115 protein-coding genes and 5 pseudogenes (2 of these 120 cut by a window edge) are annotated in these 113,943 nt (G+C 69.9%); 22 read left to right on the top strand and 98 right to left on the bottom strand.

Annotation, left to right across the window (positions count from 1 at the left end; genetic code table 11):
• A protein-coding gene (locus JQS43_RS12735) for a hypothetical protein (protein ID WP_239674616.1) crosses the window boundary here: on the bottom strand, positions 1 to 817 show its beginning. Its footprint begins 836 nt before the window's first position; only the first 817 of its 1,653 coding nucleotides appear in the window; the start codon lies at positions 815 to 817; its stop codon lies off the left edge, out of view.
• A 286-nt stretch (positions 818 to 1,103) separates the two neighbouring features.
• On the opposite strand from JQS43_RS12735, the gene JQS43_RS12730 reads away from it, so the two are divergent.
• Positions 1,104 to 1,331, top strand: coding sequence for a hypothetical protein (locus tag JQS43_RS12730; protein WP_239674615.1), 228 nt, complete (start codon positions 1,104 to 1,106; stop codon positions 1,329 to 1,331).
• Entirely contained in the window at positions 1,328 to 1,711 is a 384-nt protein-coding gene (locus JQS43_RS12725) for a hypothetical protein (RefSeq protein ID WP_239674614.1), read from the top strand. Before JQS43_RS12730 ends, JQS43_RS12725 begins: the two co-directional genes overlap by 4 nt.
• A gap of 4 nt (positions 1,712 to 1,715) precedes the next feature.
• Here JQS43_RS12725 and JQS43_RS12720 read toward each other — a convergent pair whose 3' ends face one another.
• From JQS43_RS12720 to JQS43_RS12675, 10 genes are all read right to left on the bottom strand, one after another.
• Positions 1,716 to 2,357, bottom strand: a complete 642-nt coding sequence (locus JQS43_RS12720) for a DNA-3-methyladenine glycosylase (protein ID WP_239674613.1) — start codon at positions 2,355 to 2,357, stop codon at positions 1,716 to 1,718.
• Positions 2,327 to 3,751, bottom strand: coding sequence for an argininosuccinate lyase (gene argH, locus JQS43_RS12715; protein ID WP_239674612.1), 1,425 nt, complete (start codon positions 3,749 to 3,751; stop codon positions 2,327 to 2,329). Before argH ends, JQS43_RS12720 begins: the two co-directional genes overlap by 31 nt.
• A 5-nt stretch (positions 3,752 to 3,756) precedes the next feature.
• Positions 3,757 to 4,971 carry an argininosuccinate synthase gene (locus JQS43_RS12710; RefSeq protein ID WP_239674611.1) on the bottom strand — a complete coding sequence of 405 codons (1,215 nt, stop codon included), beginning with the start codon at positions 4,969 to 4,971 and terminating at the stop codon, positions 3,757 to 3,759.
• Entirely contained in the window at positions 4,968 to 5,531 is a 564-nt protein-coding gene (locus tag JQS43_RS12705; protein WP_239674610.1) for an arginine repressor, read from the bottom strand. The genes JQS43_RS12710 and JQS43_RS12705 overlap by 4 nt, the downstream gene beginning before the upstream one ends.
• The gene (gene argF, locus JQS43_RS12700; RefSeq protein ID WP_239674609.1) at positions 5,528 to 6,466 is read right to left on the bottom strand and encodes an ornithine carbamoyltransferase; all 939 of its coding nucleotides are present in this window, start codon (positions 6,464 to 6,466) and stop codon (positions 5,528 to 5,530) included. Before argF ends, JQS43_RS12705 begins: the two co-directional genes overlap by 4 nt.
• On the bottom strand, positions 6,463 to 7,662 hold the full coding sequence (locus JQS43_RS12695; protein ID WP_239674608.1) for an acetylornithine transaminase: 1,200 nt from the start codon (positions 7,660 to 7,662) through the stop codon (positions 6,463 to 6,465). The genes argF and JQS43_RS12695 overlap by 4 nt, the downstream gene beginning before the upstream one ends.
• The gene (argB, locus tag JQS43_RS12690) at positions 7,659 to 8,540 is read right to left on the bottom strand and encodes an acetylglutamate kinase (RefSeq protein ID WP_239674607.1); all 882 of its coding nucleotides are present in this window, start codon (positions 8,538 to 8,540) and stop codon (positions 7,659 to 7,661) included. The genes JQS43_RS12695 and argB overlap by 4 nt, the downstream gene beginning before the upstream one ends.
• Positions 8,537 to 9,760 carry a bifunctional glutamate N-acetyltransferase/amino-acid acetyltransferase ArgJ gene (gene argJ / locus JQS43_RS12685; RefSeq protein WP_239674606.1) on the bottom strand — a complete coding sequence of 408 codons (1,224 nt, stop codon included), beginning with the start codon at positions 9,758 to 9,760 and terminating at the stop codon, positions 8,537 to 8,539. The genes argB and argJ overlap by 4 nt, the downstream gene beginning before the upstream one ends.
• Positions 9,757 to 10,776 (bottom strand): N-acetyl-gamma-glutamyl-phosphate reductase, encoded by a 1,020-nt coding sequence (gene argC, locus JQS43_RS12680; protein ID WP_239674605.1) that lies wholly within the window; start codon positions 10,774 to 10,776, stop codon positions 9,757 to 9,759. Before argC ends, argJ begins: the two co-directional genes overlap by 4 nt.
• Positions 10,777 to 10,877: 101 nt before the next feature.
• Positions 10,878 to 12,104: a metal-dependent hydrolase family protein gene (locus JQS43_RS12675; RefSeq protein ID WP_239674604.1), complete on the bottom strand. Its 1,227-nt coding sequence runs from the start codon at positions 12,102 to 12,104 to the stop codon at positions 10,878 to 10,880.
• A gap of 132 nt (positions 12,105 to 12,236) precedes the next feature.
• On the opposite strand from JQS43_RS12675, the gene gndA reads away from it, so the two are divergent.
• A complete protein-coding gene (gene gndA / locus JQS43_RS12670; protein WP_239674603.1) occupies positions 12,237 to 13,676 on the top strand; it encodes an NADP-dependent phosphogluconate dehydrogenase in 1,440 nt (479 codons plus the stop codon).
• Positions 13,677 to 13,719: 43 nt separating this feature from the next.
• On the top strand, positions 13,720 to 14,382 hold the full coding sequence (locus JQS43_RS12665; protein ID WP_239674602.1) for an NUDIX hydrolase: 663 nt from the start codon (positions 13,720 to 13,722) through the stop codon (positions 14,380 to 14,382).
• A 37-nt stretch (positions 14,383 to 14,419) separates the two neighbouring features.
• On the opposite strand, the gene JQS43_RS12660 is transcribed toward JQS43_RS12665, so the two are convergent.
• The gene (locus tag JQS43_RS12660) at positions 14,420 to 15,628 is read right to left on the bottom strand and encodes an FAD-dependent monooxygenase (protein WP_239674601.1); all 1,209 of its coding nucleotides are present in this window, start codon (positions 15,626 to 15,628) and stop codon (positions 14,420 to 14,422) included.
• Positions 15,629 to 15,810: 182 nt separating this feature from the next.
• Positions 15,811 to 16,488 (bottom strand): PadR family transcriptional regulator, encoded by a 678-nt coding sequence (locus tag JQS43_RS12655; RefSeq protein ID WP_239674600.1) that lies wholly within the window; start codon positions 16,486 to 16,488, stop codon positions 15,811 to 15,813.
• A 214-nt stretch (positions 16,489 to 16,702) separates the two neighbouring features.
• Between JQS43_RS12655 and JQS43_RS12650 the strand changes: the two genes are divergently transcribed.
• The 7 genes from JQS43_RS12650 (at position 16,703) to JQS43_RS12620 (ending at position 20,689) form a co-directional block, all read left to right on the top strand.
• Positions 16,703 to 17,773: a hypothetical protein gene (locus tag JQS43_RS12650; protein WP_239674599.1), complete on the top strand. Its 1,071-nt coding sequence runs from the start codon at positions 16,703 to 16,705 to the stop codon at positions 17,771 to 17,773.
• A gap of 123 nt (positions 17,774 to 17,896) precedes the next feature.
• Entirely contained in the window at positions 17,897 to 18,184 is a 288-nt protein-coding gene (locus tag JQS43_RS12645; RefSeq protein ID WP_239674598.1) for a VOC family protein, read from the top strand.
• 188 nt (positions 18,185 to 18,372) lie between these two features.
• Complete coding sequence (locus JQS43_RS12640; protein ID WP_239674597.1) at positions 18,373 to 18,696, top strand: hypothetical protein; 324 nt, start codon at positions 18,373 to 18,375, stop codon at positions 18,694 to 18,696.
• Between the two features lie 6 nt (positions 18,697 to 18,702).
• The gene (locus JQS43_RS12635) at positions 18,703 to 19,353 is read left to right on the top strand and encodes a nucleotidyl transferase AbiEii/AbiGii toxin family protein (RefSeq protein ID WP_239674596.1); all 651 of its coding nucleotides are present in this window, start codon (positions 18,703 to 18,705) and stop codon (positions 19,351 to 19,353) included.
• Between the two features lie 239 nt (positions 19,354 to 19,592).
• The gene (locus JQS43_RS12630; RefSeq protein ID WP_239679589.1) at positions 19,593 to 19,835 is read left to right on the top strand and encodes a hypothetical protein; all 243 of its coding nucleotides are present in this window, start codon (positions 19,593 to 19,595) and stop codon (positions 19,833 to 19,835) included.
• A complete protein-coding gene (locus JQS43_RS12625) occupies positions 19,738 to 20,172 on the top strand; it encodes a PIN domain-containing protein (RefSeq protein ID WP_338037114.1) in 435 nt (144 codons plus the stop codon). The genes JQS43_RS12630 and JQS43_RS12625 overlap by 98 nt, the downstream gene beginning before the upstream one ends.
• Before the next feature lie 208 nt (positions 20,173 to 20,380).
• The gene (locus JQS43_RS12620; protein WP_338037180.1) at positions 20,381 to 20,689 is read left to right on the top strand and encodes an RICIN domain-containing protein; all 309 of its coding nucleotides are present in this window, start codon (positions 20,381 to 20,383) and stop codon (positions 20,687 to 20,689) included.
• Positions 20,690 to 20,763: 74 nt separating this feature from the next.
• Here the strand turns inward: JQS43_RS12620 and JQS43_RS12615 are convergent, their stop codons facing one another.
• From JQS43_RS12615 to JQS43_RS12525, 20 genes and pseudogenes are all read right to left on the bottom strand, one after another.
• A complete protein-coding gene (locus JQS43_RS12615) occupies positions 20,764 to 22,065 on the bottom strand; it encodes a M16 family metallopeptidase (protein WP_239674594.1) in 1,302 nt (433 codons plus the stop codon).
• 18 nt (positions 22,066 to 22,083) lie between these two features.
• Positions 22,084 to 22,851, bottom strand: coding sequence for a M16 family metallopeptidase (locus tag JQS43_RS12610; RefSeq protein WP_239674593.1), 768 nt, complete (start codon positions 22,849 to 22,851; stop codon positions 22,084 to 22,086).
• Between the two features lie 53 nt (positions 22,852 to 22,904).
• Positions 22,905 to 24,303 (bottom strand): annotated as a pseudogene (locus JQS43_RS12605) (IS3 family transposase).
• A 48-nt stretch (positions 24,304 to 24,351) separates the two neighbouring features.
• Positions 24,352 to 24,855, bottom strand: a complete 504-nt coding sequence (locus JQS43_RS12600; RefSeq protein WP_239674592.1) for a M16 family metallopeptidase — start codon at positions 24,853 to 24,855, stop codon at positions 24,352 to 24,354.
• Positions 24,852 to 25,436: a DUF5825 family protein gene (locus JQS43_RS26305; protein ID WP_420847581.1), complete on the bottom strand. Its 585-nt coding sequence runs from the start codon at positions 25,434 to 25,436 to the stop codon at positions 24,852 to 24,854. Before JQS43_RS26305 ends, JQS43_RS12600 begins: the two co-directional genes overlap by 4 nt.
• A complete protein-coding gene (locus JQS43_RS12595; protein WP_239674591.1) occupies positions 25,429 to 26,664 on the bottom strand; it encodes a RiPP maturation radical SAM C-methyltransferase in 1,236 nt (411 codons plus the stop codon). The genes JQS43_RS26305 and JQS43_RS12595 overlap by 8 nt, the downstream gene beginning before the upstream one ends.
• Positions 26,631 to 27,347, bottom strand: a complete 717-nt coding sequence (locus JQS43_RS12590) for a cobalamin-dependent protein (RefSeq protein WP_239679260.1) — start codon at positions 27,345 to 27,347, stop codon at positions 26,631 to 26,633. The genes JQS43_RS12595 and JQS43_RS12590 overlap by 34 nt, the downstream gene beginning before the upstream one ends.
• Positions 27,348 to 27,391: 44 nt before the next feature.
• A complete protein-coding gene (locus JQS43_RS12585; RefSeq protein WP_239679259.1) occupies positions 27,392 to 28,078 on the bottom strand; it encodes a pentapeptide repeat-containing protein in 687 nt (228 codons plus the stop codon).
• Positions 28,075 to 28,734, bottom strand: coding sequence for a DUF6445 family protein (locus tag JQS43_RS12580; RefSeq protein WP_239679258.1), 660 nt, complete (start codon positions 28,732 to 28,734; stop codon positions 28,075 to 28,077). The genes JQS43_RS12585 and JQS43_RS12580 overlap by 4 nt, the downstream gene beginning before the upstream one ends.
• Positions 28,731 to 29,399, bottom strand: a complete 669-nt coding sequence (locus JQS43_RS12575) for a DUF6445 family protein (RefSeq protein ID WP_239679257.1) — start codon at positions 29,397 to 29,399, stop codon at positions 28,731 to 28,733. Before JQS43_RS12575 ends, JQS43_RS12580 begins: the two co-directional genes overlap by 4 nt.
• A complete protein-coding gene (locus tag JQS43_RS12570) occupies positions 29,400 to 30,026 on the bottom strand; it encodes a DUF6445 family protein (RefSeq protein WP_239679256.1) in 627 nt (208 codons plus the stop codon).
• Positions 30,010 to 31,167: a spermidine synthase gene (locus JQS43_RS12565; RefSeq protein ID WP_239679255.1), complete on the bottom strand. Its 1,158-nt coding sequence runs from the start codon at positions 31,165 to 31,167 to the stop codon at positions 30,010 to 30,012. The genes JQS43_RS12570 and JQS43_RS12565 overlap by 17 nt, the downstream gene beginning before the upstream one ends.
• A gap of 260 nt (positions 31,168 to 31,427) precedes the next feature.
• A complete protein-coding gene (locus tag JQS43_RS12560) occupies positions 31,428 to 31,589 on the bottom strand; it encodes a hypothetical protein (protein WP_239679254.1) in 162 nt (53 codons plus the stop codon).
• Positions 31,590 to 31,942: 353 nt separating this feature from the next.
• Positions 31,943 to 33,142: an MFS transporter gene (locus tag JQS43_RS12555; RefSeq protein ID WP_239679253.1), complete on the bottom strand. Its 1,200-nt coding sequence runs from the start codon at positions 33,140 to 33,142 to the stop codon at positions 31,943 to 31,945.
• A gap of 4 nt (positions 33,143 to 33,146) precedes the next feature.
• Complete coding sequence (locus JQS43_RS12550; RefSeq protein WP_239679252.1) at positions 33,147 to 33,962, bottom strand: CmcI family methyltransferase; 816 nt, start codon at positions 33,960 to 33,962, stop codon at positions 33,147 to 33,149.
• Positions 33,963 to 34,097: 135 nt separating this feature from the next.
• The gene (locus tag JQS43_RS12545) at positions 34,098 to 34,493 is read right to left on the bottom strand and encodes a transposase family protein (protein ID WP_239679251.1); all 396 of its coding nucleotides are present in this window, start codon (positions 34,491 to 34,493) and stop codon (positions 34,098 to 34,100) included.
• A gap of 212 nt (positions 34,494 to 34,705) precedes the next feature.
• A complete protein-coding gene (locus JQS43_RS12540) occupies positions 34,706 to 35,458 on the bottom strand; it encodes an ABC transporter permease (RefSeq protein ID WP_239679250.1) in 753 nt (250 codons plus the stop codon).
• Positions 35,448 to 36,392 carry an ABC transporter ATP-binding protein gene (locus tag JQS43_RS12535; protein WP_239679249.1) on the bottom strand — a complete coding sequence of 315 codons (945 nt, stop codon included), beginning with the start codon at positions 36,390 to 36,392 and terminating at the stop codon, positions 35,448 to 35,450. Before JQS43_RS12535 ends, JQS43_RS12540 begins: the two co-directional genes overlap by 11 nt.
• Positions 36,385 to 37,284 (bottom strand): cytochrome P450, encoded by a 900-nt coding sequence (locus tag JQS43_RS12530; protein ID WP_239679248.1) that lies wholly within the window; start codon positions 37,282 to 37,284, stop codon positions 36,385 to 36,387. The genes JQS43_RS12535 and JQS43_RS12530 overlap by 8 nt, the downstream gene beginning before the upstream one ends.
• A gap of 58 nt (positions 37,285 to 37,342) precedes the next feature.
• A pseudogene (locus JQS43_RS12525) lies at positions 37,343 to 37,521 on the bottom strand (IS5/IS1182 family transposase); the annotation flags it as partial.
• A 149-nt stretch (positions 37,522 to 37,670) separates the two neighbouring features.
• Here JQS43_RS12525 and JQS43_RS12520 point away from each other — a divergent pair.
• A complete protein-coding gene (locus JQS43_RS12520) occupies positions 37,671 to 38,561 on the top strand; it encodes a DUF2726 domain-containing protein (RefSeq protein WP_239679247.1) in 891 nt (296 codons plus the stop codon).
• A 64-nt stretch (positions 38,562 to 38,625) separates the two neighbouring features.
• Here JQS43_RS12520 and JQS43_RS12515 read toward each other — a convergent pair whose 3' ends face one another.
• Complete coding sequence (locus JQS43_RS12515) at positions 38,626 to 40,158, bottom strand: recombinase family protein (protein WP_239679246.1); 1,533 nt, start codon at positions 40,156 to 40,158, stop codon at positions 38,626 to 38,628.
• A gap of 17 nt (positions 40,159 to 40,175) precedes the next feature.
• Between JQS43_RS12515 and JQS43_RS12510 the strand changes: the two genes are divergently transcribed.
• The gene (locus tag JQS43_RS12510) at positions 40,176 to 40,415 is read left to right on the top strand and encodes a VOC family protein (protein WP_239679245.1); all 240 of its coding nucleotides are present in this window, start codon (positions 40,176 to 40,178) and stop codon (positions 40,413 to 40,415) included.
• 86 nt (positions 40,416 to 40,501) lie between these two features.
• On the opposite strand, the gene JQS43_RS12505 is transcribed toward JQS43_RS12510, so the two are convergent.
• The 3 genes and pseudogenes from JQS43_RS12505 to JQS43_RS12495 form a co-directional block, all read right to left on the bottom strand.
• Positions 40,502 to 41,353: a YybH family protein gene (locus JQS43_RS12505; RefSeq protein ID WP_239679244.1), complete on the bottom strand. Its 852-nt coding sequence runs from the start codon at positions 41,351 to 41,353 to the stop codon at positions 40,502 to 40,504.
• A 74-nt stretch (positions 41,354 to 41,427) separates the two neighbouring features.
• Positions 41,428 to 42,372: pseudogene (locus tag JQS43_RS12500) on the bottom strand (sigma-70 family RNA polymerase sigma factor); the annotation flags it as partial.
• Positions 42,373 to 42,462: 90 nt separating this feature from the next.
• Positions 42,463 to 42,915, bottom strand: a pseudogene (locus tag JQS43_RS12495) (histidine phosphatase family protein); the annotation flags it as partial.
• Positions 42,916 to 43,018: 103 nt separating this feature from the next.
• On the opposite strand from JQS43_RS12495, the gene JQS43_RS12490 reads away from it, so the two are divergent.
• Positions 43,019 to 43,879: a spermidine synthase gene (locus JQS43_RS12490; RefSeq protein WP_239679243.1), complete on the top strand. Its 861-nt coding sequence runs from the start codon at positions 43,019 to 43,021 to the stop codon at positions 43,877 to 43,879.
• 90 nt (positions 43,880 to 43,969) lie between these two features.
• A complete protein-coding gene (locus JQS43_RS12485) occupies positions 43,970 to 44,329 on the top strand; it encodes a cupin domain-containing protein (protein ID WP_239679242.1) in 360 nt (119 codons plus the stop codon).
• Between the two features lie 51 nt (positions 44,330 to 44,380).
• On the opposite strand, the gene pheT is transcribed toward JQS43_RS12485, so the two are convergent.
• The 15 genes and pseudogenes from pheT to rpe all read right to left on the bottom strand — a co-directional run bounded on the left by pheT (position 44,381) and on the right by rpe (position 57,882).
• Complete coding sequence (pheT, locus tag JQS43_RS12480; protein ID WP_239679241.1) at positions 44,381 to 46,861, bottom strand: phenylalanine--tRNA ligase subunit beta; 2,481 nt, start codon at positions 46,859 to 46,861, stop codon at positions 44,381 to 44,383.
• Between the two features lie 2 nt (positions 46,862 to 46,863).
• On the bottom strand, positions 46,864 to 47,946 hold the full coding sequence (gene pheS, locus JQS43_RS12475; RefSeq protein ID WP_239679240.1) for a phenylalanine--tRNA ligase subunit alpha: 1,083 nt from the start codon (positions 47,944 to 47,946) through the stop codon (positions 46,864 to 46,866).
• Between the two features lie 171 nt (positions 47,947 to 48,117).
• Positions 48,118 to 48,900 carry a TrmH family RNA methyltransferase gene (locus tag JQS43_RS12470; RefSeq protein ID WP_239679410.1) on the bottom strand — a complete coding sequence of 261 codons (783 nt, stop codon included), beginning with the start codon at positions 48,898 to 48,900 and terminating at the stop codon, positions 48,118 to 48,120.
• A gap of 92 nt (positions 48,901 to 48,992) precedes the next feature.
• Positions 48,993 to 49,391, bottom strand: coding sequence for a 50S ribosomal protein L20 (gene rplT / locus JQS43_RS12465; RefSeq protein WP_239679239.1), 399 nt, complete (start codon positions 49,389 to 49,391; stop codon positions 48,993 to 48,995).
• A gap of 28 nt (positions 49,392 to 49,419) precedes the next feature.
• The gene (gene rpmI / locus JQS43_RS12460) at positions 49,420 to 49,614 is read right to left on the bottom strand and encodes a 50S ribosomal protein L35 (protein ID WP_239679238.1); all 195 of its coding nucleotides are present in this window, start codon (positions 49,612 to 49,614) and stop codon (positions 49,420 to 49,422) included.
• Between the two features lie 41 nt (positions 49,615 to 49,655).
• Positions 49,656 to 50,291, bottom strand: a pseudogene (infC, locus tag JQS43_RS12455) (translation initiation factor IF-3).
• A gap of 303 nt (positions 50,292 to 50,594) precedes the next feature.
• Entirely contained in the window at positions 50,595 to 51,086 is a 492-nt protein-coding gene (locus tag JQS43_RS12450; RefSeq protein ID WP_239679237.1) for a PH domain-containing protein, read from the bottom strand.
• A 25-nt stretch (positions 51,087 to 51,111) separates the two neighbouring features.
• Complete coding sequence (gene hisG, locus JQS43_RS12445) at positions 51,112 to 51,957, bottom strand: ATP phosphoribosyltransferase (RefSeq protein WP_239679236.1); 846 nt, start codon at positions 51,955 to 51,957, stop codon at positions 51,112 to 51,114.
• A 54-nt stretch (positions 51,958 to 52,011) separates the two neighbouring features.
• Positions 52,012 to 52,275: a phosphoribosyl-ATP diphosphatase gene (locus JQS43_RS12440; RefSeq protein ID WP_239679235.1), complete on the bottom strand. Its 264-nt coding sequence runs from the start codon at positions 52,273 to 52,275 to the stop codon at positions 52,012 to 52,014.
• Positions 52,276 to 52,402: 127 nt separating this feature from the next.
• Entirely contained in the window at positions 52,403 to 52,876 is a 474-nt protein-coding gene (gene ribH / locus JQS43_RS12435) for a 6,7-dimethyl-8-ribityllumazine synthase (RefSeq protein ID WP_239679234.1), read from the bottom strand.
• Positions 52,873 to 54,144: a bifunctional 3,4-dihydroxy-2-butanone-4-phosphate synthase/GTP cyclohydrolase II gene (locus tag JQS43_RS12430; RefSeq protein WP_239679409.1), complete on the bottom strand. Its 1,272-nt coding sequence runs from the start codon at positions 54,142 to 54,144 to the stop codon at positions 52,873 to 52,875. Before JQS43_RS12430 ends, ribH begins: the two co-directional genes overlap by 4 nt.
• Before the next feature lie 20 nt (positions 54,145 to 54,164).
• Complete coding sequence (locus JQS43_RS12425) at positions 54,165 to 54,773, bottom strand: riboflavin synthase (RefSeq protein WP_239679233.1); 609 nt, start codon at positions 54,771 to 54,773, stop codon at positions 54,165 to 54,167.
• A gap of 4 nt (positions 54,774 to 54,777) precedes the next feature.
• The gene (gene ribD, locus JQS43_RS12420) at positions 54,778 to 55,839 is read right to left on the bottom strand and encodes a bifunctional diaminohydroxyphosphoribosylaminopyrimidine deaminase/5-amino-6-(5-phosphoribosylamino)uracil reductase RibD (RefSeq protein ID WP_239679232.1); all 1,062 of its coding nucleotides are present in this window, start codon (positions 55,837 to 55,839) and stop codon (positions 54,778 to 54,780) included.
• A 372-nt stretch (positions 55,840 to 56,211) separates the two neighbouring features.
• On the bottom strand, positions 56,212 to 57,186 hold the full coding sequence (locus JQS43_RS12415) for a GGDEF domain-containing response regulator (RefSeq protein ID WP_239679231.1): 975 nt from the start codon (positions 57,184 to 57,186) through the stop codon (positions 56,212 to 56,214).
• A gap of 24 nt (positions 57,187 to 57,210) precedes the next feature.
• Positions 57,211 to 57,882, bottom strand: a complete 672-nt coding sequence (gene rpe / locus JQS43_RS12410) for a ribulose-phosphate 3-epimerase (RefSeq protein WP_239679230.1) — start codon at positions 57,880 to 57,882, stop codon at positions 57,211 to 57,213.
• A 108-nt stretch (positions 57,883 to 57,990) separates the two neighbouring features.
• Between rpe and JQS43_RS12405 the strand changes: the two genes are divergently transcribed.
• Positions 57,991 to 60,600: an FHA domain-containing protein gene (locus tag JQS43_RS12405; RefSeq protein WP_239679229.1), complete on the top strand. Its 2,610-nt coding sequence runs from the start codon at positions 57,991 to 57,993 to the stop codon at positions 60,598 to 60,600.
• Between the two features lie 83 nt (positions 60,601 to 60,683).
• On the opposite strand, the gene JQS43_RS12400 is transcribed toward JQS43_RS12405, so the two are convergent.
• Positions 60,684 to 61,802 (bottom strand): FUSC family protein, encoded by a 1,119-nt coding sequence (locus JQS43_RS12400; RefSeq protein ID WP_239679228.1) that lies wholly within the window; start codon positions 61,800 to 61,802, stop codon positions 60,684 to 60,686.
• A 154-nt stretch (positions 61,803 to 61,956) separates the two neighbouring features.
• On the opposite strand from JQS43_RS12400, the gene JQS43_RS12395 reads away from it, so the two are divergent.
• Positions 61,957 to 62,997 carry an SDR family NAD(P)-dependent oxidoreductase gene (locus JQS43_RS12395; RefSeq protein WP_239679227.1) on the top strand — a complete coding sequence of 347 codons (1,041 nt, stop codon included), beginning with the start codon at positions 61,957 to 61,959 and terminating at the stop codon, positions 62,995 to 62,997.
• On the opposite strand, the gene JQS43_RS12390 is transcribed toward JQS43_RS12395, so the two are convergent.
• From JQS43_RS12390 to JQS43_RS12330, 13 genes are all read right to left on the bottom strand, one after another.
• Positions 62,994 to 64,493 (bottom strand): RsmB/NOP family class I SAM-dependent RNA methyltransferase, encoded by a 1,500-nt coding sequence (locus JQS43_RS12390; protein WP_420847698.1) that lies wholly within the window; start codon positions 64,491 to 64,493, stop codon positions 62,994 to 62,996. The two genes, JQS43_RS12395 and JQS43_RS12390, sit on opposite strands and share 4 nt — an antisense overlap.
• Complete coding sequence (fmt, locus tag JQS43_RS12385) at positions 64,400 to 65,329, bottom strand: methionyl-tRNA formyltransferase (RefSeq protein WP_239679225.1); 930 nt, start codon at positions 65,327 to 65,329, stop codon at positions 64,400 to 64,402. The genes JQS43_RS12390 and fmt overlap by 94 nt, the downstream gene beginning before the upstream one ends.
• 4 nt (positions 65,330 to 65,333) lie before the next feature.
• Complete coding sequence (gene def / locus JQS43_RS12380) at positions 65,334 to 65,900, bottom strand: peptide deformylase (protein ID WP_239679224.1); 567 nt, start codon at positions 65,898 to 65,900, stop codon at positions 65,334 to 65,336.
• 85 nt (positions 65,901 to 65,985) lie between these two features.
• Positions 65,986 to 67,998, bottom strand: a complete 2,013-nt coding sequence (locus tag JQS43_RS12375) for a primosomal protein N' (protein ID WP_239679408.1) — start codon at positions 67,996 to 67,998, stop codon at positions 65,986 to 65,988.
• A 172-nt stretch (positions 67,999 to 68,170) separates the two neighbouring features.
• Positions 68,171 to 69,364: a methionine adenosyltransferase gene (gene metK, locus JQS43_RS12370; protein ID WP_239679223.1), complete on the bottom strand. Its 1,194-nt coding sequence runs from the start codon at positions 69,362 to 69,364 to the stop codon at positions 68,171 to 68,173.
• Positions 69,365 to 69,465: 101 nt separating this feature from the next.
• Entirely contained in the window at positions 69,466 to 70,695 is a 1,230-nt protein-coding gene (gene coaBC / locus JQS43_RS12365; protein WP_239679222.1) for a bifunctional phosphopantothenoylcysteine decarboxylase/phosphopantothenate--cysteine ligase CoaBC, read from the bottom strand.
• A 9-nt stretch (positions 70,696 to 70,704) separates the two neighbouring features.
• Positions 70,705 to 70,968 carry a DNA-directed RNA polymerase subunit omega gene (gene rpoZ, locus JQS43_RS12360; protein WP_239679221.1) on the bottom strand — a complete coding sequence of 88 codons (264 nt, stop codon included), beginning with the start codon at positions 70,966 to 70,968 and terminating at the stop codon, positions 70,705 to 70,707.
• 58 nt (positions 70,969 to 71,026) lie between these two features.
• Positions 71,027 to 71,536: a nucleoside/nucleotide kinase family protein gene (locus tag JQS43_RS12355; protein ID WP_239679220.1), complete on the bottom strand. Its 510-nt coding sequence runs from the start codon at positions 71,534 to 71,536 to the stop codon at positions 71,027 to 71,029.
• Between the two features lie 30 nt (positions 71,537 to 71,566).
• Positions 71,567 to 71,881 carry an integration host factor, actinobacterial type gene (mihF, locus tag JQS43_RS12350; RefSeq protein ID WP_239679219.1) on the bottom strand — a complete coding sequence of 105 codons (315 nt, stop codon included), beginning with the start codon at positions 71,879 to 71,881 and terminating at the stop codon, positions 71,567 to 71,569.
• A 179-nt stretch (positions 71,882 to 72,060) separates the two neighbouring features.
• Positions 72,061 to 72,906: an orotidine-5'-phosphate decarboxylase gene (pyrF, locus tag JQS43_RS12345; protein ID WP_239679218.1), complete on the bottom strand. Its 846-nt coding sequence runs from the start codon at positions 72,904 to 72,906 to the stop codon at positions 72,061 to 72,063.
• Positions 72,907 to 73,028: 122 nt separating this feature from the next.
• Entirely contained in the window at positions 73,029 to 73,985 is a 957-nt protein-coding gene (locus JQS43_RS12340) for an AAA family ATPase (protein WP_239679217.1), read from the bottom strand.
• 113 nt (positions 73,986 to 74,098) lie between these two features.
• Complete coding sequence (locus JQS43_RS12335) at positions 74,099 to 75,454, bottom strand: adenosylmethionine--8-amino-7-oxononanoate transaminase (protein ID WP_239679216.1); 1,356 nt, start codon at positions 75,452 to 75,454, stop codon at positions 74,099 to 74,101.
• Entirely contained in the window at positions 75,451 to 76,464 is a 1,014-nt protein-coding gene (locus tag JQS43_RS12330; protein WP_239679215.1) for a quinone-dependent dihydroorotate dehydrogenase, read from the bottom strand. The genes JQS43_RS12335 and JQS43_RS12330 overlap by 4 nt, the downstream gene beginning before the upstream one ends.
• A gap of 52 nt (positions 76,465 to 76,516) precedes the next feature.
• Here JQS43_RS12330 and JQS43_RS12325 point away from each other — a divergent pair, with 52 nt between their 5' ends.
• On the top strand, positions 76,517 to 77,041 hold the full coding sequence (locus JQS43_RS12325) for a hypothetical protein (protein ID WP_239679214.1): 525 nt from the start codon (positions 76,517 to 76,519) through the stop codon (positions 77,039 to 77,041).
• A gap of 13 nt (positions 77,042 to 77,054) precedes the next feature.
• Here the strand turns inward: JQS43_RS12325 and add are convergent, their stop codons facing one another.
• From add to pyrR, 6 genes are read right to left on the bottom strand one after another with little or no spacing between them, the layout of a single operon-like run.
• On the bottom strand, positions 77,055 to 78,020 hold the full coding sequence (gene add / locus JQS43_RS12320) for an adenosine deaminase (protein ID WP_239679213.1): 966 nt from the start codon (positions 78,018 to 78,020) through the stop codon (positions 77,055 to 77,057).
• Entirely contained in the window at positions 78,017 to 81,376 is a 3,360-nt protein-coding gene (carB, locus tag JQS43_RS12315) for a carbamoyl-phosphate synthase large subunit (RefSeq protein WP_239679212.1), read from the bottom strand. Before carB ends, add begins: the two co-directional genes overlap by 4 nt.
• On the bottom strand, positions 81,369 to 82,562 hold the full coding sequence (gene carA, locus JQS43_RS12310; protein ID WP_239679211.1) for a glutamine-hydrolyzing carbamoyl-phosphate synthase small subunit: 1,194 nt from the start codon (positions 82,560 to 82,562) through the stop codon (positions 81,369 to 81,371). Before carA ends, carB begins: the two co-directional genes overlap by 8 nt.
• A gap of 1 nt (position 82,563) precedes the next feature.
• Positions 82,564 to 83,841 (bottom strand): dihydroorotase, encoded by a 1,278-nt coding sequence (locus JQS43_RS12305; RefSeq protein WP_239679210.1) that lies wholly within the window; start codon positions 83,839 to 83,841, stop codon positions 82,564 to 82,566.
• Between the two features lie 38 nt (positions 83,842 to 83,879).
• Positions 83,880 to 84,791 (bottom strand): aspartate carbamoyltransferase catalytic subunit, encoded by a 912-nt coding sequence (locus JQS43_RS12300; protein ID WP_239679209.1) that lies wholly within the window; start codon positions 84,789 to 84,791, stop codon positions 83,880 to 83,882.
• A 3-nt stretch (positions 84,792 to 84,794) separates the two neighbouring features.
• Positions 84,795 to 85,397: a bifunctional pyr operon transcriptional regulator/uracil phosphoribosyltransferase PyrR gene (pyrR, locus tag JQS43_RS12295; protein WP_275581072.1), complete on the bottom strand. Its 603-nt coding sequence runs from the start codon at positions 85,395 to 85,397 to the stop codon at positions 84,795 to 84,797.
• 204 nt (positions 85,398 to 85,601) lie between these two features.
• Between pyrR and bldD the strand changes: the two genes are divergently transcribed.
• On the top strand, positions 85,602 to 86,090 hold the full coding sequence (bldD, locus tag JQS43_RS12290) for a transcriptional regulator BldD (RefSeq protein WP_239679208.1): 489 nt from the start codon (positions 85,602 to 85,604) through the stop codon (positions 86,088 to 86,090).
• Between the two features lie 263 nt (positions 86,091 to 86,353).
• The gene (locus tag JQS43_RS12285; protein WP_239679207.1) at positions 86,354 to 86,965 is read left to right on the top strand and encodes a 23S rRNA (adenine(2058)-N(6))-methyltransferase Erm(C); all 612 of its coding nucleotides are present in this window, start codon (positions 86,354 to 86,356) and stop codon (positions 86,963 to 86,965) included.
• Between the two features lie 69 nt (positions 86,966 to 87,034).
• On the opposite strand, the gene nusB is transcribed toward JQS43_RS12285, so the two are convergent.
• A complete protein-coding gene (nusB, locus tag JQS43_RS12280) occupies positions 87,035 to 87,442 on the bottom strand; it encodes a transcription antitermination factor NusB (RefSeq protein ID WP_239679406.1) in 408 nt (135 codons plus the stop codon).
• 29 nt (positions 87,443 to 87,471) lie between these two features.
• The gene (efp, locus tag JQS43_RS12275) at positions 87,472 to 88,029 is read right to left on the bottom strand and encodes an elongation factor P (protein WP_239679206.1); all 558 of its coding nucleotides are present in this window, start codon (positions 88,027 to 88,029) and stop codon (positions 87,472 to 87,474) included.
• A gap of 147 nt (positions 88,030 to 88,176) precedes the next feature.
• Here efp and JQS43_RS12270 point away from each other — a divergent pair, with 147 nt between their 5' ends.
• Positions 88,177 to 88,737 carry a 5' nucleotidase, NT5C type gene (locus tag JQS43_RS12270; RefSeq protein ID WP_239679205.1) on the top strand — a complete coding sequence of 187 codons (561 nt, stop codon included), beginning with the start codon at positions 88,177 to 88,179 and terminating at the stop codon, positions 88,735 to 88,737.
• On the opposite strand, the gene aroQ is transcribed toward JQS43_RS12270, so the two are convergent.
• The 6 genes from aroQ to JQS43_RS12240 all read right to left on the bottom strand — a co-directional run bounded on the left by aroQ (position 88,687) and on the right by JQS43_RS12240 (position 93,896).
• Complete coding sequence (aroQ, locus tag JQS43_RS12265) at positions 88,687 to 89,133, bottom strand: type II 3-dehydroquinate dehydratase (RefSeq protein WP_239679405.1); 447 nt, start codon at positions 89,131 to 89,133, stop codon at positions 88,687 to 88,689. The genes JQS43_RS12270 and aroQ overlap by 51 nt on opposite strands.
• Positions 89,133 to 90,203 carry a 3-dehydroquinate synthase gene (gene aroB, locus JQS43_RS12260; protein ID WP_239679404.1) on the bottom strand — a complete coding sequence of 357 codons (1,071 nt, stop codon included), beginning with the start codon at positions 90,201 to 90,203 and terminating at the stop codon, positions 89,133 to 89,135. Before aroB ends, aroQ begins: the two co-directional genes overlap by 1 nt.
• A 63-nt stretch (positions 90,204 to 90,266) precedes the next feature.
• Positions 90,267 to 91,184 carry a phosphonate ABC transporter, permease protein PhnE gene (phnE, locus tag JQS43_RS12255; RefSeq protein ID WP_239679403.1) on the bottom strand — a complete coding sequence of 306 codons (918 nt, stop codon included), beginning with the start codon at positions 91,182 to 91,184 and terminating at the stop codon, positions 90,267 to 90,269.
• 5 nt (positions 91,185 to 91,189) lie between these two features.
• Positions 91,190 to 92,008 (bottom strand): phosphonate ABC transporter, permease protein PhnE, encoded by an 819-nt coding sequence (gene phnE / locus JQS43_RS12250; RefSeq protein WP_239679204.1) that lies wholly within the window; start codon positions 92,006 to 92,008, stop codon positions 91,190 to 91,192.
• Entirely contained in the window at positions 92,005 to 92,814 is an 810-nt protein-coding gene (phnC, locus tag JQS43_RS12245; protein WP_275581071.1) for a phosphonate ABC transporter ATP-binding protein, read from the bottom strand. The genes phnE (JQS43_RS12250) and phnC overlap by 4 nt, the downstream gene beginning before the upstream one ends.
• Positions 92,815 to 92,894: 80 nt before the next feature.
• Complete coding sequence (locus JQS43_RS12240) at positions 92,895 to 93,896, bottom strand: phosphate/phosphite/phosphonate ABC transporter substrate-binding protein (RefSeq protein WP_239679202.1); 1,002 nt, start codon at positions 93,894 to 93,896, stop codon at positions 92,895 to 92,897.
• Between the two features lie 256 nt (positions 93,897 to 94,152).
• On the opposite strand from JQS43_RS12240, the gene JQS43_RS12235 reads away from it, so the two are divergent.
• The gene (locus JQS43_RS12235) at positions 94,153 to 95,457 is read left to right on the top strand and encodes an amidohydrolase family protein (RefSeq protein WP_239679201.1); all 1,305 of its coding nucleotides are present in this window, start codon (positions 94,153 to 94,155) and stop codon (positions 95,455 to 95,457) included.
• Here JQS43_RS12235 and JQS43_RS12230 read toward each other — a convergent pair.
• The 18 genes from JQS43_RS12230 to JQS43_RS12150 all read right to left on the bottom strand — a co-directional run.
• Positions 95,449 to 95,958 carry a shikimate kinase gene (locus JQS43_RS12230; RefSeq protein ID WP_239679200.1) on the bottom strand — a complete coding sequence of 170 codons (510 nt, stop codon included), beginning with the start codon at positions 95,956 to 95,958 and terminating at the stop codon, positions 95,449 to 95,451. The two genes, JQS43_RS12235 and JQS43_RS12230, sit on opposite strands and share 9 nt — an antisense overlap.
• Positions 95,955 to 97,133 carry a chorismate synthase gene (gene aroC / locus JQS43_RS12225; protein WP_239679199.1) on the bottom strand — a complete coding sequence of 393 codons (1,179 nt, stop codon included), beginning with the start codon at positions 97,131 to 97,133 and terminating at the stop codon, positions 95,955 to 95,957. The genes JQS43_RS12230 and aroC overlap by 4 nt, the downstream gene beginning before the upstream one ends.
• Positions 97,134 to 97,266: 133 nt before the next feature.
• A complete protein-coding gene (locus JQS43_RS12220; RefSeq protein WP_239679198.1) occupies positions 97,267 to 97,830 on the bottom strand; it encodes a transposase in 564 nt (187 codons plus the stop codon).
• Complete coding sequence (locus tag JQS43_RS12215) at positions 97,820 to 98,044, bottom strand: hypothetical protein (RefSeq protein ID WP_239679197.1); 225 nt, start codon at positions 98,042 to 98,044, stop codon at positions 97,820 to 97,822. Before JQS43_RS12215 ends, JQS43_RS12220 begins: the two co-directional genes overlap by 11 nt.
• A 350-nt stretch (positions 98,045 to 98,394) precedes the next feature.
• Positions 98,395 to 99,216: a shikimate dehydrogenase gene (locus tag JQS43_RS12210; protein ID WP_420847675.1), complete on the bottom strand. Its 822-nt coding sequence runs from the start codon at positions 99,214 to 99,216 to the stop codon at positions 98,395 to 98,397.
• A 111-nt stretch (positions 99,217 to 99,327) separates the two neighbouring features.
• Complete coding sequence (locus JQS43_RS26300) at positions 99,328 to 99,582, bottom strand: peptidoglycan-binding domain-containing protein (protein WP_420847697.1); 255 nt, start codon at positions 99,580 to 99,582, stop codon at positions 99,328 to 99,330.
• A gap of 779 nt (positions 99,583 to 100,361) precedes the next feature.
• On the bottom strand, positions 100,362 to 101,588 hold the full coding sequence (gene mltG / locus JQS43_RS12205; RefSeq protein WP_275581070.1) for an endolytic transglycosylase MltG: 1,227 nt from the start codon (positions 101,586 to 101,588) through the stop codon (positions 100,362 to 100,364).
• Positions 101,585 to 102,049 carry a Holliday junction resolvase RuvX gene (gene ruvX / locus JQS43_RS12200; RefSeq protein WP_239679195.1) on the bottom strand — a complete coding sequence of 155 codons (465 nt, stop codon included), beginning with the start codon at positions 102,047 to 102,049 and terminating at the stop codon, positions 101,585 to 101,587. The genes mltG and ruvX overlap by 4 nt, the downstream gene beginning before the upstream one ends.
• A 30-nt stretch (positions 102,050 to 102,079) precedes the next feature.
• Positions 102,080 to 104,734 (bottom strand): alanine--tRNA ligase, encoded by a 2,655-nt coding sequence (gene alaS, locus JQS43_RS12195; protein ID WP_239679194.1) that lies wholly within the window; start codon positions 104,732 to 104,734, stop codon positions 102,080 to 102,082.
• Entirely contained in the window at positions 104,731 to 105,099 is a 369-nt protein-coding gene (locus JQS43_RS12190; RefSeq protein WP_239679193.1) for a hypothetical protein, read from the bottom strand. Before JQS43_RS12190 ends, alaS begins: the two co-directional genes overlap by 4 nt.
• Before the next feature lie 27 nt (positions 105,100 to 105,126).
• On the bottom strand, positions 105,127 to 105,588 hold the full coding sequence (locus tag JQS43_RS12185) for a DUF948 domain-containing protein (protein ID WP_239679192.1): 462 nt from the start codon (positions 105,586 to 105,588) through the stop codon (positions 105,127 to 105,129).
• Between the two features lie 110 nt (positions 105,589 to 105,698).
• Positions 105,699 to 106,460, bottom strand: coding sequence for a hypothetical protein (locus JQS43_RS12180; RefSeq protein ID WP_239679604.1), 762 nt, complete (start codon positions 106,458 to 106,460; stop codon positions 105,699 to 105,701).
• Complete coding sequence (locus JQS43_RS12175; protein ID WP_239679603.1) at positions 106,457 to 106,627, bottom strand: hypothetical protein; 171 nt, start codon at positions 106,625 to 106,627, stop codon at positions 106,457 to 106,459. The genes JQS43_RS12180 and JQS43_RS12175 overlap by 4 nt, the downstream gene beginning before the upstream one ends.
• A gap of 1,650 nt (positions 106,628 to 108,277) precedes the next feature.
• Entirely contained in the window at positions 108,278 to 109,684 is a 1,407-nt protein-coding gene (locus JQS43_RS12170; protein ID WP_239679191.1) for a replication-associated recombination protein A, read from the bottom strand.
• A 261-nt stretch (positions 109,685 to 109,945) separates the two neighbouring features.
• A complete protein-coding gene (locus tag JQS43_RS12165) occupies positions 109,946 to 110,419 on the bottom strand; it encodes a hypothetical protein (RefSeq protein ID WP_239679190.1) in 474 nt (157 codons plus the stop codon).
• A gap of 90 nt (positions 110,420 to 110,509) precedes the next feature.
• Complete coding sequence (locus tag JQS43_RS12160; protein WP_239679189.1) at positions 110,510 to 110,677, bottom strand: hypothetical protein; 168 nt, start codon at positions 110,675 to 110,677, stop codon at positions 110,510 to 110,512.
• Positions 110,678 to 110,738: 61 nt separating this feature from the next.
• Complete coding sequence (gene aspS, locus JQS43_RS12155; protein ID WP_239679188.1) at positions 110,739 to 112,499, bottom strand: aspartate--tRNA ligase; 1,761 nt, start codon at positions 112,497 to 112,499, stop codon at positions 110,739 to 110,741.
• 76 nt (positions 112,500 to 112,575) lie between these two features.
• A protein-coding gene (locus JQS43_RS12150; protein ID WP_239679187.1) for a serine/threonine-protein kinase crosses the window boundary here: on the bottom strand, positions 112,576 to 113,943 show its 3' portion. 90 nt of this gene lie beyond the right edge of the window; the window shows 1,368 of its 1,458 coding nt (coding positions 91–1,458); its start codon lies off the right edge, out of view; it ends in the stop codon at positions 112,576 to 112,578.

The following is a 113,943-nucleotide window of genomic DNA, read 5'->3' as shown; positions in this document are numbered from 1 at the left end:
GCCCCAGCGCACCGAAGCCCAGGTCCTCGGCCGGAGCCGAGAACCCGACCTCACCCGTATCTCCGGACAAGCTCACGATCTGCTGCCGCTCCTGCTGGTCACTGGAGCGCAGCAGCACCGTCACCCACTCGCCGCTCGGGCTCCCGCCGAGCGCCACCGCCCGCGCGCCGACCCGGCGGTGATGCCATCGCGGCTCCCCGGACTGGCCGTCGAGCGCCACCACACCGTCTTCGAGCCGCACCGCCATCCCAGGACCGGCCGCCACGACATCCTCCGGCCGGCCTATCCGGCCGCCGGGCACATCGGTCTCCCACCGCACCGCCTCGGGCGCCGCAGGCGGCTCGGGCCACCCGACCGGCGCTGCGATGGCGCTGTCCACGGGCGCCTCTTCTACCATCGTGGCGACCCCGTGCGCCGCGCTGAAGAGCGCACCAGCCAATATGGCGGCAGCCACCGGCCGAATCGACGGCCCCGGCCGCGCGCCCGGCCGCACCGGCAGGCCCTCCGAGCTCGGTACCAGCGCGACCAGGACGCCGCCGAGCGCCACCAGGGCCAGCCCGAATGCCAGAAGAGGCAGCCCACGCCCAGGCAGGCCGGCAGCGACCTCACTCGACACCTGCCAGCCGACGTAGCCACTGACCGGTGCGGCGATCGCCGCCACCGCGATCGCCCACCGCCGCCGGCTTCGGCCTGCGCCGCGGTCGCTGTCCTGGTCCTGGTCCTGGTCCTGGTCCTGGCCCTTCGAGGAATCCAGAACCGCCGAGCCGAGCATCAAGGCCAGCAGGGTCAACACCCCGAGGCCGACCCCCAGGGGCACCGAGAGGTTGCCGGCTGCCGCAGCGGAACCACCGCACCCCAGCCCCGTGACGATGCACGCGCCGCCGCTCCAACCCAGCCAGGGACCAGAAGCGGACCTTCCGCCCGTTGCCACATCCGCCTCCCAGCAGGGTATGAGTCACCCGGAAGGGTAGCGGCCCTGGGCAACCCTCTCACCCGCGAGCACCCTCGCCCAGGCGGAGCGCCCGGGCCAGTTGCGAGAGCTCCGGGAGGATGCCCGGTTCGGGGCAGGTGTGGCGGACCGCGGCACCGGGTACGACCGGGCCATGGCTGACCGAGATTTCACCATGTCGCTGCCGGCCGACCTGGTCACCCGGATGCAGGCCGGCGAGGTAGAACAGGTCACCGACTACCTGGTGGACGTGGTCCGGCACCAGGTCCGGCGAGAGGCGATCCTGGACTACCTCGCGACCTGCCAAGCCGCCGGCCATCCCGAGGTGACCGACGCAGATCTGCGGGAGTTCCGCAAGCTCGTGGGTGAGGAGGCGGCGTGAGATACTACTGGATCTTCGATACGCCAGCGCTGGTAGGACACGCCAACGGCACCTCGAACCGGGTACGCGCCGGGCTGCTGGTCCTGCTCGACGAACCCGACTTCCAGCTCACGGTGCCGGCGCTCTGCCTGGCCGAGGCCTACCAGCAGACCCCCGCCGAGACCCATCATCTGCTCGACTGGCTCGCCACCAGCCCCGGGGTGGTGCTTGAGCCGGTGGGCGACGACCCGCGGGAGATGGCAGCGCTGGGCGAGTTGATCGCCGAGACCGGACGACCCGGCGCCGCCCACGCCGCCCACCTCGCGCTGGCCGGAGACGGGCCCTGCATCGTCTTCACCGACGAGCAGCTGCCGGCCGGCGTGCTCGCCCGCCCCGCGTAAGCGGTCACCGCCGCCGGGGGGCGTGGCGCCGGTACCCACTGACCGTCGGTTCGTCGGCCAACCAGAACCGCCATGCTCGCTCATGCCCATTGGCCACACCGACTCGCGGGCCACGACAGACGGTCACCGCCTCGGTCGGGTGCTCGGGTAGCCGCAGCCGCACCGGACCGGGACCCCACAGCGGGGTCCCGTTGTGGGCACCGTCAATGGCCAGGGCGACCGTAAGCCTGGCCGGTCCGCGGGCCAGCTCCCGGTCGGTGCGGGCCGTCGGCCGGCGAGCGCGGGCGAGCAGGTGGCCCTCCCGGACCTCGCCGGCGCGCAGCAACACCGCAGCCGCCTCCCCGACCGGGCCGACCACCACGTTGGCGCACCAGTGCATTCCGTAGGTGAAGTAGACGTACAACCCGCCGGCGGCGCCGAACATTACCTCGTTGCGGCGGGTCGGCCCACCGTGGGCGTGGGACGCCGGGTCTTCGCCGACCCCGCCGTAGGCCTCGACCTCAGTGATTCGCAGTCGAACCCCGTGGGCGGTGAGATCGGCGCCGAGCAGCCCTGGCGCCGCCTGGGCTACCGGGCCGGCCAGCAGTTCAGCCAGCCGGTCCGGTGGCCCGCCGGTCAGCTCGGCGTCGCCGGCTGCGCCGTCCACTCCTGCCACCTCGCCAGCTCCGCCTGCACCGCAGCGAGCTGGTCGGCCACCGGCTTGGGGCCGGTGGAGCCCGGTGTGGTGCGGGCCGCGAGCGCGGAGTCGACCGAGAGGACCTCGCGGACCTCCGCGGTAAGTCGTTCATCGATCGCGGCCAGCTCGGCGTCGGTGACCTCGTGGAGCTCTCGCTCCTGGCCGGCGCACCAGGCCACTAGCCGGCCGGTGGTCTCGTGCGCCTCCCGGAACGGCACGCCGCGGCGGACCAACCAGTCGGCCACTTCGGTGGCGAGGCTGTAGCCGATCGGCGCGGCGGCGGCCAGCCGGTCGGCCCGGACCGTCATGGTCGCGACCATGCCGGTCAACGCAGGCAGCACCAGGGCGAGGGTGTCCACCGCGTCAAAGGCTGGCTCTTTGTCTTCCTGCAGGTCGCGGTCGTAGGCGAGCGGCAGCCCTTTGAGCATGGTCAGCACCGCCACCAGGCCGCCGACCAACCGGCCGGCTTTGCCGCGGGCCAGCTCGGCGACGTCGGCGTTCTTTTTCTGCGGCATGATCGATGATCCGGTGGCGTACCGGTCGTCGAGCTCGACCCAGCCGAACTCCTGGGAGGTCCAGAGCACCACCTCTTCGCCGAGCCGGGACAGGTGCACCCCGACCAGCGCGGTGACGAAGAGGAGCTCCGCGACGAAGTCCCGGTCAGCGACCGCGTCGATCGAGTTCGCACAAGCCTGCGTGAAGCCGAGTTCGGCGGCGACCGTCTCCGGGTCGAGCGGAAGCGACGAACCGGCCAGCGCGCCCGCGCCGAGCGGGCTGATCGCCGCTCGGGCGTCCCAGTCACGCAACCGGTCCAGGTCCCGCAGCAGCGGCTGGACGTGGGCCAGCAGCTGATGGGCGAAGCTGATCGGTTGGGCGTGCTGCAGATGGGTCATCCCCGGCGCCGGGGTGTGGAGATGCTGGTGCGCCTGCTCGGTCAGCGCGGCGGCCAGGTCGGCCAGCTGGCCGCCGAGCCCGCGGGCCGCCTCCCGCAGATAGAGCCGCAGGTCGGTGGCGATCTGGTCGTTGCGGGACCGGCCCGCGCGCAGCTTGCCGCCGAGCGGGCCGAGCCGCTCCAGCAGCCCGCGTTCGAGGGCGGTGTGGACATCCTCATCGGCCACGGTGGGGCGGAACCGCCCGGCGGCGCACTCCTCGCCCAAAGCAGCCAGCGCGTCCAGCACCTGCGCCAGCTCTGCCTCACTGAGCAGGCCGGCTCTCGCCAGCACCCGGGCGTGCGCCCGGGAGCCGGCGAGGTCGTGGCGGGCCAGCCGCCAGTCGAAGCCCACGCTGACCGACAGCTGCGCCACCGCCTCCGCCGGGCCGCCGGCGAACCGGCCACCCCACAGGCGTACGTCGTCGGTGCTCACCTCGTTCATTCTGCCGGCCCCGGGAGGGTCCGGGCGTCGCGGGCGGCGGCGAGCTTGCTCGGCAGCCCCCAGAGGGTGACGAAGCCCTTGGCCAACGACTGGTCGAAGGCGTCGCCGGTGTCGTAGGTGGCCAGGCTGAAGTCGTAGAGCGAGGCGTCGGAGCGCCGGCCGGTCACCACCGCCCGGCCGCCATGCAGGGTCAGCCGGATCTCACCGCTGACCGGCTGCTGACTCTCGTCGACGAAGGCGTCGAGCGAGCGCTTGAGCGGCGAGAACCACAGCCCGTCGTAGACCAGCTCCCCCCAGCGCTGGTCGACCGACTTCTTGAACCGGGCCAGGTCCCGTTCGACGGTGACGTTCTCCAGCTCCTGGTGGGCGGTGATCAGGGCGATCGCGCCCGGCGCCTCGTACACCTCGCGGCTCTTGATCCCGACCAGCCGGTCTTCGACCATGTCCAGCCGACCGACTCCGGCCGCTCCGGCGCGGCGGTTCAGGATCGTGATCGCCTCGTACGGGGTGACCGTCTCGCCGTCGATCGCGACCGGGTTTCCCCGGTCGAAGGTGATGACGACCTCGTCCGGGTCGTGGGCGGCCGCCGGGTCGCTGGTGTAGCTGTAGAGATCCTCGATCGGCGGGTTCCAGATGTCCTCCAGGAAGCCGGTCTCGACCGCCCGTCCCCAGAGGTTCTGATCGATCGAGTACGGCGATTTCGGCGTCACGTCGATCGGGAGATCCCGCTGCTGGCAGTAGGCGATCGCCTCGTCGCGGGTCCACGCGTAGTCCCGTGCCGGCGCGATGACCTGCAGGTCGGGGGCGAGGGCGCCGATGCCGACCTCGAACCGGACCTGGTCGTTGCCCTTGCCGGTGCAGCCGTGCGCGACGATGGTGCCGTTGTGCCGGCGGGCCGCCGCCACCAGGTGCGCCACGATCAACGGCCGGCTCAACGCCGACACGAGCGGGTACCGATCCTGGTAGAGGGCGTTGGCGCGCAGCGCCGGCAGGCAGTAGTCGGCGGCGTACTCTGCCCGCGCGTCGATCACCTCGGACTCCACCGCGCCGCAGCCCAGTGCCCGCTTGCGGATCACTTCGAGGTCCTCGCCGCCCTGGCCGACATCGATCGCGACGGCCACCACCTCGGCGCCGGTCTGTTCGGCGAGGTACGGGATCGCGACGGAGGTGTCGAGCCCTCCTGAGTACGCGAGGATCACCCGGTCAGTCATGGCGTTTCGGTCCTTTCTAGGTTGTCTAGGTCTGATGGTGATACTGGTTCGGCACCGGCCCAGCTGGAGAGCGTCTCGGCCAGACCGGCTCCGGTGACCGGTTCCCGCGCGACCACCAGTACGGTGTCGTCGCCAGCGATGGTGCCGACCACCTCGGAAAGCCCCGAGCGGTCGAGCGCACTCGCGAGAAACTGGGCGGCGCCCGGCGGCGTACGTAGCACCGCCAGGTTCCCGCTGGCGTCGACGCCGGTTAGCAGCTCCCGCAGCAACCGCACCAGCCGGGGCGGGCCGCTGGCGGACCCCGGCTCGGTGGCCGGGGGAACGCTCGGCCGCAGCAGTGGTTCGCCGTCCTCGGGGACTACGTAGACCGCGCCACCGTCGGTGCCGCGAACCTTCACCGCCCCCAGCTCGTCGAGGTCCCGGGAGAGCGTGGCCTGGGTGACCGGCATCCCGTCGGCGGCCAGTAGCGCGGCGAGCTCGCCCTGCGAGTGCACTGCTTTGTCCCGGATCAGCGCGACCACCCGGGCCTGTCGGGCGATCTTGGTGCTGGGCGCGGTCATCGGTACGCTCCGCCCCGCTGCGCCAGCAGCCAACTCAACAGCGCCTTCTGGGCGTGCAGCCGGTTCTCCGCCTGATCCAGCACCGCGCTGTGCGGGCCGTCGATCACCTCATCGGTGATCTCCTCGCCCCGGTGGGCCGGCAGGCAGTGCAGCACACACACCTCCGGCCCCGCCGCGGCGACCAGCTTGGTATCGAGCTGGTACGGCAGGAACGCGCGGTGCCGCTCCCGGCCGTCGCTCTCCTGGCCCATCGAGGTCCAGGTGTCAGTGGCGAGGACCTGGGCACCGGCGACCGCCTCGCCGGCATCCGGGGTGAGCGTGACTGAGCCGCCGGTGCGAGCGGCGATCTGTCCGGCGCGGGTCACCACCGCCGGGTCGGGGGCGAAGCCGGCCGGGCCGGCGAGCCGTACGTGCATTCCGGCGGTGGCGCCGGCGAGCAGATACGAGTGGGCCATGTTGTTGCCGGTGTCCCCCAGGTAGGCCAGGGTGACCCCGGCCGTGGCGCCGTGGCGCTGCCGGACGGTGAGCAGGTCGGCGAGGAGCTGGCACGGGTGGAAGCCGTCGGTGAGGGCGTTGACCACCGGCACGCTGGCGCCCGCCGCCACCTCGGCGAGCCGGTCGTCGCCGAAGGTCCGCATCACGATCGCGGTGACGTACCGCGAGAGCACGGCGGCGGCGTCGCCGAGGGTCTCGCCGCGCCCGAAGTGGGTCCCTTGCGAGTCGATGATTACCGGGTTGCCGCCGAGCTCGGCGATGCCGACCTCGAACGAGACCCGGGTACGCAGCGAGGGCTTGTCGAACAGCACCGCCACCGAGGCCGGCCCGGCCAGCGGGCGGTGGCCGTGCCGGTCGGCCCGGAGCCGCTCGGCGAGGTCGAGCAGCTCCGTCTGCTCGGCCGGGCTAAGGTCGTCGTCGCGTAACAGGTGCCGGCTCACCGCGTGCCTCCTACTTGGTCCAGGGCCGCCGGCAGCGCCGACAGGAAGGTTGCGACCTGCTCACCGCTGAGGATCAGCGGCGGAGCCAGCCGCAGCAGCTCCGGCTGGGCCGGGTTGACCAGGAAACCGGCGGACTGCAGCGCGGCGGCGAGCGCACCGGCGACCGGCTGGGTCAGCGCCACGCCGAGCAGCAGCCCGGCGCCGCGTACCTCAGCCACCAGTGGATGCCCGAGCCCGTCGATCCCGCTGCGTAGCTGCTCGCCCACCCGCTTGACGTGGTCGAGCAGCCCTTCCGCGGCGATGGTGCGTAGCACCGCCAACGCCGCGGCGCACGCTACCGGGTTCCCCCCGAAAGTGCTGCCGTGGCTGCCGGCGGGTAGCAGCTCCGCCAGCTCTGGGCGTTCATCGGTGAAGATCACACAGGCACCGAGCGGCAGCCCACCGCCGAGCCCTTTCGCCAGGGTAAACACGTCTGGCGCGACCCCCTCAGCCTGGTGGGCGAACCAGTGACCGGTCCTTGCCACCCCGGTCTGGACCTCGTCGAGCACCAGCAGCGCCCCGTGCGCCCGGGTGATCTCGCGGGCCGCGGTGAGGTACCCGGCGGGCGGCACCAGCACCCCGGCCTCTCCCTGGATCGGCTCCAGGATCACCATCGCGGTCTCGTCGCTGACCGCCTGGGCGAGCGCGTCGACGTCGCCGTACGGCACGTGGGTCACCTCGCCCGGAAGCGGCCGGAATGGGTCGGCCTTGCTGGGTTGCCCAGTCAGCGCCAGCGCCCCCATGGTCCGGCCGTGGAAGCCGCCGGCGGCGGCGACGACCTGGCTGCGGCCGGTGCGGCGGGAGAGCTTGAACGCCGCCTCGTTCGCCTCCGCGCCCGAGTTGGCGAAGTAGACCCGACCGGGCCGGCCGGTCAGCGTCAGCAGCAGCTCCGCCAGCGTCACCGGCGGTTCGGCCGCGAACAGGTTGGAGACGTGACCGAGGGTGCCGATCTGCGTGGTGACCGCCTCGACCACCGCCGGATGGGCGTGCCCCAACGCGTTCACCGCGATCCCCCCGAACAGGTCGAGGTACTCCCGTTCGGACTGGTCGACCACGACCGCACCGGCGCCGCGTACCAGCGCCAACGAGGGGGTGCCGTAGTTGCCCAGCATCACCCGCTGCCAGCGGTCGGGCAGGTTCGACGGGTCGGTGCTCATGCCGGGATCACCATGGTTCCGAGTCCTTCCGAGGTGAATACCTCCAGCAGCAGCGAGTGCGGCACCCGGCCGTCGACGACGTGGGCCGCGGGGACGCCGCCGCGCACCGCCCGGAGACAGGCCTCCATCTTGGGCACCATCCCGGCGGAGAGCCGGGGCAGCAGCTCGGCCAGCTCCGCGGCGGTCAGTTGCGAGATCAACGTGTCCGGGTCCGGCCAGTCCGCGTAGAGGCCGGCCACGTCGGTGAGCACCACCAGCTTCCGGGCGGACAACGCGGCGGCCAGCGCGGCGGCGGCGGTGTCGGCGTTCAGGTTGTGCAGCACCCCGTCGGCGTCGGGCGCCACGGTGGAGATCACCGGAATCCGGCCGGCCTCGATCAGGTCGGTGACGGCGCTGGTGTCCACCTGCGCCACATCACCAACCTGCCCCACATCGACCGACTCACCGTCGACGGTGGCGGTCCGCCGGACCGCGGTGAACAGCCGTGCGTCCTCGCCGGAGAGCCCCACCGCGAATGGGCCGTGCTGGTTGACCAGGCCGACCAGCTCCCGGCCGACCTGGCCGACGAGCACCATCGCCACCACGTCCATCGCCTCCGGGGTGGTGACCCGCAGGCCGCCCCGGAACTCGCTGTCCACCCCGAGCCGGTCGAGCATGGAGCTGATCTGCGGCCCGCCCCCGTGCACCACCACCGGCTTGATCCCGACGTAGCGCAGGAAGACCAGGTCTTCGGCGAAGGCCCGCTGCAGCTTCGCGTCGATCATGGCGTTGCCGCCGTACTTGACGACGACGGTGCTGCCGTGGAAACGGGCCAGCCACGGCAACGCCTCGATCAGAGTGGCGGCCTTGTGCTGGGCGAGGTCCAGATCGGGGCTCATGACGAGTACGCCGAATTCTCGTGGACGTAGCCGTGAGTGAGGTCGTTGGTCCACACCGTGGCGGCGGCCGCGCCGGCATGCAGCGCGATCTCGATACTCACCTCGGGGCCGCCGAGGTCGACGGTGGAGCGTTCGGCCGCGGCCGCGCCGGCCCGGCAGACCCACACCCCGTTGACCGCCACGTCCAGGGCATCCGGGTCGAAGGCCGCGTCGGTGGTGCCGACCGCGGCGAGAATCCGGCCCCAGTTCGGGTCGTTGCCGAACACCGCGGTCTTGACTAGGTTGCTGCGGGCCACCGCGCGAGCCACCGTCACGGCTTCGGCTTCACTGGCGGCCTGCGAGACCGTGATCCCGATCTGCTTGGTGGCCCCTTCGGCGTCGGCGAGCAACTGCCGCACCAGGTCCTGGCAGGCGGTGGTCACCGCCGAGGTCAGCTGCGCCGGCGCCGGGCGGACCCCGGATGCGCCGCTGGCGAGCAGCAGCACCGTGTCGTTGGTGGAGAGACAACCGTCGGAGTCGAGCCGCTCGAAGCTCACCTCGACCGCGGCGCGGAGCGCGGCGGTGAGTTCGGCCGGGTCGGCGAGCGCGTCGGTGGTCAGCACGCAGAGCATGGTGGCGAGGTCCGGGGCGAGCATGCCGGCGCCCTTGGCCATCCCCCCGACAGTGAAGTCGGCTGGGCCGGCGCTGATCGCCGGCTCGACCAGCCGGCTCTGGTCGCCGCTGACCGCCACGGCGACCTGCTTGGGGCAGGTGTCGGTGGTCATGATCGCCTCCGCCGCGGCGGCTGCGCCGGTGGTGGCGAGCTGCGCCGCCGCCTCGGTCACCCCGGCGACCAACCGCCCCAGCGGCAGCCGCTGCCCGATCAGGCCGGTGGAGCAGACCGCGACCTCACCGGCGCCGACCTCGCCGGCGCCGAAGACCGCCAGCTGGGTCGCGGTGTGCTCGGCGGTGGCGTGGGTGTCCTGGAAACCGGCCGGGCCGGTACAGGCGTTCGCGCCGCCCGAGTTGAGCACCACCGCGCGCACCGAGCCGCCGCGCAGCACCTGCTCACTCCAGCGCACCGGCGCCGCCTTGACCCGGTTGCGGGTGAAGACGCCAGCGGCGGCGGACTCGGGGCCGTCGTTGACCACTAGCGCCACGTCCCGCCCGCCGCCGGACTTCAGCCCGGCGGCGACCCCGGCAGCCCGGAACCCCCGCGGCGCAGTCACCCCGCTGGTCATGGCGCGACCCCGATAGTGGCCAGGCCGGCGGTCTCGGGCAGCCCGAGCATCAGGTTGGCGCACTGCACGGCCTGCCCAGCCGCGCCTTTGCCCAGGTTGTCCAGTGCGCTGGTCACCAGCACCCTCCCGGAGTCGCGATCTACGCCCGCCTGTAGCAGGCAGGTGTTGGCGCCCAGGGTGGCGCCGGTATGCGGCCACTGGCCGGCGGGCAGCAGCCGCACGAACGGCTCGCCCTGGTACGCGGTGTCGAGCACTTCGCGGGCCTCGTCGACGGTCACCGACCGCGCCGGGCGAGCCGTGACCGTGGCCAGGATGCCACGAGGCATCGGCGCGAGCAGCGGCGTGAACGAGATGCTGGCGGCGCCGGTGGCCTGCTTGATCTCAGGCACGTGCTGGTGGGCACCGACCTTGTACGGCGAGAGGCCACCCATCACCTCGCTGGCCAGCAGGTGCGGCTTGGCGGCCCGCCCGGCGCCGGAGGTCCCGGACGCGGCGACCACCACGACGTCTGCCGGCTCGACCAGGCCGGCGGCGAGCAACGGCGCCAGCGCGAGGGTAACCGTGGCTGCGTAACAGCCGGTCGCGGCGACCCGGTCAGCCCCGGCGATCGCCGATCGGTGGCCGGGCAGCTCCGGCAGACCGTAGGTCCAGGCGCCGGCGTGCGGGCCGCCGTACCACTCGGTCCACGCCGCCGGATCGACGAGTCGATGGTCGGCACCGAGATCGACCACCTTCGCCGAGGCGGGCAGCCGGGCGGCGAGCGCCGCCGACTCGCCGTGGGGCAGGGCCAGGAAGATCAGATCGGCCTCGCCGAGCGCGGCTGGGTCGGTGGCTACCAACGGCCACTCCCCCAGGGCGGTTGCGGCCAACTGCGGATGCACCTGCCCGGCGGCGGCGCCCGCCTGCTGGTGGGCGGTGGCGGCGGTGAGCTGCAGCTCGGGGTGGCCCGCGATCAGTCGCAGCAGCTCACCGCCGGCGTAGCCGCTGGCGCCCGCGACCGCTACTCGGGTACCCACGTCAACCGGCTCCCTCCGCGCGCTGCATGACTATGCACGCCAGGTTATAGACATACGGATCCGTCGCCAACCAGGTGTGAGCGCGATCACCGGATCGGTGCTCAGCCCTTCACTCGGGCCCCTGCCCGCCAGACCCCGGTGATCTGCTCCGGATCGGCCAACACCGCCAGGTCGGCCAGCGGATCCGCGGCCAAGGTCAGCAGGTCCGCGTCGTAGCCGGGCCGCAGTTGCCCGGAGCACGGCGCCTGGCCACCCAGCGTAGCCGGCCCGTTCGCGGTCGCCGCCTCGATAGCCGCCAGCGGGGTGAATCCGCACTCGGCCAACAGGGGCAGCTCCCGCCCGTTACGACCCCAGCTCACCGGCCCATCGCCGGACAACGACAGATCGGTACCCATGGCGACGGTCACCCCCGTTTCCCGAGCCAGCGCCACCGCGGCGGCGTGCTGGTCGGCCAAGGCACGCAGCTTGGCCATCGCGAACGGCGGCGCCGCGTCGCTGTCCAACAGCTCCCGGATGATCGTCCGGGTCGGTACCAGCACCGCGCCGAGCTCCCGCATCGCGGACGCCGACTCCTCGTCCAGGTAGGTCCCATGCTCGATGGTGCGCACTCCGGCCGCGAGCGCCGCCATGATCCCCGGCTTGCCGTGACAGTGGGCGGCGACCACCCGGTCGGCCAGCCCGGCGACCTCCACGATCGCCCGCAGTTCGGCGTCGGTGAACTGCTGGTGGATCGGGTGATCCACCTCCGAGAGCACACCGCCGGAGGCGCACACCTTGATCACCTTGGCGTTGCGACGCAGCTGCTCCCGCACCGCCCGAGCGCACTCCGCCGGCCCGTCGGCGACCCGCAGCTCGCCGCCGCGCTCAGTGAAGTCATGCACCCACGACAGCGGATAGCTGTGGAGGTCCCCGTGCCCACCGGTGGTGGACAGAATCGCCCCGGCCGAGTAGATGGTCGGCCCGGCGAGTGAACCCTCCTCGACCACCCGCGCCAGATAGATACCCAACCCACCTACCTCGCGCACGCTGGTGACGCCAGCGCTCAACGCCGCGGTGAGATCCCCGGTGGCGCGCGCAGCCCGTACGGCGATCGGCTCCAGCGGCAGCCTGGCCAGGTCCATGGAACGGATCCCGAGGAAGTGGCCGTGGCAGTCCCACATCCCGGGCATGACCACCGGCGCCGCAATCGTCTCTGCAGCCGGGGTCGCCGGGGCGGTAGCGGCCGGGCCGGCATAGCTAATCGTCGCATCCTCGACGACCACCACCGCCGTGGTAACCGGGTCGCCCCGACCCGGAATCAGCAGATCAGCTTCGAAGCGCAGCAGCATGCCCACACCCAACCGCGCGCAGCCAGCCACCGCAACCCTGGCAGACTACGTACGTACCAGAACAGCACAGGCCCGACAGGCGCGATCGATGACGATCGCGACAGTGGTCGGTAGCGAACGGAGTCAGAGACGTTGTCGCAGCAAGCCCGCATCGGTGTCATCGGTCTCGCGGTCATGGGGAGCAATTTGGCCCGTAACCTGGCCCGCCACGGACACCCGGTAGCCCTCTACAACCGGTCGGTCGCCAAGACCAAGTCGCTCGTCGCCGACCACGGCGATGAGGGCACCTTCGTGCCGGCCGAGACGCCCGAAGAGTTCGTCGCTTCGCTGGAACGGCCCCGCCGCATGGTGATCATGGTCAAGGCCGGCGGGCCCACCGACGCGGTGATCGAGCAGTTCGCGGCGCTGCTGGAACCCGGTGACGTCATCATCGACGGCGGCAACGCCCACTTCGCCGACACCCGCCGGCGGGAGGCGGCCCTGCGCGAGCGCGGCCTGCACTTCGTCGGCGTGGGCATCTCCGGCGGCGAAGAGGGCGCCCTCAACGGTCCCAGCATCATGCCCGGCGGCTCGGCCGAGGCGTACGCGTCGTTGGCGCCGATGCTGACCGACATCGCCGCCCAGGTCGACGGCGACGCCTGCGTCGCCCACATCGGGCCCGACGGCGCCGGCCACTTCGTGAAGATGGTGCACAACGGCATCGAGTACGCCGACATGCAGCTCATCGCCGAGGCGTACGACCTGCTACGGCACGCGGCCGGGCTGACCCCCGCGCAGATCGCCGAAGTGTTCCGGGGTTGGAATCAGGGCCGGCTGAGCTCCTACCTGGTCGAGATCACCACCGAGGTGTTGTCACACGTGGACGCCGACACCGGCAAGCCGTTCGTGGACGTGGTCCAGGACCAGGCCGAGCAGAAGGGCACCGGCCGCTGGACCGTGCAGGTGGCGCTCGACCTCGGGGTGCCGGTCAGCGGCATCGCCGAAGCGACCTTCGCCCGGTCGCTCTCCGGCGACGCCACCGTCCGCGCCGCCGCCCGCGGCCTCGCCGGACCGCAGCACACCGAGTCCGCCGGCAAGGGCGCCGAGGGCATCGTCGAAGACATCGAGCAGGCCCTCTACGCGTCGAAGATCGTCGCGTACGCGCAGGGCTTCCAGCAGATCCGCGCCGGCGGCGAAGAGTACGGCTGGCCGATCGACCTCGGCGCGGTCGCGGCGATCTGGCGCGGCGGCTGCATCATCCGGGCCGAGTTCCTGGACCGGATCCGCGCCGCCTTCGACACCGAGCCGACGCTGCCCACCCTGCTGAGCTCCCCCCACTTCGCCGAGGCGCTGGCGGGGGCGCAGGACGGCTGGCGGCGGGTCATCGCCAGCGCCACCGCGCGCGGCATCCCGGTGCCGGGCTTCGGCGCGGCGCTCTCCTACTACGACAGCATCCGCGCCAACCAGCTGCCGGCGAACCTGATCCAGGGCCAGCGGGACTACTTCGGCGCCCACACCTACCGGCGCACCGACCGCGACGGCGTCTACCACACCCGGTGGGGCCAGGACCGCGGCGAGTACCGCGACAGCTGACGCCCGAGGGCGTCGGTCACCGGCGAGGTGACACACTCGTACGGTGACCGACGCCCACCCGGTGCCCGACTCCGGACGCCGGCTCCACGAACTCGCGGTGGAGCTCGCTGCGATGGCCCAGAACGGCCTCAACTACGCCACCGACCGCTACGACCGGGCACGGTACGAGCAGCTGCGCAGCACCGCCGCCGAGATCCTGGCCATGCTCAGCCAGGGCGACCCGGCGCAGCTGCGGTCGGCGCTCGCGGCCGAGGCCGGCCACGCCACCCCGAAGGTGGATGTGCGCGGGGCGCTCTTCGACACCGCCGGCCGGGTCCTGCTGGTGCAGGAGAAACGGGACGGGCTATGGACGCTCCCCGGCGGTTGGGCTGACGCCATGGACCCACCGGCGACCGCGGTGGTACGGGAATTCGCCGAGGAAGCCGGCCTGACGGTACGGCCCCTACGGCTAGCCGCGGTGCACGACGGCTCCGCCCGCAACGGTCACGGCGCCAGCCCGTGGCACATCTACAAGCTCTTCTTCCTGGTAGAGCAGCTCGACCCGGGGCAGACACCGACCGCCGGCCTCGACGAAGAGACCACCGACGTAGGCTTCTTCGACCTCGACGCGCTGCCCGAACTCTCCACCCGCCGCACCACCGTCGAGCAACTGCAGCTGATGCGGGCACACCACGCCGATCCCACGCTGCCCACCGCCTTCGACTGACCAGCGGCCGGCCGCTGGTCAGTCCCGACTCACCACCTCAGGCGAGCACCGGATCACGCGTGACCGGGGCGTCCCAGTCGATCCGGTACCGCTGCTCGGGCCCGAGCGTCTTCTCGAAGTTCGTCGCGCTCTTGACGAACAGTGGCATCAGCACCGCCATCATCGCCTGGGCTATCGGGCCCGGGGCCTTTACCCGGTTCGTTCGGGCCGCCCGCTTCGCGACCCGCTCCACCCGCCCGCGCCGCAGCCGCTCATACGCGGCGAACGCTGCCGCCGGGTCGTCGAGGTCGCGCAGGCAACGTGCCAGCTGCACCGCGCTCTCGATCGCGAGTGAGGCGCCCTGCCCGGAACTGTTGGACGGGGCGTGAACCGCGTCCCCGACCAGCACCAGCCGTCCCCGATGCCAGCGGGGAACCGGCGGCATGAGATAGAGCGCGCCGGCCACCTGCAGCGAGTCCGGCCCGGTCTGCTCGGCGAGCTCGCCGCCTGGCTCGTCTCCACTGTAGACTTCCCGGAGGGTCCGCAGCCACTGGTCGGTCGCCACCGCCCGCGCATCGAGCAGCGACATCGGCTGAGGGTGTGGCAGATTCGCGCCCCAGGCGGTGCCGCCGTCGACGCCCGGCCAGTAGAGGTAGTAGGCGCGTTTGCCGAACGCGAAGGTCATGGTCCCGGCCTCGACCGGCGCCTCGTAACCGGCGACCCCCTCGAATCCGAGCATGCCGGTGTAACGCGGGCCGGGGGCTGCCGGGTCGATCAACCGGCGGACCGTCGAGTGGACGCCGTCGGCGCCGATCAACACATCGGCCACCGCCTCGCTACCGTCGGCGAAGATCGCGACCACCGAGGACCGCTGCTCGCGCACCTCGACCAGCCGCTTGCCCCACTCGACCTGGACCTGTTGCTCGGCGACCTGGTCGTAGATGGCCTGATAGAGATCGCCGCGCGAGACCAACCGCAACGGCGGCACGTCCGGCAAGCTCGGCAGCGGGACCCGCTTGCGAGCGCCGATCGCCATCACCATCCGCGGACTGGGCAGCGCCCGATCCACCACTGCGGCGGCGGCACCGACGTGTTCCAACGCCGCAACCCCGTTGGGCGCCAGGGCGATCGTCCCGCCGATGCCCTCCGCGCTGGTGCTGTACGCCTCGTAGATGGTCGCCTGGATGCCGGCGCGATGCAGCGCCAACGCCGCCACCGGGCCCGCGATGCCGCCGCCGATGACGGCCGCAGTCTTGACACGTGCCATTGTCGTCTCCTCATCAGTCTTTTTCGGTGGGACCGTGACACGGGAGACGACCCGGTTATCCTCTGGTTGCCGCCTTCGGGGCCGGGTGAATCCGCTGGAGCCCACTGGGCTCGGCGTGTCATCGGTTTCGGGGTGCTCGGTCCCGGTGCGCGGCGTTGCCGCGCCGCCACCGGGACCCCTGGTCACTGCCTGCCGCGCTCGATCCCCCTCTCGGCGAGTTCTCTCATGTCGGCCGGAACCTCACCGTGGACGTGAAAGTCACGCCACTGCGCGAGGCCCGGGAAAGTGCCGTCGATGAGCTCCCGGTGCAGGGCGGTCACCCACTCGTGCTCGGCCGCCAGCGCCGCAAGGTCATACTCGTCCTCCACCAGGAACAGCCGGGGCACCTCGACGGCGGCGGCCGCGAGCGCCTCCCGTCGCCGGGTGAGTTCACCTGCCAGCCCGATGATGCGCTGCTGAAGCAGCTCGACCACCTGATCGGGCGGCAACACCACCATCACCGACAAGCCCGCCCGGAACTCCGAACCGACCTCGCAGAGCAGCTCCCGCGCCCAGTCGACCAGCTCGGCGCGGCCGGCGTCGGTGATCCGGTAGACGGTCCGCGGCGGACGGCGCCCCTCCTGGCTGGTGCCCGCTTCGGCCAGCAGCCCGTGCTTAGCCAGGTTCTGCACCACCGCGTAGAGCGAGCCCCATTTGATCTTCATGTCCTCGCCTTTGCCCCAGCCACGCAGCGCGGCGGCCATCTCATAGGGGTGCATCGATCGATGGGCGACCACGGAGAGGATCGCCAACGCCATCAGGTTGCCCACCTTGCGCCGCTTCGCCACCGGCCGATCACGCCCCTCCGAGCATATACTCATGATCGAATGCTCAACTTCGAGTATACGGCCCCGAACGGCGGCCCTGCAACGAGGCGTGGGGATCTCGGCGGCGCCGACCCCGGCCAGCCCAGTTCACACGAGCCTTCCGACCACAGTGGCCTAAGCGGTGGTTTTCCTGATCCGAATGGCCGGCGTGCGTCACGTCACGCGCACTTAGGGTTGGCGCAAGCTCACGCTATTGGGGAGGCAACCGGTGCACGACCACGATCCGCCGGCACCACCGCGCCCGAGCGCCGGTTTCACCTGGCCGGGCCTGCTGAGCATTGTGCTCGGTTTCGTCGCCGCGGTCGTGGTGGTCTGCGGTGGTGCGATGATCAACGCGATCATCGTGGAGACCGGCGGCGGGGACCGCGAGCCGGGGGTGTTCTCGGAGGCCGACAACCGACTGGCCACCATCCTGTCGGTGCTGGCCGCCCTCGCGATCCTCGGTGGCTGCCTCGGCGCGGTCGCGGCGGCGCGGCGGCACAATCTTCGACGCGGCGAGATCTCCGGCCGCCCCCGACCCACGTTCCGGGTCTTCCTCTCGCCGCGCGCGCTGAGCCGGTTGCTCTTCACGCCGCGCGATGTCTACCGGATCGACGATCAGACGGTCGCCCGGATCGGGCGAGCCCGGAGCTGGCTGGGGGTCGCGGTCTTCGCCTCCGTGATCATCCACTACCAGCCGGCCGCGCTCGTCGACTACGCCGAGCAGGTCTTCATCCAGACCAGCAACGCTATCGTCATCGCCGCCGTGGTCCTAGTCATGTCACTGGTGGTGGCGCTGCTCGCGGTCCATCGGGGGCAACGCGGCGCCGCCGCCCGCGCGATGACGAGGCCGATCCTGGCGGTGATCTTCGCAGGCTCGATCGTGGCGATCTTCGCCGCTCTCTCGATGGTCGGTCAACCGGCCGAGCGGGTGACGGTGGACCGTCGTGAAGACGTCCTCGCGCTGTTCTTCAACCCGCTGGCCCTGTGGCCGATCGTCTTCCTGGCCGCCGCCACTTACTACATCGCCCAGAACATGTTCAACAGCGCCGACGCGCATCCGCTACTCGCACCGCTGATCACGATTGCGGTCACCTGGACGCTGGCCGGGTTGAGCCTCCTGGCGCTCATAGGTATGCCGATCCGGCTCCCGGTCCGGGACCTGCCACTGCCGATCCCCACTGGAGTCGCGACAGTGCTGACCCTGGTGGGCGCGATGACCGTCACGGCGGTCGGCGGCTGGGAGATTTCGCGGCTGCGCCAGCGCGGCCTCCGGCTACGCCGCGGCCCGTGGCGCTGAAGGGCTCCGCGGACAACGGCACCACTACAGAAGATCCGGGCGCCCGGCGTCTGCGGACCGGTTTCGTCCGCGTTCCCACCTAGCGTATGCGCGAAGGTTCGTACAGAAGGTTCAGGAGGGGCGATGCGGCTCGGTAACATCACGTTCGACTGCCATGATCCGGGGAGGCTGGCACGGTTCTGGGCGGCGGTCTTCGGCTATCCCACCGGCGGGAGCGCGCTGGACGCGCCCGAGGAGATCACCCGGCCGTTGCGGGAGGCCGGCCTCACCGACGACGACCTGGCCAGCCGAGGGCTGGCCGAGGACCCGACCGGCGCCGGACCCCGGCTCTACTTCCACCGGGTCCCCGAGGGGAAACGCGATGAACCAAGAGCCACTGGCAACGGCGTGACCTGCCGAAATGCGAGTTGATCTTCTAGTTCGTTAGATGCGCGGCAGCGGGCATCGAGCGTGCCGCATCTCGGACGACCGCACCGCGTTGAACTGCGGAAACGGGGAGCCGGCCTGTTGCCAGCCAGGTCGGGTGTTACGTACGTCACCCTCAGGAGAGCAGCGGTTACTCAAGGAGGCAGCCACCGGACGTGAGCGATAATGGTGGCATGGCGCAAGCGCGGGTGCTGTACGAGGATGGCCGGCCGTATACCGTGCCGGACTCGCTGGAGGAGCTGACCGGCCCCACCGCTGGTGTGGTCGAGCTGCCGCTGCGCCTGGATTGGTCGGAGCAGGGCCGTTACGACCTGTCCGATGAACGCCAGCGCAATCTCATGTACGAACGGGTGATCCGGGAGTCGATGCGCGTCGAGGACCTACGTGCCTTCGTGCATGGTCCGACCCTGGCCAACGTGTGGCGCCAGCTGTGGCTGCCGCGCAAGGTCCGGACGCTGTGGGAGTCCCGCTTCCCGAGTCTGCCCAGGGCGGCCTGAACCGGGATGGATCCGTTTCACCAGCGACTGGCTCGGGTCGCGTTGGAGGCTGCGGCGGGGTACGGCTTCTGCCTGGCGGGTGGCTACGCAGTGCAGGCGCACGGCTTCGTCGACCGAGTCTCCAAGGACGTGGACCTGTTCACCACCATGGCAGCAACGTCGGATTTCCCAGCGGCCCAGAACGCAGTGGTCGCCGCTCTGCGCGCCGACGGGCTGGAGGTCGCCATCGAACGGGAGGGAACCTCGTTCGCACGGCTCGCCGTGACCGACCCGGGCCCCGGCACCGTCAGCACCGTGGAACTCGGCATGGACTGGCGGGCGTACCCACCGGTCCAGCTCGCGATCGGCCCGGTCCTGCATCCCGCCGACGCCGTCGCGAACAAGCTATGCGCTCTGTTCGGCCGGGCCGAGGTCCGTGACTACATCGACGTACACGGTGTCCTTGAAGATGGCCGCTTCACCACCAGCGAGCTGCTGCGGATGGCGGCCGAACACGATCCCGGGTTCAACCTGCCGATCTTCGCTGAGGCGTTGCGCGCGGTACGACGGTTCCCGACCTCCGCGTTTGAACCGTACAAGCTCACCGCGGACCAGGTTGACGCGCTCCACGCACGGCTGCTCGCCTGGGCCGATGAGGTCGAAGCCGCCGGTCAGTAGCGGCGAACAGAACTCGGCGGCGGTTCTTGGCTGTTCTCGTCCACCGCCGAGGGCAAGATGGATGAACCAAGAACCGCCTACAGCACCGTGACCTGCGAAATCGGCGGTCGATCTTCGATCCTGCCCTAGCGGCATGATCCACACATGACGTCGGCGCTCATGACCCGTCCGCCGAAGGCAGGGGAAGTCGCTAGCGCGGCCGCACCGTGGTTGACCGTGTCGCCGCCTACACTTGGCACATGACTGTACGCGAGGAGGCGCACCAACTGATAGACGCGGTGCCCGACGACCGCCTGGCCGACGCGGTAGAACTACTGCGTCGGTGGGCCGAGACAGTCCAGGGCGAGCGGCGTCGCAGGTTCCGCACGACAGCGACCTTCGACGGTGAACCGGACCTCGGTGCCCGCGCCAAGGAGGTCGTCAGGGAAGCCTGGAGCCAGGGCCGCCAACCGCAAGGACTCAAGTCACCAGCAATGCGTTGAGCTCCTGGAAACCTTTCCCGGCCCGCTGCTGCTCCCCCAGCCGCTGCTTGCTGAGATCGGCTACATGCTGGCCAGCCGCGCTGGTGTCCAGGCCGAGGTCGGGTTCCTCCGCGATGTCGCCGACGGTGTATACGACTTGATAGCAGTAAGCCAGGACGACGTCAACCGAGCAGCGCACCTCGTGGGACGCTACTCCGACCTACCCCTGGGCACCGCAGACGCAGTCGTCGTCGCGGTCGCCGAGCGGTACGGCGCCGCCACCATCGCTACCTTGGACCGCCGTCACTTCGGCGTCGTCCGCCCCTCCCACGTGTCTGCCCTTACCCTGCTGCCCTGAGGTGGGCGAAGGGCGGTTCTTACTTCGTCGCGCTTGCCCTCGGCATGTGTGCCAGCATTGTCTGATTCATACCAGATGTCGCCGAGGGGAAACGAGATGAACTAAGAACCACTGACTAGGCCATTCACCTGGGAAATAGCATTCATCTATTGAATATAGTGCCAGGTATGGCGTAGATCACAGTTAGCCTGACGGTGGCTAATGAGGGCTGCGGACACTCCAGCCAGCAGGCTGTGGCATCAGCTTTCAGGCTCCAAGACCTTCTTGCCCATGTAAGGGACGAGGACGGCGGGTAGTTCGACCGTGCCGTAACGGCACCGCCAACGGCACGGCCGTGATCATCTGGACCTGCCACGGCGGAGCCAACCAGCAATGGAACCTCAACTCCAACGGCAGCGTCGCCAACGTCCTTAGCGGGCTGTGCGTGGACGTGTCCGACTTCGGGACCGCCAACGGCTCCCGGGTCCAGCTCTGGATCTGCAGCGGCGGCTCCAACCAGCAATGGACCCTCGGATAAGCCCATCCACCAACAAATAGCAAGCTGACGGGGTGGTCCGGGTCCGGGCCGCCCCGTCAGCGTCGCGGCGAGCATCACGGTGAGGATGGGTGAAAGGTGGCGATTCGCGCCAGCGGGAGTTCGGCGAGACCGTCCCTGACCCGGGAGGCGTCTCCGACTACCACGACCACCAGCCGGCCCAATGACAGCGTCTGGCGGGCAAGCGAATTCAGCCGCGCCCGAGACAACCGTAGGATCTCGTCGCGCAGCGCGAAGATGTCGTCAGCCGGCCGGCCCGACTCCACCAGACTGGCCATCATGTGGCACACGTCTCGAGGGGTCTGCAAGTTCGCCGTCATCCTACCGGCCTTGTATGCGCGCGCCACGCGAAGTTCGTTCGCGGTGAAGCCGTGCCGTGACAACCGCTCGATCGCGGCGACGGCCGCCCGCACGGCCGACGCTGTTGCGGCGCGGGATACCCGAAACGAGATAGCGACACACCCGCTGTGGCGCGACAGGTCGAGTTTGCTGCCAATCGAGTACGTGTAGCTTTCCCGCTCCCGCAACGCCCGCGTGAGCCGCGAGCCGTGGGCACCGGTCAGTGCGGAAAGGTACAGGATCAGCGCGGCATGCCCGTCACGGCTGTACGACGGCAGTCGCCATCCAAGGGACACCAGGCTCGAACCCGATCCCGGCCGATCAACCACGACGAGCCGAGGGGCGGTTTGGCCGAACGGTGGTTCCTCCACCCGCCGGGCGTGCTGCTGACGGGTCTCGTGGGGTGCGCCAAGGTCACCGGCGGCACCAAGCACCTCGTCCCACTCCGCTGACGTCAGGTCCCCGGCCATCAGCAGCGACCGTTGCACGGCCGACAGGGCACCGTGAGCACGTTCGACATCCACCGTCTCCAAAGCCCTGGCCGTGGCCGGCGTGCCCTCCAGGGGCATCCGGCACCGCCCACGCAGGGCCGCCTCTCGGAACGCGGCCTCCCCCACGACCGCGGGGCGCGCCCATCGCCGCTCGACCCAGCTGGCGTGCTGCTGTAGCTGGGTGCCCGACAGCGATGCTCCGGGCGCGGTACGCAGATGGCGGGCCATCAGAGCCACTGCGGCTGCAAGGGACGACCGGGGCGCCTCCACGGTGAGGCGTAGAGCGTCCCAGCCGGCATGGGTAGCAAATCGGGCTCCCAAGCGTTCCAGACCGACGGCCAGTTCGGCATCCATGTCCGGCGTACCGGCTTGAAGCAGTCGTGCCAGCAGGGTCGCCAGGCCGGCGCGGCCGGGCGGGTCGGCGGCAGCGCCCGACTCCACTACGAGGGTGGCGGCGGCGGTGGCTCGACGGGGAAGGTTCACCATCAGGGTCTGGTCTCGCCACAAGCAGCGCGGCCACGCGATCAAATGTGCCCTCCACTCTGGTCAGTCCCGCCTCGCCACGCACTTGACAACGAACGCATCGTCACTGACGAGTAACCGTCTAGCGGTATCGCGAAGATCGTCAAGCGAGACGGCGCGGATCCGGTGGACGAACCCCGTAGCGGCGAGCGGGTCGCCGAAGACCGTCGTCATCTCACTGAGGAAGTCGGCGCGCCCACTGACTGTCTCCATGTGACGCAGGACCTGCGCAACCACCAGTGCGCTCGCCCGTTGCAGGTCGTCCTCGACCATCTGGGACCAGGCAGCCTCCATGACATCGCGGGCGGCTGCTTCCACTTCCTCCGCCTTGACCCCAGGTGCCGCCCTCAGTCCAGCCACCAGTAGTGAACTGTCGCCGCTGCACCTCCAGACCGTCATCAGCTCGCCGGCCGGCAGGACCAAGCCGCCTTCGACGAGGCTTCTCGCCAGCAAGCTGCCCCGGCCCAGGCCGAGCACCGCCCCCAAGACGGTGACCACGTCATGTTCGGGATCCCCGACGGGCGGGATTCGAAACCCCAGATGAACGCGGTCGTCCGGCAGATTGGAAGATTCGAGCACAACGGCCTGCTGTGAGCGGTTGCCGGCTGGCGACATCGACGGCAGTTCCGGCGGGATACGAGGAGCCAGGTCGCCGAAGCATGCCTCGGCCAGCCGTACCGCCGACGCGGGATCAATATCCCCTACGAGAGTCAGCGTGGCGTTCCCCGGGCCGTAATACCTGTGGTGAAACCCAGCGACATCGCCCGGCGTCAGCTGCTCAAGCTGCTTCATAGCACCCATCGTGGTGTGGCGGAAGCTGTCAAGCTCGTTGAGACACGTGTTACTCACGATGTCTGTGTGGTCGCTGGTGGTTCGTTGATCCATGCCGCTCCGGGGATGGTCGGTGGCGTGGGTCGGCTACGGAACCGGTCCGGGTTGGCGGCGTAGGCGGCGTCGAGGACCTTGGCCCGTTCCTCGCGGATCTTCTCGACAGTGCCGAAGTGGACCGACGCGGGGGTGTGCAGCCCGATCCCGCGGTGTCGATGATCATGGTTGTAGTAGGTGAAGAACTCGGCGCAGAACGCGCGGGCGTCAGCGATGGATCCAAACCGGCCGGGGAACGCCGGACAATGCTTGAGAGTCTTGAACTGCGCCTCCGAAAACGGATTGTCGTTCGACACCTTCGGTCGGGAGTGGCTACGGTCAATGTTCAGGTCGGCAGCGCGGCGACCGGTTTGCTGGTCATGGCAGTGCCACGGTCAGCGTGCACCGCCCTGGGCGCGACACCGATGCGGCCGATCGCCTCGGCGATGAACTCTTCAGCCAGCTCACCGGACTCGCGGGCGGCGACCTGCCACCCGACCACATACCTGGAGTAGATGTCGATCATGACGTACAGGTCGTAGTACACACCCCGATGCGGACCATGCAACTTCGTGATATCCCAGGACCAAATTTCGTTGGGCCCGTGGGCGACCAACTCCGGGCGCACCCGCGGCGGGTGCTGGGCCTGGCGGCGCCGCTCCCGCACCTCGCCGCGTTCGCGCAGGATGCGGTACATGGTCGACTCGGAACACAGGTAGACACCTTCGTCGAGCAGGGTGGCCCACACCTGCGCCGGGGACTTGTCGGCGAACCGCTCCGAGTGCAGCACCGCAGCCACCTGATCCCGCTCAGCGCGGCTCAACGCATTGGGCGGAGCCGGCCGCGGCGGCCGGGCCTGACCCGCTGGCGCTGGCCGTAACCTGCGGTAGTGGCTGGAACGCGGCTTACCCAACAGCCGACATGCCTGCTTGATCCCGGTGACCGGCGCCAACTCGACAAACGCTTCCTCGATCACCTGCTCGACCTGTTTTCGCGCGTCGGCTCCGCGCTCTCGGAGAGCATCCCCAAGAGCGCGTGTGCTTTTCCCACCACGTCAAGCGCGGCTTTGGTACGCGCCAGCTCCGCGGCCATTCGTTCGTTGTCACGGCGTAGCCGCTCCAGTTCGACCTGCTCCCGGCTGCGCTGGGGCTTGCGTCCCGGCCTCGGCGTCGGCCCGGACAACGCACCGGCATCGCGCGCTTTGCGCCACTCGATCAGATGGGAGTGGTACAGGCCCTCGCGGCGTAGCAGTGCCCCGCGGGCACCCGACTCGGTCAGCGCGTCGTACTCAGCCACGATCGCCAGCTTGTACTCGTTGGTGAACACCCTGCGCTTGGGACGCTCAGCCCGCGGCTCCAGATCGGCATTACTCATGGTCATCGCTCTCGATGGTCCTGTCTCGCCCTGCTCGATGGTCAGTTCAGGAGATTACCCTGTCCCATGTCCCACCCGAGCCTGACAGATAGGGTGGTGGTAGGGGTGCCCGACCGGGAAGGCGGCGCTCAGGAGCGCCTCGGCGAGGCGTAGGTCATGGCTCTGCCGCGCCTCGTTGCGGACAACGCGACGCTGTGAGTCGAGCCGTTCCTGGTCGATCGAGTCGCCGAGACTGGCCATCCGGTCAGCCTCATAGCGCAGAACCTCCGGAAGGAAGTCGGGCGGAGCGGTCTGGAAGTATGTCGTCCGGTCCTGGTTTGTCGTGGCGTTGAAATGGCCACCCCCCACTGCCTGCAGGCGACGAGGGTAGTCACTATGACGTGCTGCGCCCAGGCACATCAGATGTTCCAGTAGATGGGCGAGGCCGTGTTCGCCACGGCGCTCGTGTCGGGAGCCGACCGCGTACCACAGGTTCACAGCGACCAGCGGCACGATCGGATGACGATCCGCCACCACCCGTAATCCGTTGCTGAGAACGGAGAATCGTACCTCGCTCATGCCCGCGCGTAACCGAATCGCACGGCGACTGTCACCCAGGTGTCCCGGAGCTGGAGGACCAGTCCGCCTGCTGCCAAGCCCTGCAGTGTCGCGAGCGCTCGCTCGTCCGGTGCGGGCCCGGGGGTCTCGAGGGTTCTGAGCACGGACACGGCGGCCGGCTCTGAGATCACGTACCGCGCCGTCGGAGTAACCCGTAGGTCCTCGACCTGGACGAAGCCCGGGCCTCGACGCATCGTCAACAGCGGCCGCCTCGGAACCGGCCAGGCCGGTACGCCGGATCTGCTGCGCGGCGGGTCCAGATGGCGAAGTTGCGCTGTCAGGGGACGGGCTACGGTCCCACACCAGAAGGCACGCAAGCCGACCCCGGCGGCATCAACGAGAAGCCGGATGAACTTCGCGGTGGGGAGCGGATCGCTGTCGTCCAGCTCAACAGTGTCGGCGATCTGTAGACCCCGCATGCCCGCCATGGCGTATGCCGCCAACTGCTGGCGGGTGTGAAGGCGGGTCGAGGGCCAGTCGACCACGAGCGCGGATCTCACCGTGGCGTGGGTCAATGCTCGGTGTCGGATACCATCAGTCATAGCTGAGCCCGGTCGGCAAGGCGACGAAGTAGTCGCCGTCGCGGAACATCCAGCCTTGCTCATGCCAGCTGTGTATCAGATCGGCCACCTGCTCACCGCTGACCGACAAGCCCGCCGCTTCGAGCTGCCGGTGTACCGCCGCGGCCGAACGTCCCCGCAGTGTCGCGTGGAAAGCGGTGGTTTCCACCGGGTCCTTGAGCACATGCTCCGATGGGGAGGGGGAGCGCTCGTCGACGATCCGTAATGCTGACCCATCTGGTATGGCTACCAACCGTCTACCGGCGTGATTGGTGTGCCAGTCCCTGGTAGCGGCCTCCAGCGCCTGGACATCCTCGCCGCGGATACCGGCCTTCTCACTTTCGAACAGGTAACCGAGCTGTGCCAGCTCTTGCTTGGGAAGCCGGTACACCTTCGACAGCAGCGCCGACGGACCCCGGTTGATCAGTCCGAGGCTGGGATCTTGAAAGTACGGACTGAAACGGGTCAGAACCACGCGGTAACACCCCTCCGGCGGGGTGAGATGACGCAGGAACGACATCTGACGCACCACCTCGGCGTAGTCGTCTGCTGTCTCTCCGGGGAAGCCGTAGAGGATGTTCCAGCCCGGGTAGATCGCCAGCGTCCGGCAGTCCCGCAGCATACGCACGTTCTGCCACGCGGCCACTCCCTTGCGCATGAGTCTCAGGACGTTGCTGCTCAACGACTCCACACCGGGCTGGAGCTGGGTCACCTTGCCATCGGCGAGAGCCCTCAACTGGGCGAACGACAGGTTCGACTTTGCTTCGAAGAACAACCGCAGGTCCCAGTCCAGCTCGCTGAGTTTGGGGACCAGGTCACGGATGTAGCCCATGTCCATGATGTTGTCCGCGAATACGACGTCCAGCGTGCGGTGGCGCCGCACAGCGTCAGTGATCTCCGCCAACAGTCGATCGGCGCTCTTGGCCCGGAAGCCCATGAGAGATCCATTCAGCCCGCAGAAGGTGCAATGGTGTTTCTCTCCCCACCAACAGCCCCGGGCACCTTCGAGTTGGATCTTCGGATCGATGTCGGACACGGAGGTGGCACGTGCGAACTGCTCGAAGAAGTGGGTTAGGTCGGCCGGCGGGATGGCCGCGACCGGAACGGCCGGTGCCTGCTGTGGGTTCGTCACCGGCTCGCCGTCAGTGGCCCGCCAGCACAGTCCGTCAATGCCGGCTAGCGCGGCCTGGTAGGTCTCCGCCTCGACCACATTGCGGACGCTGACGGCCCGGAGTAGCCGAGGAACGTCAGCTCCCCCTCACCTCGTACGACAAAGTCGACGGCGGGAAAACTGCGGTGCAGCGCTGCTCCCTGCTCGTCATCGCAGTTAGCCCCACCCATCACGGTAATCACCCTTGGACTACGCTCTTTCACGGCCCGTGCCAGTGCCAGGGATGGCATATTCTGATCGAATGTGGAGGTCAGGCCCACCACGTCGTACCCGGCGTCCACCAGCTCCGTTGCCAGAGCCATCACGAACCCCGGCGCAAGGCGGTACATCTCACAGGCGTCGTCGAGGTCGGCGCCGTTGGCACGGGCGGTGAGGTAGAACGGCGTATCCATGGGGTCATCCGCGCCGTAGAGCGCAGGGGAGAAGATCCACTCGCCCAGCGCGTGGTAATACCCTTCTACGACCTGCTGGTACTGCGCCGCCCCGATACGCCCACCGGTCCTCTCGGTGAGGTAGTCGCACCACCGCAGATTGGCGTAGACGACATCCACCTGCGCCGTCTTGGCGGTCTCGGTCGCGACTGGTACCAGGGTGCTGACGGCGAGCGACGGCATGTCCAGCAATGCCCACGGCATGCAGACCAGGACTACTCGCAACTCGCTGCCCGCTCCGGAGTCAGCCACCGCCTCCGGAGGCGTGGCGTGCTGGACGGCTCGTATCATTCATACCTCCATTCCAGGAGAAGTCGTCAGGTCGGGGAACGGCATTATGACCGCGCGCCGGCCGGCTTCGAGTCGGCACCCCGGTAGTCGGCACGCCCGATCTCGCATCCCTCCAGAAACGCGGAGGAGAAGTCGACTTCCCAGACGTAAGCCGCCCAGGTGTCCGCGCCACGCAGCGCCACCCCGGCACACGTTGCCTCTCTGAGATCGCTATGGCGCAGGTCGCAGCGGCGCAGGTCGGCCTCGGTCAAGTCGGCGCCGAACATGCTGGCACAGCGCAAGCTGGCGCCCTGCAGGTCCGTGCACCGCAGACGGGCACCCCGGAGATTTGCGCTGTCCAGCCACGCCCCCTGAAGGTCGGCATAGGAAAGATCGCTTCCGATGAGATCCGCGCCGGTGAGATCCGCGCCGCGCAGGTCGGCAGAGGCCAGATCGGCCTGACGGCCGTGCGACCGGATGAGGCGCCAACCGTCAAGCAGGGCCACCGTCCGCGCCGCCTCACCCTCGATTGCCACCACCCCGAGCCGCTGCAGCGACAGCCGATGGCGCGACAGCTCCGTGGCGGAGCGTCCCAGTACCGAACGCAGGTCGGCCACCGCGACCTCCGTTCCGCTGACGAGTTCCAGCCCGCTGGCGGTGTGCCCCAACGCGTCCAGGGTCACCAATCGGTATGACTCCGGCGACCCCGGCAGGTCGACCGCCGCTCGTGCCATGTCCAGCAGCGACCTCATGCGGAGCTCCCCTCGACGGCGTCCATGAAGAAGAAGTTCTGGGTCAGCCGCCCGTCGGCCGACCCGCCGCCGAACGTCCGGGTGATGCCGTGGAACAACCGGGAGCCGCGGAAGAGAACGCACCGGTTGTACCGGATGTCGACCTGATGGAGCAGTTCCCAGCGGTCGTCGTGCAGGCTGTCACGCATGATATACCTGCTGTCGAACTCCTCCAGCGACGAACAGCGGTAAGCGGCGAGGTCGCTACCGCGCGGTACCCGCTCCAACCCGGTCTCACGGTGTCGATAGATACCGAGCCCGCCGGAACAGTCGGTGTCGAGGCTGAGATATATCACCGCGGTCCAGTCGACGAAGTCGACATGTACTTTCGTACGCCCCGTTTCGTTGGCGAGCGCGAGTCGGAACTTGCCGAACACCCACTGCGATGGGTCGATGTCGATGGCCTTCCCGACCAGCTCGGCGAAGCGGTCGCGGTGTTGAGGTGACCAGTACGCCTTGACGCTCTCCCCTCCCGGAAAGTTCGCCCGTCCGTCGAAGCCGACGAACTCGGCGTCGAGGGCCAGTCGGCGTACGGCGTCAGGCTTCTCGTAGAAGTCGTCGATGATGTGGACCTCGCCGCGCAGAGAGTGCGGCACCTCTGTCACCGCTTGCCTCATCTGACACCTCCGGACACGACCTCCTTGCCGAGCACTCGGCCGACCGTCCCCACCTCGATGCGCTCGTTGAAGAAGAAGTTGTGGGTGAGCCGGGCGTTTGCTGGCCGATCACCGAGTCCACCCAGCGGGGCATGGTAGAACTCGCACCCCCGGAACAACACCAGTCGGTTGTAAGTCGGCCCGACCCAGCTTACGATCTCCCACTTCGACAGATCAGCCATGTCACGGCGAACCACACGTTCCTCGAACTCGTCGGCGTCGGCGAAGCCGAGCCGGCGGGCTTCACGGTCGGTCGGTGGACGCTCACGCCCGGTCTCCCGGTGTCGGAAGAACCCGGTGCCGGCCGAGGATGGCGCGTCGGGCGTGAGATAGACCATGCCAGCCCAGTCGACGGCGGAGTCCGCATGCACCTTGGTTCTTTCGCCAGTCTCATCGGTAATGAGACGGAAGCCGCCCCACGTGAGCCTGTCCGGGTCGACATCGATCCCACGGCCGAGAATCCCCTCGATGCGGGCCTGGAGCGCGTCCGTGCGAAGCGCCTTGTTACTCTGCCAGCCTGGATAGTTGTACCGGTCAGCGCTATTGAATGCCGAGTTCAGTGCGAGCTGCCGGACTGCGTCAGGGTCCGCGTAGAAACCGTCGACCACAACCAATCGCTTGCGCATCTAGTCCCTCCGGTTGGCGTCGTTGAAGAAGAATCGCTGGGTCAGGCGACCGCTGTCCGGCGTCGTCCCGAAACCCTTGCTGGCACGGTGGAAAAGGACCGAGCCCCGGAGCAGGATCAGCCGGTTGTACCGCATGGCGACGTGGGTGGTCTCCTCCCATCGCTCCGGATGCATCTTGTCCGGATAGTAGTGCTCGCGCAGCCACGCGTCACGGCTGTCGTACCCGATCTGCCGGGCCTGCTCCTCAGTTGGCGGTCCGAACAGACCAGAGGGTTTGTGCCGATAGAACGAAAGCCCACCTTCGCAGCGGTCATCGGGCACAAGGTAGACGATGGCGGACCAGTCCGTCTCATCATAGTGGGTGGTGAAATCGACATGCGAGTCGGCGCCGAAGACCCCGAACACGCCGAACGCCATCCGCTTGGGGTCAACATGGATTTCCGCACCCACCAGGTCGCGCATGACCCGGACTAGCTGATCGTTGAAGAACGAATTGTATGTCTCAAAGTCGTAGGTGATGCCCGCCTCCTGCTTCGGATTCGCCCAGTCGCCCATGGAGATCGCTAGCTCTCGTACCCGGTCCACGTCGACGTAGAAGTCGTCGACTACTTCAATTGTCTTCTGCATCCTTCAGCTCCTTCCTCCGGTACGGTGCCGCAGGCACGCTCTCGGGTGCGTCGGTCCGGGCGGGCGGGCCGCCGACGACCATCGCCGACGTCTGACGAGTCGTCTCCAATGAAGTCCCCGAGACAGACTCCGCCCGGCTGAGCCGCATAGCGGCCTCGATGAGCCGGTCCCGCCAAGGCCAATCAGGGGCGTACGGGTTCGCCAGCATGGACATCGCCTGAGGCAGGCCAGTGGAGTAGAACCACCTTGGCGAATGCTCGGCAAGATCAAGGTGTGTGTCAGCGATCCACTCCCCGAACCAGCCAGCGCGGAAGTCCGATTCGAACGTGAGCGAAGCGGCGACGGTGGGAATGAACGCAGCCTCCGCAGCCTCACGGTCGAGCAGCGTTCGCAGCACCGGGACGGCGATCTCGGGGTCGAGAACCACTTGCCGTCCGGAGGCCACTGCCGGTGGCAATCCCGCCGCCGCAGCGGCATCACCCACCACCTCCAGCATCGCGGGCCACCGGCGAGCCATCTCGGCGTCGATCGCCGCCTGGGTCCTCGCTGGCGCAATGCCACCGGCGTCGCCTTGTGGAACTGTGCGGGCGTGCCGCAGCCGGCACGCCGCAGTGGCGAGCACGGCTCGGTCGGCGGCCGACAGACCGGGCCACGCGGTCACCTCGTCGATACAGAGGCTGACGTTCGTACTGGTCAGCACGAATGTCGTGTTTCGCCGCGCCGGTAGGTACCGGACCTCCTCCCAGACCGTACGCAGAACCTCGCCGAGAGCCCGCTGGGGCGAGGCACCCGCGAACGGTCGTAGGTGCTCCGGAAGCCCCCAGCAGTTCACCAGGACCACGCCGGTGTCGGCGACGCGCGACCGGACGTCCTCCCAGAAACCGGCGTCGAAAACCAGCGCGGGATGCGAGGCGCCATCGTAGAGATCGACGCAGATCAAGTCGAAGCACTCCACGCTGTCTCGCATCAGCTGCGCTGCGTCCGCCACCTGCATGCGGAAGCGAATCGAGGGGAAGTAGACTTGATAGAGCGCACGGCAGAGTCCGACGGTGGCTGGATCACGATCCACCGCGAACAAATCAGCGGCTGGAGCGCTGGCGCGTACGGCCCGCAGCCCAGCGCCGTACCCGAGGCCGAGCATGCAGGCAGAGTCGACATTAGTCAGGAGCCCACCGAGGACACAGTCATCGGGTTGGTTCCCAGAAAAGACACGGTCCCCGGCGATCAGTGTGGAGACGGTATCGAACAGCAGCGGCGTCGAACTATACACGACACAGTCCTTACTGGTACGCCGCGGGGACCGTCCGACGGCGACTACAGTCCCCGCGGCATCTTCAGGTGTCAGCCGGCCGTGGCCAGCGACTGTACCTCCGCGGCATACGTGTGACTCACGAACGCCGTCTACTCGGAGAGTGCCAGCGCCTCATCGACCTCTGCCTGCTCGTCGTCCGTAAGTTCCACGAACGACGCGAAGAACGGCATGTTGTTCGGCGAGGTACGTCCATAGACCTCCATGTCGAACTCCTCGAACAGGGGGTCTGGCGCCTTCGTCGAGTCGGTCATTTTCAACCTCCTATCTGGGCCACGTTCCGTGGCCCGGGGCCGTGACTGCCGACAGCGAGTTCCACGGGTTGAGGCACACTGAACTGCCGCCCGTCGCACAGCGTCCTTTCACCGATTCACCTGAGGTCGGCCGTCATCATCACACCGGCCAGTCAGTGACATCGCGGCGCAGCGCCGAGAGAATCCACGGAAACGGATCGGCTCCTGCTACGGATGACGTACTGGCTGCCGTTCCACAATCCTTTACCGGACACGAGCCGATGGTCAATGAGACATCGCCGGAGACTCCACAGGAAGATCCGCGATGAGCAGGCCCGGCTCGCGCAACCGCGCCCATACGCCCCGGTGGGCAGCTAGGAACGGTCCGTACAGGCCGAGGGCTCCTGAACACTGCCCCGACCTGCCCGCCGCTCCGAGCGCCAGGCGACGACACCGAACCACCCCAGCACGCCGAACAGGCCGACCATAAGGAAGACCAGCAGCGTTAGCGAGACCGCCAGGGCGAAGGCAGCCAGAAACAGAAGATAGACGACCACGCTGATGCCCGCCGCGATCTGTTGCAGCCAGGCCCAGAGATCAACAATGACCACGCCGCTGCGAGTTGCCTCCCGATCGATGACATAGCGGATCCATCCGCTGACCAACGAGTAGGTCGCTCCGGTCAGGAAAAAACCGATGAGGGCGCCCGCCGGACCTAAGAAAGCCCAGCCTAGAAGCGCGAACGGTAGGACCACGAACGGCACCAGCGGGTGTAGGATGTCCACGTTCAGGGTGTTGAGGACGAACACGACCAGTCCCCCCACGCCGTACGCCGCGAGCGTCACCCCGATCATCGAAGCCGAGAACCCGTGTAGTACGTCCATGACCGGGAACTCCACCGCGTTGACGGCGCCGCCGGCCAAGGCGAGCACCGCCCAGAGAATCACCATCGGCACCAGCCCGCGGCCAACGCCGTCAGGCCTGGCGAATGTCGACAGAAAGCCTCGTGCCGGTGCCTGAGTGTCGCCGCCGGCGGAGGTCAGCCGCGCATGCCGGGTATGAGCCACCAGGGCTGCACAGGCCGCGTAGAGCAGCGCAGCCACCAAGATGACCGTAGCGACTCCCCCGACAGGGATGAGCACGGCCGCGATTCCAGGGCCGATCGCCAGACTGGCGGTCCGCCCGCTGGCAAGACCAGTTAGAGCACCCTGGCGTAACGGTTCCTCCGCGAGCCTGCCGACGAGGTAGAGCATCAAAGGCGCGCTGACTCCGCCCAGCCCTGCCACGACACCCGCGTAGACCACGATCAGGGCGAGGTCCTCCCGCACCGGCAACAGCAGGACGCATAGCAGCAGCTGCACCACCTGACCCAGTCCCCACAGCAGACCAGCACGTTCGCTGGGAAGGAGCCGGAGGATCCAGCGCGCCAGCGCGATCACCGCGACCGTCTGCACCAGGAAGAGCGCGGTGGTGGCTGTGGCTCCGACGGTCTGCTGCACGTACGCGGCCAGCGCCGTGAACACCGCCAATGTGGCGGAGCCGGAGATCAGGTTCGCCAGCAGCAGGCGACGCACAGCCTCACCTCTCCGGAGGGCCGACCATGAAAATTGAGTTCATCGCCGATGCGGCGTTAACGCCGAACCGATCGCACAGCATGTTGTCAACGTAGTAATCCCGCTGGGCCTTCTCCAGAAAGGCGACAAGTTCAGCCTGCTTGCCCTCGCTGTCCTCAATCACCAGATAGTCGCCCCGGTCGAGTTCGGCGTCTACGCAGCTAAGCACAGCCGGGATGGCGACATGGGCATCCTCCACCACCAGCAGCGGCGTGGCGGCCGGGCGTCGGCGTAGCGCAGCCACGAGCATGGCCAGGTCACCCTCAAGATCACAGTACTGGTATGTCACGCTGGGTCGCCCTCTGACCGCCGGTGGCGGCGAACGGTCCAGGGAGACGACATGGCAGTCGATTCCCAGTCCGATAGCCTGATCGGCGAACCAGAGCGCACTCGCGCCGGGGCCAGCTCCGAGTTCGACAATTGTCCGTGGCCGCAACTCCTGCAGAAGTTGGCCGTAGATCGCGAGGTCCCATACGCCCTTGAGAAGGCGCCGTCCGCGCCAACGCAGCGGCTCGGCAACCCCTTGGCTGCAGGCGTAGGTGTCCACGGATACCTGACGCCGCAGATACGACCGAGCGCCCACCCGTTGCCGAGCGGGGGTATACCTCGCCGGATGGTCCAGCGTCCCGGCCCGTACCGTCCGTTCGAGCAGGTCGCGGTAGTAACCGCGGGCACGCTCGGTAGCTGCGCTCGCAGCCGCCGCAGTCAACGCGGCGATGACATTGCCGTAGAGGCTTCCTGGCTGGCGCGCGTCCTCGCTCCCCTGCCGGCCGCGCCACATGTCTCGAGGATCGTCCACCAACCTCAACCTGGACAGATGTAAGGGATGCATTGCGTCATGCGAGAGCATACTAGCATCCCGCCACCGGAGGTGTCAGTGAGGTGATCTCAACAAGATTCTGGCAGGTGGCGGTGTTCAAAGTGGGTGAGGACGAGCACTGCTTTGACGATGTCGCCGATTTTGCTGGGGCTGGCGGCGGAAGATTTTGCCGTCGAGGATGATGTGGGACCAGCCTTGGTCGGCGACCCGGCGTAGCGCCTGGTGCAGGTCTGGGGCGCCTGCGGCAAGGACGGTGGTGGCCTCGTCGCGGTAGCGGTAGGCGGTGGCGCGGGAGACGCCGAATCCGGCGGCCAGCAGGGTGAGGTCTTCGCGTTTGCGGTACCAGACCAGTACCAGCAGGGCCTGTTTGAAGCAGGTCAGCGCTCGGGTGCCTCGGCGGGTGCCGCGGGTGAGTCGTTCGGTGGCCAGCAGGCGGGACAGGTAGTGGACCAGTTGGCGGGGTACGTCGAGCATGGCAGGATAGGTGATCACGTGGGGTCCTTCGCGGTAGGTGATCTTGTGTGAGAACTTCCTACCTGAAGGGCTCCACGCCTGCGTGTGGGGGGTCCGAACTGGATCAGGTGTGAGCCAGGATGAGCTGCCCGACGATTCTTGCTGAGATCACCTCAGTACCGATGTCCGGACTCATTGGGTGGCTGCATGATCCGGCCAATCCGACCGCGCTCCGCCGGGGCCGCCGCGGATTAATTCCGGCGACCGATCCCAATCGTCGACAGAAGCAATCCGGCTCCGCACCATAACGCAGCCCGTACGACATCTGAGGCCGACACTGCGAAGAACTCCGGCGCCAGGGTTCCTCGGACGAGGTTGGCGATCGGCTCGACCGGCAGTGCCTTGTGCATGCCCGCGAACCACGACGGGACCCGTTCGAGCGGGAAGAGCACAGGTGAAAACATGACCGTGCCGAGCATAAGCACCTGTGCGTAGATCGCCGCCGCCATCGGTTTGGCCAGTGCCGCCATCGCGTAGCCGATCGCGTTGAAGGTCAACGCCGCCAACAGCAGCGCTGGGACCGCCCAGGGCGAGGGAGCGGAGAAACCGTACACCACCGCGCCCACGAGGATCGCGGACACCAGTCCTGGGATGGCCGCCAATACCCACACGATCGTGTCGGCCATCAGGAACGTGAACCGGCCGACCGGGAAGGTCCTTGCAAACAACAGGCTTCCTTCGAGGCTGGCCCGGACCAGATGCTGTGGGAGAAGTACGAAGCCGACCACGGCCAGGGATATCGTCGGGGCGCCGGTGGCGAGAAACCGGCCGGAGTCGGCGTCGTCACCCACGAGGAATCCGAACCCCACAACCAATCCGACGGCCAACATGCTCTGGATAGCCACGATCAGTGCCGCAACGGACCGAAGACGCGAGACCTGCCATTCCATGATGAGTCGCAGTTGACGGAGGTGGCGCCAGCCGAGGCGCAGGTTAGTTCTCACGGTCCCTCAACGCATCCACAATGTGCCCGTAGGCGTCGTTCAGCGTCGATGGCCGCACCGAGAATCTCGTGATCCGGCGCGCGTCCTGCTCCCCCCGTGCCCAGGCCAGCGCCTCAGGCAGGACCTCCTCACGGATTCCCAGGAAGCGGCCGTGGCCGTGGGCGAACTCCGACTCCACGAATGTAGGTCGGTCGATCACCATGGTCGGATCGGTGACCACTACTTCCAGAACAAGCTCCGGACAGTAGCGCGCGCTGAGCTCATCCGGCTTGCCCTGCGCAATGATTCGCCCGGCATCCATCAGGATCACCTTGTCGACGATGCGTGCCGCTTCGAGCACGTTGTGCGTCACGAGGAGGACGCACGTTCCTTCGGCCGCGATGTCACGGACAATCTGCCACAACAGGGTGCGGCGCAGCGGATCAACGTCGTTTGTCGGTTCGTCCAGGACCAGTGCCCGACAGGGGGCCACCGCCGCCATACAGAAGGCCACCAGCCGCCGCATTCCCGAAGACAGTGCGTCGTGGGTGAGGTGCACCGCCTGAACCCGACGGTCGTAGTATCCCTCTAGCGCGAGGGCCTTCCCAATGCGCTCAGCGCGTTCTCGGGCGGCGGCGGTGGAGAGTCCCCGCAATTCGCCGACGATTTCCACCGAGCGTCGAGGCGTGAGGCCGGTCAACGGCACCTGACTCTGCGGCTGCAGCGAACACAACCACCGTGCTCGCCGGGGTGAGGCGATCAGATCCGATCCGTCCAGTCTGATCGATCCCGAGGTGGGCCTGGTGAGTCCTACCACCTGATGCACGAGCGTGGTCTTGCCCGCGCCGTTACTACCGAGCAACGCGACTACCTCACCCGGCTTGACCGTGAAGGTAAGGTCGATGTTTGCTGCGATCTCGCCGTAGTTCTTGCTGAGCCGCTCGACCTCAAGCATGGGTCGGGCGTCCATCCCTGACACAGTGGCGTTCTTCCGACCGCGGTCGCAGCGTCGCGGAGACCGGACGCTCCGGACGGACGGTCAGCTGCGCCCGCGGCGCCGGCTCGGGCCCTGCGACCTCGAGCGTGGCCGCTGCCAACAGCACTTGCAGAATCGTCTCCGCCTCCAGTCGCGCCAGCCGCTCCCCGATGCAGCCCCGGGGCCCACCACCGAAGGGGAGGAAGCTGAACTCCGGCAGGTCCTCACGGTCGATCTCCGACCATCGGTCGGGGCGAAACTCGTCACCATGGGGGAAGTACAGTGAGTTCCGGTGCACCACCCACGGGCAGACCAGGAACTCCACGCCGGGAGGAAAAAGGACGCCGCCGAGCGCGACTTCCCGGGTCGAGACTCGCCCAATGCCGTAGACCGGCGGCCGGAGCCGCAGGCTCTCGTCCAGCAGGTGTCTTACGGTGATCGCTGGACCGGTCGCCTCAGCTACCGGGCCGGGGTAGGTGCTGCCGCCGACCAGTCGCAGACGTCGCTGCAACAGTGGGTCCCTCTGCAGCAGGCACAGGGTCCAGAAGACGCTCAGCGCGGTGGTCTCGTGGCCTGCCACGAGGAGCGTCCATATTGCCTGCTTCAACCTGATGAATGCTTCCTCCGGTGGGAGCTCGGCATACAGTCGGTTCGCCGTGCGATGGAGAACGTCGTATCCTGCAGTAGGACCCACGATTCCGCGTAGTCCTCTCGCATCGATAATGGCGGCAGCCGCAGCGTCAAGGATTCCCCAGGCCCGATCCGGCTCCATCCGCGCCGGCCCTGCCTCGTCAACGAACCAGTAGCGCGGCTCAGCTTCCTGGATAGTGGAGTCCAACGCCTGCTGCAGGGCGAGGAAGTCGATGTCCACGTGCGCACGGAACAGGCAGGAGACCAGGATCTCGAGGGTGACGCAGCGGAGTTCGGCGTTGGCTCATGCGTGTGCCGTCGCAGAACCAACGCAGGATCAGCACGGCCTGCCGGTAGCAGCCCAGCGCCGGCTGCCCCGGCGGGTACCGCGTCGGAGACGCTCGGCGTGCAGCAGGCTGGACAGGTACAGCGTGGTCTCCTGGCGTACGGGCAGCGTGGCGGCGTATGTGACACTCATGGTCGGGCGCAGGGCTCCTATGAAGTTGATCTCTGGTAGGACCATCTTCATGTATCGGAGTCCTGCGTCTTTCGTTGCACCACAACGGAGTCGGCGTGTCGCACCGCCGCGGGCATCGGCTACGCACAGTCAGCGCGACCTTGCGCGGAATGGCTCAGTGGGCGACGGCCACCCGGCAACACCTCGACTTCGTTGTCACCAAGGACCTGTTACCGATCTTCGCGGTCGAACTGGACGGCCAAACCCACCGCAGCAGCGACGCGGTCCGCCGGGATCGGATCAAGGACAAAGTATGCGCTTCCGTGCAGTTGGACCTGCTACGGATCACGTCTCGATCTCTCGACAAGATCCGTGATGGACGAACAATCATCGAATACCTGATCGACGCTTATGCGTCCGCGCGGCGGCTGGGACGCTCCTATTGGGTTCACGAATGCGACGCCGGTTGCGGAGTCCACCCAGACCAACCGGACTGCATCCCCGAGGTAATCGACTACCGGCACCTCAACGCCAAGTTGAGAGGCGGCCGACTGACCTTCCCCAACGACATCACCGGCGACGCCCGACGAGACATAACCCTCGCAGTGCTCGACGGGCTCCTAGCCGACTGGAATCTAAAGAGTTTCACCTTCGAGCGGTGTGACGGGTGGACTGAGGCATGGGCCTGGCTCCCGGTCCGCTCGGGCGGCTATCTGTTTGAACGTGTCGAGGTCCGCAGACATCAGTTTCCATCATTGGACCCCTGCGATCTTGCGATGGACCTCTGCTGGATTGACCTGGCCGACGATACAAGAAGGCTCGCAAACGGCGAGCCAGTCATCCACCGCAGTATCGACATTACCCGCAGGTTCAACAAGCTGGCCGCCTCCCGCAGCGTGCTGCGAACGTCGGGCCAGGTGGAGCACTGCACTGTGGGCGGAACGTGGTTGAACGATCACTACTGCCTGTGGCCGCCGGCCTGTTCTGCCCTGCATGCCGGCCGCCCTCAGCATGACGCCGCCACGGCAGCCTCACCAACGCCCGGCGAGCAAACGAGCTAACGGCCTGCTCACCGTCGACGCTGTGCGACGGCGTCAGCGGTCGCCACGCTTCTGAACGCCGTTGCTACCGCCACTCGATGGCGACCCGGCCCCGGTCGAAGCCCTTCGTGCCGGGCTTGGCCCGGTGCACGGTCACCGCTTCGATGTAGTCGCGGATCACCTGTCGCCGCTCGTCCAGCGTCATGACTGGCCAGTCGGCGAGGATCGCCGCAGGGTCGCGGGTCTCTGCCGGCACCGGCAACCCGGCCAGCTCTACCTCGATCCGATGTTGCTCGGCGTCGAAGGCGGCGCGGGCCTCACCCCACTCCGTGCCAGTCAACTGGCGCGTCGCCCACATCCGCGCCAGCTCCTTGCGCTGCTCATCGATGCCGGCAAGCTCGGTGGTGAGCCGGTCCCGCTGGGCACCGGCCGCGCCGTCGTCGATCAGCTCGTGGTCGCGGCGGCGTTTGATCTCCTCCAGCAGCTCCGCGACCACGTATTCCTCGGTCTCCGTGCCCAGGATGCCGACGCAGCCCTTGCCGCCGTTGCGGGGGTGGCAGAACAGGTACGGCCGGGTGTACACGCCACGGGTCTTGTTGCGGAACTGCTTCTCCGAGCCGACCAGCGCCGCCCCACACACCCCGCACACCGCGATCCCGCCGGTGAGCAGGTAGCGGCGGCCGGTCTGGTTTCCCTGGTGCTTGTCGCCGACCACATACGTTGCGCCGGTGGCGGTGGTGACCTTCCGGTTGCCGCGCAGCTTCGCGCACACCTGCCGCCAGGTCGCCTCGTCCACGATCGGCTCCCAGTTCCCCCGACCCACGACCTCGCCGCGGTGGACCCGCAGCCCGGCGATGGTCGGGTTGGTCAGCATGTTCTTCACCGTCGACCCGTTGACCTTCGCCGCACGCCGCAGCGGATTACCCGCCTCATCGGTGACCACCTGGCCGTTGGCGTCGCGGACCTTCACCATGTGCGCGCCCTGAAGACCCCGCTCGCGGAGCCGACCGGCGATGTTCTCCAACGCCCACCCGGCCAGCACCAGCTCCGCGGCCTCCCGGATCGCCTCGGCCTGCTCCGGCACGATCACATACGTCCGCTCACCCGACCCGGTACGCCCATGCGCGTAACCGGTCGGGCGGGAACCCGGCGGGACACCCCGGGCGGCCTGCGCGTCGAACTTGTCCGCCTGCCGCTTCTTCATCTTCCGCACCTCAGCAGCGCTGAGGACGGCCTTGATCCCGGCAACCTCGTCCTGCACCCGCACGATCCCGTCCCGATGGGTGTGCAACAGCTCGACCCCCGCCACATCCAGCAGCGCGGCAAGCTCGAACCACGGCACCTCCCGCCGCTCCAACCGCGTCTGCTCCACCGCCCACAGATGCACCACCTGCCCGGCCTTAATCGCCTCCCGCAACGCCTCGTACCCGGGCCGGTACACATCATCCCGGAACGCCGACAGGTCCGGATCCGAGTACACCTTCACCGGCAACCCCGGCCACACCTTCGCCGCATAGGCACGGCCCAAGTTCTCCTGGTCCAGGCAGGTCTCGGCGTTGCCGTACCGGTCCTTGCTGATCCGCGTGTAGATCGCCACATGGGGGTGTGTCGTTGCCATGCCATCCACGGCAGCCGGTGGTTCTTAGTTCATCCAGTTTCCCCGAGGAGAAGACGGCCAAGAACCGGCTCCACCTCGACGTCACGGTCGGAACCGGCCCCGGGCCGGCCGAGCGCCACGAAGTGGACGACGAGGTGGCGCGGCTGGTCGAGTTGGGGGCCACGGTCGTCCACAAGCACGACGCGAGCTGGGGCCCCTGGCCGGAGTACCACTACGTCATGGCCGACCCGGAGGGTAACGAGTTCTGCGTCCAGTGACGCCACTCCCCTGACGGCCGATCATGAGCGGGTTGACAGACTCGCCGGGCGTTCTGCCAACCCGCTCATGATCGGCGGGCGTCTCCTCAGGGACGCAGATCGGTGCGGGCGGCGCCGGTCTGCGGATCGGCCGGGAACGACAGGTGTTGATGCACCAGCAACCAGCCGTGATCCGTGTGGCGGAACACCCGGGTACCGCGCGACCACGCCTCCCGCCAGGACCCGTCCGGCTCCTCGACTCGCAGCCGGTTCAACCCCCACGCCACCGCGAGACCTGCCTGGGCGACGACGGTCAGCTCCGGCACCTCCCAGGTCACCGAACCAGGGCCGGCGTCAAGCCCGCGCTGGCAGACCTGCCGCACCTGGTCGACCCCGGCATAGGCCAGCGGCGCCTCATGCTCGTACGAGACCACTTCCTCGGCGACCGGGGCCATCAGAGCGTCAAGATCCTTCGCCGCCGTGGCATCGAACCACCGCTCGTGCAACAGCCGGATCTCCCGCTCAGCCGCGGCGGCGGTGTCCGCCAGGTCGGCCAGCGGGAACGAGTGGTGCTCGTGCGCGACCAACCAGCGACCCTCCTCCTTGCGGAACCCGAGCGTGACCCGTAGCCGGTGGTCAGGATGCGCCGCGAGGTGCTCCGGCGTGCCGCACCGCAGCAACGCGTGGGCGAAGGCGACCTCCGTGCCAGCCGTCACCTCCAGCTGCACCAGCTCGAAGACCGCACCGCTGGCCAACCACCGGAAGAACGGCGGCCAGGTGGCGCGGTACGCCTCGATCCCGCGAACGCCGTCCTGCGGCGGCGGGACGTCGAACATCACAATGTCGTCGGCGTGATCGACGACAACACCCGCCAAGTCCCCGGCTCCGACCGCGGTCACCCAGCGCTCGACCAGCTGCCCGATCAGCGTCTCATCACCTTTGATCGTCTGCATCACCATGAGCGTGCCTCCCTTCACCAGTACAACCCGGCGGCGAGGCAGAACTCATCGCTGCCGCGGCACGAGATTCTTCGTTACTCATCGAGCCGGGCGGGCAGGCCGAAGGTCGGGAAGTCCGCGTCGAGGAACGACACCACCTCCGCGACCACGGAGCCCCGCAGTGTCAGCACGTCCAGCCCCCCGGGCACGAAGGTGCCGAACTGGTCATCCCAGCGGTAGGTCGCGAACGCGAGTTGACCGTTCACGGCGGCCGGCCGGAACCGCCACCGGTACGCCAACGGACCGTCGAGCAGGAACCCCCGGATCGCGGCCCGGCCGGCGAACCACGACCGCTCCGGTGGCATCGAGTACTTCGCGTCGTCGGTGAGCATCGCGACGATCGTGTCGACGTCGCCGGTCTCCCACGCTGTCGCGTACCGCCGCGCAAGATCACGCAGTGGCGCGTCGCCCAACTCCCGCATCACCGCCCGTTGGCTGGCGGCGGGCAGCCGCTCGGCCAGCACCTTCCGGGCGCGCTGCAGCGCACTGTTGACCGCGGCGACGCTGGTGTCCAGCTGCCCGGCCACCTCCCGCGCGGTGAAGCCCAACAGGTGGCGCAGCAGCAACACTGCCCGCTGCCGGCCGGGCAACAGCTGCAACGCGGCGACGAACGAGAGCTCGATGCTCTCGCGTGCCACCGCGTCCCCTTCGGGGCCGAGCCGGTCATCCGGGTAGGGCGCCAGCCAGACCACCTCGGCCATTGGGACGTCGGCGGCGAGATCCGCGGGCAGCTCCCGGCGGGCGCGCCGGGAGAGCATCGATAGACAACGATTGGTGGCGATCCGGTACAGCCATGGCCGCAGCGACCCGTGGTCGACGAACCGGTCGAGCGCCCGCCACGCCCGCACCAGCGTGTCCTGCACCGCGTCATCAGCGTCGTCGAGGGAGCCGAGCATCCGGTAGCAGTGGGCGTGCAGCTCCCCGCGCAGCGGACCGATCAGCTCGGCGAACGCGTCCGGAGCCCCCGCCCGCGCCGCCGAGCGCGCAACACCGCGCTCGACCTGGTACCGCCAACCGGGCTGCCAGGTGAACCGCTCCGCGATCGCGTCTTCGAGCTGGCGACCGTTTACGAGCACCTCAAGCGCCCAGCGGTTGGCCGAGTGCGCGATGACCACCACCCGCCGGCCATCGAAGTCGCGGACCAGGTCGGTAAGGAAATCCTGGGTCCGCGCCACCACCTGGCGATAGCTCTCGCCATCGGGGAAGGGCACCGCGATCCGAGCCGGCCGGTCCAGTTGCGCGGCCGGGGTGCCGTTGAGCGAACCGTAGTCACACTCGCGCAGCCGGGGATCGTGATGCACCGGGATGCCGGTGCCGCCGAAGGCCAACTGCGCAGTCTGCACCGCGCGCCGCAGGTCGGAGCTGAAGACCGCCACGATGTCCTGCGCAAGCCAGCGTTCGCCGAGCTCACGAGCCTGCTGGCGGCCGGCCTCGGAGAGCTCACCGGGCAGCCAGCCGGTGGCGACCCCCGTTTCGTTGTCGGTGGTGGTCGAATGGGTCTCATAGATCAGCTCCACCGCCATACCACCATGGTGCGGGAAGGCAACGACCACGGCCCGCCGATCCGCGCGAGTGTTGGAGGGGCGAGAGACTCGCGGGCCAGCCCACCAGCAGATAATGGCGGGCATGGGTGGGAGACGCCGGGGTCCGGAGCAGATCAACGAGCAGGTCGACTTCGGCGAGGCCGAGCTGGTCCGGGACCCGGACCGGCCGAACGGGTGGACGCTGCTGCTAGACGGCACTCCCCAGTCATACGTCGAGACGTCCCAGCCGACCTGGCTCGAATTCGAGTACGTCCGGCAACTCGGGGCGGTGGTGGACCTGTTGGCGCCGGCCCGCGACCCGCTACACGTCCTCCACCTCGGCGCCGGGGCGCTGACCCTCCCCCGGTACATCGCGGCCACCCGCCCCGGCTCGGTGCAGCGGGTGGTAGAACGCGACGCCGCCCTGATCGCGCTGGTACGCCGGGTGCTGCCGCCGCCGCGCGGGGCGGACCTGCGGGTGCGGACCGGGGACGCGCGCCAGGTGGTGGAGTCGACCCGGGCCGACCGGTTCGACCTGGTGGTCAACGATGTCTACAGCGGGGCGCGGATGCCCGGCCGGCTCACCTCCACCGAGTTCGTCGCCGAGGTGGCGCGGGTGCTGCGGCCCGGCGGCTGGTACGCCGCCAACCTCGCCGATCGTAAGCCGTTGAGCTTCGCCCGATCCCAGGCCGCGACGCTCCGCGCCGTCTTCGACCAGGTGTGTGTCATCGCGGAGCCGGGCACGCTGCGGGGCCGGCGGTTCGGCAACCTGGTGCTGGTCGCGACCGATCGGGGCCGGCTGCCGGTGGCGAAGCTGACCCGGCGGGTGGCGGCCGAGGCGTTCCCGGCGCGGGTGCTCGACGGCGAGGAGCTGGACCGCTTCATCGCCGGCGCGCCGCCGGTCACCGATCAGGGGGCGGCGGACTCGCCAGAGCCGCCGAGATCGATCTTCTCTAGCCGGTAGCCGCCGGCACCTGCCGCCGGCAGCATTGCATGGCAAATGTCACCGTAACGGATTAGTCTGGTTACTTTCAGTGACAAGGGGGTGGTGGTAATGCCACCGGTCGAGATCAAGCGGTTCGACCAACCCGACGAGACCCGCCCTTTCGAGGGCAACGGCTGGGCCGACGTGGTCAACGTCGCTGACCATCCGGTCGCCGCCGGCCACTTCGAGCCGGGTTGGCGGTGGTCGAAGAACGTCAAGCCGATCGCCGGCACCGACTCCTGCCAGGTGTCGCACCTTGGCTACTGCCTCGCCGGCCAGATGCGGGTCTATATGGATGACGGGTCCGAGCAGGATGTCACCGCCGGTACGGTGGTGGCGATCCCGCCCGGCCACGACGCCGAGGTGATCGGCGACGAGGCCTGCATCCTGCTCGACTTCGGCGAGGTCGCCGACTACGCCCGGCGCTGACCGGATCAGCCAGCGGCGGAGCTGACCGCCGGCCGGTTGCCCGGCCGACGGTCAGGCGCCGCGTAGCTCCGCACCGACCCGCTCCGCCGCCACGGCGACTGCGGCGTCCCGGGCGGCGACCGCCTCCTCTACCGTGAGCGTGCGGTCGACCGACCGGAACACCAGTTTGTAAGCGAGCGACTTGCGCCCGGCCCCGACCTGCTCCCCGGTGTAGACGTCGAACAGTCGCACCGACTCCAGCAACTCCCCGGCCCCGGCTAGCAACGCCTGGTGGACATCGGCGGCGGGGACCTCGTTGGCTACCACCAACGCGACATCGATCAACGCTGGCGGGTAGCTAGCAAACCGCGGCGCCGGTGCGACCCCGGGCAGGGGCACGGCGTCCAGGTCCAGCTCCATGGCACAGGTACGCTTCGGCAGCTCCATCGCCTCACACACCGCCGGATGCAGCTCGCCGGCATGCCCGACCACCTGATCAGCCACCCGGAACTCCGCACACCGGCCCGGGTGCCACGGTGCGTACTCCGCCGCGCGTACCTCGAACTGCGCTTCCGGCAGGCCGGCCGCGGCGAGCACCGTACGCGCCGCCTGCACCGCGTCGGCCCAGTCCGCCGGTCGGCCGGCACCCCACCACCCGGCCGGCGAGGCGTCACCGGCGATCACCGCCGCGGCGTGCCACTCCTGCGACGGCACGTGCTGTTGCGCGGCGGCGAGCTGCGCATCCTCGGGGCGGTGGGTGACCGGAAGCCTAGGCGGCACGCCGGACCGCCCACTCGACCGGAACACCGAACCGATTTCGTAGAGCGCCACCTCGCGCGCGCCCCGGCCCAGGTTACGGCGAAGCGCGGCCAGCAGCGGCGGCAGCAGCGTGCTCCGCAGCGACGGCTCCTGCCCGGAGATCGGGTTGGCGATCCGCACCGTCTCCCGGCGCGGGTCGTCGTCGCCGAGCCCGAACGCCTCCCAGGCCGCCTCCCCGACGAACGGGTAGCACAACGCCTCGACGTACCCGGCCTCGGCGAGCGCCCGGCCCACGGTACGGCGACGGCGCTGCGCCGGCGTCAGCCCGGCACCCGGCGGCGTCTGCGGCAGCACGCTGGGGATCCGGTCGTACCCGTCGAGCCGGGCGACCTCTTCGACCAGGTCAGCCGGGTCGGTCAGGTCCGCCCGCCAACTCGGGGGCGTGACCTGTAGCCGGTCACCGGTCTGCTCGACGGCGCAGCCGATCTCCGCCAGCAGCTCGACCACCCGCTCCGGCGGGTAGGTGACCCCGGCGATCCGCGACGGCAGGTCGGCCGGGATGACTATCGCGGCCGGCTCCGCGACGGTGTCGATATCGCCGACCCGATCGTCCACCTCGCCACCGGCGTGGGTCACCAGCAGCTCGACCGCCCGCTGCAGCGCCACCAGCGACACCTGCGGGTCCACCCCCCGCTCCCAGCGCTTCGCCGCCTCGCTGGGCAGCTTGTGCCGGCGGGCGGTCCGGCCCACCATGGTCGGTTCCCAGTGGGCGGCCTCGAAGAGCACGTTCACCGTCTCCGGGACGATCTCGCTGGTCTGCCCGCCCATCACCGCGGCGAGCGAGATCGGTCCGGTGTCGTCGCAGATGATCATGTCGGTCGGGTCCAATGCCCGGTCGACTCCGTCAAGGGTGACCAGCCGCTCTCCCGACCGGGCCCGGCGGACCACCAGTGGGCCGTGCAGCCGGTCGGCGTCGAAGGCGTGCATCGGCTGGCCGAGCTCGAGCATCAGGTAGTTGGTGATGTCTACGGCCAGGCTGATCGGCCGCACGCCGGCGTGGACCAGCCGCTGCCGCAGCCACTCGGGCGACGGCGCCGCCGGGTCGATACCGCGCACCAGCCGGGTCGCGAAACGGTCGCAGCCGGTGGGGTCCATCACCGTCACCGGGTGGGCCGGCTCGGCGGTCGCCCCCGGTGGGGCCGGGTCGATGTCGGCGGGGTCGCGGTAGGGCAACCCGAGCGAGTGGGACAGCTCCCGGGCCACCCCGCGGACCGAGAAGCAGTGCCCGCGCAGCGGCTTGGAGTCCAGCTCCACCACCACGTCGTCGAGCCCGACGGCCGGCCGGGCGTCCGCGCCGGGTATCCCCGCCCCACCGGGCAGGACCATGATCCCCGCGTGGTCCTCGCCGATGCCCAGCTCCTTCGCCGAGCAGATCATCCCGTCGGAGACCCGACCGTACGTCTTGCGGGCGGTGATCGCGAAGCCGCCGGGCAGCACCGCCCCGGGCAACGCCACCGGCACCAGGTCGCCGACGGCGAAGTTGGTGGCACCGCAGATGATCCCCCGCGGCTCCGACTCGCCGACCGCCACCTGGCAGTAGCGGATCGGCTTCTTCAGCCCGGTCAGCTCCTCGATCTCGGCGACCCGGCCGATCACCAGTGGCCCGCTGACGCTGGCCCGAAGGTCGTCGATCTCCTCGACCTCCAGCCCGACCCGCACCAGCGCCGGCTCCAACACCGCCGGGTCGGTCGGCGCGTCTACATACTCCCGAAGCCAGGAGACGCTCACCCGCACGGCTAGACCTCCATCCCGAACGCGCGGGCGAACCGGATGTCGCCCTCGATCATGTCCCGCATGTCGCTGACCCCGTGCCGGAACATCAGGGTGCGCTCGATCCCCATCCCGAAGGCGAACCCGGAGTACTCCGAAGGGTCGACCCCGCACGCGCGCAGCACCCGCGGATTGACCATGCCGCAGCCTCCCCACTCGACCCACCGGGGGCCATCCCGGTGCTGCGGGAACCACAGGTCCATCTCCGCCGACGGTTCGGTGAACGGGAAGTACGACGGCCGGAGCCGGGTGGTGGCCTCGGGTCCGAACATGCCCCGGACAAAGTGGTCCAGGGTCCCCTTAAGGTGGGCCATAGTGATGCCCCGGTCGATCACCAGCCCCTCGACCTGATGAAAGACCGGGGTGTGGGTGGCATCCAACTCATCGGTGCGGTAGGTCCGCCCGGGACAGATCACATAGATCGGCGGGGTCCGGGTGAGCATGGTGCGGACCTGCACCGAGGAGGTGTGCGGTCGCAGCACCAGCCCGGACTGGCCGGCGCCGGTGCCCGCTGCGGCCAGGTAGAACGTGTCCATCATGGTCCGGGTGGGGTGGTCCGGCCCGATGTTGAGCGCGTCAAAGGCGTACCAGTCCAGCTCGGCCTCCGGCCCCTCGGCAACCTCGTAACCCATCCCGACGAACAGGTCCTCGATCCGCTCGGTGAGCGTGGTCAGCGGATGCCGGGCTCCGCGCGGTGACCGGTCGGTGGGCAGCGTGACATCCACCCGCTCCTCGGCCAGCACCCGCCGCTGCTCCTCGATGCGCAGCTGGCCGAGCCGGCTGTCGTAGGCGGCCTGGATCGCCGCCCGCACGGCGTTGACCCGCTTGCCGGCCTCGGACTTCGCCGCCGGGGGCAGCGCGCCGATCTCTCGCCGGGCCAGCGAGACCGGTGCCCGGTCGCCGAGATGCTGATGTCTGATGGCGGCGAGTGCGTCGGGGTCGGCGGCGGCCGCGAACGCCTTCTCGGCGGCGGTCACCGCTTGGTCGAGGGCGGCCGGGTCGAGCAGCGCCACCTGCTTCGGATCATAAGGATCGTTACGGTACGTCATGAATCTCCTCCGGGGACCGGGTGTGAGTCTAGGACCCCGCGGCCGGGCCGATGTCGGCGGCGCGCACACGGGTCACGCGGCTATGCCGCAGCCCGCCGGAGGTGAGAGAACGCGCGGATCAACCCCGCCGCCCGCCACCGGCGGGCTGGGTAAACATCGCCATGCGACGGATCATCCGAGTTGCTCCCTCTGACGTAACGCTCTGGCTGAAGCGTACAGGCACACCGCCGCCGCCGCACCCAGGTTCAGGCTCTCGGCCCGACCGTGGATCGGCACCCGGACCCGGGCATCGGCGGTGTCGAGCAGGTCGGCCGGCAAGCCGTGCGCCTCGGACCCGAACAGCCATGCGGTGGGCGTGGTGAGCCCCCCGGCGTCGAGCAGTTCGTCCAGATCGGCCTCGCCGCCGCCGGTCGCGGCGAGGATCCGCAGCCCCGCCGCCCGCAGGCCGGCCACGGCGGCCGCCGAGTCCGCGCGTGCCACCGGCAGGTGGAAGAGGCTGCCGGCGGAGGCCCGGACACACTTGCCGTTGTACGGGTCGACCGCTGCACCAGCGAAGACCACCGCGTCGGCGCCGGCGGCGTCGGCGGTGCGGAGCACGGTGCCCGCGTTGCCCGGATCACGGATCTCGGCCAACACCGCCACCAGCCGGAGCGGCGCCGCCACGAGCTCCGCCAACCGCCAGTCGACCCGGCGGCAGAGCGCCACCACCCCCTGCGGCGCGACCGTCTCGGCAAGCGCCGCGACCGCGTCGTCGGTCACCGCCGACACCGGCACCTGCTGCTGCCCCGCGAGGGTCAGCAGCTCTGGATGGCGGCGCCCCACCTCGGCGGTCGCGAACACCTCCCGGGCCGCCCCGCTGCTCAGCGCCTCGCGAACCGCCTGTGGCCCCTCCGCCAGGAAACGGCCGGTCGCGTCGCGTTCCCGCCGGCGGCGCAGCCGCGCCGCCGCGACGATCCGTGGGGTTCGGCGGGTGAACGGTGAACCGGCCCCGTCGGACGGCCGCCCAGTGGGCGAGCCGGCGTCGGGGCCGGTCGATAGCGGCGGGCTCAGGCGTTACCGACCTGCGTGGCCGCGCCATTGTCACCGTTGGCGGCGACCGCCTCCCGGGCGGTCGTGGCGAGCGCGCTGAACGCGGCCGCGTCATGCACCGCCAGATCCGCGAGGATCTTGCGGTCGACCTCCACCCCCGCAAGCTTCAGCCCCTGGATCAGCCGGTTGTAGGTGATCCCATTGGCGCGCGCGCCGGCGTTGATCCGGGTGATCCAGAGCCGCCGAAAGTCGCTCTTGCGCTGCTTGCGGTCCCGGTAGGCGTACTGCATCGAGTGCAGCATCTGCTCCTTGGCCTTGCGGTACAGGCGGGAGCGTTGGCCGCGGTAGCCGCTGGCGCTCTCCAGGACCGCGCGGCGCTTCTTATGTGCGTTGACTGCCCGCTTGACGCGTGCCATCTCGAATCCTCCTCAGATTACGGGCGCGTCAGCGGCCCAGCAGCTTCTTGACTCGCTTCGCATCCGCCCGGGAAACCGGGTCGGTGCCCGCGAGCCGACGCTTACGACGGGAGGACTTGACCTCCAGCTTGTGCACCCGGTTGGCCTGCTGCTTGACGAGCTTGCCGCGGCCGGTCACCCGGACCCGCTTACCCATGCCGGTATGGCTCTTCATCTTCGGCACTGTGGAACGCTCCTTGTCTGTCCGCACACCGCAGCCGGCGACTACTCGCCGGCGACGGTGTTTTCTGGCCGCGCGCGCACCGCCCCCGCAGCGCGGCGGCCGACCAGGCCAGGCTGGTCGCCACGAGCCTCGCGAGAACGAGGCCCGGCGGTGGCCCTCGCCTACTCCTTGCCCGCGGTCTTACCCCCACGATGGGGCGCGAGCACCATAATCATGTTTCGGCCGTCCTGCTTCGGGGCGGCCTCCACGAAACCTAGTTCCTCCACCTCGTCCGAGAGCCGGCGCAGCAGTCGGAGCCCCAGCTCCGGACGGCTCTGCTCCCGACCCCGGAACATGATCGTCACCTTGACCTTGTCGCCGGCCCGCAGGAACCGCACGACGTGACCTTTCTTGGTCTCGTAGTCATTGGTGTCGATCTTCGGGCGGAGCTTCATCTCTTTGATGACGGTCTGCTGCTGGTTGCGCCGGGCCTCTCGGGCCTTCAGCGCGCTCTCATACTTGAACTTGCCGAAGTCCATGAGTTTGCACACCGGTGGGCGTGCCATCGGCGCAACCTCGACCAGGTCCAGATCGACGTCCTGGGCCAGCTGCAGCGCGCGCTCGAGTGGAACAATGCCCACCTGCTCGCCTTCTGGGCCGACCAACCGGACTTCCCGTGCCCGAATCTGGTCGTTGATGCGTGGATCAGCGCTGATGAGGCCTCCTCGTATGGTGACAGTTACCAAGGTGACCAGAAGCGAAAAGGCCCCGGCGCTCGCCGGGGCCCGCTCGACCGGTCAACACGCCATACAGCGCTCACACGAGGCCATCGTGTGGACCGGAACCCAGCCGCAAGAGCGACTCAGGTGGGAGCGGGGCTCCGCTTCGAACATCGACGCAACCGCCCAACGGGCGGACGCGAAGATGCGGTCGACTGAGCAAGAATAGCACAACCGTCAGGGGCCGACTTCACACCGCCAACGGACGGAAGAGACCCCAGCTCATTGGCTCGACGAACTGGCGCGGCGGTGATAGGCCGCGTGCCGAGCCCGCAGCGCCCGCGCCGCCGCAACCGCCCGCTCCTTGTCGACCGCCTGCACCGCCAGCACCCCGAGCACATCGTCGTCCGCCAACTCAAGCACCGCCCAGGAAGCGCCGCGCTCATATCGCACCGCCCGGACCACCCCCCAGGAGAGGCGGCGGTCGCCGAGCACATTACGGACCCGGATCCCCGCCTCGTCGGCGGCGACCAACGGGCGGGTCAGCGTCAGCAACATCGCCGCGCCGATCAGACCCAGCCCAAGTAGTCCCAGCCGATCGACGAGAGTAAAGGTAGCCGGGCCACTTTCGTTGATCGGGCCGGCCAGCGCGGCGCTCAGCGCGATCGCTGCGACCACCACGACGATCGCCGCGATCCAGGCCACCACCCGGATCTGGCGTGGCCGATAGACGACGGGGGCGAGCTGGTCAGACTCGGCGGCAGGCTCGGTCACGCCCCGAGTCTCTCACAGCCGCCATTCACAGCCGGCAGGCGTGGATGTCGGTCACCAGGATCGCCCGCGCACCCAGGTCATAGAGCTCATCCATGATCCGGTGCACCTCGGCCCGGCGGACCATCGACTGCACCGCCACCCAGCCCTCCCGGTGCAGCGGCGAGATGGTGGGCGATTCGATCCCCGGCGTCAGCTGGCACGCCGCGTCGAGCGTCTCCGCGTGGACGTCATAGGCGAGCATGACGTAGCTCCGGGCGACGAGCACCCCCTGCAACCGGCGCTGCAACTGGGTGACACCGCCATCGACGGGCCGGTCCGGGCCACCGATCAGGATCGCCGCCGACTCCAGGATCGGCTCCCCGAACGGCGCCAGCCCGGCCTGCCGCAGCGTCGCCCCGGTCTGCACCACATCGGCGATCACCTCGGCGACACCCAGCCCGATCGCGTTCTCCACCGCCCCGTCCAGCCGGATCACCTCGGCATCCAGCCCATGCTCGGCGAGGTAGCCCCGGACGATGCCCGGGTAGGAGGTGGCGATTCGGTGCCCCGGCAACTTCGCCGGGTCGGTGATGGTCTCCGGCCGGGCCGCGAATCGGAAGGTGGCGCCGCCGAAACCCAGGTCGAGCAGTTCGACCGCGGGACCACCGGCGTCCACCAGCAGATCCCGGCCGGTGATGCCGAGCTGCAGATCACCCGAGCCCACGTAGGTGGCGATATCGTGCGGGCGCAGGTAGAAGAACTCGACCTGGTTGGGCTCGTCCCGACAGACCAGATCGCTGTCGCTCGGGCGCTGCCGGTAACCGGCCTCCCGCAACATCTGGGCCGCCGCGCCGGCGAGTCTGCCCTTGTTGGGCACGGCGATACGCAACATGAGGTGCTCCTTCACGACTCACGGTAGGCAGGATGTGGGTGCGGACCGGGGCCGCTACAGATGTCGGTAGACATCCTTGAGCTCCAGCCCAGCGGCGAGCATCAGCACCTGGGTGTGGTAGAGCAGCTGCGAAATCTCCTCGGCCGTGCGCTCCGGCCCTTCATGCTCGGCGGCCAGCCACGACTCGGCCGCCTCCTCCAACACCTTCTTGCCGATCGCATGCACGCCGGCGTCGAGCGCCGCGACGGTCCCCGAACCGGGGGTGCCCGCCGCCGCCTTGGCCTGCAGCTCGGCGAACAGCTCCTCGAAGGTCTTCACGAGGTCACATTGTGGCAGAACCCGGTGACGCCGCGACCGGCGCGGCCCCGCACACCACCCGAACGGGCCGGCCAACCGGCGCCGTTGGTCGCTCCGCGGCGGATGCACCGGTCAGCGACGCACCGCATCAGCCGCGGACCGTCCGGATCACCAGCGCGGCGTCGAGCGCCGCGACGGTCGCATCCCAGCCCTTGTCCTCGACCGAGTCCGGCAAGCCCGCCCGGGCCCGCGCCTGGGAAATCTCATCGACGGTGAGCACCCCGTGCGCCACTGGAGTCGCCGAGTCCAGGGCTACCCGGGTCAGCCCGTCGGTAACCGACCGGCACACGTACTCGAAGTGGGCGGTCTCACCCCGGAGCACCACCCCGAGCGCCACCACCGCGTCACAACGCCGGGCCAGTGCCTGGGCCACCACCGGCAGCTCCACCGCGCCGTCCACCCGCACGGTCACCGTCTCCGCGGTCCGGCAGGCCTCGCCCGCCGCCACCGCGCGCGCCAGCAGCTGATCGGTGAGGTCCTGATGCCAGCGGGTGGCCACCACCCCGAGCACCAGCCCGTCAGCGGCTACCGGCGCCCGCTCGCTGAGCTCGGTCCGGCTCACGACAACCCCTCCGCAGCCGCCTCGACCCCATCGAGGCCATCGAGGCCATCGATCAGATGGCCCATCCGGTCGCGCTTGGTACGCAGGTACGCCAAGCTCTCGGGGTGCGGCCGCACCGGCAGCGTCTCCCGGCCGACAATCTTCAACCCGTAGCCCTCCAACGCCGCCCGCTTCGCGGGATTGTTCGTCAGCAGCCGCATGGTCCGCACCCCCAGGTCGGCCAGGATCTGCGCACCCGTGCCGTAGTCGCGGGCATCGGCCGGCAACCCCAGGTCCAGGTTCGCGTCCACGGTGTCCCGGCCATCGTCCTGCAACTGGTACGCCTGCAACTTGTGCAGCAAGCCGATCCCCCGGCCCTCGTGGCCGCGCAGGTAGAGCACCACTCCCCGGCCCTGGGCGGCGACCCTGGCCAGCGCTGCCTCCAGCTGCCGGCCGCAGTCACACCGCAACGACCCCAGCACGTCGCCGGTCAGGCATTCGGAGTGCACCCGAACCAGCACATCCTCGCCGTCACCCAGATCCCCGAAGACCATCGCGACGTGCTCGGCCGAGTCGTACTCCGCCCGGTAGCCGATCGCCTGGAACACCCCATGACCGGTGGGCAGCCGGGTCTGCGCGATCCGCTGCACCTGCTGCTCGTGCCGGCGGCGGTAGGCCACCAGTTCGGCGATGCTGACCAGGCACAGCCCGTGTTCGGCCGCGAACTCCTCCAACTCCGGTCGACGCGCCATCTCACCGGCCGACTGTTGCGACACCACCTCGGCCAACACACCCACCGGGCGCAGGTTGGCCATCCGCAACAGGTCGATGGTGGCCTCGGTGTGCCCCGGCCGGCGCAGCACCCCACCATCCTCGGCGCGCAGCGGCACCACATGCCCGGGCCGGGCGAAGTCCACCGCCGCCGAGGCCGGGTCCGCTAGCAACCGGATGGTGTGCGCCCGGTCGGTCGCGGAGATCCCGGTGCCGATGCCCTCGCGCGCGTCCACCGTCACCCGGTAGGCGGTGCCGCGGCGGTCCTGGTTGGTGTGGTACATCGGGGGCAGCTCCAGCCGGTCGCACTCCGCCCCCGGCATCGGTACGCAGAGGTAGCCGGAGGAGTACCGCACCATGAACGCGACCAGCTCCGGCGTGGCGTGCTCGGCGGCGAAGATCAGATCGCCCTCGTTCTCGCGATCCTCGTTGTCGACGACGATGATCGGCCGCCCGGCCCGCAACGCCGCCACCGCTGCCTCGACCCGACCCGCCGCGCCGATCGCCGGCGACACCATCGCCCCGTTCACCCCGGCGGTCACGGCGTCCCCCCAGCGACCGGCCCCGGCTGGCCCGCCGGGACGAACCCGGCGGCGAGCTTCTCGACATATTTGGCGATCACATCCACCTCCAGATTGACCGGGTCACCCGCGCTGGTCCGGCCCAGCGTCGTAGCCGCCAGCGTGGTCGGGATCAAACCGACCTCGAACCACTCGTCGGTCACCTCGACCACGGTCAACGACACCCCGTCGACCGTTATCGACCCCTTCGTCACCAGGTAACGCGCGAGGCCCGGGGGCAGCCCCACCCGCAGCTGGGGCGGCCCGACCAGCACCGTGCCGACCCCATCGACATGACCCTGCACCAGATGCCCGCCGAGCCGGGTGTGGGGAGTGACCGCCCGCTCCAGGTTGACCTCCTCACCGACCCGCAACCGGTCCAGCGCGGTGCGCCGGAGCGTCTCAGTCATCACATCGGCGCGGAACCCCACCCCGTCGACGATCTCGGTCGCGGTGAGGCAGACCCCGTTGACCGCGACCGAGTCGCCCGGTTTCAGATCGGCGGTCACTACCGGGCCGTGCACGGCCAACGCGCCCGGCTCCCGGGCTGTGACCGAGCCCAACTCTTCGACGATCCCTGTGAACATCTGGTCAACCCTTCACGTTGCGGGGAACAGCGGTGAACCGCAGGTCAGGACCGACCCGGGTGATGTCGGTGAACTCGAGCTCGATGGCGTCCGCCACGGTGTGTACCCCGGCGTCGATCAGCGCCGCCGACCCGGCGCCCAACAGCCGCGGGGCGAGGTAGCCGACGACCTGGTCGACCAATCCGGCGGCGAGGAACGCCCCGGCCAGCCGCGGACCGCCCTCCAGCAACGCTGCCCGGACGTCCCGTTCGTAGAGGCGGCTCAGCAGGTCAGCCAGGTTGACCTGGCCCCGCTCGTCCGAGCCGAGCTCGGCGGCGGTCGCCACCCAGGTGGGGGCGGCCTGATCGCGAATCCGGGCATCCGCCGGGGTCCGCCCTTCGGAGTCGACCACCACCCGCAGCGGCTGCCGGATCGCCAGACTGCCGTCGCGCAGGTTACGAGCGGTGAGCTGCGGATTGTCGGCGAGCACGGTCCCCACCCCGACCAGCACCGCGTCCGCGGTGCTGCGGTGGGAGTGCACGTCCATCCGCGCCGCCTCCGACGTGATCCACATGCTGGTGCCGTCGGCGGCCGCGGACCGACCGTCCAGGGTCGCGGCGTACTTCCAGATCAGGAAGGGCCGGCGCCGGCGTACCGCGGTGAGCCAGGCGATATTGCCGGCCTCGACCTCGGCTTCGCGCACTCCGACCTCGACCTCGACGCCGGCGCGGCGAAGCCGCTCCGCTCCGCCGGCCGCACTGGTTGTGGGATCGGTGACCGCGATCACCACCCGGGCTACGCCCGCGTTTACCAGTGCCGTACTGCACGGGCCGGTCTGGCCGTGATGGTTGCACGGCTCCAGGGTCACCACCACAGTGCCGCCGCGGGCCCGTTCCCCAGCCTGCGCCAACGCGACAATCTCCGCGTGCGGCCCGCCGGCGTACGCGTGGAAACCCTCCCCGACGACTGCGCCGCTGGCGTCGAGAATGACACAACCGACCACCGGATTCGGGCTGGTGGTGCCCAGCCCGCGCGCGGCGAGCTCCACCGCCCGCCCCATCACGGCGACCTCAGCCTGACTCGCCATACCGCCCTTCCTCGCTACCCGCGCAGACGGAGGGTGGGGAGGGCGTGCCCCGGGTGGACGTGCAGGCGCGATCGCGCCACGTCCACCCGTGCCCGCGCGCCGCTCCCATCCGGACTGTCTGACCATCGGCCGCAGCATCGCCGCAACCGCTGATCAACCGTCGGCCCTGGAGTCACACCAGGTCCACCGGTGGCTGGTTGCCACCGGGTCGCGGGCTGCCCTGGAGAGCACCTAGCCCTCAGGGGTCACCGCCGGTTCGGAATTTCACCGAGTCCCGCCAGCGCGTGGTGGGTTCTTTGGCGATTGTCCCACGCCGCGCCCGATTCGCCGAGTCAGGCGGAGAAGATCACACGACCGGCGGCGGGCCGACCGTCACCGGCTCCGCCGCCGGTCGTACGCCACGAACGACCCGGCCTCCTTCTTCGCTACGTTTTTCATCTCGGTCGCCACCGTGATCACCTCCCGGGGGTCGGAGAACTTCCGAGCCGTCGAGAGCGCAACTCCGACCGAGATCGAGACGAGGTTGGGGCGCTGAATGTTGCCGCGCCGGTCGACGATCTCAAGATAGCCCCGGTCCGCGTCCTCCGGATCGTAGATATCGTCGGCGGCCTTTTCGAAATCCTCCACCGCCTGCGAGGTGATCGGGCGGACCTGGTCGGGGAGGCAGACGATCACGAAGTCGTCGCCGCCGACATGACCGAGGAAGGCCGGCGGCTCGGCCTGTTCGGCCACGGCCTGGTGTAGGCAGCGGGCCAGCACTGCGATGAACTCGTCGCCGCGCCCGAATCCGTACGCGTCGTTGACGCTTTTGAATCGGTCAATGTCGATGTAACAAACGGCGAAGTCGGTGCCGCTGCGGACCCGGTCGCTCAACTCCCGCAAGATCCGGGTGTTACCCGGCAATCCGGTCAGCGGTGAGACCTCGCGGAACTCCTGCGCCCGGCGCAGCATCGACCGGACCCGCGCCACCAGCTCGGCGTTGTCGAAGGGTTTGACCACGTAGTCGTCGGCGCCGGCGGTCAACCCGACCACCTTGTCGACGGTCAGCCCCTTAGCGGTCAGCATGATGATCGGCAACGCTGAGGTACGCGGGTCGGAGCGCAGCCGGCGAGTCAGCTCCAACCCGTCGATCCCGGGCATCCGGACATCCACCAACGCCAGGTCCGGCCGGTGTTGCCGAGCCAACACGAGCGCCTGCTCGCCGTCGTGAGCCACCAGCACCTGGAAACCCTCCAGCTGAAAGTTGACCTCCACAAACCGGGCGATGTCGCGATCGTCATCAGCGACCAGAATTACTTCCGCGGGGGGCGGGGGTTGGTCCGCGAGGTGCTCCGGTTGATCAGTCACCGCGCCAGTCTAGAAGCGTTACGGTCACACCGCGTACTGCGCGAGCTCCCGCAGCCGGCGGACCGCCGCCGCCGGGTCGGCCGCACCGTAGACCGCGCTGCCCGCCACAAAGGCGTCCGCTCCGGCCTGCGCCGCCGCCTCGATGGTGTCGGCGTTGATCCCGCCATCAACCTCTAGCCGCAGGTCAAGGTGGCCGGCGTTGATGTGCCGGCGGGCTGAGCGGACCTTCGCCAGCAGCTCTGGGATGAATTCCTGACCACCGAACCCCGCCTTGATCGTCATGATCAACAGCAGGTCGAACTCGGGGAGCAGATCCAGGTACGGTTCGACTGCGGTATCCCGATCGATCGCCAGCCCCGGCCTAGCCCCGGCGGCGCGCAGATCCCGGGCGAGCGCCACCGGATCATCGCACGCCTCGGCGTGGAAGGTGACGATCTCCGCCCCCGCCTCGGCGTACCCCACCGCCCATCGCTGCGGATCAGTGATCATCAGGTGGCAGTCGAACGGCAACGAGGTCGCCTTCCGAAGCGCTGCCACCACCGGCTGACCGATGGTCAGATTCGGAACGAAGTGGTTGTCCATGACGTCGACGTGCACCCAATCGGCGACCCCGGAGATGGCCGAGATCTCGTCGGCGAGGCGCGCGAAATCGGCGGAGAGGATGCTCGGGGCGATGACCGGCGACTGGCTGCTCACCGCGACAGTCTAAGGACAGTCCAAGCGGGCCAGCTTACGCCCCGGTGCGCACGATCCCCGCCGGTCGGCCGATCGCCCGGCATGCCGGCGTACCGCATCATGGTAGCCGTGGCACACGTCCTCGAGCTGACTCTCAACGGCGAACCAACCCGCGCGCTCCTGCAGACCGATCAGGTCCTGCGGATCGGCCGGGACCCCTCCTGCCAACTGGTGGTCTCCGACCGCTCAGTCTCCCGACAACACGCGGAGATCGCCCGCACCGACGGCGGCTGGGTCATCCGGGACCTGGGCAGCCGCAACGGCATCCACCACGCGGGTGAGCGGAGCGAGACCATCCGGCTGACCGACGGCATCGAGATCCGCATCGGCAGCGCCCACGACGGGCCGCTGCTGCGGATCGGGCTCCCGGCGCCGGCGGCCGTAACCACCCAGCCAGTTCAACCGGCGGCCGACGCGCCCCCGACCGTAACCCTCTCCCCAGCAGAGCCAGCGCAGCCGGCACCACAACCGGCCGCCCCACCGGCAGCCGCTCCACCGCCCCAGCCGGCCGCTCCACCGCCACCACCGGCGCCGTCACCCGCCGCCGGCCGGCCCGAGCTGGCCGCCTTCGACGCCAGCGGCGTGACCAGCATCGGGCGCAGCAGCGAGAACGACGTGGTGCTCCGCGACCTGTTGGTCTCCCGCCGGCACGCCGAGGTGCGGCAACTACCCGCCGGCTACCAACTCACCGATCTGGGCAGCACCAACGGGACCTACCACAACGGACGCCGGATCGACCGGGTCATGTTGGAGCCTGGCGACCTCGTCTCGATCGGTCACTTCCAGCTCGCCTTCGACGGTGAACGGCTACACGAGCATCTGGACGCCGGGCCGGTGTCACTCTCGTCCGAGCAGGTCACCGTGGCCATCGGCAAGCACCGTATCGTCAACGACGTCAGCTTCGCCCTCGAACAAGGCAGCCTGCTCGGCATCATCGGGCCCAGCGGCTGCGGCAAGTCAACCCTCATCCGCGCCCTCACCGGACTGCAACAAGCGAGCGCGGGGCGGGTCAGGTACGACAACCGCGATCTCTACGCCGACTACGCCGAACTCCGGTACCGGATCGGCATGGTGCCGCAGGACGACGTGCTACACCGGCAACTCACCGTCCGTCGGGCGCTGCGTTTCGCCGCCCGACTCCGGTTCGCCGACGACGTCCCCCGCCGAGAACGCTCAGCCCGGGTCGAAGAGGTCATGGACATGCTCGGGATCGCTGGATCGGCGCGGCAACGCATCGACCGGCTCTCCGGTGGCCAGCGGAAACGTACCTCGGTGGCGCTGGAGCTGCTGACCGAGCCGTCGATGCTGTGCCTCGACGAGCCGACCTCCGGGCTGGACCCGGCGCTGGACCGCGAGGTGATGCAGCAGCTGCGGGGCATGGCCGATCGAGGCCGGACCATCCTCTGCGTCACCCACAGCGTGCTACACCTCTCCGTCTGCGACCGGATTCTGGTCATGTGCCCCGGCGGTACCACCGGCTACTTCGGGCCGCCCTCCGAGGTGCTCAGCTTCTTCGAGGCCGACGACTATGCAGACGTGTTCGCCAAGGTGACCCGCGAGCCGGAGTACTGGACCCGTCGCTATCGGGAGTCCGACCTCTACCGGCGATATATCGCCGAGCCGATCACCGCCCACATGCTGCAACCCTCGCCGGGTCGGAGCCAGCAGCCCGGCCCCGCCCCCGCCCCCGAGACCGCGCCGGCGGGCATCGATCCGCCGACCCACCTGGCCGTCAGCGCCAGCGGCACCAATAACACCAGCGACGAGTCGAAGCCGGCGCCGGCGGCCACCCGGATCGCCCAGGCCCTGAGCAACGCACGGCCCTCCATGCTCAACCGCGCCAAGGATCCAGTGGCGCCGCTGCGCCAGTTCACCACCCTCAGCGCACGAATGTTCGCGGTGATCACCGCCGACCGCGGGTACGCGTTGTTCCTCCTCGGGCTACCGATGGTGCTGGCGTTGCTCTCCCACACCGTGCCCGGCGACACCGGTCTCGGCCCCGCCGAGGGTGCCACCGGCGATGATCGGCTAGAGGCGATGCGCATCCTGGTGGTGCTGGTGGTCGGAGCCTCCTTCATCGGCATCTCCTCCGCGATCCGGGAGATCGTCAACGAATCCACCATCTACCAGCGAGAACGAGCGGTCGGGCTATCCCCCGGCGCCTACCTGGCAGCCAAGTTCGCGGTGCTAGGTCTGATCAACGTGTGCCAGGTGACGATCTTCGTCTACCTGTCGTTGCTCGGCCGGGGCGCCCCCGCCGAAGCCCTGGTAATGGGCTCCCCGATGGTCGAGATCATCACGCCGATCGCCATGGTCACCACCAGCTGCACCATGTTGGGGCTGTGCATCAGCGCGCTCGCCCGGTCGGTCGCCCAGACCACACCGGTACTGGTGGTCGTGGTAATGGCGATGCTGGTGCTCTCTGGCGGGCTGTTCGAACTCCACGGCCAGGCGGTCCTCAACCAAATCTCCTGGACCTCCCCCACCCGATGGGGTTTCGCCGCCGGGGGCAGCACCGTCGATCTGCTGAGCATGGTGCGTCCAATCTTCACCGATCCGCTCTGGACCCACAGCACCGGCTCGTGGTGGCGATCGATCCTGCTGCTGGTGGTCCAGATCGCGCTGCTCGGTGCGGCGGCCCGGCTAGCGATGCGGCGGCTGGAGCCGGGTCGGCGCTGACCTTGGCTCGGCCAGCAGCACCGGCCGCCCGGCACCGGCGAGTCGGCGGGCGGCGCCCGGGACTGGTCACCGGGCGGCACTGGTCACCGGGCGGCGCGGCGCACCAGGTCGCTCGCCTCCGCCTGCGCCACCCCGCTCGCCTGCAGCAAGTCGATGGCGGTCGACCGGATCTGGGCCACGATCACGCTGCCGGAGAAGCCGACCCCGGCCTCGTAGGCGCGCGCCGACTCCTGCACCGCCGCCAATGCCCGCTGCCGGCAGGTCTCCGGTTCGATCCCCTCCGCCAACTCCCGCCGCAGCCAGCTCACTGCCTCGCCCAGCAGGATGACCGCCTCCGGCAACGACTCCGGGACCGGCTCACCGTCCACCGTCACCCGGATCGCGCGGCGCACCAACACCCGAACGTTGCGCAGCGCGTACCCGATCTGATCGCCACTGTCCAGATAGCGGGCCAGCGCGCCGCGGGTTCGCCACCGGATCGGAGCAAGCGCCGCGGCCTCCCGACCGGCCGCGAGCGAATCCTGAAAGTGGCTCAGCTCCGCCTCCCCGGCCCGCAACCGGCTCAACGCACGCTCGGCCCGCGGCCAGTCCCGGCCGCTCAGCGCGGCCCCGGTCTCCGTCAAGTTCTCGGCGATCAGGTCCAGCATCGGGGCCGTGGCACGGGCCACGACCCGGAGCGGGTTCACCGGCAGCAGCAGCGCCATCACCCCTAGCCCTACCAAGCCGCCCACCAGCGCATCGACGAAGCGCGGGAAGCTCAGCCCGGTGCCGGGCGGGGTCAGCGTCGCCACCAGCACCGCCGACGTCGCCGCGTGGGTGACCAACGCGGACCCGCCGCCGAGCAGGATCGCCGACAGAATCGCCAGGATCACCACCGCAGTGATCTGCACCGGGCCGGTACCGATAAAGGCGATCAGCAGGTCACCCACCGCGATCCCGATCGCCACCCCGACGACCAGCTCGACCGCTCGACGCAGCCGCTGGCCCACCGAAACCGCGAGCGTGACCACCGCCGCGACCGGGGCGAAGAACGGGGCCGGATGCCCAACCAGGTCATGTGCGACCAGCCAAGCGAGGCCAGCAGCCAACCCGGTCTGCAGCGCCAGCCAGACCCCGAACCGCACCCGATGCACCCGATCCCGCAAGGTGACCTGGGTGCGCTGGCCCAGCTTCGCGACCTGGTCGCCGACCCCCCGAACCACGCTCCCTCTCCGTGCCGCCTCACACCGCTGCCATGTCCGCTCAGGCTACCGGTGAACCGGACCCGACCGGGATAATTCAGGGTGCCGCGGGAAGTGGCGCAGCACACCCAGGCCCGCCGGGTGTGCCGACCGCCCAACTGGGTAGTTCAACAAGATGCACACCAAGACCACCCTCGCCGCGCTCGCGCTCGGGGCGCTCGCGGTCGCGATCGCCCGGCGCCGACGGCCGCCGGCCGACCTCACCGGCCAGGTAGCGCTGGTCACCGGCGGGTCGCGCGGACTCGGCTTCTTGCTCGCCCGAGAGCTGGCGAGGATGGGATGCCGGCTGGTGATCTGCGCCCGCAACGACGAAGAACTCGCCACGGCGGCCCGGTCGCTGGCCGCCGACGGCGCCGAGGTCGTCGCGGTGCCGGTCGACCTAGCCAGCCCGGAAGCGGCCGAACTGCTCGTGGCCCGGGCGACTGACCGGTTCGGACGGTTGGACATCCTCGTCAACAACGCCGGAGTGATGCGGGTAGGTCCGGTGCACGACATGACCCCGGGCGACTTCAGCGAAGCTGTGAAGCTCATGCTGCTCGCGCCAGCAAATCTGACCCTCGCAGCGTTGCCGCAGCTTCGGGCGGCGCCGGCCGGACGCATCGTCAACATCACCTCGATCGGGGGCAAGGTCGCCGCGCCACACCTGCTGCCGTACTGCGCCGCCAAATTCGGGATGGTGGGCTTCTCCGAAGGGCTGCGCGCCGAACTCGCCGGTGACCAGATCAGCGTCACCACCGTGGTCCCCGGGCTGATGCGGACCGGCTCGCACCAGCGCGCCGAGTTCACCGGCCAGGCGATCAAGGAATACACCTGGTTCGCGCTGCTCGCCAGCGCACCGCTGCTGGCCATGGACGCCGAGCGGGCCGCCCGCCGGATCGTCGCCGCCGCCGCCCGCGGACGGCGCGAGATCACGCTCACCCCGGTCGCCGCGGTAGCCACCCGGGTCGCCGGAGCCGCGCCCGCGGCCACCGCCTGGCTGCTGGAGGTGACCCAGCGGCTGCTCCCGCGCAGCGCCGACACCGCCTCGCCCGCCCGCCCCGGTGGTGAGCTAGCGGCCGAGTCGCCGTCCCGGATCCGGTCAGCCCTGACCCGACTCGGCGAGCGGGCCGCGGAGCGCCTCCAGCCGGCCCCGGACCACCCCGGTACAGGTCCCTAGCCGCGCCGGAGCAGCGCCACGAACATCGCGTCGGTGCCATGCCGGTGCGGCCACAGCTGCACGGTCGGCCCATCGCCGAGACCGGGCATCCCCGCCGGGAGATACTCGCGGGCGTCGAGCAGTTCGGTACGATGCGGGCTGCGCCGACGCGCCTCGGAGAGACTCACCTGAGTCTCCACCAAGTGCGGGGAACAGGTCACGTAGCCGACCACGCCACCCGGCCGGGCGGCCTCGATCGCCGCCACCAACAGCTCCCGCTGCAGCCGCGCCAACTCCGGCAGATCACCCGGGCTACGTCGCCAGCGCACCTCCGGCCGCCGCCGAAGCGCGCCCAAGCCGGTGCAGGGGGCATCCACCAACACCCGATCGAACTGGCCCGCGGGTAGCTCCGCACCCCGCCCGACCGCCCGGCCGTCCTCGTTGACCACCGCCACCGGCAGACCACGCACCGCCTGCTCCACCAGGCGCGCCCGGTGCTCAGCGATCTCCACCGCGGTCACCGTCGCGCCCCGCTCCGCGGCCAGCCCACCAAGCAGCGCGGCCTTGCCCCCGGGGCCAGCGCACAGATCGAGCCACCGCTGCGCCGGGCCCTCCGCCACCGGCGCATCGGCCAGCGCCAACGTCACCAGCTGCGAACCCTCATCCTGTACGTGGGCACGACGCTGGCCAATCGCCGGCAGGTTGCCCGGGGCGCCCCCGGACAGGTAGACCGCGTACGGCGAGAACGCCCCAGGCTCGCCACCAACCTCGTCGGCGAGGTCCACCGCATCAGCGCGGCCAGGTCGGGCACACAGATGCACCGGCGCCGGGGCGTTGTCCTCCGCCAGCGCCTGCGCCACCTCGGTCAGATCGCCACCGAGCGCGTCGGCGAACGCTCGTACCACCCAGGCCGGATGGCTGTGCACCAGCGCCAGGTGCCCCACCGGATCATCGGCCTGCGCTGGCGCGAGCTCCACCAACCACTCTTCGAAACCCTTGGTGGCGACCTGGCGGAGCACCGCGTTGGCGAACCCGGTGGCGCCGGGCGCGACCGACTTCACCAGCCCCACCGTCGACGAGACCGCTGCGTGCGCCGGCACCCGCAGAAACAGCAGTTGGTAGGCGCCGAGCCGCAGCGCGTCCCGCGCCGGCGGATCGATCCGCGCCACTTCCCGGTTGGCCGCCGAGGCGAGCACGGCGTCGAGCGTGCCCCGCTGCCGGAGCGTGCCGTAGACCAGCTCGGTGGCGAACGCCGCATCCCGGCCGGCCAGCCCCACCTCGGTCAGCATCGTCGGCAGCACCAAATTGGCGTAGGCATCGTCGCGATGGACGGCCGCGATCGCCTCGTAAGCAACCCGGCGGGGCGGATCCTCGCTCCGGCGGATCTGCGGTGTCGAAGTGGCCGGCCGCTGCTGGTGCCGGCTCACTGGAAACCCTCCCCGACGGCGGGCCGCACCCCGCGGGCCCACTCGCTCGCGGCCATCGGCTTCTTGCCGGCGGCCGCCACCTGTCCTAATCCGACCGGTTCGGTCAACGTGCCCACCAGCACCCGCTCGCGCTCCACCCGCAGCTCGCCCGGGGCCAACGACTCACCGGGGTCGGTGACCGGCCGTACCGGCGCCAGCTTCAGCCGCTCGCCGCGAAACTCGGTCCAGGCGCCCGGCGCCGGCGTACACGCCCGGATTCGCCGGTCCACCGCTGCCGCCGGCTCCGACCAGCGGACCTGTGCATCCGCCGGGGTGATCTTCGGCGCGTGGCTGACCCCCACGGCCGGCTGCGGGACCGCCCGCGCGGTCCCGTCCGCGATCGCATCCAACACCCGGATCAGCAAATCTGCTCCGCTGCCGGCCAGCCGCTCCAGCAGCTCCCCCGCGGTGTCGGTGGCGCCGATCGGCTCGGTCACCGTCCCGAACACCGGCCCGGTGTCCAACCCCGGCTCCAGCTGGAAGACGCTGGCGCCGGTGAGTTCATCACCACGCAGCACCGCATGCTGCACCGGCGCCGCCCCCCGCCACGCCGGAAGCAGCGAAAAGTGCAGGTTGACCCAGCCGTACGCCGGGATCGCCAACGCCGCCGGCGGCACCAGCGCCCCGTACGCAACCACGGGGACGCAATCCGGGGCGAGCGCCCGCAGCCGGTCGAGGAACTCCGGCTCCTTCGGACGGGCCGGCGTCAACACCTCGACCCCCCGCTCGTCGGCCCAGGCCGCCGCCGGTGAACGCAGCATCCGGCGGCCCCGCCCAGCCGGCGCGTCCGGCCTCGTCACCACCGCCACCAGCTCGTGCCCGGACTGCTCGATCGCCGCCAGCGCAGGCAGCGTCACCGCCGGAGTCCCGGCGAACACTAGTCGCATCGCTTCAGCCCCCGAGCCCTAGCGGATTCGGCTGCCCGCCCGGGTGAGGGCTGAGCTTGACCGTCGGCGGGGCATCCGGGTCGTACCAATCGGCTTGCCGGATCTCCCGCATCGCTTGCTTGCGCCGGCCGGCATCCAGCCGGTCCAGAAACAGCACCCCGTCGAGGTGATCGGTCTCGTGCTGTACGCAGCGGGCCATCAACCCGGAGCCGATCAGCTGCACCGGGTCGCCGTGCTGGTTGAAGCCGCGGGCGACCACGTTCATCCGCCGCCGGGTGTCGACGTAGACCCCAGGGATGGACAGGCACCCCTCGGGCCCGTCCTGCTCATCCTCGTCCGGAAAGTCGAGCACCGGGTTGATCACGTGGCCCTCGACATCGTCCACATCGAAGACGAAGGCGCGCACCCCGACACCGAGCTGCGGGGCGGCCAGCCCGCTGCCCTGCTGCTGCCGCAGCGTGTCGGTGAGGTCGGTGACGAGCTGACGCAGCTCTTTGTCAAAATCCACCACCGGCTCGGCCGGCGTGCGCAGCACCGGGTCCCCGAACAGGCGGATCGGCAGGACGGTCAACAGATCTCCTCAACACGCTCGATAGGTCAGGCCCGGGCACCGCCGGCGAGGCCGGAGCCCCACGGACCGGCGCCCCAGTCTACGGTCAAAGCAGCTCTAGCGGATCCACCTGGATTCGGACCGGGTCGAGCGCCTTCCGGGCGCTGCGGACTCCCGCCGCCGCGTGCAGCGCCGCCGCCATCGCCTCACCGTTGGCCCGCGACGCCCGCACCAGCATACGTTCCCGCGGTTGCGCCGGCTCACCCTCGTCCGGACGTTCCGCCGCAATCGGCACCGGGCCGAGCAGCTCCGTACCGTCCGGCAAGGACGCAGCAGCGAGCAGGTCGACGACGGCGTCGGCCGGCCCGGTCACCGACGCGACCCGCGCCGTCGGCGGAAACCCGAGCGACCGACGTTCGGCTAGCTCCCGCTCGGCGTACCAGCCGGGGTCGAACCGCAGCAACGCCTGCACCGCCGGCAAGCCACCATCCGCGACCACCACCACCCGGCCACCGTCGCCGGCCGGGCGGGCCAACCCGGCCGCCGCCAACCACCGCCGCAGCGTCTCCTCCCCCGCCCGCAGATCCGCCCGGGTCAACAGCGCCCACGTGTCCAGTAACAGCACGGCCCCGTACCCACCATCGGCGACCGGCTCCGCACCCGGGGTGCAGACCACCACGGTGGGTTCCCCAGGCACCGACGCCAGCACCTCACCGCGCCCAGACGTGCGCACCGGGTGCCCCGGGAAGGCGCGCCCCAACTCCTCCGCGGTACGCCGGGCCCCGGTGACTGCTGCCCGCAACCGGCGGGACCCGCACTCGGGACACTGCCGGTCGGCCACCGGCCGGGCACACCACCGGCAGCTGGCCGCCGCCCCCGCCCCGGCCAGCTGGAGCGGGCCGCCGCAGTGGGGGCAGCGCGCGGGCGCCCGACAGTCGCCACAGGCCACCGCCGGCAGGTAGCCCCGGCGGGGTACCTGGACCAGCACCGGGGCGCCAGCGGCGAGCGCACCCCGGGCAGCCCGCCAGGCTTCGCTCGGCAACCGGGCCGCGGCCGCCGCCGGGTCCCGGGCCAGCTGCGGCTCGTCTCCGATCGGCGTGACCACCGGCGCCCGCCGACGCAGCGTCACCCGCTCGGCGGCCACGGGTTTGGCCCACCCGGTCATCAGCAGTTGCTGCGCCTCCGCGGTGCGGGTGAATCCCCCGAGCAGGGCCGCGGCGCCGGCCTGCTGGGCACGGATGAGCAGCATCTCGCGCGCGTGCGGGTAGGGCGCCCGGGGCTCGGCGTGCAGGTCGTCACCGTCGTCCCAGATCGCGACCAGGCCGAGGTCGGCCATCGGGGCCAGCGCCGCTGCCCGGTTGCCGATCACCACCGGCACCTCGCCCCGCGCGGCCCGCAGGAACCGGCGGTAGCGCTCGGCGGGGCCGATCGCGGCGGCGAGCGCCACATGCTGGTCGGGGCCGAGCGCTGCGGTGACCTCGGCATCGAGGCGGGCCAGGTCGCGGGCGTCGGCGACCACCGCCACCGCGCCGCGGCCACCGGCGACGGTCGCCGCGATCGCCTCGGCGACCCGGGCGGGCCACGCCTCGCCGGGGAGCGCGGTCCATACCGCCCGGGCGGGCCGCTGCTCAGCGAGCGCCCGCAGTAGGGCTGGCCCGGCCGAGTAGGCCCGCCACCCACCCTCCTCGGCGCCCTCAGCGCCCTCAGCGCCGATCATGGGGTTTGGGGCCTCAGAACCGGCCGAGGAGGTACCTAGGTCCATGATCGGCGCGGATTTGGGGGTGGATTCGGTGCGGGCGTGGCGGGGCGGCACGGCCAGCCGCAGCACATCGGCGAGGTTGCCGGCGTACCTGGCGGCGACCGCCCGGGCGGCGGCGAGCACCTCGGGCCGCAACACCGGCTCGGCGGAGACCACCCGGTCGAGAAAGGCCAGCCGGCCGGTGTGGCTCGACTCCGCGGCTCGTGACAGCAGCCATCCGTCCACCAGCTGCCCCGCGAAACGGACCCGCACCCGGACCCCCGGCTGGGCCGCGTCGGCGTCCGCCGCCGGCACCAGATAGTCGAAGGGCCGGTCCAGGTGCGGCAGCGGCAGATCGACACAGACCTGCGCGACCGGCAGCGACGGCGCCGGCTCCCGCGGCGACGCTCCGCGCCGGGGCGAAGCTGCGGTCTGCTTACCCACGCGCGGTCCCTGCTCCCTTGATCACAACGAGGTCGGGGGCACGGTCGGCACCGGAGCACCCGGCACCGACCACGCCCCCGACCTCGCCATGATCATGAGGCGGGGATCATCACAGCCCGGCGGCCGACTTCAGGTCAGCGACCTTGTTGGTGCGCTCCCAGGTGAAGTCGGGCAGCTCCCGGCCGAAGTGACCGTACGCCGCGGTCTGCTGGTAGATCGGGCGCAGCAGATCCAGCTCCCGGATGAAGGCCGCTGGCCGCAGGTCGAAGACCTGGTTGACCGCCTTCTCGATCCGGTCCACCGCGATCGCCTCGGTGCCGAAGGTGTCGACCAGCACGCTCACCGGCTGCGCCTTGCCGATCGCGTACGCGACCTGCACCTCGCACCGCTCGGCGAGCCCGGCTGCCACCACGTTCTTGGCGACCCACCGCACCGCATAGGTTGCTGATCGGTCGACCTTCGACGGGTCCTTGCCGGAGAAGGCACCGCCGCCGTGGCGGGCGTACCCACCGTAGGTGTCGACGATGATCTTCCGCCCGGTAAGGCCAGCGTCGCCCATCGGGCCGCCGACCTCGAACCGGCCGGTCGGGTTGACCAGCAACCGGTAGTTGCTGGTGTCCAGCGCCAGCCCTTCGACCTCCGGAGCGATCACGTGCTCCTTGATGTCCGGGGTGAGCAGCTCCTCCAACGAGATGTCGGCGGCGTGCTGCGACGAGACCACGACGGTGTCCAGCCGCACCGGGCGCTGGCCCTCATACTCGATGGTGACCTGGGTCTTGCCGTCGGGGCGCAGGTACGGCACGGTGCCGTCCTTGCGGACCGCGGACAGCCGCTGGGAGAGCCGGTGCGCCAACGCGATCGGCAGCGGCATCAGCTCTGGCGTCTCGTTGCAGGCGAACCCGAACATCATGCCCTGGTCGCCAGCGCCCTGGGCGTCGAACGCGTCACCCGCGCCCTCGACCCGCTCCTCGAACGCGTGATCCACGCCCTGGGCGATGTCGGGGGACTGCGAGCCGATCGACACGCTCACCCCACAGGAGCCGCCATCGAACCCCTTCTTGGATGAGTCGTAACCAATGTTGAGGATGGTGTTTCGGACAATCTCGGCGACGTCGGCGTACGCCTGAGTGGTGACCTCGCCGGCCACGTGTACCTGGCCGGTGGTGATCAGCGTCTCTACGGCTACCCGGCTGCGCGGGTCCTGGGTAAGCAGGGCGTCGAGAACGCCGTCGCTGATCTGGTCGGCGATCTTGTCGGGGTGGCCCTCGGTTACCGACTCAGATGTGAACAGACGACGGGTCACGGGCACGCTCCTTCGCTTCGGGGACTCAACTTTCGCGAAAGCCTATCGAGTTGTCGCGCAGGCTTCCATGGCACGGGGTCGAGCCGGCCCGCTATGCAATACTACGTTGGCTTAAGGCGTGGTTTGACCAGGTCCCACACCGCATCCGCTAATTCGTCCTTTGATTGTTCAGAAAGGACGGTAGCGGTTCCGTCGAGGCCGAAGACCGTGGCAGCGTTGCGATCCGAGCCGAAAACCTCCGGGCGCCCGGCAGCCCCGCCCACCTGGTTGAGCACGATCAGATCCGCGCCCTTACGGGCCAACTTGGCGCGCGCATTGACCTCCGCCTCCGCGCCACCGACCGTCTCCGCGGCGAAGGTGACCAGGACGGTGCCGGCGGACTTACCCGCGCCCAGCTCCGCGGCGATGTCCGGGGTCGCCACCAGCGACAGCGTCAACCCGGCCACGCCGTCGTCGAGATGCTGCTTGGCGAGCTTCTGGTCGGTGTACTGGGCCGGGGTGAAGTCGCACGGCGCGGCCGCCATCACCACCGCGTCGGCGTCGGCCGACGCTTCGAGCGTCGCCTCCCGCAGCTGGGCGGTGGTGACCACCGTCACCAGGTCAACCCCGGCTGGCGCCGGTGCCTCGACGTTCGCGGCGATCAACCGCACCCGAGCACCCCGCGCCGCCGCCGTTCGCGCGAACGCCAGACCCTGTTTGCCCGAGGAGCGATTCCCGAGAAACCGGACCGGGTCGAGCGGCTCCCGGGTCCCACCAGCGGTGACCACCACCCGCCGGCCGGCCAGATCCGGCTCGGAGCTGCCCCGGTGGAGCAGCCGCTCCGCGAGCGCGAACAGCGTCTCGGGCTCGGGCAGCCGCCCCTTGCCGGTGTCGGCTCCCGTCAACCGGCCCACCGCGGGCTCCACCACCACCGCGCCGCGGGAGCGCAGCGTCGCCACGTTCGCGACGGTCGCCGGGTGTTCCCACATCTCGGTGTGCATAGCCGGTGCGTAGAGCACCGGAGCCGCGGCGGTGAGCAGCGTGTTGGTCAACAGGTCGTCGGCGAGCCCGGTGGCCGCCTTGGCGAGCAGGTCGGCGGTGGCCGGCGCCACCACCACCAGCTCGGCCCGGCGGCCGATGCGCACGTGCGGAACCTCGTAAGCCCGGCTCCAGACGTCATCGGCCACCGGCCGACCCGACAGGGCCTCCCAGGTCGGGGCGCCCACGAATCGCAACGCGGCCTCGGTGGGCACCACCTGCACCTGGTGTCCCGCCTCGGTGAACAGCCTCAGCAGCTCGCAGGACTTGTATGCGGCGATCCCGCCCGCAACCCCGAGCACCACCTCGGCCACGGCGCGACGCTAAGCCTCGGTTGATTCGGCAGCGAGCAGCCCAGAGTTGATCTCTCGCATGGCGATCGAGAGCGGCTTCTCCTGCGGGGTGGTCTCGACCAGCGGGCCCACATACTCCAGCAGGCCCTCACCGAGCTGGCTGTAGTACGCGTTGATCTGGCGCGCCCGCTTGGCGGCGAAGATGACTAGCGAGTACTTGGAGGAGGTGCGCTCCAGCAGCTCGTCGATCGGCGGGTTGGTGATGCCCTCAGGTTGGGCAACGGTTCCGGCCACGACTCAATCCTTGGTGTGCTACTAGGAAATGATGATGATGTGCGATAGACACCCGAGATCACAAGAAGGCGGGTGAGCCGAGTAACGATACCAGTTTGTCAGCGGCCCGGACCACCGTGTCGGTGACAATTGTGACGTCAAACTCAGCCGGGACCGAATCGCTCCGATGCGGCGGGGTCAGATAGACCAACACCGCACCCGGCATCGTCCGCCGGATCTGACCGGCGCCGACCAGATCGGTGCTCAACAGCACCGGCCGCCCCTGTCGCAGCGCCTCCTCGATCGGGGCCCGCGGTACGCCGTACCGGTGCCCACCGAGCTCCGCCCACTCGATCAGTTCACCGGCGGCGAGCCGGTGATCGAAATCGCTCCGGCCCACGAAGGTGTACTCGCGACCGTCGACCTCGGCCAGCCGCCGGGGCCGCGTCGTCAGCGGCACCGGCGACCAAAAATCCGGCGAGCGCGCCCGGGCTAGCTCGATCACCCGCCGCCGACCGGCCCCGCTGGGGCCGGAGACGATCAGGAGCCGAGCCGCCGGGCGCGCCGCGCCGGTCACGGGTGTCTCCACCCGCTGGTTACTACCCAGCCAGGTCGGCCGTTATGCGGCGAACTCGTTCAGCAGCGCCTTCCGCTGCTGTTCGCCGAGACCCCGCAGCCGCCGACTATCGGCGATCTTGAGCTTCTCCATGGTCTGGGTCGCCTTGACCTTGCCGATCCCCGGCAGGGCCTGCAGCACCGTGACCACCTTCAGCTTGCCGATCACGTCGTCGCTCTCGGCTCGATCCAACAGCTCAGCGAGGGTTACCTGGCCGTTCTTGAGCTGTTCCTTCAGGTCGGCCCGGGCCTTGCGAACCTCGGCTGCCTTCTGCAGGGCAGCCGCTCGTTGCTCGGGGCTCAGTGATGGGAGGGGCACCAGTTCTCCTCGAAACTCATCGCGCCTGCCGGCGCGTGGTCGTAACTTCTGATGCAGCCGGCTACTCCCGGTGCATCCGTCCAGCGCTGGGGAAACTAGCTGGCTGCGCCCGATTCAGCAACATCGGCACGCCATGATCACCCGGCCCAGACGCGTGCCGGAGATCACACCTTTTGGGGTCAGGAGGGCTGATCGCCCCCGTTGAGCACCCGCCGGCAGGCAGCGAGACTACGCGCCGCCGCCTCCTGCAGCGCTGTGGGGTCCGGCCCCGCCGAGAGCACCTCCCGGGAGGTCGACGGCAACACTGCGGGCAACTGCGCCCCGAAGACCGCCCGGAGATCTGCGGCGGTGGCGCCCTGCGCGCCGATCCCAGGGGCCAGGATCGGGCCCTGCAGCCGGCTGAGATCCGGGGCGCTCTCGCCGACCGTCGCGCCCACCACCACACCGAAGCTGCCCGCTGCTACACCCTCGTTGAGCTGGGAAATCTCGTCTACGACGAGCTGCGCCACGGAGCGCCCGTCGGCGGTGGTGGCCTGTTGAATAGCCGCCGCCTCCGGGTTGCTCGTCATCGCCAACACGAAGACCCCGCCACCGTGCGCGCGAGCGCGCTCCATCATCGGCCGCAACGCGCCGACGCCCAGATAGGGATTGGCGGTGATCGCGTCGACGCTCAGCGGGCTCGCCGGATCGAGGTACGCCGCGGCGTAGCCGGCGGTCGTCGAGCCGATATCGGCCCGCTTCGCATCGAGCAGAACCAACGCGCCAGCCCGCCGGAGCCGGCGAATAGTTGTCTCCAAAACGGCGATGCCACGCGACCCGAACCGCTCGAAGAAAGCAGACTGAGGTTTAAAGATTGCCACCCGATCGGCCAGGGCCTCGGTGACCGTTCGGCTGAACTCGGCGAGGCCATCTGCGTCGTCTGTGAGCCCCCACCGCGCCAGCAGCTCGGCATGCGGATCGATACCGACGCACAACGGTCCCCGACTGGCCACCGCGGCCCGCAGCCGCGCTCCGAAACTCTCCACTGACTAACCTTCCCTGGCTGACGTGACCTACTCGCTCGCCACGCTACGGGCCGAGCCTGGCCAGACTCCGGGCGCCCGGATTAAGGGGAATGGGGGGAGGCGTAAGGGGAACGGGGGTGAGGCTAGTCGCCTACCGGGCTCTCCTGCCGGAGATGCTCCGGCAGCGGGAGCTCCAACCCGTGCAGCTCGGCCCAGTCGTAGACGATGCTCGGCCCGACCTCGGACTCCAGGTAGGCCTTGGCGGACAGGCCGCCCACCACCGGCTCGTCGCCCTCCGCGGCCAGGCTGGCCGGGACGAACGAGAAGTCGTTACGCAGCGCCGCGCTCAACCGGCGGTGCCCGTCGACGGCGAAGAACTGGTTGTCGGCGAAGCCCAGCCGCAACGGCGCCAGCGCCCCCGGACCCGCCCGGCCGATCGCCGCCACGAACTCGGGATCCTCATCACGCAGCGCCTGGCTCTCCTGTGTGGGGTAGATCCGGCGGGGGTCGATCAACAGCAGCGGCGGCGCCGAGCGCACGGTCTGCGGGGCCAGGGTGCCGTGGAAGGCCGCCGCGATCTGGTCCACGATCTCGTCCGGGGTGGCCCGGGTGCTGTCGCAGACCAGGTTGTAGTTGCGGAGCCGGCACTTGTCGGCCCCGTAGGTAACCAGGAACCGCGCGCGTTCGCTCTCGCTCCGCTCCCGCAGCCGTTGCCGCGCCTCGACCAGCGTCGCGTAGGACTCCACCTCGCTGGAGGGGCGCCCGAGCACCCGCTCGGCGGCGACGGTCGGATCGGTGATCAGGTGCACCTTGAGGGCGTCGGTGAAGAAGAACCACGCCAACCGGCTGTCGACCACGAGCTGCTCGCCGGACTGGGCGATCTCCCCCTGCAGACTGTCCACATAGGCGTCCACCGCATCGTCCAACTCGGCGTGACGATTGAGCTGCAGTGTGGTCATCCCCCGGCGACGGGCCATCTCCCGGTACAGGTCACCCACGCTGATCCGTCGGATGTCGAGTCGCTCCGAGAGCTTCAGCGTAACGGTGGTCTTTCCGCTGCCCAGATCGCCGTTGACGACGATCGACTGACGCTCAGCCATCTCACTCCGCACTGTCCCCGACCGGCCACCAAGGGCCGGTGATCGCTGCGCTTCAGCCCGAAACGCACCGTCAACATGGCTTGCCCCGACGTGTCCGCCCTGAGCTGAGGAGTCTAGCACTCTGGGTCCGCATCACCCCCCGTGACCCGCTCCGCGGCGGCCGAGATCGCCGCACAGATCGCGGCCACCTCGTCGTCGGTGCTGAGGTACGGCGGCATGGTGTAGAGCAGATCCCGGAACGGCCGCAGCCAGACTCCGTTGTCGACCGCGACCGCGGTCGCCTCGGCGAGGTCTACCTGGCTGGTCAACTGCACCACCCCGATCGCTCCGAGCACCCGGACATCGGCCACCCCCGGCCGCTGCCGCAGCGGCGCCAGGCCCGCGGCCAGGCCGGCCTCGATCCGGGCCACGTCGGCGCGCCACTGCCCATCCCGGAGCAGCCCGATCGACGCGTTCGCCACCGCGCAGGCCAGCGGGTTGCCCATGAAGGTCGGGCCGTGCGCCAGCACCGGCACCTCGCCGGCGCTGATCCCGGCCGCCACCTCCCCGGTGCACAGCGCCGCCGCCGAGGTCAGGTAGCCACCGGTGAGGGCCTTACCGACACACATCACATCCGGGGTGATCCCGGCGTGGTCGGCGGCGAACAGCTCCCCGGTACGGCCGAACCCAGTGGCGATCTCATCGAAGACCAACAACACGCCGTACTGCCGGGTCAGCTCCCGCAGTGCGGTCAGATACCCCGGGTGGTGGAACCGCATGCCGCCAGCGCCCTGCACCACCGGTTCGACGATGACCGCCGCCAGCTCGTCGGCGTGGCGGGCGATCGCCTCGGCCAGCACCGCCAGATATCCCGGGTCAGGTGGCGTGTCGAAGCCCGCCGGCGGGGTGGGCACGAAGATCTGTTCCGGTAGCACCCCGCGCCACAGCGCGTGCATCCCGCCCTCCGGGTCACAGACCGACATCGGGTGGAAGGTGTCGCCGTGGTACCCGCCCCGCCAGGTCAGCAGCCGGCGCCGGCGCGCGTCGCCTCGCGAGCGGTGGTATTGCAGGCACATCTTCACCGCCACCTCGACGCTGACCGATCCGGAGTCGGCGAGGAAGACGTGCTCCAACCCGTCCGGAGTCAGCTCCACCAACGAACGCGCGAGCCGTACCGCCGGTTCATGGGTGAGCCCGCCGAACATCACGTGGCTCATCGACGACAGCTGGGACCGCACCGCCTCGTCCAGCACCGGGTGCCGGTAACCGTGGATCGCCGACCACCAGCTCGACATCCCGTCGATCAGCTCCCGCCCGTCGGCCAACCGCAGCCGCACTCCCTCCGCCCCGGTGACCAGGTACGGCGTCGAGGCGCCAGGCATCGACGCGTAGGGATGCCAGACGTGGCCGCGATCCCACGCCAGCAGCTGTTCCGGAGTGACCGGCGGCTCCGCCGGTGGCGGCTGCCCGGCCGCCGGTGGCGTGGTCATGGCGCCAACCGGCGGGCGCAGCCGCGCACCAGCCCCGGGCCGTGGTAGATGAAACCGGTGTAGAGCTGGATCAGATCAGCTCCCGCGTCGCGCAGCCGGGCAGCGTCGTCGGGGCTGGTCACCCCGCCCACGCCGATCACCGGCAGCGCGCCACCGGTCTCCCGGTGGACGAAGCCGACCACTTCCCGGGCCCGCGCCGCCAACGGCGCCCCGGAGAGACCACCGGCTTCGCCGGCACGGCCCTGGTCGGCCGGGTCCAGCCCGCCGCGCTCCAGGGTGGTGTTGGTGGCGATCACCCCGGCGGCTCCCCGCTCCAGGCAGACCGCCAGCAGCTCACCGATGGCCTGGTCGGTGAGGTCCGGGGCGATCTTTACCAACACCGGCTTCTCCCCCACCAGCGCGGCGAGCAGCTCGGCAACATACCCCCGATCCTGCAGCGTACGTAGGCCCGGGGTGTTCGGCGAGGAGACGTTTATCGCGAAGTAGTCGCCGTAGTCGCGCAGCTGCTGGTACGCCGCGACGTAGTCCTCGACGGCGTGGCTGAGCGGGGTCACTTTGGACTTGCCGAGCGAGATCCCCAGCGGAACCCCGGGGCGCGCCGCCGGTCGCGCCAGCCGGTCGGCGAGCGCGGCCGCGCCCCGGTTGTTGAAGCCCATCCGGTTGAGCAGAGCTCCGCTCGCCGGCAACCGGAACAGCCGGGGCCGGTCGTTGCCGGGCTGCGGCCGGCCGGTGACCGTGCCCACCTCGACAAACCCGAAGCCCAGCGCGGGCCAGGCCGGCAACGCCGCACCGTCCTTATCCAGGCCGGCGGCGAGGCCGACCCGGTTGGGGAAGGTCACACCGAAGACCGTCGCTGGCGCGGTCACCCGGTAGCGCGCACGCAGCAGACTCAGCAGCGCCGGCCGCCGGCCCAGCCCGGCCAGTCGACGCAGAGTCCAGTCATGGGCGGCCTCCGGATCACCGTCACCGATCCGGAACAGCATGGGCCGCACTACCCGTTCGAAGAACATCGCCTCACTTCGTACCACCCACCGCCCCGGGCGAGATCGTTAGGCTCGGGCCATGCGACGACCCCTGATGACAATCACTGCCGTAGCCGCCCTCACCCTCGCGCTCGCCGGCTGTGGCGGCGACGACGAGCCCGACGACCCGCCACCGGCCGGCGGCGAACCCGCCCCCAGCCCGACCGTCGCCCCGCCCACGGACCCGGGGCCGCCCGAGCATGGTTGGGAGGAGCAGGCGACCGTCGACTTCGAGACCGGCGAGATCACCGCCGAGGGGTTCAACGACCTGATCGACTCCGAAACCCCGCAGTGGGCGGCCGACCCGGTCGACACCGTCGAGGTGCTGCTCCACCTCGACGAACCGGCCGGGACGGTCGACATCGACCAGGCCGGCGGCGGCGACGCGCCGACCGTCGTGGTCACCGTCTCCGACCTCGCCGACGGCTCGGTCGAGGCGATCCGCTACGAGATCGAGCTGGCCACCGGCGACGATGAGCTCTACCGGTTCGACACCGGTCAGGCGAGCTGGCGCTGCCAGCCGGAGCGCGGACATCAGGATTTCGACACCGAGCCCTGCCTGTGACCCGCCCCGCCACTCACGCGGCCGGGTAGTGACGCCGCCCGATCGCGACCAGCTCGGCCCGGGTGGCCGGGTCGCACAACGCCCCGGCCACCCCCGCCGCGTACGCCTCGACGGCGGTCACCCCCATCGACTCGGCGAGCTGGTATTCGCGCTGCAGATCGGTGTCGAACATCGCCGGATCGTCGGTGTTGATGCTGCAGCTGATCCCGGCGGCCCGCAGCTGCGGCAACGGGTGCCGGGCCAGCTCCGGCACCGCGCCGGTACGCAGGTTCGAGGTCGGGCAGACGTCGAGCACCAACCCCCGGCCGGCGATCTCCGACAGCAACGCCGGCTCTTCGGCCGCCCGGATGCCGTGCCGGATCCGATCCGGGGCGAAGGCCAGAATCTCCCGCAGTGACTCCGGGCCGGCGTTCTCACCAGCATGCGGCACCAGCCCCAGCCCGCCATCCCGGGCCACCGCGAACGCCTTCGCGTAGTCGGTGGCGGGCGCGTCGGTCTCGGCTCCACCCAGGCCCAGCCCGACCACGCCACGGTCCCGGTACCGCACCGCCAGCTGCGCCACCTCCACCGCCTCCGCCGGGTCGAGGCGCCGGTGCAGGTCCGGCGTCAGTCGTACGATCACGCCGTGCCGCTCCCGCGCCTCGGCCGCGCCCTCGGCGTACCCGGCAAAGGTCTCCGCCAGCTCCACGCCGGGGACCGGCGAGAAGATGCCTTCCAGGTAGACCGCGCCGTGGCCGGCCGCCTCAGCGGCGTAGGCCAGCACCACCTGCCGGAAATCGTCGGCGGTCCGGAGGCAGGCCACCGTGGTCAGCCAGGCCCGGATGAAGTCGGCGAAGTCCCGGAACTGGTAGAGCGCGGCCAGACCCTCGACCGTGTCGGCCGGCAGCGGCTGGTTGTTGCGGCGGGCGAACGCCAGCAACGCCGCCGGGCGGACCGTGCCCTCCAGATGGACGTGGAGTTCGATCTTTGGGCCGGTCACGAGTCCACCGGCGACGAACTCGGGTGCAGTCCCGCGTGCAGCTCCTGCAACGGCCGGACCGCCAGCTCACCGCGCAGCTGCGCCTCGATCCCCATCACCGCCGCCGCGGCTCCCGGCACCGTGGTCGCACACGGCACGTCGGCGGCGACCGCGGCGCTGCGAATCTCGTAACCGTCCAGCCGGGCGCTCGCCCCCGACCCCTGCGGGGTGTTGATGACCAACGCCACCTCTCCGTTGGCGATGATCGACACCGCGTCCCGGCCGTCCCCCTCGTAGTGCTTGCCGACCAGCTCGCACGGGATGCCGTAGCGCCGCAGCACCTCGCCGGTGCCGGCGGTGGCGACGATCTCGAACCCGAGGTCGGCGAGCCGCTTCACCGGGAAGATCATGCCGCGCTTGTCGCGGTTGCCCACCGTGACCAGCACCCGCCCGGCGGCCGGCAACGATCCGAACGCCGCCGCCTGGGACTTGGCGAATGCCTGCCCGAAGGCGGTGTCGATGCCCATCACCTCACCGGTGGACTTCATCTCCGGCCCCAGCAACGAATCGATGCTCTTACCAGCCGGGGTGCGGAACCGTTTGAACGGCAGCACCGCCTCCTTGACCGCCACCGGCGCCCCCGGCGGGCTGGTGCCGCCGTCACCGGCCGCCGGCAGCAGCCCTTCGGCCCGCAGCTGCGCGACGGTGGCGCCGAGCATCAGCCGGGCCGCCGCCTTCGCCAGCGCCACCCCGGTCGCCTTGGAGACGAACGGCACCGTGCGGGATGCGCGGGGGTTGGCCTCCAACACGTAGAGCACGTCATCCTTCAGCGCATACTGGACATTGAGCAGGCCCCGGACCCCGACCCCCCGGGCGATCGCCTCGGTGTCGGCGCGGACCTGCGCCAGGTGCGCCCCGGTGAGCGTGATCGGCGGCAATGCGCAGGCCGAGTCGCCGGAGTGGATCCCCGCCTCCTCGATGTGCTCCATCACGCCACCGAGGTAGACCACACCGTCGCCGTCGCATAGCGCGTCCACATCGATCTCGACCGCGTCGTCGAGGAAGCGGTCCACCAGCACCGGATGCTCCGGCGAAATCTCGGTCGCCCGGCCGATGTAGTCCCGCAGCGTGGCATCGTCGTAGACGATCTCCATACCCCGGCCGCCCAGCACGTACGACGGGCGGACCAGCACCGGGTAGCCGATCCGCTCAGCGATCCGGCGCGCCTCCTGATACGAGGTGGCGGTGCCGTGCTCGGGAGCGGTCAGCCCCGCCTCGGCCAGGACCGCGCCGAACGCACCCCGATGCTCGGCCCGGTGAATCGCCTCCGGCGCGGTGCCGACGATCGGCACCCCGGCGTCCTTGAGCCGCTGCGCCAGCCCCAGCGGCGTCTGGCCACCGAGTTGGACGATCACCCCCACCACACCGGGACCACCGGCGGCCACCCCGCTGTGGTGCTCGGCGAGGTACACCTCAAAGACATCCTCGAAGGTGAGCGGCTCGAAGTAGAGCCGGTCGGCGGTGTCGTAGTCAGTGGAGACGGTCTCCGGATTGCAGTTGACCATGACCGTCTCGTAGCCGGCGGCGCGCAGCGCCTGCACCGCGTGGACGCAGGAGTAGTCGAACTCGATGCCCTGCCCGATCCGGTTCGGCCCGGACCCGAGGATCAGCACCTTAGGCTGGTCGGACGGCTCGACCTCGGTCTCCTGCTCATAGGCCGAGTAGTGATAGGGCGTCCGCGCGGCGAACTCGGCGGCGCAGGTGTCGACCGTCTTGTAGACCGGCGCCACCCCCAGCCGCTGCCGCAGCGACCACACCCCGGCCTCGCCGGCCAACTCCGGCCGCAACGCCGCCAACTGCCGGTCCGACAGGCCCGCCCGCTTGGCCCGGTAGAGCAACTCCTCATCGAGGATCCGCGCCTGCTCGATCTCGTGCCGCAGCGTCACCAGCACGGCGACCTGGGCCACGAACCACGGGTCGTAGCCGCCGGCCTCGGTCACCTCGGCCACGGTGGCGCCGAGCCGCAGCGCCCGCTCCATGGTGTACAGCCGGCCGTCGTGCGGAGTCCGCAACTCCGCCAGACTCGACTCCTTGGTGGCCTCGGGCGGATCGGGCTGGGTCCAGAAGCCGACCGCCGGTGTCTCCATCGAGCGCATTGCTTTGTTCAGCGCCTCGGTGAAGGTCCGGCCCAACGCCATCGCCTCACCGACCGACTTCATCGTGGTGGTCAGCTCCGGGTCGGCGCCGGGGAACTTCTCGAACGCGAACCGGGGAATCTTGACCACGACGTAGTCCAGCGCCGGCTCGAACGCCGCCGGCGTCTCCCGGGTGATGTCGTTCGGGATCTCGTCGAGGGTGTAGCCGATCGCCAGCCGGGCAGCGATCTTGGCGATCGGGAACCCGGTGGCCTTGGAGGCGAGCGCGCTGGAGCGCGACACCCGCGGATTCATCTCGATCACGACCAGCCGACCGGTCTGCGGATGCACGGCGAACTGGATGTTGCACCCGCCGGTGTCCACCCCCACCTCCCGCAGCACCGCGATGCCCAGGGTACGCATCGCCTGGTACTCGCGGTCGGTAAGCGTCATCGCCGGCGCCACGGTGACGCTGTCGCCGGTGTGCACCCCCATCGGATCGACGTTCTCGATCGAGCAGATCACCACCACGTTGTCGTGATGGTCCCGCATCAGCTCCAGCTCGTACTCTTTCCAGCCGAGCACGCTCTCCTCGATCAGCACCTCGTGCACCGGGCTGGCGGTCAACCCGGCGCCCGCGATCCGCGCCAGATCCGCCTCGGTGTGCGCCATGCCGGAGCCCAGCCCACCCATGGTGTACGAAGGCCGGATCACCACCGGCAACCCCAACTCGGCGACGGTCTCGTGCACCTGCGCCATCGACCGGCACACCCGTGAGCGCGGCGTCAGCTCACCGCCCTCGCCGCCGAGCCCGACCCGGGCACCGGCGACCGCCACGATGTCTTTGAACTTCTGCCGGTCCTCCCCCCGCTGGATCGCGTCGATGTCGGCGCCGATCAGCTCAACGCCGTACTTCTCCAGCACCCCGGCCTCGTGCAACGCCACCGCGGTGTTCAGCGCGGTCTGGCCGCCGAGGGTGGCGAGCAGCGCGTCCGGCCGCTCCTTGGCGATCACCCGGGTTACGAACTCCGGGGTGATCGGTTCAATGTAGGTGGCGTCGGCGAACTCTGGGTCGGTCATGATCGTGGCCGGATTGGAGTTGACCAGGCTGACCCGCAACCCTTCGGACCTGAGTACCCGGCACGCCTGGGTGCCGGAGTAGTCGAACTCGCACGCCTGCCCGATCACGATCGGCCCGGAGCCGATCACCAGCACGTGCGACAAATCCCCCCGCTTAGGCATTCCCGCCCGTCCCCTCGATCAACTCAACGAAGCGATCAAACAGATAGTCCGCATCGTGCGGCCCGGCGGCCGCCTCCGGGTGGTACTGCACCGTGAACGCTGGCACGTCCCGAGCCCGCAGCCCCTCCACGACCTGGTCGTTCAGGCAGATGTGGCTCACCGCCACCGCCCCAAACTCGGTCTCCACCGCCTCGTCCAACGGCGCCGCGACCGCGCTGGCATCCTGTTCGCGGCCCGGCCAGGCGACCGCGCTGGCATCCTGTTCGCGGCCCGGCCAAGCGACCGCGAAGCCATGGTTGTGGGCGGTCACCTCCACTTTGCCGGTGGCCCGGTCGAGCACCGGCTGGTTGATCCCCCGATGCCCGTAGCCGAGCTTGTAGGTATCGAAACCCAACGCCCGGCCCAACACCTGGCTGCCGAAGCAGATCCCGAACAGCGGCATCCGCCGGCGCATCACCTGCTGCGCCAGCGCCACCGCGTGGTCGGCGGTGGCCGGATCGCCGGGCCCCGGCGAGAAGAAGACCGCGTCCGGCCCCACCGCCAGCAGCTCGTCCAGAGTGGCGGTGGCCGGGAAGACATGCGTGGTCACCCCCCGGGCCGCCAGCCGCCGCGCCACATTGCGCTTGATGCCCAGATCCAGCGCGGCCACCGTATAGCGGTGCTGGCCCTCGGCCGCCACCCGGTACGGCTCCGGGGTACTCACCTGCCCGGAGAGGTCGGCTCCGAGCATCGACGGACTGTCCAGCACCCGCTGCCGCAGCGCCGCCGGATCCAGATCCACGCTGGATATCGCGGCGCGCATGGCGCCCCGTTCCCGCAGATGCCGGGTGAGCGCCCGGGTGTCCACCCCGGCGATGCCGACCACGCCCTCGACCGCCAGCCGATCCGCCAATCCGCCGGTGGCGCGCCAGTTCGACGCGTACGCCGCCGGGTCGCGCACGACGTAGCCGGCGACCTGCACCCGATCGGACTCGTCGTCCTCGTCGTTGACTCCGGTGTTGCCGATGTGCGGCGCGGTCTGCACCACCACCTGCCGGTGGTACGACGGGTCGGTGAGCGTCTCCTGGTAGCCGGTCATGCCGGTGCTGAAGACCGCCTCCCCGAAGGTCTCCCCGACCGCGCCGAACGCCGTTCCGTGGAACGTCCGGCCATCCTCCAGCACCAGCACCGCGGGTTTGGTCGCCACGTCACTTCACCGCCTTTCCGTCCAACACCGTCGGCTCGCCCCGCAGGAAGGTCGCGACCACCCGGCCAGGCAGCTGCAGCCCGGCGTACGGGGTGTTGCGGCTCCGGCTGGCCAACTCGGCCGGCTCCACGGTGACCTGGGCGGCCGGGTCGACGAGGGTCAGGTTCGCCGGCGCACCGGGCGCCGGATCGACGCCGTGGCCGGTCAGCCCGGCCAACCGGGCCGGCTGGCAGCTGAGCCGGTCAGCCAACAGCCGCCAGTCCGGGCCGAAGACCGACAACGCCACCGAGAGCGCGGTCTGCAGCCCGAGCATCCCCGGCCGGGCGTACGCCCACTCGCACTCTTTGTCCTCCACCGTGTGCGGGGCATGGTCGGTGGCGATCACGTCGATCACCCCGTCGCGTACCGCCTCCCGCAGCGCCGCGACGTCACGCTCTGTGCGCAGCGGCGGGTTCACCTTGAAGACCGGGTCGTAGCCGCCGACCCGGTCATCGGTGAGCAGCAGATGATGGGGCGTGACCTCGGCGCTCACCCGTACCCCCCGCGCCTTCGCCGCCCGGATCAGCTCCACGCTGCCGGCGGTGGAGACGTGGCAGATGTGCAGCCGGGCACCCACATGCTCGGCGAGCAGCGCGTCCCGGGCGATGATCGCCTCCTCCGCGACCGCCGGCCAACCGGTCAGGCCGAGCCGCGCGGACACCTCGCCCTCGTGCATCTGTGCGCCCTCGGTCAGCCGGGGCTCCTCGGCGTGCTGGGCGATCACCCCGTCGAAGGCCTTGACGTACTCCAGCGCCCGCCGCATCAGCCGGGGATCCGCCACACAGTGCCCGTCGTCGGAGAAGATCCGCACCGCCGCGGCCGACTCGGCCATCGCCCCCAGCTCCGAGAGGCGCTCGCCGCGCAGCCCGACCGTGACCGCCCCGACCGGCTGCACGTCGACCAACCCGGCCCGCCGCCCCAGCCGCCACACCTGTTCCACCACCCCGGCGGTGTCCGCCACCGGGTCGGTGTTCGCCATCGCGCAGACGGCGGTGTAGCCGCCCAGCGCCGCCGCCCGGGAACCGGTCGCCACCGTCTCGGCATCCTCCCGACCGGGCTCGCGCAGATGGGTGTGCATGTCGACCAGGCCGGGCAGCGCCACCAGGCCGGCGGCGTCGATCACCTCGGCGTCGGTGGTGGGCAGATCCGGGCCGACCTCGGCCACCGTGCCGTCCCGCAGCCGCAGGTCGGTGGCGGGGCCACCGACCACCGAGACACCCTTGATCAGAAACGAGGTCATGGTCGTCCTTTCCGTCGCGGGATCGCCGGGTCGCATGCTCAACCCTTCCCGCCCAGCAGCAGATAGAGCACCGCCATCCGGACCGAGACCCCGTTGGCGACCTGTTCGGTGATGGTGGAGCGGGGCGAATCGGCCACCTCGGGCGCGATCTCCATCCCGCGGTTCATCGGGCCCGGATGCATCACGATCGCGTGCTCCGGCAGCCGGCGCACCCGGGGGGCGTCGAGCCCGTACCGGCGGGCGTACTCCCGGACCGACGGAAAGTAGGAGTCGCCCATCCGCTCCCGCTGCACCCGCAGCATCATCACCACGTCGCTATCCGGGAGCACCGCATCCAGGTCGTACGAGGTGGTCGCCGGCCAGGCGGACACCCCCACTGGGAGCAACGTCGGCGGCGCAACCAGCGTCACATCGGCGCCCAGTGTGTGCAGCAGCCGAACGTTGGAACGGGCGACCCGGCTGTGCAGCACGTCACCCACGATCGCCACCTTGAGCCCGGCGAGCCGGCCGAGCCGGGCCCGCATCGTGTACGCGTCGAGCAACGCCTGGGTCGGGTGCTCATGCGTGCCGTCGCCGGCGTTGATCACCGAACCGTCGAGCCAGCCGGCGAGCCGGTGCGGAGCACCGGACGCGCCGTGCCGCACCACCACCGCGTCGGCGCCCATCGCCTGCAGGGTCAGCGCGGTGTCCTTCAGACTCTCCCCCTTGGCCACGCTGGAGCCCTTGACCGAGAACGTAATCACGTCGGCCGACAGTCGCTTCGCCGCCGCCTCGAACGAGATCCGGGTCCGGGTCGAGTCCTCGTAGAAAAGGTTGACCACCGTGCGCCCGCGCAGCGTGGGGAGCTTCTTGACCTCGCGGCCGGTGACGTTAGCCAGCTCACCCGCGGTGTCCAGGACCTCGGTGGCGGTAGCCGCGGAGAGGTCGTCGGCGGAGAGAAGGTGCTGCACAGCTCAGCCCTCCCGCTGGATCGTGACGGCGTCGACGCCGTCGGTCTCGGCCAGGCTCACCCGCACCTGCTCGGCCAGCGCGGTGGGGAGGTTCTTCCCCACGTAGTCGGCCCGGATCGGCAGCTCCCGGTGCCCACGGTCGACCAGGACCGCCAGCTGCACCAGCGCCGGCCGGCCGACATCGCGCAGCGCGTCCAGCGCGGCCCGCACCGTCCGGCCGCGGAAGAGCACGTCGTCGACGAGCACCACCCGGCGGCCGTCGATGCCGTCGGCGGGCAGCTCGGTGGGGCCCAGCGCGCGCGGCGCCTGCGAGCGGAGATCGTCACGGTAGAGGGTGACGTCGAGCACCCCGACCGGGACCTCCACCTGCTCGAACGCGTGAATGCGCTGGGCGATCCGGCGGGCCAGCGGCGCACCGCGGGTGGGGATACCGAGCAGCACCGTATCGAGGGCGCCTTCGGTCTTTTCGAGAATCTGATGGGCGATCCGGTCGATCACCCGCTGCAGATCGGCCCCGGAGAGAATAGTCTTGGGTGTAGTCGGCGCACCCTCCGATGGAGTTTGCGCGGTCTTTGAGGTGGTTTGCGCAGCCTTGGAAGTGGCCACGGCGGACCCCCTTCCCCGCCTCTCGGGACGGGCTTTAAAGGACGTCGGGTTGGCGGTACGAGCGTAGCAGCCCGGACACCGCCGCCCGCTGGGTAGATCAGGTGACGGGTAGCACTTGACCAAGCGGACTGCTCCCGCGTACCGTCACTCTGCGTAGCGAAAACTCGGGTAAATCCCCTCGGTCAGTCACTAGGAGTGTCGATCATGCCTTCTGAGTTCGCCAAGCAACTAGGCGCTCGCCTGCGGGCCATCCGCCAGCAGCAGGGCCTCTCCCTGCAGGGGGTGGAGGAGAAGTCGGGCGGCCGCTGGAAGGCGGTGGTCGTCGGATCGTACGAGCGGGGAGACCGCGCGGTGACCGTCAACCGACTGGCGGAGATCGCGGAGTTCTACCGGGTGCCGGTCTCGGAGCTACTGCCCGAAGGCACGCCGATCCAGTTCGACTTCGCCGGCAAGGTGGTGCTCGACCTGGAGAAGCTCTACGACCGGAAAGAGGACGACCTCACCCACGTGGCGAACTATGCCCGGGCGATCCAGCACCAGCGCGGCGACTACAACGGCCGGGTCCTGTCGATTCGGGCCTCGGACCTCCAGGCGCTGGCGATCGTCTACGACGAGGCCCCGGCCGACCTGATCGACCGGCTCGCCGACAACGACATGCTGGTCTCCGACCCGCGGGCACTCTTCGAGTCCTGACGCCCTCCCCTTCCCCGGCCGATCATGGACTATAGGTGCATGGTCGGCCGGTTTCTTCGTCCTCACCCCCAAGATCGGCCTCCCTCCGGGCTGATCATGGACCTAGGTACGGAGTCGGGCTGATTCTGCGCCCCAAACCCCATGATCGGCGCGCTACAGGAAAATCGCTGGTGGTGTCGGGGTTGAGCCCTCTATGGTCGGCAGCGGTCGGCCTGAGCAGGGCGAGGCAGAGGAGACGACTGTGTTAATGGTCATGAGCTTCCGTGAGCGGGGTACGGCGATCGCGCCGTGCCACGGTTCCGAACCCTTCCGGGGCGCACCGGCTCACTGACCCAGCCGCCCGGCGGCTGGTCCGCGCCGCCGGGGTCACCAGCGACGACCTGGTCCTCGACCTCGGGGCAGGGCTGGGGGCGGTGACCAGACCACTGGCCGCCACCGGCGCCCGGGTCATCGCGGTCGAGCGCGATCCCCGGATCGCGGCCAAGCTCGAAGCCCGCATGGCGGCGTCGCCGCAGGTCACCGTGGTCGCCAACGACGCCCTGACGGTGCCGCTTCCCCACCGTCCGTTCAAGGCGGTGGCGAACATCCCGTTCTCGATAACGACACCGTTGCTGCGGCGGCTGGTCGACAGCCGGCTCGCCGCCGCGGACCTGGTGGTCGAGCTGGGCGCCGGCCGGCGGCTGGTCGCGACGGCGCTGGCCCCGGGGCCGACCGCTGCCCGGGGTCGGCAGCGGGAGGTAGCCGGCTGGCACCGCCGGTTCGAATTTTCGCTCGGGCCGGTCATCCCGGCCCACCGGTTCACCCCGGCGCCGCCGGTCGACGCGGTCGTGCTCCGGCTCCGCCGCCGGCCGCCCACCCCGCGCGGTCGATCATGAGCTAGGTGAGCGACACGCCGAGCGTGTCGGTCACCTAGCTCATGATCGACGGGTAAGGCCCCGCGGGCCTTACGGGGTGGCGAACTCGGAGATCCGGCCCAGCAGGCCGTTGAGGAACCGTGGCGAGTCATCGGTCGACATCTGCCGGGCCAGCTCCACCGCCTCGGTGATCGCCACCGGGTGGTCGACATCGTCCACCCAGAGCAGTTCGAAGACCGCGATCCGGGCGAGGTTGCGGTCGACCGGAGGCATCCGGGCCAGCGTCCAGCCCTCGGCGTAGCTGCCGATCAACTCGTCGATCCGGTCCTGGTGGGCCACCACGCCGCGGACCAGCGTCATCGCGTACCCCAAGTGATCGGGGCGCTCCTCGAGTCGCTTCACATAATCGTCGAGCACCGCAGCCGCGTCCAGCCCGCGCAGGTCCGCCTGGTAGAGCACGTCCAACGCCCGTTTGCGCGCCTTGCGGCGGGCCGGCATGCGTAGCTTGGGTCCCTCCGCCATCGCGGTCAGGCCCGGCCGAGGTAACGGCCGTCGCGAGTGTCGACCTTGATCTTCTCGCCGGTGGTGACGAAGAGGGGCACGGCGACGTTCGCCCCGGTCTCCACCGTCGCCGGCTTGGTGCCGCCGCTGGAGCGGTCGCCCTGCACCCCCGGCTCGGTGTAGGTGATCTCCAGCACCACGCTCGCCGGCAGCTCGATGTAGAGCGGCACGCTCTCGTGGGTGGCCACCACCACCTCCGCCTCCGGGAGTAGCCACTGGCTCGACTCGCCCACGGTGGCGCCCGGAACCTGGAGCTGGTCGAAGGTCTCCAGGTCCATGAAGATGTAGTCGTCACCGTCGGCGTACAGATATTGCATGGTGCGCTTGTCGACGGTGGCGGTCTCGACCTTGGTGCCGGCGTTGAAGGTCTTGTCGACCACTTTGCCGGTGAGCACGTTCTTGAGCGTGGTCCGGACGAACGCACCGCCCTTGCCGGGCTTGACGTGCTGGAACTCCACAACGGACCAGAGCGCCCCGTCGAGGTTGAGGACGATGCCGTTCTTGAGGTCGTTCGTGGTGGCCATCGAGGTCGCAGCTTCTTTCGTCTCGGCTTACAGCTGGCGGATTAGCTCACTGGCAAACCCGATGGAGTTTACCCGAACGACATCCCGGTCGGCGCCCGGCGCCACCCGATGGGACGACCCGCGCCGGACGGGACGTACCCTACCGACATGCGGCTCGGGATTGATCTTGACGGGGTAGTGGCGGACTTCGACAACTGCTGGCTGGACCGCTACCACTCGGAATTCGGCGGCGAACGGATGTCGACCCCAATCGAATGGGACGGCCTACATCGGCTTACTCACTTTCCGGACATGCCGGCCTTCTGGGACTGGGTGCGACTACGACGGATCTTCCGCCAGCTGGAGCCGATCCCGGGCGCGCTGGCAGGGCTGCGCAGCCTGGCCGCCGACGGTCACGACATCGTGATCATCTCGGCCAAGTTCGACTGGGCGATCCCGGAGACCCTGGAGTGGATCGCCGAGCACCGGCTCCCCACCCGCGAGATCCACTTCCGGGGCGACAAGCACGAGGTCGCCTGCGACGTCTACCTGGACGACTCACCCATCGCGCTGCCGAACTTCGTCAAGGAACGGCCCGAGGCGCTGGTGTGCCGGATGGTGGCGCCGTGGAACACTCCGATCGACGGCGCGGTGGACATCCCCGACTGGGACCGGTTCCTAACCGTCGTCGCCGACCGCGAGCCGGTCGGCGACGTAGCGCAGCGCTAGCCGGTAGCCGTCCACCCCAAGCCCACAGATCACCCCGGTGGCGACCGCCGAGACCACCGAGTGGTGCCGGAACGACTCCCGGGCGTGGATGTTCGAAATGTGCACCTCGAGCAGCGGCGCCCGCAGCATGGCGCAAGCGTCCCGCACCGCGTACGAGTAGTGCGACCAGGCGGCCGGGTTCAACACCACCGGGGCGGCCTCGTCCGCAGCCTGGTGCAGCCAGCCCAACAGCTCGTGCTCGGCATCGGTCTGCCGGACCGTCACCGCCAGCCCGAGCTGCTCACCAGTCTGCTCGCACAGGTCCACCAGGTCGGCGTACGAGGTCACCCCGTAGACGTCGGGCTGCCGGGTGCCGAGCCGGCCGAGGTTGGGACCGTTGAGCACATAGGTCGCGATCACACCGCCACCTCGGAGTACGCCTGCGCCAACAGCTCCTCGGAGGGCCCTTCCAGGGTGGCGGGCCGGGCCAGCCCGTCGAGGATCACGAACCGCAGGGTCGCCCCCCGGGTCTTCTTGTCGATGTTCATCGCCGCCCGCAGCTGCGGCCAGGCGTCGGCCCGGTAGGTGGTGGGCAGCCGCAGCTGTTGCAGCACCGTCCGGTGCCGCTCCACGGTCGCGTCGTCCAGCCGCCCGGCGTGGCGAGCCAACGCCGCCGCGTAGACCAGCCCGATCGCCACCGCCTCGCCGTGACGCCGCTGGTAGCCCTCGATCTGCTCGACCGCATGCCCGAGGGTATGCCCGTAGTTGAGCACCTCGCGTAGGCCGGCCTCGTGCAGGTCGGTCGAGACCACCTTGGCCTTGACCCGGATCGCCCGCTCCACCAGCTCCGGCAGGATCTCGCCGTCGAGCTGCTGCGCCGCGGCCGGGTCGGCCTCGATCAGCTTCAAAATCGTCGGGTCCGCGATGAACCCGCACTTGACCACCTCGGCCAGCCCGGCGGCCAGGTCGGCGGGCGGCAGCGTACGCAGAACGTCGAGGTCGGCGGCGACCACCGCCGGCGGGTGGAAGGCGCCGACCAGGTTCTTGCCGGCGGCGGTGTTGATCCCGGTCTTGCCGCCGACCGCGGCGTCGACCATCCCCAGCAGACTGGTCGGGACCGCCGCCCAGCGCACCCCACGCAGCCAGGTGGCGGCGACGAAGCCGGCGAGGTCGGTGACGGCCCCGCCGCCGACACCGACGACTGCGTCACTGCGGGTGAACCCGGCCGCGCCGAGCGCATCCCAGCACCTCGCGAGAACTTCTGCGTTCTTGCCCGACTCCGCATCCGGCACCGGCACCGGCGTCGGTTCGCTGCCCGCCGCCGTGAGCAGGGCGGCGACGCGCTCGGCGAGCGCCGCCAGCGGCGGGGCGAAGATCACCGCCACCCGCTGCGTGCCGGCCAGCGCCGCCGGCACGGACGCCAACACGTCGTGGCCGACCACTACGTCGTACGGGGGTGGCCCGGTGACCGGGATGGTGGTGCTCAGCGGGCGCTCCTGGGCTCAGGCGGGACACGGTCAGCCGGTGGAACGGTCAGACGGTGGAGCCGATCAGGCCGCGGCCGGACCGGTCACCGGCTGGAGCTGGGTAGACCGGGCGGAGACGCCCGGGCCCTGGATGATTCTATTACGGACCCGCGCTGAGATCTGGTCGATAATCACCGTCACCACGATGATCACTAGCAGGGTGATCCCGATCCGGTCCCAGGCCCGGACCCGGAACAGGTCGGAGAGGATCGAGCCGATGCCACCGGCGCCGAGGACGCCGAGCACCGCCCCGGCCCGGATGTTGATCTCGAACCGGTAGAGCCAGAAGGCGATCGTCTCGGGCAGCGCCTGCGGCACGATGCTCCACCGCAGCGTGGCCAGGAACCCGGCGCCGGAGGCCCGGGCCGCCTCCACCGGGCCGCGGTCGGTCCCTTCGATCACCTCGCTGGTGAGCTTGCCGAGGGTGCCGACCGACCCGACGCCGAGGGCGAGCGCCCCGGCCAGCGGGCCGAGCCCGAAGATCGGCAGCATGATCGCGATCGCGAAGATCAGCTCCGGGATCGCCCGGATCGCGTTCAGGAACTGCCGAGTGACGAAGACCACCGGCTTCGGGGCGACGTTCTCGGCCGCCAGGAAGGCCAGCGGGAACGACAGCAGCGCCCCGATCATGGTGCCGATCCACGCCATGTAGAGCGACTCGAGCATCAGGTCGAAGGCGCGCTGCCAGTAGCCCACGGTCGGGTCCTCGACCGGGTTCTGGAACACCCCCTGGGCCATCAGCTCGAAGTAGTCGGCCAGGATCGGCGGCGCCTCGATCAGCCGGCCCCAGCGGGCGTCGACCAACCAGAAACAGACCAGCACCACGCCCAGGACCAGCAGCAGGCCGATGGTCTGCCGAGTCTTGCCCGGCGGCTGCGGCCGGTCACCCCGGTGCAACGGGAGCCGACCCGCGGCGTGCGGGTCACGATCGGATCGCAGCATTCCGGTCACACCAACCTCCGACGGAACCAGATCGAGACTCGGTCGAGCAGGAACACCACGGCGAAGAGCGCCACGATGATCGCGCCCAGGTTCTCGTAGTTGAAACGGCTCAGCTGCACCATGATCACCGCGCCGATGCCGCCGCCGCCGACGATGCCGATCACCACCGAGGCCCGGATGTTGAGCTCGAAGACGTACAAGCTGTAGGAGAGGTAGCTCGGCAGGATCTGCGGCACCACCGCGCCCCACGCCCGCTGCAGCCGGTTCGCGCCGGCGGCGTCGGCCGCCTCCACCGGGCCGGTGTCGACCGCGTCGATCGTCTCCGAGGTGAGCTTGGCGTTGATCCCGATGTTAAACATGATCAACGCCAGGATGCCCGCGAGCGCGCCGGTGCTCACCGCAGCCACGAACAACAACGCGTACGCGACGTCCGGCAACGAACGGACCACGCTGAGCACAGTTTTGGCGGCCTGGTAGGTGAACCGGTTGGGGCTGGTGACCGGACTAGCCAGCAGCGAGATGAACAGCGCCAGGCCGTTGCCGACCAACGCGGCGATCACCGCGATGTAGAGGGTCTCCAGCCAGCGGGGCCACACCTGGAAGATGAACCCCCAGTTGGGGTCGAAGAACCGGGAGACGATCGCGCTGCCGCGGTCGAAGTCGGTAAAGAGCGGGGTGAGCGTGAAGTCGATCTGACGGCCGGCCCACCAGGTGATGAGCGCGACGATCCCGAGACCGATCCACAACGACCACCGGGGTCGGGGCCGGGGCGGCCGCCCCGCGCCGACCGGGCCCGCCACCGGCATGGTCAGGTCGGTGCTCACGACTCGGCGTCCAGCACCTTGTCGAGGTCCACTTCGACCGGCTCCTCGCCGATCACGTCGTCGGCGGTCAACGACCGGCCGTAGATATCCTCGAAGACCTTCTCGTCGGCTTCTTCCCCGGTGCCGTCGAAGACCACCCGGCCCTCCCGCATTCCGATGATCCGGTCGCCGTACCGCTTGGCGAGGTCCAGGAAGTGCAGGTTGACGATGGTGGTGATGCCGAGTTCGCGGTTGATCCGCTGCAGGTCGCGCATGACCACGTTGGCGGTCGGCGGGTCGAGCGAGGCGACCGGCTCATCGGCGAGCATCACCTGCGGCTCCTGCGCCAGGGCTCGGGCGATCGAGACCCGCTGCTGCTGGCCGCCGGAGAGGTTGCTCGCCCGCACGTACGCCTTCTCCACCACCTCGACCCGTTCCAGCGCTTGGAAGGCCAACTCTTTGTCAGACCGCTTATACAGCCCGAGCAGCGAACGCCAGGTCGGGGTCGAGTGCAGCCGGCCCATGAGTACGTTGTTCAGCACGCTGGTGCGCTTGACCAGGTTGAACGACTGGAAGATCATGCCGATGTCGGCGCGCAACGCCCGCAGCTGGCGCCGGCTTGCGCCGTCCACGCGCCGCCCGCCCACCTCAAGGCTGCCGCTGGTGAGCGGCACCAGACCGTTGATCGTCCGCACCAGAGTGGACTTGCCGGCACCGGAGAGCCCCACCACCACGACGAACTGACCGTCAGCGATCTCCAGGTCGATATCGCTCAACGCGTGGGTCCCTCCGGGGTAGACCACAGAGACACCAGAGAACTGGATCACAGACCGCTTCCCTCCACTTGGTACGGAACACCGTTCGGGCGGGGCAGCGCCGTGACGCCGCCCCGCCCGAACGTGTCGTGCTAGTCGCCGAAGTTCGCCGCCACCTGGCGCGCCACGTCCAGCGCGTCCAGGTCCGCCGGCACCAGGCCCTCGATGCTGTAGACGTCGTCGAACGCCTGCAGCCCTTCGTCGGTCTCGATCACGGCGACGAAGGCGTCGGTGATCGCGTCCTGTAGGTCCTGCGGCAGGTCACCGGCGACCGCCACACCATCGTTCGGGATCTCGTCCGACCAGGCGAAGACCACCAGGTCGGAACCGATCGCCGGGTCCTCCTCGACCAGGTCGTTACGGACATCGTCGAAGCTCACGCCGATCTCGGCGTCGCCCCGCTGCACCGCCAGCGCGGCGTTCGGGTGGTTACCCCCGAACTGGGCGTCGATGTCGTTGAACGGGTCCAGCCCGGCCGCGGCCTGCAGCTGGGTCGCCGGGTAGTAGTAGCCCGAGGCAGAGCCCTCATCCACGAACATGATGGTCTCGCCGGCCTCGACCTCCGCGAGCGCCTCGTCACCAACCGGGCCGAACTCGGCCGCGTCGGTGCCGTTGCAGTAGCTGACGGTGTTACCCTCCGGGTTCTCAGCCTCGACAACGTCGGTCTGGCAGAACCGCTCCGGGTTGTTGGTGAACCACTGGGTGTGGTAGCTCTCGGTGCCCCGGCGGATCGACTGCAGGACGACATTGGCGTCGGCCTGGTCGGCCGCCTGCACCAGCGCGATCGGGCCGAACATGCCGATGTGCGCCTGGCCGGTCTGCATCGCCACGACCAGCGCGGTGTAGTTCTGGGTGATCTCCGCCCGGACCGGGTGGTCGAGTTCGGCGCTGATCAGGTCCGCCAGCACATCGGCGTCCTCCACCAACTCGTCGACATCCTGCGACGGCACGAGCCCGAGGACGATCTCGTCCGGCCACTCGCCGTTGCCGTTGCCGTTGCCGTTGCCGCCGGCGTCATCGTCGGTGCCGCAGGCGGCCATCGCCGCGGCGAGTACGGTAGCCGCGCCGAGCGCGGCCAGTTTGCGGACCTTCATATCCTGGGATTCTCCTTAGCTGGCTGAGCCCTAGCAGGCACACGAAAGGCACTCGCGGCGCTCGGGTACGGCGACAGCTTAGCGAGCAGATCTCGACTTTCCTACCGGTGGGGGTTAACGTTCGATAAAGCTCCGGTCCCAACTCGGCCATGCCACACGAGCCACCAAGCACTGTCGGCGATCCGACACAGCCGGTGACAACGTTCCCACGCCGCCACACCGTTGCTAAGGGAGCACAGTCTCCCGGAGGCGGCCCATGCACCGAGTCCCCAGCCCGAACGCCGGCTTCGACCCGAACGCCCCGGTTCGCCGGCGCAGTGTGCTCGCCGCAGGCGCCGCAGTGGTCACCGCGACCGCCGTCGGCTGCCAACGCCGACCGGAGGCCGACTTCCTCCTGCGCAACGTCAACGTCTTCGACGGTGAGCGCCGCCTCGACGCGTACTCGGTCCGGGTCGAGGCTGGCCTGATCACGGCTGTCGACCGCGACGTGACCGCGCCAGCCGGGGTGCCCCGGATCGACGGCGGCGGGGGAACCCTCCTACCCGGACTCATCGACGCGCATGTCCATCTTGAGCAGACCGCGCGGCTGGACGCCCCGCGGTTCGGCGTCACCACGCTGCTGGACATGTTCACCCACGACCTCGCCCTGCTCTCCGGCGCCACCAGGGGCCGAAGCCGCGCCGCCGCCACCACCCTGGCGGATGTCTGGAGCGCCGGCATCGGAGCCACCGCGCCGGGTGGTTGGCCAGACACCGGCACCATCCCGACCGTCGGTCCGCAGACCGATCCGGCAGAGTTCGTCGCCCGCCGGATCGCCGAGGGCTCGGACTATCTGAAAGTGTTCATTGAGGATGGTGGTGCGCTGCCGGGAGCCTCCTACCGCGCCCTCGAGCCCGAGCAGGCGTACGGGCTGATCACCGCCGCCCACGAGGCCGGCGTCCGGGCGATGGTCCACGTCTCGGCCACCGCCGACGCGGTCACCGCCGCAGACGCCGCCGCCGACGCACTGGTCCACGTGCCGTACGCCGACCGGTTCGCCGAGCGTCAGCTGGCGGTGTTGCAGCAGGCCGGGACGGTAGTGGTGCCGACGCTCTCGGTGATAGCCAGCATCAGCTGCGGCGACCCGGCACCCGGGCTGCACGCCGATCCCCGGCTGCTCCCCGCGCTGACCGTCCACCAGCTGACCACGCTCACCCGCCAGTTCAGCTCGTGCGATCCGGAGCGGCTGGCCGCCGCCATCGACAACGTCGGCGCCCTGCACCGGGCCGGCGTACCCATCCTCGCCGGCACGGACGCGCCGAATCCAGGCACCGCGCACGGCGCCAGCATGCTCGGGGAGCTGCGGCTGCTGGTCTCCGCCGGGCTCACCCCGGCCGAGGCGCTGACCGCGGCCACCGCGACCCCGGCCCGGGTGTTCGGGTTGTCCGACCGGGGTCGGATCGCCCCCGGCCACCGGGCCGACCTGGTGCTGGTGCCCGGGGATCCGACCACCGACATCGAGGCGATTTTCGACCTGACCACGGTCTGGAAGAACGGTCGGGAGATCGACCGGTCAGCCTGACCGTAGGATCGCCGCGATCTCCAGCGCGATCTCCGGCACATCCCGGCCGTCGGTGACCACCGTCGCCGAGGCGACCTGCTGATAGAGGGGTCGCCGCTGGTCCAGCTGGTGCCGCAGGGTGGCGCGCGGGTTCAGCGCGAGCAGCGGACGGCCCTGCCCCAGCCCGACCCGCTGCACCGCGTCGGCCAACTCCACCGACAAGAAGACGACGGTGTGCCCGGCGAGCGCGGCCCGGGTCGACTCCGCGAGCACCGCGCCCCCGCCCAGCGCCAGCACCCCGTCGAAGGAGCGCAGCGCGGAGGTCACCGCCTCCCGCTCCAGCGCCCGGAAATGCTCCTCGCCGTCGTCGAAGAAGATCTCCGGAATCGGCTTGCCGGCGAGCTGTTCGATATCGCTGTCGGTGTCCCGGAACTCCAGCCGCAGCAGCTCCGCCAACGCCAACCCGACGCTGCTCTTACCCGAACCCGGCGGCCCGACAAGCACGCAGCGCGGCCTGGTCACCGGATCACCAGGTGCTCGAGGTAGCCGTCGAGATTGCGCCGCAGCTCGGGCAGCGAGTCCCCGCCGAACTTCTCCAGCGCCGCCTCGGCCAACACCAGCGCCACCATCGACTCCGCCACCACCGCCGCGGCGGGCACCGCGCACACATCCGACCGCTGGTTGATCGCGGTCGCCGGCTCCCCGGTCGCGATATCGATGGTGGCCAGGGCACGGTTTAGCGAGGAGATCGGTTTCATCGCGGCCCGGACCCGCAGCGGCTCGCCGGTGGTGATGCCGCCCTCCAGCCCGCCGGCCCGGTCGGTGACCCGGCGGACTCCGTCCGGGCCGGGCATGATCTCGTCATGGGCGACCGACCCCCGCGAACGGGCCTGGGTGAAGGCGTCGCCGATCTCCACCCCTTTGATCGCCTGAATCGAGCAGAGCGCGGCGGCCAACCGGGCGTCGACCTTGCGGTCCCACTGCACGTGGCTGCCGAGCCCTGGCGGCAGGCCATGCACCACCACTTCGACGACGCCGCCGAGGGTGTCAGCGGCCTTCTTCGCCGCGTCCACCTCCGCCACCATGGCGGTGCTCGCCTCCGGGTCGAGGCAGCGCAGCGGGTCGGCGTCGATCCGCTGCTCGTCGCCGGGCTGCGGCAGCACCCCAGGCTTGACCGCCACCGGCCCCAACTCCACCACGTGCGACAGGACCGCCGCCCCGAGCCCTTGCCGCAGCAGCGCCTTCGCCACGGTGCCGACCGCCACCCGGGCCGCGGTCTCCCGGGCACTGGCCCGCTCCAAGATCGGCCGCGCGTCGGTGTAGCCGTACTTCTGCATGCCGGCGAGGTCGGCGTGGCCGGGCCGGGGACGGGTCAGCGGGGCGTTGCGGGCCTGGCTGGCCAACTCCGCCGGGTCGACCGGGTCGGCCGCCATCACCGTCTGCCACTTGGGCCACTCGCTGTTGCCGACCCGGATCGCCACCGGGCTGCCCAGCGTCTCCCCATGCCGGACTCCGCCGATGAGCTCGACCTCGTCCTGCTCGAAGGACATCCGGGCGCCCCGGCCATAGCCCAGCCGGCGGCGCGCCAACTCCCGGACCACCTCGGCACTGGTCAGCGACACCCCGGCGGGAACCCCCTCCAGGATGGCGACGAGTGCGGGCCCGTGCGACTCCCCCGCGGTCAGCCAGCGCAACATGGTCCACAGTCTGTCACGATCGGGCGCCGAAGCCGGTCACCGGCCCGCCATCTGGGCAAGCCACTCCCCCGCGGGTGCCCGTGCCAGCGGCCGGGACTTTCTTGACTCGAAAATGCCCGGCCACGACGTACGGTCAGGTGGTTCCTGGCTGGGTACGTGGGGTGAGTTCTACCTGGTAGCCCATCAGTTCAAGGCCTGCCACGAGCCGTTTGCGGCGCCGGTCGGGGTTATGTAGCTGGAGGAAATGGTCACTACCAAGATCGTGATAGGTGACGTTGTGGGTGAGCATGTGCCAAACCGCGGTGATCATGCTGTGGGCCACCGCAACAGTGGCCCGGTTGCCGCCACGTCGTGCGGCGATACGTCGCCACTGCGCCGCCAGGTAGCCGTGGCGGCTACGCGACACCGAACGGGCAGCGGTGCCCAACGCCGCCCGTAGCCACTTGTCTCCCGGTCTGGTCCGCCCGGAACGGGCCTTACCGCCGGTCTTGTTGTTGCCCGGGCACAGCCCCGCCCACGAGGCCAGATGCCCAGCGCTGGGGAAACGGGTCATGTCGGGGCCGATCTCGGCCAGGATGACCTGTGCAGCGCGGATGTCGACGCCGGGGATGCTGTCTAGCAACGCCACCTCAGCCTGGTAGGGCTCCAACTCGACATCGATCCGTTCACCCAGCTGACGAACCTGCTCATCGATCATGTCGATATGCGCCAAAATCTGCCGACTCCATACCCACCCGGGTTACCTGGTGCTCATCGAGGAACTCGTGCAACGCCATCAGCTGCGCGGTGGTGGTACCGAACGTCTTCCTCACCCGCTTGAACCGGCCGCTGGCCACGGGCGTCCGCACCGTAACCGCCAACTGCGCCTTGCCGACATCAATCCCAGCGCAGCGGCTCACCACAACATCCATTCCGCTGCTCCTCCCTTCCCGCTAAACTCACCAGGTAAGGCAACCGTCGGGGGAGCCGGATCGATAGAGCAGTTTGACTCACGTGTTCGAAACAACAGATCAGGGCCTCAAGCCCCCGGCTCCGGTCCGATTGGTTGACGGGCTTACCGCGCCAAAGACGACTTCGACCTCAACCCGGCGGCCGCCACCTCATTTTCACGCCACAGGGCGCTCGACACGAGCCCCCCGATTGGTTGGGCAGGGAGGGATCTTGCACCCAGATATGCCCGACATATCGGTACACAAGATCCCTCCCCAGCCAACCAAGGCGAGGGTCGTGGCGACGCCGTAGACGGCTCGTGGCAGGCGGCTCAGGAGCCAGTTGACGCGGCGGTGGTGAGCGCAGCGCGCATCGCCTCCACCGGCGCCGGCACCCCGGTGAACTGCTCGAACTGACCGACCGCCTGAGCCAGCAGCAGCTCCAGGCCAGAGACGACCCGCACCCCGGCCGCGTCGGCGACCTCCGCCAATCGAGTCGGCCACGGGTGGTAGATCACATCAAGCAGCGTCGCGCCGCGCCGCCAGGCAGCTTCGTCCGCGACCGAGTCAGCCACGCCCGCCGGCAGCGTCGAGACCACCAAATCCGCCTGCGCCACCGCGCTGGCCGCCTCCGACCACGGCAACGGTTGCAGGCTGATCCCGAGGCGGGCGGCGACCGGCGCCAGCTCGGCGAGGGCCGCCTCCCGGCGGGCGACCACACGCACTTCCCCTGCGTTCAGCTGCGCCGCCGCACCGAGCGCCGCGCGGGCAGTACCGCCCGCCCCGAGTACGGTCACCGCCGACACCGGCCCGCTGCGCCCGACCGCGGTCGCGATCCCGGGAGCATCGGTGTTGTCGGCCCGCCACCGACCATCCGGCAGGTGAACCAGCGTGTTCGCTGCCCCGAGCGCGCCAGCCAGCTCACTGGCCTCGTCGGCGACCCGGAGCGCCACCTCCTTGAGCGGCATGGTCAGCGACAGACCCGCCCACTCTGCCCCCAGGCCGCCGACCCACTCCGCCAGCTCCGGCTCGTCGCACTCGATCGCGGCGTACGTCCAGTCGGTAAGCCCTGCCGCCGCGTACCCAGCATTGTGGATCGCCGGCGAAAGCGAGTGCCCGACCGGCTTTCCCAGCACCGCTGCCCGCCGCCTCACCACGATGATCAGACCCCCCGCAAGCTTTGTGGGTGCTCCCGAGAAAGCACTCAAGAGCACCCACATTACCGCCCTACGCTACGGGACCGAGGGCAAGCCGCGCCCCGTAGGTCAGATCCCGAGCTGGCTATATGGAACGCAGTCCCAGAAACTTCCATCGAGGTACACGGCCCACCTGAACGCATTCCGCGTCTGCGGCCCATAGATCCCGTCAACCGAGACGCCCGCAGATCGCTGGGCGTTTCGCAGAGCGGTCGTCGTAGCGCTTCCCCAGATGCCATCGATCCCGCCGGTGTTCTGGCCGTAACAATTCACAAGCGTCCGTTGAAGGGCCGCGACGTGGTTACCCTGAGCTCCAGCTTGCATCAAGCAGTGCGTGGTTCCGTTGGAACCTATGCTCGGCAGCCGAACGGTACGCACCGGTGCACCGCCCCATGGGAAGGTTCGATGGTTGTTGCACCATCCATGATCTGCTGGTGCCGGGTTGCCACCAACTGCCACCGGGGCTGCTGCGGACGCCGGGTTAGCCAGACCCAAGCTGACCACACCAGCCATCAACAGCGCCACCACCATGGGGATGACCGAACCCACAACAAAACGACGGGACATAGGCAAGACTCCTCAGCTTAGTCCATAGTGACCGAACCTCAGCCACTGCTGGTAGTCTAACCGTCACTCTATCGATAGATCAACCCGTTTCTAAGTAATATTCGTAGACGCAGCATGAGGGGCGGTTGACGAGCGATCTGCACCTGACGACCTACGCCATCCTGCACAAGAGTTGGTGTCGGACAACGGTCGCGACGGAGAGGAGAGGGCTGGGCCACTGGTCCTCAGCCGCACGTGGGCCAGCCGAGGACCAACCGCAGCGGCCAAGAGCGCAGTCCCACAGCTGTGCCGGCCGCTGCGACTGACCACCCCACCCGTTCCGACAGGTGCGGCTGGCGATCATCAGCGACGGACTCCGTCAGCACCTGTCCGCTGAAGAACTACCGCGTCTGTGGGTGAGCGGTGGCGATGGGCGCGGGCACCCCAACCATGAGGCTTCTGCGCAACACGATCCACCACTGCATCACCTGGTGTAACCAGCGCATTCACGCCTTGGGCTCCGCAGCGTGAAGGAAGCCAGAATTACCGGCGCGGCATCAGCACTGCTCGTTCAAGATGCCGGCGTCGATCGCGTCTTGAACTGCGGCACAATGCTCCTCGTACGTACTCGTGAACGCACTGTTGCCTTCGCCGTCGACGGCGACGAAGAAGAGCCAGTCGCCGGCCGGTGGATCCATCGCCCCTTCCAAAGCCACCTGGCCCGGGTTGTTGATCGGTGTGGGCACCAGACCGTTCAAACCACGGTTGTACGGGTTGTCGGGGTCGTACATCTCCGCGTCCGTCATCTCAGCCGACGACTTGGTGGGTTCGCCGTTGAGTTCGAACCAGTAGTTGACGGTGACGTCGAACTCCAGCGGCATCTGCTCGATGTACAGCCGGTTGTAGGCCACTCGCGCGACCCGGCCGATATCGTCGGGGACGCCGGCCTCGGCCTGGGCCAACGAGGCGACGATCAGGGCCTCGTACGGCGCGATGTTGCGGTCCGACTCCACCCGATCCACGAAGTTGAGCTCCTCCACCACGTTCAGGAACTGCGTGACCATGGTCTGCAGCACCACTTCGGCGGTGGGGTCGGGCGGAAACTCGTACGTAGCGGGGAAGAGGAAGCCTTCGATGGTGGGGTCGACGTCCTGCTCGTCGGTGCGGTTATACCAGAACTCGGGCACCCCGAGCGCGAACGGATCCTCGGCTGCGGCCTCGAACTCCTCGACCGGAATGCCGAGTTGGTCCTCCAGCAGGTCGAAGGTCCGGAAGCTGCTGAGCCCTTCTGGGATGGTGACCCGGGCGATGTCACGATTCTCGGTGTCGAGTAACGCCAGGACGGCGCTCGCCGCCGGGAGTTGCTGCGGCACGCTGTAGAAGCCTGGCTGGATCGCCCGCGCCTGTGGGTTCTCGTTCGCCGCGTCCACAAAGGCCTGCGGGCTGGCCACCACGTCGGCTTCGTAGAGCACCTGGGCGATATCGGAGAGGTTCTGCCCCTCCCGGATCTCCACAGTGACCGAACCGGTGCCGGCACCTTCGTAATCGGGCGCGGTGAGCGCGCCCTGGACCCAGTTGATACCCCACCAGCCGCCGGCGCCGAGACCGCCGAGCACCAGCACCACGATCATGAAGGCAATCAGGGACTTGCCGCCTCGACTCTTGCGAGGCTTACCCTGCTTGCCCGGTTTTGCCGGCTTACTCTGCTTCCCCTTGGCTGACCGGCGATGCCGGTGCCGACCTTTACTGGGGGCTTCCTCGAAACTCAGCCCGAGCTCGCTCATCCTGACGCACGCCTCCGTTGCGCATCCAACCAGCCCTGCAGGATCTCAGCAGCCGCCGCCTGGTCGATGACCTGGCGCCGGCGCCGCCCCCTGATCCCGCGTTCGGACAGCCTACGGGTTGCCACCATGGTCGACATCCGCTCGTCGGCCAGTGTTACCGGTACCGGGTCGAGCAGCTGCGCGAGCCGCTGCGCATACCGCCTGACCTGGGCGGCGGCAGGTCCCTCGCTGCCCGCCAGGGTGACAGGTAGGCCAACCACAATCTCCACGGTGCCATGCTCAGCCACCAGCCGCCCCAACTCGGACATATCCGCCGGGATAGCATCTTCCGCCGCGTCACGATCCCGCATGACGGTCGTCAATGGCGTCGCGACCAGGCCAGACGGGTCGCAGATCGCCACTCCGATCCGCACGTCACCGACGTCCACGCCGAGCCGGCGGCCGGGTGTGAACTCAGTCACACGCGACCGCCGGGATCGTCGGGCAGCTCACTAGGGCAGTCCCTGCTGGACCGCATTGATCAGCGACGTAGCCTCCGCGGCCGGCACCCCGCCGCCCTGGGCCAGCTCCGGGCTCCCGCCGCCGCGGCCGGACAGTGCCCGCTTGACCAGGTCGGCGGCGCCGACGCCGCGCTCGCGGGCGGCCTGGTTCACCGCCACGACCAGCGAGGCCTTACCACCCGACCGGGCGGTTACCGCCACCACTCCGGGGCGGGCGGGATCGAGCTTGCCGCGCACCTCCTGCGCGAGCGTCCGGACGTCCCCGCTCGAGGCACCCTCGGGCGCCTCGGCGCCGACGAAGGCGACCCCGCGCACATCCACCGCCTGACCGGCGATCGCCGCGGCGCCCCCGACCACCAGTTGCGCCCGCAGCTGCTCCAGCTCCTTCTCCGCGTCCCGCAGCGCCGCCACCGTCTGCTCCACCCGGTCACCGACCTGGTCGGCAGGCACCCGGAACAGCTCCGCCAACCGCGACACCAACAGGTGTTCCCGCGCCAGATGCGAGAAGGCGTCCATCCCCACCAACGCCTCGACCCGCCGGACTCCGGCTCCGATCGACGCCTCGTGCAGGATCTTCACCAGACCCAGCTGACTGGAACGGGCGGCGTGGGTGCCTCCGCACAGCTCACGGGCGTAGTCACCGACCTCCACCACCCGGACCTGGTCGCCGTACTTCTCGCCGAACAGTGCGATCGCGCCCATCCGCATCGCTTCCTGCTGGGAGGTGATGAACGACCGCACCTCGAGGTCCCGCAGCAGTACCTCGTTGATCTGCTGCTCGACGTCGCGAAGCACCGAGGGCGCCACCGCGCCCGGGGTGTTGAAGTCGAACCGCAGCCGCCCCGGAGCGTTGAGCGAACCGGCCTGGGTGGCGGACTCGCCGAGGAAGTTCCGCATGGTCTGGTGCACCAGGTGGGTGGCGGTGTGCGCCCGGGAGACCGCCCGCCGCCGGTCGACGTCCACCTCCGCGAAACCGATCTCCCCGGCCCGGATCTCGCCCCGCCGCACCTTGGCCCGGTGCACGATCACCCCTGGCACCGGCGACTGGACATCGACGATCTCCAGCTCACCGCCGCCGACCGTGATCGTGCCGAGGTCGGGCTGCTGCCCGCCGCCCTCGGCGTAGAACGGGGTGGCGTCCAGCACCAGGTCGATCATTGCGCCTTCGCCAGCCGTCACCAGCATGGTGCCGTCGGCCGGCGCCAGCAACGCCCGGATCCGGGATTCCCGGGCAAGCTCCTGGTAGCCGGTGAACTCGACGTTGCCACCGTCCTCCAGCACCGCACGGAACACCGACCGGTCGATGTGGCCGCTCTTGCGGGCCTGCGCGTCGGCCTTGGCCCGGGAACGCTGCTCCGCCATCAGCCGGCGGAACCCTTCCTCGTCCACGGCGAGGCCCTGCTCGGCCGCGATCTCCAGGGTGAGGTCGATCGGGAACCCGTAGGTGTCGTGCAGCTGGAACGCCTTGTCGCCGCCGAGGCTGGCACCGCCGCTCGCCTTGGTCTGGGCGATCGCCGTGTCGAGGATGGTGGTGCCGCTACGCAGAGTGGCGAGGAACGCCTCCTCCTCGCCGTAGGCGTACTGGGAGATCCGGCCAAAGTCTTCGGCGATCTCCGGATAGGACGCGGCCATGCCGTCCCGCGCCACCGGGAAGAGATGCGGGAAGGCCGGCTCCTCGAAGCCGAGCAGGCGCACTGCGCGCACCGCCCGCCGGAGGATCCGCCGCAGCACGTAGCCGCGCCCTTCGTTGCTCGGCGTCACCCCGTCGCCGATCAGCATCAGCCCGCTGCGGACGTGGTCGGCGATCACGCGCAACCGGACATCGTCGGGCTCGGCGACGCCGTACCGGCGGCCGGTCAGTTCGACCGCCCGGTCCAGGATCGGCTTCACCTCGTCGATCTCGTACATGTTGTTGACGTCCTGGAGCACGAACGCCACCCGCTCCAGGCCCATGCCGGTGTCGATGTTCTTCGCCGGCAGGTCGCCGAGGATCTCGAAGTCTTCCTTGCCGGTGCCGGGCCCGCGCTCATACTGCATAAAGACGAGGTTCCACAGCTCCAGGTACCGGTCGCCGGCGTCCCAGTCCCGGTCGGCGCCGAACTCCGGACCCCGGTCGATGAGGATCTCCGAACACGGGCCACACGGGCCCGGGATCCCCATCGACCAGAAGTTCTCCTTCATGCCCAGCCGCACGATCCGGTCGTCGGAGAGGCCCGCGACCTTCTTCCACAGTGCGATCGCCTCATCGTCGGTGTGGAAGACGGAGGCGTAGAGCATCGACTCGTCCAGCCCGTACCCGCCCTCGGACTGGGGTTTGGTCACCAGCTCCCAGGCCAGCCGGATGGCGCCCTCTTTGAAGTAGTCGCCGAACGAGAAGTTGCCGTTCATCTGGAAGAAGGTGCCGTGCCGGGTGGTCTTGCCGACCTCATCGATGTCCGGCGTCCGCAGGCACTTCTGCACGCTGGTCGCGCGCGGCCAGGGCGGGGTCCGCTGCCCGAGGAAGTACGGAACGAACTGCACCATACCCGCGTTGATGAACAGGAGGTTCGGGTCCTCGATCGCGGGCAGCGGGGCGCTGGGGACGACGGTGTGGTCGTTGTCGGCGAAGTGCGCCAGGAACCGCCGCCGGATCTCCGCGGTCTTCATCGGTCGGTGTCCTCCGGTGGTGTGCGGTGCCCACGCTGCCCCGCTGGGTCGGGCGCCCCCGCCTTAGCCGGGTCTGCGCGAACCTCGTCGAACTCGTCGGTCAGCTCATCGGCGTACGCGTCGTCCAACTCGTCCTCGAAGACGAAGCCCTCGGCGAAGGCGGTCTGCAGCTCCTGCTCCCGCTCGTGCATGCCGTCCCGGACATCATCGACGAAATCGCGTAACGAGTCGACCAGATTAGCGCCGGAGTCCCGCGCCGCCGCGGCCATCCCCCGCGGCGTGTACGCCTGCGCCCGCTTGCTGACCGCCCGCACCACCAGCGCACCGATCGCCAACCCGACGCCGAGCCACAACAGCCGCTTCATGCTTGTCTCCTTCTCCCCCGCCCGGCCTCAGCCACGGCCCCGGCGCTTGCCCCGGCGTCGCTCGCGCAGCACCGCCCGCAGCTCGCGTTCTTCTTCCACCTGCGCCCGCCGAGTCGCGGCGCGGCGCACCCCGTAACCCACCGCCGCCGCCTTGATCAGCGGATTTGCCGCCACCGAGGTGACCACGTTGGCGAGATTGGCGACGTTCGCGCTGACGTGCGCGGCGTGACCGGTGATCGTGTCCACCCGCTGCAACTGCAGATTGACCGCGTCCAGTGAGGTCTGCGCCTGCCCCAGCGCGGTATTGACGTTGTCGATCGTCAGATCCGCCTTGGCGAAGATCGGCGCGGTGCGCTCGTTCATGTCCCGGATGGCCTGCGTTGCCGCATCCACGGTACGCCGCAGCCGCAGTAGCAGCCACGCCGCCACCAGCGCCACCACCGCGAACGCACCAGCCGCGATCAACGCGGCGATCTCCCCGCCGTTCACGTGCTCCTCCTCATCCGGATGATGTCATCCGGCAATGACCCTCGTGCGTGCCGACCTTACCGGTTACCGCCCGCCGCCTGTCCGCCCTGGTTCCGATCTCCGTGGGCGTGTCAAGCCGGCGGCTCGGTGGGCGGCGCGCTCGCCGGTGGCGTCGGAGTAGCACCGACCGGTGAGTCGGCCGGTGGCCCGCCCGGCCCCTGCCCGGGTGCCCCCGGCAGACCCCGCTCGTCGGAGACCCGGTTCTGCATCTTGATCTGCACCACCGAGCCGCTGCACTCCTCCGCCGTCTCGTCGCCAGCCTGCTCCTCAGAATCCCCGCCCGGCTCGTCGCCGTCGGGGTCGCCCTCCGGCTCCTCGTCTTCAGGGTCCGTGCCTTCAGAGTCCTCGCCCTCAGAGTCCTCGGTCTCCAGGTCCGGCCGCAGGTTCAACGGGTCGTAGGCGCACTCCGGTGGCCGCACCCAGAGGTCGAGAGTGTACTCGTCCCGGGTCCAGCAGCTGTAGTCGCCGTCGACCTCGACCTGGGGACAACCCTCCACCTGCCACGGCGCCCACCCGGCCTCCCGCAACGCGGCCTGATACACCTCGGTGGTCTCGGCGGGCTCGCCGCTGGACTCCAGGGTTCGCTCGCGGAAGCGGCAGTCGATGATGCACCAGCGACTACCAGTGACGATGCGGTCCTCAGGTGACTGCGCAGCCCAGGCCGGCACCGGCAGCCGGTCCAGCGAGTTGAGCACCGGGTCCCGGGTGGCGAACAAGATGCCGAAGTAGACCAGCGGCGCGGCCAGCGCGAGCGTCACCGTCACCGCCAGCGCCAGCCGGCGGACCCGGCGCTGCTCGCGCAGCTGCCGGCGAAGCTCGGACCGAGCGGTCACCGGCGCGCCACTCCCGCCCCCGCGGGCAGCAGCCGGGCGACCACCACCGCGCCCGGCCGCACCGCGCGTCGGCGGTGCGCCACCTGGCGGCGGGGAACTGCCCTGCGGCGGTGCGCCACCCGGCGCTGGTGGACCGGGTGCTGGTGGGCCGGGCGCTGCTGGGCCACCCGGAACAGCCGGTGACCTCGGCGCGGTACGGGCGACCGCGGGCGGTTCGGCCGGCGAGGGCCGCTCCCCGGAGCCCGGGCGGCGGCCGCCCGCTGGCGCGTCGGGTCGAGTCCGCGCGCCCCCCGGCAACGACAGCCTCGCCGGCATGGTCGCTGGCGCCGCTCTGGCCACCGCACCTGGGCCAGGCGGCGCGACCTTCGCAACCGCCGGGGGAGCCGGCGGCGCAGCCTTCGCCACCGCCGGGGGAGCAGCCTTCGCCACCGGGCCCGAGCGACCCCCTGTACCGGGCCGCTCGGGCTGGTCGTCTCCGGCTGCCCCGGGCGGCACCGGCGGGGCCGCGGGCCGAGGCAGCGCCGGCCCTTCGCCGGCACGGCCCGCGGGGTCTCGACGGCCGGGCGGCGAGGGCTCGCTCCTCGAATCACGACGGCCAGGCGGCGAGGGGGGCTCCGGCTCCGGGGCCCGGCGGCGGCCAACTCCGGAGCCGGCGGGTTCAGCGGACCGGGCAGGCGGCGAGGTCGGCATCGCGGGCGAACCTGGTGCGGCGCGGGGCCGCGGCACCGGCCCGGACGCCGCGCCAGAAGGACCAGCGGCGGGTGGCGACCCCGGCGGGGTCCGCGGACTTCGCCCAGCAGGCGAATCAGGCGCGGACGGTGAGGTCGGAGCGGGTTCAGGAGCGGCGTGCCGGCTCCGCCGAGGCGGCACCTCTCGATCTCGGGACCGACCGTCCGCCGGCCCGCTTCGAGCAGGCGCATCGGCCCGCGCGGCGGCGGGCCCTTCGCCGCTTACCGGCGGGGGCTCGGCTGGCCCTCCGCCCCGCCGCGGGGGCTGCCGCTCGGATTGGGCAGCTTCGCGCGGCGGCGGACCTGCCGGCGGCGCCGGTTCCCGCTGGGACGGTGTCGGGGGCGCATCTAACCGCCGCGGGGGCGCGTCCAACCGTCGCGGGGGCGCATCTAACCGCCGCGGCGGGGTCGGCGGTGGATCTGCCCGACGCGCAGGCGGCTCGGGTCGCGGGTCGGCGGACGGGTCGGGGCGGCGGGGAGGCGAGCCCTCAGCGGCTGGCGGCGGCGTGGCCGGACGCTGCGGGCCGTTGGACGGGGGCGAATCTACGCGCGGCGGCGCAGCCCCGACGGCGGGCTCACGCCGGGCAACGCCCCCGGGGGGTGCCGCCGGCGGCTCGGCTGGTCGTCGACGACGTTCACCGCTCTCCGGAGGAGGGGGCGCTCCCGGAGAAAGTGGCCCGCTCGACGCCCCGGCACGCCGCCGGGGCGGCCCCTGCTGACCCTCCGGCGGCGGCGGAGTGGCCCGCTTCGGCGCGGGCGAGCCCGGCGCATCGGGCGGTGCCGGATCGCCGCGATCGACTGGCGCGGATGCGCCAGGTGGGCCAGGTCCGCCAGGTGGGCCAGCGACCTGATCGGGCGCGGGTGAAACCGAACCGCCTCGGGGACGCCGCGGCGCTGGTTCGTCCGGGGCCGCGCCGCCCGGGCCGATATCCGTGCGCTCCTGCTTGGCGGTCCGAAGGTCGTCCAACCAGCCGTAGTCTTCGGCGGGTGCCTCCTCGCGCTCGCGAGGCTCGCGCTGCCGTTCGCCCCGACCCCAGCGACGCCACCTGCTGACACCGGTGTCCTCACCCTCGTCGCCTTCGTCGCGGCTCACACCTGCTCCTCTCCGGACGTCGAGGGCGGGGACGGGTCCGCCGGGCCGCCCCGGACCACCCGCCGTAGCCGGGTCACCCGCTCCGCCACCTCGCGCTCGGCCCCGTACTGAGTGGGACGGTAGTAGTCGACCCCGGCCAGGTCGGCAGGTGGGTACTGTGCCGCCACCACCCCATGCGGGTGATCGTGCGGATACTGGTAGCCGGCTCCGTGGCCGAGGCCCTGGGCGCCCTGGTAGTGGGCGTCGCGCAGGTGACGCGGCACCGGCCCGCCTTTGCCGGCCCGGACGTCGGCGACCGCGGCCCCCAGCGCCGCCGTTACCGCGTTGGACTTCGGCGCGGTGGCGAGGTGGACCGTCGCCTGGGCCAGGTTGAGCTGCGCCTCCGGCAGCCCGACCCGCTCCACCGCGTACGCGGCAGCGGTGGCGACAGACAATGCGCTCGGGTCGGCCATGCCTACGTCTTCGCTGGCGAAGATGACCAGCCGGCGGGCGATGAACCGGGCGTCCTCACCGGCCACCAACATCCTCGCCAGCCAATGCAGGGCGGCGTCGACATCGGATCCCCGCATGCTCTTGATAAATGCGCTGACCACGTCATAGTGCGCATCCCCCGCCCGGTCGTACCGCACCGCCGCGACATCCACCGCCTGCTCAGCGGTGGCGAGGTCGACCTGCCGCTGCCCCACGGCGGTGGCCGACTGGGCCGCCGCCTCGAGCGCGGTCAACGCCTTGCGGACATCACCACCGGCGAGCCGTACCAGATGGGCTTCGGCCTCCGGCGCAAGCTCTACCGCCCCGGCCAGGCCCCGGTCGTCGGTGAGCGCCCGCCGCAGCAAGCCGGTGACGTCCGCCTCGGTCAACGCGTGCAGAGTCAGCAGGACGCACCGGGACAGCAGCGGCGAGATCACCGAGAAGTACGGATTCTCGGTGGTGGCGGCCAGCAGTGTCACGGTCCGGTCCTCGACCGCTGAGAGCAGGGAGTCCTGTTGGGTGCGGCTGAAGCGGTGCACCTCGTCGATGAAGAGGACGGTCGGCGAGCCACCGGCCCGGCGACGGGTCCGTGCCGCGTCGATGACCCCCCGGACATCCTTGACCCCGGCGTTGAGCGCCGACATCGCTACGAAGGTCCGGTCGGCGGCCTGCGCCACGAGGTGCGCGATCGTCGTCTTGCCGCTGCCCGGTGGCCCCCACAGGATGACCGACTGCGGACTGTCGCCGCTGACCAGCTGCCGCAACGGGGAGCCCGGGGCCAGCAGATGCTGCTGGCCGACCAGCTCGTCGAGGTGCGCCGGCCGCATCCGGACCGGCAACGGGGCGTCCGGCGCCGCCGGGCCGAACCCGGTCGAGGCGGCGGCCGGGGGTGGCGGCGCAGCAGGTGCCGCGAACAACGCGTCGGGCTCCACCCGGATGACGATATACCGCCGTCGCCAGCGGCATCGACTACCGTGTCCGGCGGCACAGCGCGGCGACCAGCGAGCACGGTTGGGTACACGTACTGGGCGCCGCCGGTCACCATCCGTGTGCGCGGGCTGGCGACCGCGGAGCTAGAGCCGGCCACCCGCCTTCGGGTCAGGACGACCTCTGCGTACGCCAGCCTTATCGACCCTGAATGGTTTATCACCGGTGAGGCGGCGTGAGGTACCGACACCCCACGCCGCCTCCGCTCACCGCGCTCCGGCAGCCGCGGATGCCGACGTCTCCTGGTCGGTGGTGCTCTTGGTTTCGTCCCGCACGATGTAACCGACAAGCTTCTCGATCCGCCCGTCGATGCGCCGCAACTGGTCTTCCACCACGCCGAACCGCTTGTCCATCCGTTCCAGCCGCTGATCGACCTGGTCCAACCGCTGATCGACCTTGTCCAACCGCTGGTCGACCTTGTCCAGCCGCTGATCGACCTTGTCCAACCGCTGGTCGACCTGGTTTAACCGCTGATCGACCTGCTCAAAACGCTGGTCAACCTGCTCAAAACGCTGATCGACGGCTGCGAAGCCGGCTTCCACTTTGCGATCCACCCGCTGGGTGGTTCGCGCGATATCGACTACGGTGCTGGCGAAGAAGCCAAAGATCCGCTTATTCTTCTCCACATCGTCGATTATCGAGTCCAGCGACGCCTGCACCGTCGCCTCCCCTTGTGACATCGATTCTCCTTCGTCCTCGCTGCCACAAGCGTAAGCGGCCACAGTGGTCGGTCCTGGTTCGGAGCCAGCGGATCGTCGGAGCCGATCCAGTTACCGACGCCAGCGGCGCCCACCCAGCCGGGGAATCAGCGACAACGCCAGGAAGAGCAGCCCGGCCATCACCAGCGTCGTCGGGGTCACCAGCGGCCCGAACGACTCGTTGATTACCTGGAGCAACAGTGCGAGTCCGAAAAGTACCGCCGCCACGATGGCGAACATCAGGACCTCCCATGGGGGTATGCGGGAATATCCCGCTGTGCATACCCCACATGCGAGAGTTTTACGCCTCCGGGGTGGGGCGTGGTTTCGCGTCCACTCCGGCCTCTGCCCGCTGAGCCGGCGTAATCGGAGTCGGAGCGCCGGTGAGCGGGTCGAGACCACCTCGAGTCTTCGGGAATGCGATCACATCCCGAATGGAGTCGACTCCGGACAGCAATGCGCAGACCCGGTCCCAGCCGAAGGCGATCCCACCGTGTGGGGGCGGGCCGTACTGGAACGCCTCCAGCAGGAAGCCGAACTTATCTGCCGCCTGCTCCCGGTCGATCCCCAACAGCTCGAAGACCCGCTGCTGCACATCCGCCTGGTGGATACGGATCGAACCACCGCCGATCTCGTTGCCGTTGCAGACGATGTCGTACGCGTAGGCCAACGCCCGCTCCGGGTCCTGTTCGAACCGTTCCTTCCAGTCGTCGGTAGGAGACGTAAACGGGTGGTGCACCGGCGACCAACCGCCCTCGGCCGGTTCGAACATCGGCGCGTCCACCACCCAGCAGAACGCCCACGCGGACTCGTCCACCGCCCCGACCCGTGCCGCGATCTCGATTCGGGCCGCGCCCAGCAGCTCCTGCGCTTCCCGCCGGCTCACCCCGGCGGCGAAGAAGACCGCGTCCCCCGGCTTGGCCGCCACCGCATCGGCGAGCCCGGCGAGGTGGCCGGCGGAGAGGTTCTTCGCCACCGGACCCCGCGCCTCCCCCGTCTCCGGGTCCAGGACCACATACGCCAGGCCGCGGGCCCCGCGCGCCTTCGCCCAGTCCTGCCAGGCGTCGAGCTCCTTGCGGGTCTGGCCGGCCCCGCCGGGCATCACCACCGCCCCGACGTAGCCTCCCGCGTCGATCGCCCCCGCGAACACCCGGAATTCGGTACCCCGTAGGTAGTCGGTCAGGTCGATCAGCTCCAACCCGTACCGCAGGTCGGGCCGGTCGGTACCGAACCGGTCCATCGCCTCGTGCCAGGTCAGCCGGGGAATCGGGGTGCTTATCTCGTGGTCGGCCAGCTCCCGCCAGAGGTTGCCGACGATCTCCTCGGCGAGCCCGACGATATCGTCCTGGGTCACGAACGACATTTCAATGTCGAGTTGGGTGAACTCGGGCTGCCGGTCAGCCCGGAAGTCCTCGTCACGGTAACAGCGGGCGATCTGGTAATACCGCTCCATCCCGGCGACCATCAGCAGCTGCTTGAACAGCTGCGGTGACTGCGGCAGCGCATACCAGGTGCCGGGCTGGAGGCGGACCGGCACCAGGAAGTCGCGGGCGCCCTCCGGGGTCGAGCGGGTCAAGGTCGGCGTCTCGACCTCGACGAATTCGTGGGCGTCGAGCACCCGTCGGGCGATCTGGTTGGCCTGAGAACGCACCCGCAGCGCCCGGGCCGGGCCGGCGCGCCGCAGGTCCAGGTAACGGTAGCGGAGCCGGACCTCCTCCCCGGCGGTGAGCTGGTCGTCGATCGGCAGCGGCAGGGCCGCGCTCTCGGAGAGGATCTCCAGCTCGTCGACGACCACCTCCACCTCACCGGTGGGCAGCTCCGGGTTCTCGTTGCCGTCGGGACGGCGGCGCACCTGCCCGACCGCGCGGATGCAGTACTCGCTGCGCAGCGCGTGCGCGGTCGCGGAATCCCGGAACACAGCCTGCACCACGCCGGAGGCGTCGCGCAGGTCGATGAAGGCGACCCCGCCATGGTCGCGGCGGCGGGCAACCCAGCCGGCCAGGGTCACCGCTGCCCCGACGTGCTCAGCGCGCAGGTCGCCGGCGGCGTGAGTACGGATCATGGGACCTTCTCCTTCGTCGTGCCGGAACTGTTCGGCATTGTCTCAACTACTCGGGCGGTGGCCGCCGAGACCCCGGTCAGCCATCGTTCAACAGCGGTGCGAGCAGACTGGCGAGCTGGTCGGCGATAGTCGGGGCGACCTCACCGTCCTCGCGCAGGTCGTCGATCTCCTCCAGCAGATCCCGGGCCTCGTCGCGCAATTCCTCGGCACGGTCCTCGGGATCTTCCTCGTCCAGCGCGTCCCGCAGGTCGTCCAGCTCGTCGCGGAGATCGTCGAAGCCGTCCCGAGTGACATTGCCGTCCTCGAACGCCGCGAGGAGGGCCCGGTCGAACTCCGCGATGATCTCGGCTGGGGAGGGCTCGGCTGCAGGGGGTTCGTGGTCGGCGACCGATCCGGCGTCGCCCTCAGTCGGGACGGCCGCGGATGGCTCGGCCGAGGTTATCGGTTGCTCGCCGGGCCGCCACGCAGCGACCAGCAGCACCACCACCAACGCCAGCAACACGGCCGCCACCGCCGCGCCGGCGTAGAGCAGCCGCCGGCTGGGTCGGGCCGGCGCTACGGCGGTGCCGTCGAGGGCCGTCGCCGGCGCCGACGGCACGGCGGCCCCGGGAGCGAACTGGCGGGGCACTTGGGCCGGTTGGACCACCGTCGGCTCCGGCTGTGCCCCCGCTCCGGCCTCCGACAGCCGGACGGCCACCTCTGAGGCTGGCGGCCGCATCGCCGGATCGGCCGCCAGCAGGTCCCGACAGGCGACCGCGAGCCGCTCCGGCACGTCGGGGCCGGTCGGCGGGATCACGCGGTCCGACCGCGCCAGCTCCTGCCAGGAGCGGAAGCTCGCCGGGGGACTGCCGGTGAGTGTCTCGTAGAACAGCACACCCAGCGAGTACACATCGCTCGCCGGCAACGCTGGCGCGCCCGGATCCAGCCGTTCGGGCGCGGCGTAGGTGGGGGTGCCGACCAGCTGGTCGCCGTCAACGGCGACCGAGCCGGCCATCGCCGCGATCCCGAAGTCGAGCACTTTGACCCCGGTCTCGGTGAGCATCACGTTGCTCGGTTTGACATCCCGATGCACCACGCCACCTCGGTGTGCGGCGGCAAGCGCCGCCGCGACCTGGCTGGCCACCCGCGCCGCGGCGGGTGGCGGCAACGCACCCCCGGTCAGCCGGTCGGCGAGCGTCTGGCCCGCCACCAGCTCCATCACCAGGTAGCCGGCGGTGCCGCCGCCGGGCAACGGCGCCTCGCCGTAGTCGTGCACCTGTGTCAGGTGCGGATGGGAGAGTTGGGCGACGGCCCGCGCCTCCCGCCAGGTGGCCGCCCGAAGATCCGGATCGGCCGCCAGCGGGGTTGCCAACACCTTGATCGCCACCGAACGCCCGAGCAACTCATCGGCGGCGTGCCACACTTGCGACATCCCGCCTACGCCCAGCGGTTCCAGCAGGAGGTA

It is taken from the genome of Natronosporangium hydrolyticum (assembly GCF_016925615.1).
In the GTDB taxonomy this organism is placed as follows: domain Bacteria; phylum Actinomycetota; class Actinomycetes; order Mycobacteriales; family Micromonosporaceae; genus Natronosporangium; species Natronosporangium hydrolyticum.
The sequence above is the reverse complement of the archived record's forward strand: the minus strand, read 5'-3'. Positions and strand labels throughout refer to the sequence as shown.

Coding starts and splice junctions, on each gene's coding strand:
- JQS43_RS12730 (WP_239674615.1), top strand. CDS start 1,104: ATGGCTGACCGAGATTTCACCATGTCGCTGCCGGCCGACCTGGTCACC.
- JQS43_RS12710 (WP_239674611.1), bottom strand. CDS start 4,971: ATGACTGACCGGGTGATCCTCGCGTACTCAGGAGGGCTCGACACCTCC.
- JQS43_RS12705 (WP_239674610.1), bottom strand. CDS start 5,531: ATGACCGCGCCCAGCACCAAGATCGCCCGACAGGCCCGGGTGGTCGCG.
- JQS43_RS12695 (WP_239674608.1), bottom strand. CDS start 7,662: ATGAGCACCGACCCGTCGAACCTGCCCGACCGCTGGCAGCGGGTGATG.
- argB (WP_239674607.1), bottom strand. CDS start 8,540: ATGAGCCCCGATCTGGACCTCGCCCAGCACAAGGCCGCCACTCTGATC.
- argJ (WP_239674606.1), bottom strand. CDS start 9,760: ATGACCAGCGGGGTGACTGCGCCGCGGGGGTTCCGGGCTGCCGGGGTC.
- JQS43_RS12675 (WP_239674604.1), bottom strand. CDS start 12,104: ATGCTGCTGCGCTTCGAAGCTGATCTGCTGATTCCGGGTCGGGGCGAC.
- JQS43_RS12660 (WP_239674601.1), bottom strand. CDS start 15,628: ATGGCACGTGTCAAGACTGCGGCCGTCATCGGCGGCGGCATCGCGGGC.
- JQS43_RS12655 (WP_239674600.1), bottom strand. CDS start 16,488: ATGAGTATATGCTCGGAGGGGCGTGATCGGCCGGTGGCGAAGCGGCGC.
- JQS43_RS12645 (WP_239674598.1), top strand. CDS start 17,897: ATGCGGCTCGGTAACATCACGTTCGACTGCCATGATCCGGGGAGGCTG.
- JQS43_RS12640 (WP_239674597.1), top strand. CDS start 18,373: ATGGCGCAAGCGCGGGTGCTGTACGAGGATGGCCGGCCGTATACCGTG.
- JQS43_RS12635 (WP_239674596.1), top strand. CDS start 18,703: ATGGATCCGTTTCACCAGCGACTGGCTCGGGTCGCGTTGGAGGCTGCG.
- JQS43_RS12630 (WP_239679589.1), top strand. CDS start 19,593: ATGACTGTACGCGAGGAGGCGCACCAACTGATAGACGCGGTGCCCGAC.
- JQS43_RS12610 (WP_239674593.1), bottom strand. CDS start 22,851: ATGAAGCAGCTTGAGCAGCTGACGCCGGGCGATGTCGCTGGGTTTCAC.
- JQS43_RS12600 (WP_239674592.1), bottom strand. CDS start 24,855: ATGAGCGAGGTACGATTCTCCGTTCTCAGCAACGGATTACGGGTGGTG.
- JQS43_RS26305 (WP_420847581.1), bottom strand. CDS start 25,436: ATGACTGATGGTATCCGACACCGAGCATTGACCCACGCCACGGTGAGA.
- JQS43_RS12590 (WP_239679260.1), bottom strand. CDS start 27,347: ATGATACGAGCCGTCCAGCACGCCACGCCTCCGGAGGCGGTGGCTGAC.
- JQS43_RS12585 (WP_239679259.1), bottom strand. CDS start 28,078: ATGAGGTCGCTGCTGGACATGGCACGAGCGGCGGTCGACCTGCCGGGG.
- JQS43_RS12580 (WP_239679258.1), bottom strand. CDS start 28,734: ATGAGGCAAGCGGTGACAGAGGTGCCGCACTCTCTGCGCGGCGAGGTC.
- JQS43_RS12575 (WP_239679257.1), bottom strand. CDS start 29,399: ATGCGCAAGCGATTGGTTGTGGTCGACGGTTTCTACGCGGACCCTGAC.
- JQS43_RS12570 (WP_239679256.1), bottom strand. CDS start 30,026: ATGCAGAAGACAATTGAAGTAGTCGACGACTTCTACGTCGACGTGGAC.
- JQS43_RS12565 (WP_239679255.1), bottom strand. CDS start 31,167: ATGCTCGGCCTCGGGTACGGCGCTGGGCTGCGGGCCGTACGCGCCAGC.
- JQS43_RS12560 (WP_239679254.1), bottom strand. CDS start 31,589: ATGACCGACTCGACGAAGGCGCCAGACCCCCTGTTCGAGGAGTTCGAC.
- JQS43_RS12550 (WP_239679252.1), bottom strand. CDS start 33,962: ATGTGGCGCGGCCGGCAGGGGAGCGAGGACGCGCGCCAGCCAGGAAGC.
- JQS43_RS12535 (WP_239679249.1), bottom strand. CDS start 36,392: ATGCTTGAGGTCGAGCGGCTCAGCAAGAACTACGGCGAGATCGCAGCA.
- JQS43_RS12520 (WP_239679247.1), top strand. CDS start 37,671: ATGGCTCAGTGGGCGACGGCCACCCGGCAACACCTCGACTTCGTTGTC.
- JQS43_RS12515 (WP_239679246.1), bottom strand. CDS start 40,158: ATGGCAACGACACACCCCCATGTGGCGATCTACACGCGGATCAGCAAG.
- JQS43_RS12505 (WP_239679244.1), bottom strand. CDS start 41,353: ATGGTGATGCAGACGATCAAAGGTGATGAGACGCTGATCGGGCAGCTG.
- JQS43_RS12490 (WP_239679243.1), top strand. CDS start 43,019: ATGGGTGGGAGACGCCGGGGTCCGGAGCAGATCAACGAGCAGGTCGAC.
- JQS43_RS12485 (WP_239679242.1), top strand. CDS start 43,970: ATGCCACCGGTCGAGATCAAGCGGTTCGACCAACCCGACGAGACCCGC.
- pheS (WP_239679240.1), bottom strand. CDS start 47,946: ATGACGTACCGTAACGATCCTTATGATCCGAAGCAGGTGGCGCTGCTC.
- rplT (WP_239679239.1), bottom strand. CDS start 49,391: ATGGCACGCGTCAAGCGGGCAGTCAACGCACATAAGAAGCGCCGCGCG.
- hisG (WP_239679236.1), bottom strand. CDS start 51,957: ATGTTGCGTATCGCCGTGCCCAACAAGGGCAGACTCGCCGGCGCGGCG.
- JQS43_RS12430 (WP_239679409.1), bottom strand. CDS start 54,144: ATGGTGTCGCCGGCGATCGGCGCGGCGGGTCGGGTCGAGGCAGCGGTG.
- JQS43_RS12425 (WP_239679233.1), bottom strand. CDS start 54,773: ATGTTCACAGGGATCGTCGAAGAGTTGGGCTCGGTCACAGCCCGGGAG.
- ribD (WP_239679232.1), bottom strand. CDS start 55,839: ATGGCGAGTCAGGCTGAGGTCGCCGTGATGGGGCGGGCGGTGGAGCTC.
- JQS43_RS12395 (WP_239679227.1), top strand. CDS start 61,957: ATGCACACCAAGACCACCCTCGCCGCGCTCGCGCTCGGGGCGCTCGCG.
- fmt (WP_239679225.1), bottom strand. CDS start 65,329: ATGCGACTAGTGTTCGCCGGGACTCCGGCGGTGACGCTGCCTGCGCTG.
- JQS43_RS12340 (WP_239679217.1), bottom strand. CDS start 73,985: ATGGCTGAGCGTCAGTCGATCGTCGTCAACGGCGATCTGGGCAGCGGA.
- JQS43_RS12335 (WP_239679216.1), bottom strand. CDS start 75,454: ATGACCACGCCACCGGCGGCCGGGCAGCCGCCACCGGCGGAGCCGCCG.
- JQS43_RS12330 (WP_239679215.1), bottom strand. CDS start 76,464: ATGTTCTTCGAACGGGTAGTGCGGCCCATGCTGTTCCGGATCGGTGAC.
- JQS43_RS12325 (WP_239679214.1), top strand. CDS start 76,517: ATGCGACGACCCCTGATGACAATCACTGCCGTAGCCGCCCTCACCCTC.
- carB (WP_239679212.1), bottom strand. CDS start 81,376: ATGCCTAAGCGGGGGGATTTGTCGCACGTGCTGGTGATCGGCTCCGGG.
- JQS43_RS12305 (WP_239679210.1), bottom strand. CDS start 83,841: ATGACCTCGTTTCTGATCAAGGGTGTCTCGGTGGTCGGTGGCCCCGCC.
- bldD (WP_239679208.1), top strand. CDS start 85,602: ATGCCTTCTGAGTTCGCCAAGCAACTAGGCGCTCGCCTGCGGGCCATC.
- nusB (WP_239679406.1), bottom strand. CDS start 87,442: ATGCCGGCCCGCCGCAAGGCGCGCAAACGGGCGTTGGACGTGCTCTAC.
- efp (WP_239679206.1), bottom strand. CDS start 88,029: ATGGCCACCACGAACGACCTCAAGAACGGCATCGTCCTCAACCTCGAC.
- JQS43_RS12270 (WP_239679205.1), top strand. CDS start 88,177: ATGCGGCTCGGGATTGATCTTGACGGGGTAGTGGCGGACTTCGACAAC.
- phnE (WP_239679403.1), bottom strand. CDS start 91,184: ATGCTGCGATCCGATCGTGACCCGCACGCCGCGGGTCGGCTCCCGTTG.
- JQS43_RS12240 (WP_239679202.1), bottom strand. CDS start 93,896: ATGAAGGTCCGCAAACTGGCCGCGCTCGGCGCGGCTACCGTACTCGCC.
- JQS43_RS12235 (WP_239679201.1), top strand. CDS start 94,153: ATGCACCGAGTCCCCAGCCCGAACGCCGGCTTCGACCCGAACGCCCCG.
- aroC (WP_239679199.1), bottom strand. CDS start 97,133: ATGTTGCGCTGGCTGACCGCGGGGGAGTCGCACGGGCCCGCACTCGTC.
- JQS43_RS12220 (WP_239679198.1), bottom strand. CDS start 97,830: ATGATCGATGAGCAGGTTCGTCAGCTGGGTGAACGGATCGATGTCGAG.
- JQS43_RS12215 (WP_239679197.1), bottom strand. CDS start 98,044: ATGGATGTTGTGGTGAGCCGCTGCGCTGGGATTGATGTCGGCAAGGCG.
- JQS43_RS26300 (WP_420847697.1), bottom strand. CDS start 99,582: ATGCAAGCTGGAGCTCAGGGTAACCACGTCGCGGCCCTTCAACGGACG.
- mltG (WP_275581070.1), bottom strand. CDS start 101,588: ATGAGCGAGCTCGGGCTGAGTTTCGAGGAAGCCCCCAGTAAAGGTCGG.
- alaS (WP_239679194.1), bottom strand. CDS start 104,734: ATGAAGACCGCGGAGATCCGGCGGCGGTTCCTGGCGCACTTCGCCGAC.
- JQS43_RS12190 (WP_239679193.1), bottom strand. CDS start 105,099: ATGAAGCGGCTGTTGTGGCTCGGCGTCGGGTTGGCGATCGGTGCGCTG.
- JQS43_RS12165 (WP_239679190.1), bottom strand. CDS start 110,419: ATGTCACAAGGGGAGGCGACGGTGCAGGCGTCGCTGGACTCGATAATC.
- JQS43_RS12160 (WP_239679189.1), bottom strand. CDS start 110,677: ATGTTCGCCATCGTGGCGGCGGTACTTTTCGGACTCGCACTGTTGCTC.
- aspS (WP_239679188.1), bottom strand. CDS start 112,499: ATGATCCGTACTCACGCCGCCGGCGACCTGCGCGCTGAGCACGTCGGG.